We start from the raw sequence: 115,343 nt of genomic DNA, 5'->3' as shown, positions 1-115,343 counted from the left end.
TCTTTGTACAGCTTCATTGTACGAGCTTCTGTTCAATGTCTGTTCTGAAACCGGATACAAGAATCTACGGAAGATTTTGCCACCTGTCGCATTGCCCGGATATACATTCGGTGTTAAGGCAGGATAACCCGTACGACGGTAGTTATTATAAACCTCTTGTGCGTCAGGGAAAATACCCACCCAGAATTCATTGTAAATCTGCTCAGTTTGCTCTGCTACTGTACCAGTAGTTTTGAAAGCATGTGCAGCTACATAGCTATCAACACGGTCTTTCGAAATTACATTGGCAGTACCGCTGATCAAATCCCATTGTTGCATGGCAGCACGGATACCTGTTTCGTATAAACTGGCAGCAGTTTCTGTTTTATACCATCCTTTCAAGGCTGCTTCTGCTAATAAATAGTTAGACTCAGCTACTGTAAATAACAACAATGGTGCATCTGTTTTCAAAACAGTGGTTTGTTTTGGCTCAGAGTAAGTCACGAAATCAGATGGCTTCGTACCATTGATATTCGCTGGCATTCCTTTCTGAATACTCTCGTCAGAACTAGCAACACCATTTACATATACTACCGAAAGCACGCCTAATCTTGGGTCGTTATTGGCTTTCAGATAGTTAATAAATACTTGTTGATATTTTCCACCTTCAGTATTATTTACACCATCGGCACGTAGATAATTATCGTTCAGCAATTGCCAGGCAACAGGGTTTTTATTAATGTTCTGTCCACCATTGGTATAGCTTACTTTAGCAATGTCAGCATAATCTCTTATTACTCCACCGGCAATAGCTTTGTTTACCCAGGTTTGCGCAGCAGCTGCATCCACTTTCGATAAACGCATACCGAATCTTAGCATCAACGAGTAAGCAAACTTCTTCCATTTGGTTACATTCCCTTGGTAAATCAAATCAGAATTACCAAAGGTAGTTGTATTAGATGCATTCAATGCCGTAGCTGCCTCATCAAGCTCTTTCAACATATCGGCATAGATCGCACTTTGTGTATCATACTTCGGTTGAAAAATAGATTGGTTATAGCCTTGTCCTGCCTGTGTGTATGGAATATCCCCATATAAATCAGTCAGACGGCTAAAACAATACGCTCTCCAGATACGGGCAGTAGCATACAGGTTTACTTTAGAGGCATCATCTTTTACGCCTTTAATTACCTCGCCTATTTCATTAATCTGTGTTGGATATGAGTTCGTGAAAACCCCACCCGTTGCATTTACTTGCGATGCCGTGTACTTAGAACCAAACCCTTCTACATCGTTGTAGCTGGTGGTATATTGCATTAAACCAAACAATAAAGCACCCTTGTTTCCACTGTTAGCAGCACCATCGTAGATGGCTTTGCTGAAGATATAAGGCACTGTCGGTACCGAAACCGCATTCGGGTTCGTATTGATTTCTACAAAATCTTTATCACAAGACGAAAGACCTACAAGGCTTCCCGCTATCAATAAAGAATAGGTATATTTAGAAAATATATGTTTCATTTTTTGCTCTTTGTTAAAATTTCAGATTCAGATTCAAGCCATAAGAACGGGTACGAGGTAAGCCTATCGACTCAATACCTTGTGCCGAGCCATTGGTTAAACTTTGTTCCGGGTCAAAATTGTCTGTTTTCTTATATAATATCAGTAGGTTACGACCCACCAACGAAATGCTTGCCGATTGTACACCTATTGCTTTCAGTAAATTATTTGGCAAGTTATAAGAAAGAATCACCTGACGTAGTTTTACAAAACTTGCATCGTGTACAAACAATTCTGTGTAACGGTTCAGGTTGTTGTAATAAGCACTACGTAAATTGGCAACAGGTACGGTATAAGCATATTTATCTCCGGTAGCTGTTACACCTGATAATTGCAGACCATTTTCACGACCCGGCAAGGTAGATTTCAATAAACCCAGACGAGTAGCATAAACCTCCATTACAGAGAAGATACTACCACCGAATTTACCGTCAACCAAGGCATCTAAAGTGAAGTTTTTATATTTGAATGTATTCGTCAAACCCATGGTATATGGCGGAACACCATTGCCTAAGAACTGGTTGTTATCAGTTTGTAGCGGAAGGTTCGAGTTTGTATCATAGATGATATTTCCGGCGGCATCGGTCTTTTTACGATACCCATAGATACCACCGAAAGGCATACCTACCTGATTGTTGATGAATGCATTACCATTGGCAGAGTTTCCGATTGAGAAGGTGCTGATACCATCAGCTAATTTCAATACTTCACTTTTGTTGTAAGCAAAGTTGAAACTTGCATTCCATGAAAAACTACCCGATTTAACTGGTGTTCCTTCAATCAATACTTCGATACCTTTGTTGCTCAATTCACCTGAGTTCAGGATAGCACTTGTATAACCAGTCGCACCAGAAATAGGGACACTCACAATATCGTTAGTAGATTTTTTGTTATACAAAGCCACATCTAATCCGATTCTGCCACGATACATTTTTGCATTAAAACCTAGCTCGGTAGTGGTTGAGGTAAATGGTTTCAAATTGGCATTGGTGATAGAAACCGAACTTACGTTTTGTAAAGGTACTGTACTGGCACTTGGCACACTGCTATACGCTAAGTTGATCGCATAAGGATCAGGGCCACCGCCACCTACTTGTGCCCACGATGCACGAAGTTTCACAAAATCAACCGATTTCGGCATGCTTATTATATCAGAAAGCATTAAGCTTGTACCCACACTTGGGTAGAATATATTGTTGTTTTTAGGGCTCAACGTTGAGAACCAGTCCTGACGGCCAGTAAGCGTTAAGAACCAGATGCTTTTAAGGTCAAAATCTAATGAACCAAATACAGAGTTGGTTTTTACATTGCTGCTCACAGGTGTAACCATTGACGTGGCTAAGTTAGAGAAGCTATAGAAATAAGGGATTGTATACCCTTGACCATAAAAATCAAACTGATTGTTTTTGAACTGACGGGCATTAGCGCCCACCAATGCCGACATACTGATTGATTTACCAAATTTGGTATTATAGTTAGCCGTAAGCATACTATTGGTTTCAGCTACATCAGATTTGATTCCATCGTATTGCCCTTGAGGAATGTACTGTCCACCCGTAGGCATGATACTGGTGAAATTGTAATTATAAAAATCGTGCGTAGTCGTTGCCTTTAATGTCAGATTGTCCAACACATCATACGAAACAGAAGTTTGTCCGATAAAGCGGTTCTTTGTATCTGTTTGTTTAAACTTATTTACAAAGAAATAACCATTGGTTACAATACCCGCATCATTCCAGAATATCTCATTTCCGTTAGCATCGTGTCCTGGAGCAAGCCAGCGTACATCTACTGTATTGGCAACTTCATACGCCATCCAGTTCGGGTTTCCTAAAGCATCACCGGCAATCGGGCGGTTATTACCTTGCTCAACATTGTATTGGGCAACGGCTTCTGCTCTTAATCTCTTACTTAATTTGGCCGAAATGTTTAAGTTAGCTGTTTTACGTTTATAGGTATTAGTTGGTAAAACACTCTTCGCATTGACATCTGCCAACGAAAGACGATAAACAATTGCATCGTTTCCACCAGAAAGGGCAATCGAATTAGTAAAGTTTGTACCTGTCTGATAGAAGTTTCTTAAATTATCTTTTTGGGCTACGTAAGGGTGTGTTTTTCCGTCGGCTGCTACGTAATCAGTCGAGCCATCTATTTTAGAACCAAACGAACGGCGTCCGGTTGCTTGTGCCTGTGCCAACGTAGTTGGTTTTACACCGCCATCTCCCTGACCGTACTCATACTGAAAATCAGGGAAAACAGCTACATTCTCCATCGTGAACGTTCCGTTATATTCTACACCGATTCCTTTTTGCGCTTTACCTTTTTTGGTAGTAATTAAGATAACGCCGTTAGCACCACGCGAACCATACAAAGCTGCCGCAGCACCACCTTTCAATACAGTCATTGACTCGATATCATCTGGGTTAATGGCGGCAATACCATCCCCACGGTCAGTACCTGCTTTTGTTCCCAAACCATTCGGCAACGAACTTCCACCCGGCACACTATTATCGATAGGCATACCGTTAATTACGTATAATGGTTGGCTATTGCCTGTCAATGAACCATTTCCACGAATCACCACACGGCTTGAACCACCCGGACCAGTTGACAAACCTGTAGCATTTACACCTGCAATTTTACCAGTAAGTGAGTTAGCCACGTTGTTTTCACGCGCTTGTGTAAATTCTGCACCATTAATTTCTGATACAGAGTAAGCCAACGCTCTTTTGTCTTTCTTCACACCCAAGGCCGTTACCACAACCTCGCTCAATTGCTGAACGCTTTCTGTCAAGGTAATAGTTACCGATGTCTGGTTTGCTGTAACAGGTACTTCAGATAATTCATAACCAATACTCGATACAATCAATGTCAGACTTGTTGATGCCAGATTATCAGGTAAATTCAATTTGAAATTTCCTTCTGCATCTGTAGTTACACCAATTTTAGAATTTTCTTTTACCGAAACAGTGGCACCAATCACAGGCGTTGCATCTTTTGCAGCAATTACTTTACCCGTAATTTCTCTGGCTACAACCGCATTCTTAGAAATCTCAGAAAAGTTTGCCTCGTTTTCACAGACTTTCGCATAAGAATTGTTGCTCAACGCCAGACTTCCCACCAGAGAAAGCCACAACAGGCATCGGGTATTGCTTAAATGTCTAATTTTTTTCATCTAGTTTTATTTAGGATTAATTGAAGAATTTGCAAGAAATGCAGATTAAATTTGCATTTCTTGAACAAACATAAAATAATATTCGCTTAATGTTGCAATATTTGCAACATTATTTTTTCAAAAAATGCAAAATTGAGTATTTTCAACTACTATGATTGCTTTTTTTGCAGATAATGAAATTTATGAGACTTAATAAAATGGTAATTTTTCTTAACTTTGTACTACTTTAGTAGTTGCAAAAACCCATAAACCGAAAATGTCTATTACTCTTTTAAAAAAAGAAAGAAAGGATTTAATCCTGCAAGAAATTAACATACACACACGAGTCTCCTTAAATGAATTGGTGGAAAAGCTAAATGTCTCTGAAGACACCATCAGAAGAGATGTAAATGAACTGTCGGAAGACGGCGAAATCATTAAAATTCGTGGAGGAGCCATGTCAAAAGCTTATCATCATGGCTCTAATCTCCAGGAAACCTACGCTCACTCTCAGAAAGAGATTATTGGTAGAAAAACCCTGAGTTTATTAAAAGAAGGAATGCTTGTCTTGATAGGTGGAGGAACCACCATCCGCGAATTTGTCAAACTGATTCCGGAAGATTTTTCGGCAACCTTTATGACTGTTAACCCGCTTACAGCAGTAGAATTGCTCGATAAACCTAATATTGAGATTATTTTGATTGGCGGACAAGTATCTCGTTACAGCCAGATGACCGTCGGTGGAGAAGTGCATCAACGCCTTTCAGAAATGAAAGCCGACTTATGTATCATCGGCACCAATGCCTTAGATGCACACGGCGGCCTTACAGATTCTGATTGGGAAACCATACAAGTGAAAAAATCTATGATGAAAGCCTCTGCAAAAGTTGCGGTAGTAGCTATCTCCGAAAAACTCAATTCGGTAATGAAAATGAAAGTAGCCGATTTGCAGGAAATAGATTATTTAATTACAGAGCTACCCGCCGACGCCCCAATGCTATCTTCTTTCAGAAATACCAATCTGGAGATATTGTAAAGTTAAGTAACATTTTTTATATCGACCTGAACATTAACTCATAGGATAAGTTTGTAGAATATTTCCACGAACTTATCTTATTAGCTATTCTTTAATATTTGTTTACTCCTATCTATAATTTCTCAACCCACAGAAATAAAACGGGCGCGCCAGACAATTAACGCAAAGGATGTCTCTAAAAAAGGGATTAAAACAGTTACTCCAACTCAAGTTGTTTCAAAAAAATATACTATTAAATTCCCTGCTTACTACAGTAACTAAGAGAACTATTAAGGTAGAGCTTAATGGGTGTGGTAGTTGATTTTAGCCATAAAAACTTTAAATTTGGGAAATATCCAGAGGTTTACGGCTATTAATGAATATCCGCATGAAAACTTTTATTATGGAAAACGCCCATTTAGACATTGAATTTATTAAAGCCCGGTATGCTAAGGCAAGAAATCGGTATAAACCCAGACAGATAAGAATGGTATTTATCGGTGAAGGCCCACCGGATAATCTTGACAGATACTTCTATTTTGAAGATGTCAAGAAACATGATTCACTTTTCTTAGAAGTAATGGGAGTTTTATATCCCGAACAAAAAAAGCAATATCTGGCTTCTCGTCGGGATACTTTTCTTAAAGAAGAGCTTCTGGAAACCTTTCAGGAAGATGGATATTGGTTTATAAGTTTATCTGAAGTTCCTTGCAGTCTTACAGGTGAGCCTCTTGAAAAATACGTTCCGTCTCTTTTAGAGCGTCTGAAAAATCAGATTGAAAAAAGTACCCCCATCATTTTAATCAAGGCTAATGTATATGACATTTGCTACGCTCCCCTGGTGGCAAACGGATACAATGTATATAACGAAAGAATACCGTATCCGGGTAGCGGACAGCAAGGGGTATTCAGAGCGAAGTTTGGCAGAGCTGTGAAATTAATGGCCGATTTGGATGAATAATGATTTTGTTTTAAAAATAATAGACTTCGGGAGATTTGACCAGAGGAGGGAATCATTATATAAATGCAAGGAGGCTTTATTTAACTAATGGCCCTTCCCAAAGTACCTGGTCAATCATCCAGCTATCGCCTTCTCTTGATAATAATAAATAATCAGTTCCCCACCAGGCAGTGATTTTGGCAGCAGCCGTATGATACGAAATATCCAATATCTTCACTATTTTCGGTGCATCCGGTTTGGCAAATCTTTTTTTAGCATTGATACCCGCTGCATAGTCAAGGGCTTGTTTATAGGTCATATAACCATCTCCTTCAAATTTGCTGGTTTGCTTGTTTTTATAATAGCCAAACTTTGTCAGGGTTGGTCTTAACGAGGCTTGAATTTTCGTGGTATCCCCCTGATAGAACCCCTCGATATAGTTCATGCAGGCTTTTGTAATCAGTTCTGCATCCTGATTGGTTTGTGCCTGAGCACCAATCAAATTTGTCAGAAATAGTGCTAAGAAAGTAATTTTTGTTTTCATAATTTTAGTATTACGATTTATGTAAACTATATCAATTTCTCTTTCATGGCCTTTTCAATGGCCTCGGCTTTCGAATGAACTTCCAGTTTCCAGTAAATATTCTTGATATGGGTTCTAACCGTTTCTTTATCAATAAATAATCCTTCGGCGATATTACTATAGCTTTTTCCTCTAGATAGCAATTCCAAAACTTCTGTTTCTCTGGATGATAGTGGCGAGTTATGATTTTTCTGAAATGAGGCCACTACCAATCGGGCAATATTAGTACTCATCGGTGCACCTCCACCCATAATCTCTCTGATGGCTTCAACCAGGCGTTGCGAGGGCATATTTTTAGTCAGATACCCACCTGCTCCGGCACAAAGCGCCTTGAACACCAAATCATCATTTTCATATACCGTCACTACAATTATCTGTGCATGCGGATAAATCTTTTTTGTCCGTTCGATACCTTCAATGCCATTCATACCCGGCAATTCAATATCCATTAATACTACATTGGGTTTGTCGTTCTGTACGTTTTTCAGAAAATCCTCACAGTTATTATAGGCACTCACTACTTTGAATCCCTGATTTTCGTTCAAAAGCATGACGAATCCTTCCCGAATAATATTATCATCCTCTACCAGACTGATTTTGATAGGGTTTGTATTTTGATAGCTCATTTTTTTAAATTGTTGATGACCAACTTCACAGTCGTTCCCTCGTTGTTTTTTGAAATAATCTCTACTTCTGCACCGATTTTCTCGGCACGACTACGGATATTCCCCAGGCCATTGCCGTTATTAGGTTTATTTGCCTGAATCCCGATGCCGTTATCCTGCCAGCAAATTGTCAGTTTTTTGTTTTCCAGTTTAAAATTCAGCTTTACTTCGGTGGCATTGGCGTGTTTAAGTGTATTCATGATGGCTTCCTTAAACAACATCACCAGGTGTCGACTGGCACCCATTGGTAATTTGATTGCCTCAAAATCTTCTGAAATACCTTCGCACACAAAGCGAATATCCCGTTTGTCTAATATCTCATCACAAAAATCCTTGATTCTAATGGCAATTTCAAATAGATTATCGTGGTCAGGATTAATTGCCCAGATAAAATCTTTGGTACCCTGATACAATCGTCCGGCATTGTCTCCTATTTTGCCCAGCAAAACCATAGCCTCTTCACTCTCCGATTTTTTGAGTTTGTTCTTTATCAATTCTGTTAATAATGAAATGCGGGTCAGCGAATTCCCGAATTCATCATGCATATCCTGCGCTGCAATCTTTCTCACTCTTTCATTTTCTTCTGATTTTACCCGCTCAATCTCTAAGATACGGTTCACTCTTACCCGGTAAAAAGTCATTACTATGCTACCCAGTGCTATGAATGAAAGCAGGAAAAACCACCATCGCTGCCAGAAAGGAGGTGCTATTGAAATCGGGATTGTCAGAATATCTTTTTCATTCCAGAAACCCTGATTATTGGCACTCTTGATTTTTAGCTGATATTCTCCTGCTCTTAGGTTTGTGAAATTGATATAGCGACGAGTACCATAATAAATCCAGTCTTTATCAAAATTCTCTAGTTTATAAGCTATCTGGTTCTTTTCAGGATTTGTGAAGTCGAGTGAGGCAAAGCGGAAAGCAAAGAAATTTTCGTCATAATTAAGTTTTATCTTCCCGTCTTTCATGAGTAGGCTATCCAGATTCTGCTCCTTTTCAAATTTCATAAACGAGGTAATGACCGTTTTAGGCAGATGTCGGTTGCTGGTCATGTGCAAGGGGTGAAAACTCACAAAAACTCCTAAGCCACCAAAGAAAATCTCACCTGACTTAGTCTGAAAATACGCCCCCGAATTAAACTCTCTGTTTGATAAACCATCATCTGATGAATAATTCAGAAAAGACTTGTCTTTTGGATTAAAACATGAAATCCCGTTATTAGTACTCATCCAGATTCTGCCTTTGGCATCAGCCAGAGTTGAGTAGACAAAACTATTGGGCAAGCCATCTTTTTCGGTATAATGAATAAAGCTCTCTTTGCCATTCTCAACCACCAGTTTGCTTAAGCCTTTTGGGCTGCCTACCCATATCTGATTATTTTTATCGACCAGAATAGATAGTATCAAATCATTAATGAGGCTTTTAGGGTCATTCGGATTATTGGCGTAGGTTTTAAAGGTTTCAGTTACCGGATTAAACTTTATCAGACCATTATAAGTGCCTATCCATAAATTACCTTTACTATCTTCCTGTAAAGCTGCTACTGTCAGCATAGCACCATCCGGTGTTTTGTCGTATCTCTTTACATTACTGCCATTTACGTGCAATAAATACCCTCCTGTGCCTATCCAAAGCGAATGATTCTTATCTTCCAGAAAATGCAGGATCGATGGCTCCCTACCTTTTATTTTCGGAATCGGGAAATTATAGAACTTATCCGCCGCCCGGTTATACCTGAATACACCCTCATTGCTGCCCACCCAAAGGTTTTTACCCGAATCCTCAAAAATGACCTGATGCGAATTAAGTCGGTTATTAGTGGCGCTGAAAAGATACTTTTTATAATTGCTCGTATGCGAATTAATTCTGAAAAGCCCCTCGTAAGTACCTACCCAGATATCGCCATAACTATCTTTACATATCCCAAAAACCGATGTGGCGGCTATGGAATTTTCTCTGGCCAGAATCTTGTCCCATTGTTTAAAACTGTTTTTCGAATGGCTGAATAAATGCACCCCGGCCTCACGCGTGCCTATCCAGATAATATCTTCGTTGGCTTCTTTTCCTTCATAAATTGAGAAAATTGCGCTACTTTTCAAGCCTTTTTTGCTGAGAGCATCTTCTTCAATATGTTCTATCAAATCAAAGGTATTTCCTCTTACCTGATAGCGGAATACTCCCCGAGCCATTGTTCCTACCCACAAAGTATTAAATCTATCAACCATGATAGCCGATATGAAAATATCCGGCTGAATGAGTTGCTCCGAAAAATCCTGTAATTCGTTGCTATTCAGGTTAAGCCGGAAGAGCTTTTCCTGTGCGGCTACCCATAGGTTATTCTGTTCATCACAGAAAATTCTTTGTATCGGGAAATTCAGTTTTTTGTAAAAATCCTGTGGAGCATTGTTGGCATGTAAGAACTCAACCTGTTGTTGTTCTGGCTGTTTATCAGGGTTTTTAATAAATACTTTGCTCAAGCCTATCTTGGTTGTGAGCCAGATTCCACCTTTTTTATCTTTTACTACATAACCCACGCCATAACTCCCTAAACTTTTACGATTAGTGGAATCGTGTTCATAATGAATAGCCATGTAAGATTTACCTTTAGGAATCAGGCGCCATAGGCCATTATACGTGCTAACCCAGATAGTTTTTTGTTGATCTTCTACAATACCGGTAATGATATATGAATAATCGGGTTTATTCTTACCAAATAAATCGGTGTGCCTTTCGAAATCTTTTGAGATATTATTGAAGCTATTTAAACCATTCTTGGTACCAACCCATAGTTTTTCGCTTGAATCTTCATATAAAAATGTCACATCATCGTTTGAAAGTGTGTTTTTTTCAAACGGATTATTATAGAAATGCTTCATCTGAGCGCCGTCATAGCGGTTGAGCCCGTTCTGAGTTCCAAACCAAATATAGCCCTCTTTATCTTGCAGAATCGTACGGACTTCACTCTGGCTAAGCCCCTCTTTCAGACCAATCTGGTCTAAAGTGGGTACAGCCATCAACCGGAAACTCAATATAAATACCAGGAAAAACAGTCTTGCTAACATACACACCAATTGAACTGCTAATGTACGAATATAATCCTTATCAGAATCTCACCCAATTTGGGGGTATTTGACATGTAGTCTTGAACTGTGATTTAGCTGATTTATCAGATGTAGCTGATAACAAATTTCGCACAATTGATCAAGTAGATTAAAATTCTGAATGTTAATCAGTGTAATCATAATAATCGGTTAAATCGAAGTTCAGACAATCAATTCTGGAAGTATTAAAAGCGGACATCAGCTTGTCCATTTTCGGACGAAAATTAAAATTATTGCTTTGTAATCAATTGATTATCATATCATTAATTATTTGGCATAAATTTTCGGCTATATAAACCACCTTCATTTAAACCCGATGCTTATGTTTAGCAATTACGTAAAAATCGCCTGGAGAAATCTCTTCAAAAATAAGTTGTATAGCTTGCTAAATATTGCAGGACTCACCTTTGGACTCATCTGTTTCTTCCTGATTGGCTTGTTTGTTTTTGATGAATTGACTTTTGATGAACAGCATAGTCAGGCCGATCGTATCTATCGGTTGATTGAGCATAAGAGCGAAAAAGGTGAGCAAACCGTGATTGCGGGTGGTTCTTTTAAAGTTGCTGAAGAAGCAAAAAAAGTAATCGGCGAAGTAGAAAACACAACCCGGATGAGCCGAGTCGGAAGAGGTAATCTGATTAACCCACAAAGACCTGAAATCAATTTTCAGGAGGATGTTACAATGGTTGATGGCAATTTTTTAAAGATATTCGACTTCCCACTTGTTGAAGGAAACAGAGAAACGGCTTTAGTTGAACCTAATACCATTGTTGTTACAGAAGAGCTGGCGTTGAACCGGTTTAATACGACAAAAGTATTAGGCAAAACACTAAAATTCAATTTTATAGATGCGCCATTACGAATTACAGGCGTATTAAAGAATCATCCTAAAAACTCGAGTTTTACTTTTAATAATTTACTTTCAGAAGCTACCAATTATAATGCAATTTATTTCCAAAATCTTATGCATAGTGATTGGTTGTCAGATAATTTCTCGGTCTATTTTTTATTAAAACCTCAATCTAATGTGGGTAATGTAGCTTTGAAACTGAAGAATCTGGTTCTTAAAAATTATAAACCTGAAACAGGAACTACTTTTTCGTTTGAGTTACAGAATCTTAAAGATATTCACTTAAAATCAGAGGAAATTTATGATGGCGCCAGAAATTCTAATGTGACAGCCATAGCGCAGGGTAATCCATTATATATAAAGATATTTATTTATATAGCCCTTTTTGTGTTGCTAATAGCCGGTATCAATTATATTAATTTATCAACGGCCAAAGCTTCGAACAGAAGTAAGGAAATTGGGGTACGGAAATCTCTGGGCGCAGAAAAAGGAAGTCTGGTGATTCAGTTCTTGCTGGAAGCCTTTATTATCACAGGCGTTTCGTTTGTATTGTCAATATTGTTTTTGCAATTTATTCTGCCATTTTTCAATCAGTTTACCAATAAAGAACTTACGCTTAATCTGAATACCGATTACCGAATCTGGCTTTTGGCTATTGGTGCTTGTATTTTTACCAGTTTGTTTTCAGGATTTTATCCGGCCTTTCTATTATCAAGTTTGAATCCTTTAAATCTTCTAAAGGGATTGAAAACGAGTAATAATATGGCGACAAATCTGCGCAAGGGATTGGTATTTACGCAATTTGCCATTTCTACAATCCTGATTATCTGTACGCTGGTAGTTTATGAACAAGTCCGGTTTCTGAATAATACCAATCTTGGATTCAGAAAAGACCAGATGGTGGTAATTGATGTAAATACCGAAGCGGCTCGTAGAAATATGGCGAGCCTCAAAAATGAAATGGCCAAAATAAGTGGAGTGAAAAGCGTATCGGCTACTTCAAGAGTGCCTGGTGAATGGAAAACCTATCGGAGAGTGAAGACTTATCAGGATTCGAATATAGAAGCTGAAAAAGAGTCTTTTTACTTTGCAGCTGATGAGAATTTCATGGAAACCTTCAATGTGAAACTTATAAGCGGCAGAAATTTTGAGCAAATGACTGATTCAGGCGCGGTGATTCTCAATGAAACTGCTGCAAAAGCCTTGAATATTAAAGAAGCGAGCAATCAGTTGATTACGATTCCTGCTATTGCCCAGGCAGAAACATTTAATACACTGGATAGCCCGATAAAGATGCGTGTGGTTGGGATTGTAAAAGACTTCCATTTTCAATCATTGAAAACGAAGATTGAACCATTGGTTTTGGGATATATCAAAAATCCGATTCAGGAGGTTGATTATTATACTGCCAGAATCGAAAGTACAAATATTGCGGCTACACTCGAAAAATTAAAGGCCGTGATGGTCAATAATGATAAAGATGATCCTTTTGAATATCATTTTCTGGACGAGCAGTTGCGCTTGTTTTATATGGAAGATGCCCGCCGACAAAAGATGTTAATATGGGCGGCTTTATCTACCATTTTTATTGCCTGCCTTGGTTTATTCGGTCTGGCGACTTATGCAGCCGAACAAAGGGTGAAAGAAATAGGTGTGAGAAAAGTATTGGGAGCTTCTATATTCAGCCTGACAACTTTACTTACCAAAGATTTTTTGAAGTTAGTTTTTATTGCTATTGTTTTGGGTGCGCCAACAGCCTGGTGGGCAGCTGATACCTGGCTAAAAGAGTATGCTTATCATATAAATATAGCCTGGTGGATGCCCATAACAGGAGGTTTATTGGCAGTATTGATAGCCATCATCACAGTCAGTTATAATACGATCAAGGCTGCCTTGCTAAACCCTGTGAAATCACTAAAGAATGAATAGTTAATAAGTTTTAATTCATATTTTCCTTTATATACATTGAGCCAGGGTATTCCCCTGGCTTAATTGTTATATTGTATTCATTTACAGAGTTCTAGCAATCAAAAGACACATATTTTTTACTTTTTTTGTAATAAAAACCTCTTTAGTCGGAAAAATAATCCAGATATACGTACAAAATCAATTATTTTTGCAATTATTATTTTTATATTTACCTTTATGCAAGAGTCTTGCATTGTTAATAAACCTAACTATTAAAAGTCAACCTGAATAAATATAAATCAAGCATAGGTTTTTATGCATTTGCAATATGGCATTTAGTAATATTTTATTGATTGATGATGATGACGACGATCAGGAGATTTTCCAGACGGCTCTTCAACAGATATCTTCTACTGTACAATACAATTATTTTAATAGTGCTCGTGAAGCATTGTCGAAATTAGCTACAAGTGAGCGTTTACCCGAAGTTATTTTCCTTGATCTCAATATGCCCTTAATGACCGGTCAGGAGTTTTTGCTTCATATCAAGCAAAATCAGCAATTGGCACATATTCCAATCATCATTTTCTCAACTGCTTCTGATACGGCAACCAAAGAACTCACCAGAGACTTAGGTGCTCATGATTTCATAACCAAGCCAGGGGATTTTAATGAATTAATCAGTTTATTAAAGCCCTTAATCAAATAGCCCTTATGAGCACCTCGAACCACCTATTCCATGATGTTCCTTTTTTAAAAGGAGGAGGTGAAATGGGTGCTTTAATGCGCACAAAAGACTGGGAGAATACAGTCTTAGGCATGCCTGACCAATGGCCTGTGCAGTTGAAACAAATGACTGCCACATTATTGAGCACCTCAGCACCTATGCTCATTAGCTGGGGAGCCGAATATATTCAACTTTATAACGATGCCTTCCGGCCTATTATGGGTAGTACCAAACACCCGAAGGCTTTAGGAGCTAGGGTTAAGGAAACTTCTGCCGAAATATGGGATACAATCTCTTCACTTTTCGAGAAGGTAAAGCAGGGCGAAGCCGTTGATTTCAAGGATTTTAAGCTACAAATAGATCAAAATGGTCATTTAGAAAATACTTATTTTGACTTTTCTTATAGTGCAATCAAGGACGAAAACGGAGACATTCAGGGGATTCTGGTAATCTGTAATGAAACTACTGAGAAAGTAAACTCACTTAAACAGCTTTCTGAAAGTGAACAGCTTTTCAGAACGATGGCAGAGCAAAGCAATGTGCTTATTGCGTTGGGCGATGCCGATGGGAATACGGTTTACTTTAATAAAGCCTGGAGCGAACTTACAGGAAAAACCACTGCTGAACTGGCTAATAATGGATGGGTTAATACTATTCATGCAGAGGATTTATTTAAATTCAGAGAAAATTCTCTGAAATCTTTCCAGTTGAGAGAATCTTTCAAAGATGAGTTCAGGATTTTGGGGAAAGATGGCAACTATCATTTGTTTTTAGCGCAGAATAATCCACTCTTTAATCAAGATGGTGTTTTTGAAGGTTACTTGGGGTTATGCACCGAAATCACTGAGCGTGCCGAGCATCAACATGAAATCGAGCGGGCTTTTGAGCAACTTCGTTTATCGAAAGAGGCAGCACAATTAGGTACTTTTGATCTAGACCTTGAAAAGGGTATATTAGATTGGGACGAACGCTGTCGTATTCTTTTTGGTATCAGCCATAAAGAGAAAGTGACCTATGAAAAAGACTTCGTAAACGGACTACACCCGGATGATCGTGAACGAGTGCTAAATGTAATTGATCAGTCTTTCACAAAAGCTATTAATAATGGCGACTATGATGTAGAATACCGAACGGTTGGCTTTGAAGATGGGGTTGTGCGATGGGTAAAAGCCAAAGGAAAGGTATTTTTTGATGAGAATGATAGACCTATCCGCTTCATAGGCTCTGTGTTGGATATTACTGAGCAAATGAGTGCCCGACAGCAACTAGAGCAAAGTGAGGCACGATTCCGAGCACTGGTTGAAGAAGCTCCTGTGGCTACCTGCCTGTTTTTAGGTAAAGAACAAGTAATTGAAGTGGCGAATGAAAAGATGCTTGGTTTGTGGGGGAAAGGTCGTTCGGTATTTGGTAAGCCTCTGGTAGAAGCCATACCTGAGTTAGTCGGGCAATCGTTTCTTGAGATTCTGGATACCATTTTTACCACAGGAGTAGCTTATACAGCCAATGGTATGCGCGCAGATCTCGAAGTAGATGGTGTATTAAGTACGTATTATTTTGATTTTACTTATAAACCACTCCTGGATACCAACGGTGAAGTATATGGCATCATGGATATGGCGGTGGATGTAACGGAACAGGTATTGGCTCAGCAACGCATTGAAGAAAGCCAGAGGGAATTACTTTCTTCATTCGAAGAATCACCTGTATCTATTGCCATTATCAGTGAAGATAATCTTACTTTCAGAAATGTTAATACCTCTTATGCGGCGTTAGTTGACCGAAAACCGGAGGATTTAATTAATAAACCTCTCTTGGAAGCTCTGCCTGAATTAATAGGTCAGGGGTTTGACAAACTATTAAGAGGAGTGATTGAAACCGGCACACCTTTTATTGCCAATGGTGTGAAGGTAGATTTAATGAAACATGGCAAACCCGATTCTGTGTATGTCAATTTCACCTATCAACCTCGCTATGAAGGCACTGATAAAGCAGTAGGAGTATTAGTTGTGGCGACCGATGTGACTGAGCAGGTGCTTTCACGCAAGAAGATAGAAGAAAGTGAAACCAAATTACGAAGTATTATTTCTTCGGCGCCCGCCGGAATTGGTTTATATGTAGGCCCAGAACTGATTATTGAAAACCCTAATCAGACTTTTATTGACCTGATGGGAAAAGGCCCTGATATTGTCGGGAAGCCTTTAAGGGAAGTAATGCCTGAACTGATTACTGAAAATCAGCCTTTTCTGGCGATATTAGAGAAGGTATTTAAAACGGGTAAGGAGTATCATTCATCAGACTCATTGGCTAAAATAGTAAAGAATGGGGTGATGACAGAAGGATATTATAATATCACTTATACTCCCGTTTTTGATGTTGAGGGAAAAGTATATGCCATATTAGAGATAGCAGTTGAGGTGACAGAACAGATACAAGCACAACAAGCTTTGGAGGAAGCTGAAGCAGATTTACGTTTGGCAATTGAATTGGGAGGTCTGGTCACATGGAAATTAGATATTAATAATCTGACTTATAAATATTCACCACGCTTTATGGAGTGGCTTGGATTTGACGCAGATACTCAAGACCTGATGGCAGCCTATAAACCTTTACCGGGCGAATATAGGGAATCAGTACCAGCATTAGTTGCTCAAGTAATTGCGCCAGGGCACTCGGGTTTTTATGATAATATTCATCCGGTTGTTAATCATAAAACCGGACAAGTGCGGATGATTCATGCACAAGGCCAGGTATTTTATGATGCGGCGGGTAATCCGGCTTTTCTGAGTGGAACAGCCCAAGATATTACCTTGCAGCGAGAAATGCAACTGGCATTAGAAGCAGAAGTAAAACAACGCACGAAAGATCTGGATATAGCCATAGAAAAACTTCAGGCTACTGTAGAAGAGTTGGCTGAATCTAATACGAAACTGGTGCAATCTAATGCCGAATTAGCTCAGTTTGCCTATATCGCTTCACATGATTTGCAAGAGCCGTTGCGCAAAATCAGTACTTTTTCTCAATTATTAGAGCGTAGTTTGGGAGCAAATCCATCGGATGAGGCAAAGAACTTTCTAAGTAAAATCAGAAGTTCATCTACCCGCATGACAGCGCTTATCAGGGATGTATTGATGTATTCACAGTTGGTGAAAGAGAACGATACTTACGAAAAAGTGGATTTGAATCAGGTTTTTGAAAATGTAATGGCTGATTACGAATTATTGATTGAGCAAAAAGAAGCAGTTATTAATCATACCGATTTGCCTATCATAGATGCTATCCCACTACAAATGAGCCAGTTATTTGCTAATTTATTAAGCAATGCATTGAAATTTGTAAGGAAAGATGTGAAACCTGTTATCAATATCAATGTTTCAATCCTGACAGATAAAGAAGCAGATGCCTTTGACTTATCACCTAATTATCAATACTATAATATTCAGTTTGCCGATAATGGCATTGGCATCCCATCTGAATATATCGAAAAAGTATTCCATATCTTCCAACGCCTTCACCGTAAATCAGAATATGAAGGCACAGGCATTGGTCTGGCTATCTGCAAAAAAATAGCCCAGAATCATCACGGTGACATCAGCATTGAAAATAATAGTACCGGTGGAGCAACATTTTATGTAATTCTACCTACTAATCAACAGCTATAGTTGAGGGGGAATCAAGAAAAAAGCCGTATTTCTACGGCTCTATCAATCTAAAATCTAGGTATTTCTCTTATCTGAAATATTTTTTCAGATGCTTATTTTTCTTTTTCAGAATCAGTTCAGGTAAAACACCAGACCATGAAGTTGGAATTTCTTTGATCCCAAAAATATTGGCAACTACCAATGAAGTATTCTTATTACTATTCGGATAATCAACCAGACCTAATGTATTGATTTGTGGGCCAGTGGCGGCCCAAGGCACTTGCATTTCTGACATCGTTACACCACCGTGACCTGTTGGAATACCACCGTGGTCTGCAATCAAAATAAAGTGGGTATCGTTATACAGATTTTCAGATTTTAATTGATTCATCAGTTTGCCAATGGCCACGTCTGCTTCTTCAATAGCCGTTATGTATTCTGGCGATAGCCATTTATGGTCATGGCCTGCATGGTCAATATGCACTGTATACAAGAAAACCATGGTAGGTTCTTTCTGATTTTTCACTATAAAATCATTCGCCTTCTGATAGTTACTGGCATAAGCAAAATTATCTTCAAAAGAGGCTTCATCCAGATATTTCTGGTTGAAAGACTTAATCAGGTTTGCCCAGTTATAATAATATGCGGTTTTGACATTAGGCACCTGATCTTTCAATAATTTAAAAATGTTTGGATAAAATCCTTCTTTATCTGCTTCAACAGGTTGCAAATCATGCTTGTCGATAGTCCAGTTATTATTCACTACGCCATGTTCTTCCGGGCCTGCACCTGAGAAGTGGCTTGTCCAGTTTGGCATCGTTACCGAAGGCATTACGGGTCTGGTTGTCAGTGATAATACACCATCTGCAACCAGCGCATCAATATTCGGATGCTTTGCCATTTTGTATCCTTCGGCACCAAAACCATCAAGCCCGATAACCAATACTCTTTGGGCGAAAAGGGTGGTTCCGAATACAGAAATGAGACAAGTGGTCAGAAAAATTACTCTGATAGATTTCATTAGCAAGAGGAAATAGAGGTTGATATTGAATGTAAATCTTACAAACGTAATATTACTTAAATACCCTTTGGCTTTATGCCTATTGATATTATCATTTGGTTATTTCAACCAATAGGTTTTATCCATTTACCAATTTATTGTTTATTCTCCCGGATGATAACTCTTCTCTGCGTTTTTCAAGACATCTTCTTTATAGAATAAAACCTCTTTAAACTGGCCTTTGGTATACATTTCGGCCTGGTCTTTAAAGTGTGGTGACTTAGGGTCGCCGCTTTCTCCACCTGCCAATAAAGATTTTGCTTTGATTTTTGAGCCAAATTCTATGGCACATATAAAGCTATTGCCACTGATGCCATATCTTTTCTTTGTATTCGGGTATACGCGGCTATTATAAGAAGGCAACATTCCCCAAAGTGCAGAAGCATAGCCCATCGGAATACTTGCCTGTGCATCATCATATTTCCCTTGTATATCGCCCGATAAACGTTGAAAACGATTGATGTCTCCCCAAGGTTTTTGCCATACACCGTATTTAGTTTTTAAATCTTTGATAGCTTGCGCGAATGGTTTTAATAGCTGGTCGGCTGTAGCAACTGCCGCGAATTTCTTTGTTCTTGTTACCTGGTCGTCTTCGCCTTCATCTATATAAATCTTTTGTATTTCGCCTCCCAGCTTCTGTGCCCATTCGATGGCAATGGTTGTTTCGACTGAGTTTTCTCCGGTTCGGTAATCCCATTTTTTTAATAGAGCAATCGGATCAGCCAATTGGTTATATAGAGAATCTTGCTCTTGTACATTAGTTTCAAAAGATTTTACCAAGGCTGGTACCAGAACCTCAAACGCTGATAAATAAGTATCATAGCCGGCGGCAATTACTTTATCAATCGTAAACTGGTTTCCATTGCTTAGCACTCTTGCGGCATTTACTCCTCTGAAATTCTCGCCATCAGGTGCCATATACGGTGGGTAATCTGTCTTTTTGGGACTGCTTTCGCCGGAAACTGTAAAAGGCGTAGAATTACAATTCTGTATCCAGCCACTCGCCGGATTATAGATATGTACCGATTCATCTACGCTATGCAAGCCTTTCCATTCGGTAGTGCTGATGCTCCCATCTACAGGTTTCGACCAATTCAAAGCTTTGTCTCTTACAGGTACATAATTTCCATGCCAGTAGGCGATATTTCCTTTATTATCGGCAAATACTGTATTATTTGATGTATTGGCTTTCAAATCCATTACTTTCTTGTAATCTTCCAAACCTTTGGCTTTGGTACGTTTCCAGCTTTGGATTAAACTTACTACCGAGCGATTATAAGACCTTAAGCTCATCCACAAATCATTGCGTTTGGCTATTACAGGGCCATGATGGGTAGCATAGGTTGTAAACTCACGGGTTTGCATTTGTCCGTCTTTCAGGTATTTAATCGTAATTTTCTTTTCAGTGACAGGTTTTAACTGTCCATCGTATTCATAGAAAAACTTGTTCTCTTTTTTGGTAATTTTCTCCGCATATAAGTCTGATACATCTACGGCACTTGAGGTATGCATCCATCCGCAATAAGGATTAAAGCCCTGATAAACAAAGAATTGACCCCAGGTTACGGCACCATAGGCATTCAAGCCTTCTTCACTTACTACCTGTACTTCCGGGCGGAAATAAAATGTTACGTGTGGATTGATATACAGAATGGCATGACCTGAGGCTGTTTTTGATGGGGCGAGAGCAAAACCATTGGAACCAGTTTGATTTTCGGGATCTTTGGGTTCGTCTACATAAGACATTTTATCACCAGAATAAAAGTTCTTTAACTCACTGATTGTAGCGTCTGCTGTGCTGATAGCCCCGATGCTACCATCTGTCCACAAGAGTGGATACCAAGGCTTGAAGCGGGTAAGCATGGCCGGTTTAACATCCGGGTGTTTATAGAGATAGTAGTTGATGCCATCTGCATAGGCATTCATGAGTTTCTTTAACCAAGGCTCGGCTTTGGTATAATCGGCAATGGCTTCGGTAGTATCAATCAATAAGCGTATCTGTAAATCATTATAGAGTTCTGATTCTCCTTTTAGTTCTGCCATTCTGCCTAATTTCTCGATGTAGTTCATTTCTACCCGCTTGAAATCGTCCTCGCATTGGGCATATAATAAGCCAAATACCGCATCAGCATCTGTTTTGCCGTATACATGGGGTATCCCCCAATTATCACGGATGATAGTAATCTGTTGGGCTTGTTGCTCGAAACGTTTGATTTCGGCTGATGAAAATGACTGTGTAGTTTTTTGAGCAGATAACGAAATGGGCAACAAGAGCAAGAATAAAAGTCGCTTCATATCAATTAGTAGTTTGTTTAGATGTTTTGCTTCACAAAATACATAATTAATTCTGAAATGCCAATTCGGGGTTTATGATATAGACCAAATGGCCTTTTATCACTTCCACTAAGGCACGATTTTTCAAATAGCACCAAATCTGTTGATTCGATAATTTACAATCTAAAAAATCGTGCTGTAATGGAAATAATACATCTATGCTACCACTTTCCCCATGGCAGGGTCTGTAAAGCTTGATTTTCCGGTTTCTACGTGGCCGGCATAACGTTTTTCGAAGGTTGTATTGCCTTTTACTTTTACGCTGAAATCGTACCAGTTGAAGCTTTTCGCAAGGTCTATTGCAATGGTTGCAGTGCCTCCGGCAGCTATAGTCTTGCTATGGTTCCCGTTTTTATACGATTGGTCTATGATTTCAATACTTACCGGACTTTGCGTATTCAGGTTTTTGATTTTTATTTCCACATTACCCGTCAGTTTCTTAGGGCTGCCTTTTACGCGTTGGTACTCACAGCTGATTTCCAGCATTGGGTCGGCGGCACTACCTTTGAATTCTCTCATATAGCCATTAGGGCCATAAGTAATCAGATGGTATTGTTCGTTTTCAAAATTATCCAATGCCCATTCGTCTGAAAGTTGGTCGCCATTGGCTACGGCGTAATTCCAGGTTCTTACATCTTCCCAACCTGTTTTCTGATTGTTTTTGTCACGGACGGCATATTTGCCCGGTGCATATACAATGAAAGGTGTACCTCCGGCTTGCTTACCAAATATTTCGTCTGCCGAGTGCATATTGATACTGAATAATTTTTTATCAGCACTCAATTTACCATCTACATACGATTGATATGGAATAGCTAATGATTTTCTTACACCCGGCTCTTGCTTAGGCAAAATACCTAAATCTTTGCCTGTATTCAATTGCTCTATTTCGCTATTGTTTAATGCCTTAAAGTTTGAAGGCAAGCCTTTAAACTTGGCATTGTATACAGTCTTGATAAAGGCTTCTTTTTGTACAAATGCCGGAAGTTTGATTTTCTCTCCATTATATGGTTCAAAACTAGACGTTAGGTCGCCACAAATGGTTCTACGCCATTCGCTGATATTGGTTTCCTTGATGTTCTTGCCTGTTTTATGGCTCAGGAATTTCTCTAAGAATTGCAAGATTGAAGTATGGTCAAATACTTCTGAACATACATTTCCGCCACGGCTCCAAGGAGAGGCAATTACCAAAGGAACACGGAAGCCCAGACCAATCGGGCTTGCGCGGGAGTCCTTCTCAGGGTTAGCACGTTTGCGTTTTAATTCCTGTGCCAAACTTACCTGCTCTACTCCGGCGTCGATGCCTTTGGATACTTTTCCTGCGTGTGGTTGATGTGGATTCGGTGGGACAAAAGGCGGTACGTGGTCGAAATAACCATCATTTTCATCATAACAAAGAATAAATACAGTCTTTTTCCAGACTTCCGGGTTTTTAGTCAGAATTTCCATTACTTCTGACAAATACCATGCACCATACCAGGGAGCGCCCGGGTGGTCAGAGAAATTTTCAGGAGCAACAATCCATGATACTTGCGGAAGTTTGTCAGTAGCCACATCCTCCCGAAACTGGTACAACACATCACCTTTTGGCACTTGTACCTGACGTTTCACGCCATTGTCTTCGTATTCCAGGGTTGTCAGTTCGTGATAATGAGGGTCTTTTCTATTGTTTGAAAAGGCTTTTTTATGAATATTCTTATGAAAATCTGATAATTGTTCGAACTTTTCAGGCTTCCAGTCTTCCAGTTCTTTTTTGGCGCGTACAAGGTACTGCTCTTTCTGTTCTAAATCTTTTTTTGCTTTGTCATATTCAGCTGTGCCAGCTGTCAATGTACCTAATTTAGTTTTGGCAGCAGTGATTTGCTCAGGCAACGCTTTTTCCATTTTCAGTAAATACTGATAAAACTCAGGATGGAATTTTACATGATATTGCTCAAACCACTCAATAGGATTATCGGTAAAGTTAGCCAACCAGGCATCTTCTTCGCCTTCTAAACCTGTATCAAGACTGATTTCATTCTGATAGATTTTCCATGAAACATTATTTTCCTCCAATCGCTCCGGGAATGTCTTCCAATGTGCCCATCTATCATAATCTACGTCTTCGTTTTTTACGTTGGCTTTTGAAGTTTCATTTTGTTCTTCCTTGATGGTTCCTGTCCAGAGATATAAACGGTTGGGTGTAGTACCTGTCAGAGATGAACAGAAATTCTGGTCACAAACAGTGAAAGCATCAGCCAAAGCATAATAAAACGGTATATCTTCACGGTTGTAGTAGCCCATCGTCAAAGGCATTTTCTTGAAATCCTTATTGCCTGACTGTTTTACGTCTAACCATTTATTGTATTTCCCTTCGTTACGGGCATCTACCTGATTTTCCCATGAGTGCGGTAACGAACTCATCCAGGTAGCTTTTGTATCCTTTAAATCCAGTCTGAATGGAGCGTAGGTTTCTCCGGCAGCATTCGGCTGAAGCCATACTTTATTTTTGTTAGGAAGCGAGATAGCCCGAGGATCATTAAAACCACGCACTCCTTGCAATGTGCCAAATGAGTGGTCGAACGAACGGTTTTCCTGCATGAGAATCACTACGTGTTCGGCATCCAGGTAGGTACTGCCCGCTTTGGGGTCAATCGCTAAGGCTTTCTGAATTACTGGTGGTAGCATTCCGGCTAATCCTGTACCACTAGCTAAAATTGAGGCTTTCTGAATAAATTCTCTTCTGGTCTCCATAAAAAGGCTGTCGAAGTAATAGAGTGTGTTTGTATAAAATCTTGCTGTAAATATAAAACTAATAAGCGCTCTTCAATCTGAATGAGGGTAATTATTAACAATATCTTTACTCTGATACCTATACTTCTGAACCTTGCAGATGGACTATTCTTTTAGAAAATCTAACAATGGCTTAATAAACTGGTCGAAAGCCTCGATATGTGGTAAATGGCCCACACTTTCAATCGGCACTAGCTTGCTTTTGGCTATTCTGGCCTGAGTTTGCCTACCAAGTTCGGGATAATTGCCCATGGTGGCCTGTAATTCTTTTGGAGCCATATCTTTGCCGATAGCTGTTCTATCTCTTTGCCCGATAATAAGTAAAGTAGGCGTTTCTATTTTTTCAAATTCATAGACCACGGTTTGGGTCATGATCATATCGGAGGTCAAAGCTGAGTTCCATGCGATTGTTGGATAATCTTTATTCAAAGTCCAACCAGCTAAAGGTGCCAGCCATTCTTCGTAGGCAGGTTTCCATTGTCCGTCATAATAGTTGGTTTGTTGGTATTTCTTTAATGACTCATAATTCTGTTTCAATTCTTTCTGATAGGCTGCATCTAAAGTCTGATAAGGCACTTTGAGTTTATAATCTTCCAGACCGATAGGATTTACTAGAATAAATTTCTCAGTCATTTCCGGATACATCAATACAAAACGAGTGGCCAGCATCCCTCCCATCGAATGACCTAATACACATACTTTATTAATGCCTAATCCGTCTAATATCTGCTTCGTATTTTTAGCTAAATCCTGAAATGAGTATTGATAATGTAAAGGCTTGGATGATTTACCAAAGCCTATCTGGTCGGGAATAATTACCCTATACCCTGCTTTTGTTAAAGATTCGGCCGTTTGTCGCCAATAGGCTCCGTTGAAGTTTTTGCCGTGCAAGAGCATCACTACTTTTCCATTGGCTTTGTCGGGCTTTACATCCATATAAGCCATCTGCAATTCCTGTTTCTGGGAACTGATAGTAATTGAACGCACCGGAAAAGGATATTTATAATTTTTCAGATTCAAGTCCATCGGTTGTACCTGTGCATAAATATTGCGTACTGACAGAAGAAATAGAAAAAGAAGACAGGATTTAGCTTTCATGATTGCTTTGTGTTAATTGAAAGGACATTATGAAAGCTTAAAATAATGTGCCAGAGAGTTTGGAGAAGGAAAAAAGGAACAGGAAAAAAGAAGCGTGGGACTGGGTGGCACGCATATACTCGTCTGAAAAAGTGCGTGTCACCCTTAGCTGCGCCAAATAGCCATTCTGTTTAGATAATGTTTCACCATTATATAACAGCGAACCTCCGGTTCGCGCCACATTGTTTTTATGCTTCACGTAACACTAAATCAAAAATATAAAAATCTCCAACAGAATTTTTGCGTAGGGCAGTTGTGACGACTTTTATCATCATTTCAATGGATGGCGTAGAATAGAGAACTTTTGCTAGTTGTAGCAAATGAGTATTGAAACGGGTTTTATCTTTTTGCTCGAACATCGTTTCGTAGATGCAATGATAAGTGATGAGATGAAACTTTTCATCCCGCAAATCATAGACTATAATCGGATTAGCCGTATTGATGCCAAAGCAGAACAAAAAGACCGGAAAATCGAATAGACGTAGGCCATTCAGACTATTGATTAAATCGGCGTCGAAGAACTCGTACCATTGGAATATGCTGTTGACCCCCTCCTTTTTTAACGCTCCTTGAAGTTCAAACAATTTAGTAATCATTAAATCGAGCGGGATGGCATCATAGCTGAATTGCTCCATTGGCAGCCAGACATCAGTGGCTAAATCGAGGTATTCTAACGATTTTTTAGCTAAATCTAATTTATAATCGAACAATGGATAGCCTGGTGCGAAATAGCCTAAGTAGAAGAAATCGAGCCCTCTTTGCTTTGAAAAATCCATTTTCAGATACATCAGATATTTACCAAGGCTGTGTTTTTTATATTCAGGGTCGTAGAAACAGGAAATTCCGGCAGAGGTCGTTTCACCCAAATCAAAAAAACCACAGGCTATTAGTTTTGACTCATCATAAATACAAATCTCTAGCGTGTCGTAAATATCATTTGCTCCATGCCCGAATAATAATTGTTGTAAATTAGGTGCGGTATCAAATGCTACGTGGTTCTGGTATTGCTGAAAAAGACTTTCTTTCGCTTCATCAACAAAGGCTTCCCGGATATTTACTGTAAATTTTGCGTTTAGTTTCTGTAATTTCTGGTAAGTTTTAGAAGACTCAAGTGCATTCAAATCAATTCTGAGCCAGATAGCACTGTAAAGAATATCTTTAAATTTCAGGAAATTGGTAGTAAAAATCGCCTGCCCCATTCTGAACCAACCGTCTTCAAGGTGCGCATCTAAATCTTTGGGTTCGAGTGACGAGGGATAATATAATTCTGCTAACATGGGTAGTATCAATTCTGCCCTTAAACTAAGCATAAAGCCCTGAAATTCAAAAAAGAGAAGGAATTTAGTTTTGAAACCATATCAATTAAAAATGAAAATCTCAGCAACGGTTATGGAGGATTTCTGAGAATCATTATTGAAATGACATTCTATACTCATAAAATTCTCCAATTTAAAAGTAAGATAATACAAATTTAAAATACAGGAAACATGGATTTGCTACGTTTTAAATTATTTTTGATTATTAAATTCAGGTCTTCATGCAGGATATTCGTAGCTAAAGGCCTATATACGACAGTTTTATTTTTCACGCTTTTAAACAACAACAAAATGACTACCGTAAATGTTTATCTCACTTTTGAAGGCAATTGCGAAGCAGCCTTTAACTTTTATAAATCAGTATTTGGTGGTGAATTTGCGAGTGTTAACAGATTTAAAGAAATGCCTCCGCAAGAGGGTATGGAAATGCCGGAAGAAGATGGCGATAAATTAATGCATATTAGTTTACCAATCAGCCAACAAGCTACTTTAATGGGATCTGATACGGGTGGGCAATGGGCAAGAAAAACAGTTTTTGGTAATAATTTTTCTTTATCTATCAATACTGATAGCAAGGAAGAAGCAGACCATTTATTTAATGAACTTTCGGCAGATGGCACGCAAACAATGCCTATGAACCAAACATTCTGGGGTTCGTATTATGGTATGCTAACAGATAAATTTGGCATTAACTGGATGATTAGTTTTGATGCTAAGGCGGCTCACTAAAAAGTCTCCATTCTTAATATAAACAATGCCGAAGCTTAATCTTCGGCATTGTTGTTTTATTAAATCCCAAACAATTGCTAAATTTAGAACAGGATTATCTGTTGCGAAATAGACCATTATCTATAAAAACTTAATTATTGATGAAAACAAAACTATCAGATACAGAACTTGTAATTGAACATATCAAAAAACTTGAGCCAGCAATAGCCGAAATTGTTGAAGCTTTACGGCAAATCATTTTGAGTACCGATGCCGAAATCGGCGAGCGAATTAAATGGAATAATCCGAGTTTCTATTATTCTGGCCCTATGCAGGAGTTTGACCCGAAGGAATATAAAAGAGAATTGATTGTGATGAATCTTTTTAAGGGCCGAATCATGCTTGTGTTTCCGAGTGGTGATAAAGTTGATGATAAATCAGGGTTTCTTCAAGGTGATTTTAAAGATGGCAGACGGACCATTATTTTCAGAGATTTAGCTCACGTGCAGGAGAAACAAGGTGAATTGCAGCAGGTAATTAAGAATTGGTTGGATTTGGTGGAGAGATGAGATAAATGTACAATATTTTCTATTGTAGTTTAAATAAACCTTGTTTATTTTGCTATCAAATGATATTGGGTTTTGCAGTTTAATTATATACGCTGGATTAAAAAAGACTTCCCAACCTGCTATCTATCTTAGCCATCCCAATAAGCATCTTTCAAAATTATTCTCTTTCTATTGATTTAGAAGCAAACCTATGAAAAAAACACTATTTACTTTTATCTTATTGCTGACTCTTTTGCATCAGGAAGCAATATCTCAGTCAATTAGCATTAATTCTGCTAACAATTATCTATGCACAGGAAATACATTTAAAATTACTTTTAGCTCTTCCGGTGTCGATGCAGACAAACTTAGTTTAGAAATTGGGGTAAAAGGTGCACAAAGCTTTATGAAATTAAATACCCAGCGCAATGGAGATACACTTAGCGCGGTAGTTCCTCAAAACATTCAAGAATTTAACCATATCGGCCTTAATAGTCGCTATCTGATAAGAATAAGTTCAAGTTCGCCATTAGTTAAAAGCGATACACGCGAAGTTGATATGCTGGATAAAATAAATTTCAAACTCTCCGGTCAGATTGCAATTGGTCCTTATGAAAACACAATACTGACACCAATAGTATCAGGTAAACTTCCATATATAGTAAAGTTTTCGAATGGCATGGAAGCAAGAGTTGACAATAATACACCAATAACAGTATCACCTGTTAAAGAAACAGTCTATACTCCTGTCTCGGTCATTAATACTTGCGGTTCAGGTGAAGTATCAGGAAGCCAGACTGTGATTGTGCAACCCATAGGTTTAAGGATATCTTCTACCAATCTGCCATTGGGTTATTGTGCAGGCGGTTTTTTCTATGTCAATATTATCAAATCAGCTCCATTTAATAAAGACAATCATTTTACAGTTCAGCAGAAAGATAATAATAATAATTATAATGATTGGGAGACCACTATGGTAAATGATACTTTATTGAAGGTACGTGTGCCAGATAATATGCCAAATCAGGGAGTCAATTATTTAAGAGTTGTTGGTACCAGCCCTTCTATTATAAGCCGGGATTTCCCCGTTCAAACCGTAATCATAAAACGTTCTGTAAAGCTAATCCCCACCAGGATTACTGAAAAAAACAGGCCCTATTTCAGTATGCAAGGTTCTACAGTTGGCGGGAGTTCTGTTACCTTATCTAACGGAATCACTTATAGCTCATTAGATTGGGTTTATGAGTATGATTATCTCATGCCAAGCAACGAAACTCAGACTTATACGATTACCAAAGCAGAAGATGCCTGTGGAGCCATTCCGCTTGACGAAAACACAGGTTCGTTTACGGTAAAGAAGATTCCTGACGTGTCTATTTTTATTACAACAGGCAGTGTCTCTATTTGTGAGGGAGTCAGAACGCCTATAAACATACCTGTTTTCTTCGGTCAGAATGTAGAAGAGAATGGTGATTTTAAGCTGGAATTTTCTTCAGGAGATTCGTGGAATGATGACCCTGAAGAAGTGGTAACTGCCCGACTTTCATCAGATAAAAAGACTCTCATTGCTGATTTCCCTAATGAATTCTATAAGCGCTATGAAAATCCTTCTGCTCCACGTTTTTTTTATGGAAAAATCTACAATGAAAAGCTTAATATTATTAGCGGAGCATTCTCTTTTAATATTAATAGACTTCCAAAAGCCAGCTTTTGTTGTAATTCAAGCGTAACAATCCCCAGCAGAAAACTGGTCGAATTAACTCCTGAACTTTCAGGTGGAGGCCCATATACCATCGAGCTAAACGATGGTAACGTTAATACTATCAACCAGTATAACACCATTTACAATACGCTTAATGTATATCCTACTAAAACTACAGAATATACAATTAAAAGTGTGACGAATGTTTGTGGTACCCAAACCTCTAGTAGTGGTACATTTACAGTTCAGGTCTCTAACCCTACTGATTTTAATATAGAAATGAGCAAGCCAGTGGCAGATAAAATCTGTGTGGGTAATAGTATGCCTTTTAGCTTCGAAATTATCGGATCGGCACCTGCTGAAACCAAATATCGTGTAGAACTGGTAGATCATTATAGTTCGTATTCCACACCTGTGGTCTTGGGAACAGGAACTTCAAGCCCAATAACTGTAAACTTCCCGGCTGACATGGGTTTCTATGGGCGTGAAGGAGATGTCAATTTCGATGGTAAATCTATCCGGATTACCACAGAAGATGGCAAAGTTGTGAGTAATGCCCACCGTTTTTTTATCAGAAGCACGCCAACAGCATCCATTTATGTACCTCAATCTGCACCTGTTGCCACTTTCGGAGGTAGCATAAGTGTACAGTTATCAGGTGGCGAACCTTTTTATTATTCAATCAATAACGGGCCTGAAAAATTTTTTGTATCAAATACGTATTTATTAGCGAATTACTTTCGGTATAAAGAATCTGATTCTTATTCAAATAATCTTCAGGAGCCGGGTGAGTACAGAATAACATCTGTCAGAAATGAATGTGGAACAGGTAAAATAACAGGCGATAAACTCGATGTGATGCCTTTTGCCATTTCGTTGGATAAGAACTCTCCAATATTTAATAGTTGCCTTGGAGGGACGTATCCTATTTCCTATTCGGTAAAGGGAATAAACAAGGCTGGAACTTTAAAAGCCGTATTGTTTAATGGGGATGCCGTATTGAAAGAACTGGAGGTTGTACAACAGGGTAATCCTTTATGGGTAAAATACCCGTCAGACCTTCGTGAAGGCAGATATTCTTTAGGTTTGATTGAGCAAAATTATGGTGTAGGAAGTAACAGGCTGGAAATTGCTTTATTTCCTACTCCTACCGGCAAAATAACTACCAGAGATGGTGGCAATTTAGGCTTGATTGATCCGACTTATGACTCTTATAGTTGTATCAGGCTTACTGCTAATACAAACTGTGACGCTTGGGTAGAAAACGCTCCTACTGTCTGGTCGTATCTTTACTCGGATAATTGTGTTACGGTAAAACCTACACAATCATCTACGATTTACACGCTGAAAAAATTAATTAATATGTGTGGGTACATTGATACGGAAAGTAGTGTAAGAGTAGATTTCAAACCATATATCAAAATCTTAAGTAAAAATAAGAATTATTGTTCAGGTTCAGATGTTTCGTTTCAGTTTGATGCGAAGGGCGTATACTCTGATGCAAATGAATTTGTGATAAGCCTGAAAAGCGTTAACAAATCATGGGAATTGCGTCGACAAAAAGAGTTGAATTTTAATGGAGCGCTTAAACTGCCAGTTGATCTTCAGATAGGTCAATATGATTATTATGCTATCGAAGTACGTTCAACCGATTTTTCTGATATTACACAAACATTTGATATTAAACTAGCCTCAAAACCAAGTGCTGAAATTATTGATGGAAGCACGATTATTAATCCCGGAGACAGAACTATTATCCCTACTAAATTATCAGGAATTAATGGCAATGCTACTTTGGCTTTTACAAACGGAGATACTTACGTTGTGTCTGATAATTATGGACCAATATTGGTAAATTATACTAATACCACAGTTCTAGAGCTGATGAGCATAACGAATGCTTGTGGAGCCGAGCCTGGAAAAGGTAAATTTACAGTATATGTTAACCCCGCAAGTACTAAAACAATTAATACTACCCTTCTTACTCAAAACGTTTGTAAAGGAGGGAAAGTCTGGATAATACCTGTAATTCAGGGCATTAATGCGCCAATAAAACTTCAGGTTCAACTCTCTGATGAAAAAGGTGGGAATTTTAAAGATATTCCAACGGAAAAGATTCCAGGTACAGAACAGCTATATGGTACAATTCCTGAAAACGTAGTTGAGGGCGTTAATTATCGTCTCAGGGTTGTTGCACCTGATGATAACGAGGTACAAAGTTCTGCAACATTGAGCTCCATTCTTATAAAAGATAATTTTGTATTAACTATAACGCCTTCTAAGCCCTATTATTCGGATAACGCTCCTGCTCAAATCAAATTTGAATTAACCGGAAACAGTCCCTGGAATATCGTTTACGGAGATACTTTGGGAAATTATAGAACAACGATCAGAGCAGATGTTAGCCCCTATAACCTGTATTTAAGGTCATCAAATGGCAATGCTTATTTTAAAGTTTTTTCGGTTCGTAATCCAGATTGTGATGCGGGAATCATCAGAGGAACCAATCCATTCAGAATTGAATTATTAACTCCAGTAGAAAACGAAATTACGCCAGTACTCCTGTATCCTAATCCAACGGAAGCAGGCTTACAAATTAAATCTGAAAGAGCCATTGAAAAGGTTTTAATAAGAGATACCTCAGGTAAATTGGTGAAAAGTATTTTAAAGAATCCGGAAGATGGCGTAATTGATGTATCTGATATACAATCGTCAGTATTGATTGTAGAGGTATTTGTTAAAGGACGAGTTTATACTTATAAAGTGGTTAAATTATAGTACAACAAACATGAACAACCCTAAAAAAAGAATATTCCTATGAATACAAAAGTAATAGCTTTGTTTACGGCATTGGCGCTTATGTCAATACTGTGCAGTTTTGTAGCACTATATCCATCTGGAGACAAAACACAAGAGAAAAAAATAGCAAGCAAGATTGTTTACGACAAGAAAAAACACAGCATAACCTTATCATGGCCGGCTTTCGGTTCTTCAGGAGATTATGTAATCACAAGAGGAGGCAGTCGTTTGGCATCAGATTTTGTGTCGGTGGGGTCTACTTCTAAACTGACATTCACAGATAAGAAGCCCAATGCAAACAAGTACGAAAATTATTATAAAATTACCCGTGATACTATAAGCCTATTACTTTCACTAGAAAACCAGATTTTTGGCGACAACGTGTATTTCTACGATAGAAAATATGAAAAAGCTGAAACGGCACGAAACGAAATTAATTCACAGTTTCTCACCTGTGGTCTGGCTGGTGTAAATGGAGAGTGGACAACTAAACGTCAGGCTTATTATTTGAAAGCAAATATCAATGGCCAGACTTACGATTCGGGTGGTTCGGGTTCGGCATCATCGGCAGAGGCTAATTCAATAGAACTAGGATTCTACTCGCATATCGGCGGTTTGGGCAAAACACCTACTGAAGTTAAATTGGGTTCTGTGTTTACAAGACCTCACCTTTCGGGTGGCGCTAATGCGACGTGTACATTCTGGCGTTCGATGGAAAATGTGACTGTGATGCGTGATTTTGCCTGGACAGTTTCACAATCAACCAGTGCCAGAAGAATGCAGATTGAAAGCACATCAAAGTATATTTCTGATGTGGGAAGCAACAACTTCTGGGGGAGCGGTGGTTTTATTGCCGACAGCCGTTATACCGCATCCAGACCCAACTGGGGTGGACAACAACAATGGTATACCAGAAATACTAATTTCCCAGCAGGTTCAGGAACTATGGGTGGTTCGTATAATATGGTCTGGCAGGGATGTGTCAATGCTCCAGAAGCCAATGATGCCAACTCTCCTATCTCTACAACACCTATTATCAGAGAAAAACCTTTTCTTTTTATAGATAAAGATGGTGAGTACAAGGTATTTGTGCCTGCATGGCAGAAAGACAGAGTGGGTGTTTCATGGTCAGAAACAGATATGGGTAAAGGCAAAATTCAGGATTTGCTTACCGACTGGTATGTTGCAAAAGAAGGAGATACTGAGGTGGAAATCAATAATGCCCTGAAAGTTGGAAAAAATATTTTCTTCACTCCGGGACATTATGCCCTGAATGCACCTATTCAGGTGAATAGAAAAGATGCCATATTGCTTGGTGCAGGTATCGCTTCGGTAACGTTAGAACCTACTGAGAAAAATACATGGGGATGTATTTATGTTGACGACAAAGATGGAATTATCGTTGCCGGGCTTTTGATGGATTCATTCAATAGCACTACTTATCAGATAAGAGTTGGGAATGAAGGAGCAAAAGCAGACCATTCTTCCAATCCTATCCTACTCACAGATATTACTTGCCGGGTTGGTGGTGTGCAATCAAAAAATATTCAGATACATACTTCTATGCAAATTAACAGTAACCATGTGGTGGGCGACCACTTCTGGTTATGGCGTGCTGATCATGGGTCACAACGGGGTGGGAATTTACGCTGGACAAGAGACAGATGTAAAAACGGGCTTATGGTGAATGGTGACGATGTGACACTTTATGGGTTATTTACCGAACACTATCAGGAATATGAAGTGCTATGGTTGGGTGAGCGTGGCAGAACCTATTTCTTACAAAACGAACCGCCCTATGATGCACCAAATCAGGTAAGCTGGAGCAGTCAGGGTGGCAAAGTTGATGGTTATGCCGCATATAAGGTGGCTAATACTGTAAAAGAACATCAGGGTATCGGTATGGGTTCTTACGCGGTTTTTACAGGTACTGATGGCAAAGTGAATAAGAGCAATGGCTTTGAAATACCGAATAGCCCGAATGTGAAACTCGAAAAAATGTGTATCACTCGTTTTGCAGGTCCGGGTCAAATCCAGAATGTTATCAATGGCATTGGTGGTAGTACCGCAACCGGTGTAAAACGTGTGGCCTTATACAACAATAGTGGAGGTACACAACCTTATGATGAAACATTTGATTTGCCTAATAAAGAGTCATATCCTGCTTATATTGTTATGGAGAAGTAAGTATCTTTGAGACAAAGAAAAACTCTGAAGATTGATTGGTCTTCAGAGTTTTTTTATTTAAAAACAAATTGCATAAACCAAACCATAAAAGCTGGTTAAAATCAATTATCCTGAAAATCTTCTAATTACTAAATGGCTAAAACGAAAAGTAAGTATAATAACACTGGTTGGATGAAATAGGTTTAAAGGCCTTAATATATCGTCCCTACAGGACTTCGCTTTTAAGAATGCTGATTTTTTCTACCGATATATCGTCCCTCTGGGACTTAAAAATATCCCATAAGGATGCTATATCGGTAGAAAAAATCAGCATTTCATAGAACAGTATCCCGTAGGGATAATATATTTTTAATTTCATCCAACAGGTTAATAACCTCTTAAAAGACATCTAATCAAGGGGAATTTAGGGCAAACCAATTGAAGTTCGTTGGGTGCAATTTATGTGGATAACTTTTTTTCAGAAATGTGTGCAAAAAAGGCGAAAATCCAGATTAATATGCTTTTAACATTTTAAATCATAGCTTATGATACAAGAACAGGTTATTAGTCAAATTCTCCACGAAATTATTACTATATCAACCTCCTATAAAAGAGTTGATAAAGCTAACGGAGGTAGTTTTAATATATTTTCAGTTCTAAACATAGAAAGAGATGAGGTTACTACACATTCCCGTTTTATTGCTGAACTATTAAATCCAAAAGGCTTTCATGCTCAAGGAAGTATATTTTTACAAAAATTTATTGCGCAAGTTTATGGGCATGAATCAGGCATTAATTTAGTAAACTTAAAATCTTCAAATATTAAAGTAGAAGTTGAGTACTTCATTGGTAATGTAACTGACGAAGAAGGAGGGCGACTTGATATTGTAGTATTTGAAGGCGGTGAGGCAAGAATTATGATAGAAAACAAAATTGATGCGCCTGAGCAACCAAACCAGTTACAACGCTATAAAAATAAATTTCCGGATATTCCAATCCTGTTTTTAACACTTGATGGTAAAGTGAGTAGATATGAAAATTTTAAAGAATATAAATGTATCTCTTACAAAGAAACAATTATAAATTGGTTAACAGAGTGCCGTAAAGAAATGGTCGAAGTACCAATACTCAGAGAAACGATTTCTCAATATATAAATCTCTTAAAAAAATTAACAGGACAAAACTCCAATACTGACATGAGTCTAGAAATCGCAAATAGAATATTAAAAGATGAAGCAAGTTTTGAAGCTTTTATAAAGCTTTATCAATCAAAACAGGAGATTCTAAAAAAAGTAATTAAAGATAGATTGACTCCTTTAGTCAAATCATTAGAAACAGATTTAAAGAATACTGAAATAAAATTGAATTATAGTGAGGAAAATATGCTCAAAGGTGGATGGAGTCATGCTTTTTTTTGGTTTTCAAGCCCCGAAATGACTAATATGAATATAAATTTGTGTTTTTCATTTGATGTTCAAAATGGTCATCAAAGGTTTATTTTTGGTTTTAGATATAATGACGATATCAAGAAACATAATATCCCTCAAGAAACATTAACAGCTCTGCTTCAAGAAAGGTTAAAAAAAGGGAAAGTTTGGTTTCTTTATAAATTCGTAGAGGAATATAATAACTGGGAAGACCTAGAAACATTACACAAAATATATTTTGATGCAGATAGTTTTAAGCAAACAATAAAAAGAATAGTTAATAGGATGCTAAACATTGTTAAAAGCCTTTAAGAAATAGACTACATTATGAGTTAATCTTGGTGATGTCTAAAATCACTTAGCAAAAATCACTCAAAATTGAGTGATTTTTGCAGGTTGAGCAAAGTCAAAATCCAGCCATAAATGCCTGTTTTAACTTTTCACTGTTTAAAATCTCCATTCCATTCTTAAGTTTTATATTGAGCTGATTACTAACCTTAAAGCACATCATCATTATTCACTCCTTTTTTCTTGGAAACATTTTCTTTTAGCTTGCCAAAATTCCAGATGATTCCCAATCTGAAATTCCGGATTTGAAATGTATTTATGTTTTCCGAGCGGAAATTGACATCCTTTTGTATGGTTCTTACAGTTGCGTATTTTGTAAAGAATCTGGCTGCAGCAACGGTAACGGTAATTTTATCTTTAAAAAGTTTATACGTGGGTGTAATATTATAAAACCATTGGCTCGACGTATATCCTTGTAAGCCGATAGGTGGTTTAAAATTCCCAACGAACGTAGAAATATTAAACTTTGGATTTACCTTAAAATTGTTCGAAATCCCAACAAAGCCCGATAGCCCACTATTCTGTTGCGCTAAATCAGAGCTATTTTTTATGTAAGTATAGCTCAGATTCGAATTGAAAGACATATTCCAGACTTTACTAAAATTCACATTAATATTTCCGTTCAAACTTAGCTGTGATTCTTTGCCAAGATTTTCGCTCACGGTGGTTGTTACCCCGGTTTCTTTGTTAAAACGGCTTATCTGAATGATCTTATTGTTGCTATAAGTACCCACTAAGGTTAACCCAGCAAATACTTTCCCCTTACTAAAGGTATTCTGGAGTGTAAGGTTATGAATCAGTTGCGGCTTCAATGTAGGATTGCCATAACTGATATTCAGTGTATCGTTATTATTAATAAATGGGTTCAGGTTATTGATAAACGGGCGTTGTATCCGCTGTCCATAGCTTAACACAAGCTTATAATCTTTTGTAAGTTGGGTAGAGGTCTGGATATTCGGAATCAGATTGGAATAGCTTTGCTTAACAGCCGTCTCAGTACCGTTAAAGTTTCCGTTTACTTCTGTATGTTCCATCCTGAGACCTACACGAATCGGGAATTTTCTTACTACAAAATTATAACTACCATATGCACTATATACCTGTTGCTGATAATTGAAACTATTTGTATTACCTGGCAATACGGTATACTCTTCCGTCGGGCGTGTTTTTATCAAACTTTCGTAGTCAGATGTGGCACTTCTCAGAATTAGCTTTAGACCCGTTTCTAATTTTTGCTTCCTTTTCATTGGAAGTATATAGTCGGTCTGTAAGGTTGTTTGTGTATTGTGCGCATAATTATTATTAATCATATATCGGTCAATCTCAGGGTTATCCTGATAACTATCCAGAAAACGATTGTTTTTCGTGTACTCGGTAAACAATTTTATTGAAAATTCTTTTTCGGGCATATCCTTGAATTTTTTGATAAAATCTGAACCGATATTATAATTCGGGTTATCATTTTTATTCTGCAAAGTGAGAAAACTTATGCTTGTAGAAGTCGGAAAAATAGTCTGAATATCTGTCGAGGTTGTCAGATTATTGAACCCACCTGCAACAGACCCATACACACTAATGGTCTTGCACTTATCTAAATCGTAGCTAATTTCTGCATTTCCAAAATTCTGAAACAATGTCTGCATAGTGATGCCATTTAAAATTCTACTGTTATAAGTCTGAGAATTAAATGCGTCTGTTTTTGAAGTGGCCAGTTGTGGTGGAAAAGGATTGCCCAGCAAGCCCAGTGCATTAAAGAAATAATTAACTGATACGCCAACCTTACCTTTTTTTAGATTAAAATTAAGATTACCAAATGTATTATGAAACGAACTCAGGGTGAGCGACGCATTTCCGTTATAGCCAATGATTTGTTTCTGAGTTACAATGTTAATGACACCTCCTACTCCTTCAGCATCATATTTTGCCGAAGGATTAGTAATTACTTCAATTTTTACAATGGTGGAACCGGGAAAGCTCTTTAATGCCTGCGAAACATTCTGAGAAAACATACCTGTTTCTCTGCCATTGAGTAAAATTTTGAAGTTCGACTGTCCATTGACAGTGATATTATCATTCCCATCCACTGAAACGAACGGGGTTTTGCGTAAAATGTCTAAAGCTGTTTCAGTTTTTGTAGAAGGATCAGCGTCGGTATTGAAGATTATTTTATCATCCGTTTGTTCAATCAACGGTTTTCTTGCTGTTACTGTTACAGCGCCCAAAGATTTTGTTGTTGAAACCAAGAGAATTGTTTGTAGATCTTTTGATTCATTATTTCTGATAGTTACCGAAATTCTCTTATCAGCATAGCCAATAAATGTGCAAAGAATAGTAAAAGAACCTGTATCAGTCGGAATGGAGAATTTTCCGACTTCATCGCTGAAAGTAGCTTTTACAGGCTGGGGAGCGTTGTTTTTAAAAAGGCTGATAGTTGCAAAAGGCAGGGGATTATTGGTGGTACTGTCTTTGAGCATACCCGTAATTGTGGTTGTTTGAGAAACAGCAAATAAGGGTATAGCAAAAAACAGACCCAGTAAAAGGTAATTTAAACTTTTCATAATTTACTTGTGAGTTAAAAGTTATAGCTTCTTTTTCATTCGCAAATATTGATGAAACAGATTAAATCAGGGTATTCAAAGGCTTGTCAAGTTTTTTCAAACTTGTGCAAGTTGGTGAATGGGGGCTTAAGCATTTAAAAACAAGATATTTTGTCGCAAATAGCCCTAAATTAGTCTTTTTTATACGCTATCAAATCCTGAAATGAACTCTATCTTTGTCGTATCAATAAATTTCAAACTAATCAAAACAGTTATGAAAAATTTATTTAAAACGCACAATCTTTCTCAATCACTACTACTAATTGCAATCGTTATGGCTACAGCATCTCTATCAAACGCACAACAACTCAAACCTACTAGCAGTGGCTACGCACCAGCTAATGGTACTAAAGTTTATTATGAAGTATATGGCGAGGGTAAGCCTATCGTCTTGCTACATGGCGCCTACTATACCATTCAGATGAATTGGGGGGAATTGATACCCGAACTGGCAAAAACAAGGAAAGTAATTGCTCTGGAATTGCAGGGACATGGGCATACCCCCTATTCGGACAGAAAATTATCACGAGCTACTTTAGCCAGTGATGTAGAGAAAGTAATGGACTATCTGAAAATTGACACCTCAGATATAGTCGGATATAGTTTTGGAGGGCAGGTAGCCTATCAGTTTGCGATTCAAAGCCCTAAACGATTGAGAAAATTGGTCATTATTTCTTCTGTATATAAAAGCGAAGGCTGGTTACCCGAAATAAACGATGTGTTTAAAATAATGAAGCCTGATTTTTTTGCAAATACGCCATTGCAAACCGCCTACGATGCTGTAGCACCGGATAAAACAAAATGGATTCCATTTCTGGAACAGATGATTGCTTCGGCTGGAGAGCCATTTAACATGGGTGACGAAAATATTGCCAAAATCACGGCTCCTGTATTAATCATTTCAGGAGACAACGATGGCATGGATAAAATTGAATTGGCAAAAACCTATCAATTGTTGGGAGGTGGTATTGCTGCCGGTTTTAAACCAATGCCAAAATCTCAACTGGCCATTGTTCCTAATCAAGACCATGTTGGCTTAATGACTCAGACAAAAACAATCTTCGGTTATTTAGATAGTTTTCTACAGTAAGCTATGTGATTAGATTTTGATTATTATGCGTTAACGCAGCCTCGACAGGAACTCTAGTCGGGGCTCGAAGTGAGACGTCGCACCGTCTGCGACCATCTGCGTGACAGGCAGCTATTCTAACCAACATCACTATCCGGAAATGCTATAACCCCAAAAAGCACTCATCTCTGAGTAGTTTTTGGGGGGCTGAATGGGGGTATAATAAATTGACTGTCAGTACATAACAAATTTTGCTTTTATCCCTGTAAAGGTTCAATATTTGTGTTTCTGTCGGGAAATTGTTTTTAATATGCCAGTACACTGGAAAAACAAATGATGAAAAATAATATTTAACCCTCCATCCACCGTAGAAAATCACTCGCTTTAGCTTTACTGACTACTATATTCTCCGGTGTCTTTGTATTAAGGAGTACTACCAGTTTTCTGGCAAAGTAATACTCTATTTCTCTGATAAATGTACGATTGATAATAAATTGACGATTTGCCCGATAAAACTGATTTGAATCAAGCATTGCTTCCAATTCATCAAGGGAATAGCTAATGCTTTGCTCTTTCCCTTCAAATAAGATAATGGTTTGATGATTAACTGAATAGAAAAAAGGAATAGAATGGATATTGACAGGAATAATTTTCTCGCGGAAATTAATTAAAATCGTTTGCTTTGCTGGTTTTTGTAATTGCTCAAAAAGTAATTGAAGTGATTGATTAGGTTGTAAATTCTGCTTCAGGTTCTGACATTTCTCTAACGCTTTTCTAACATCAGTTTCACTGAAAGGTTTCAGAAGATAATCAATACCATTCGCTCGAAAGGCCTGTAGGGCGTATTGGTCATAGGCAGTGCAGAAAATAATCGGGCAGGTCGGTGGTAATGAATTATAGATTTCGAAACTTAAGCCATCAGCAATCTGAATGTCTGAAAAAATCAGATCCGGAAAACCCACTTCTTCAAAATATTGTAATCCCGACTCTACTGAGTCAATTTTTTCCAGAATCCGATAATCAGGACTCATGTTTTTTATTATTTTTTCGAGATTAGCAGCCGTTTTAGGTTCATCTTCTATAATGACAATTTTCATAGAATAGGTATTTTAACTAAAAAATCGGTCTCGGATTGTCGTATATATAAGGATTTACCTACCAGAATATGGCATCGGTTATCCAGATTCTTTAATCCTATTTTTGTTGATTCTTCCAGATTTCTTTTTGGCTGAAAATTATTCTGCACTATCAAATAGTTTTGTTCTGCCGAGATTTTAATTGTCAATGGCTTGGCTCGTGAGATAACATTATGTTTTACAGCATTTTCAATAAGTAACTGTAAGGACATGGAGGGGATTTTCCGCTCAAATTCTTCCTGCCCTAAATTGATTTCAAGGTTAATATTTTCTTCAAAGCGACTTTTAAGCATGAAAAAATAAGCATTAGCCATTTTTAACTCTTCCCGAATAGTTACCAGATGAGATTCAGCGTTTTCAATTAAATACCTGTAAACTTCCGAAAGTTTTATGATATACTCCACACTGTTTTCGTCTTTCTCTTCTACCATTGCTTTGAGTGTACTGAACGAGTTAAACAGAAAGTGCGGATTAAGTTGTGCTTTTAGTTGTAATAACTGATTTTCAAGTTGATTTCGCTTTAATCGTTCGTTTTCTGCTTCTACTTCCTTGTATTTTCTAAAAATATTGGTTGAGTACAAAAAGGTAATTATTAACAAATTGGCAACAACTCCCCGAAAACCAATACCACTCTGCTTTATCCCTTTCAGTTCATAAAGTATACTCAGATATTTTGCCAGAAAAACCATTATATAATAAGCTAGAATGCTGGTGATTAGAATAATAAGTAAATAGGCAATTTGTTGAGTAGTTCTTTTAGATAAATAATTGAATAACTGTAAATTAATTAGCCAGAAGCAGACAGAAAAACCGAATATTCTTACAAAATCAATCATTATATTATAATAATGCAGATTGTCATTACGGATTACGCTTAGCACCAGATAGATAGAAGCAATACTCAGAGAGCTAAAAAAAATGATACGTATGTATATATTCTGATTGCTCATTATTGACTGATTATTTTACCATCTGACATTTCAATAGTCCGGTCTGATTTTGCTGCAAAATCGTTATCATGAGTAACTGCGATGATAGTCTGGTTTTTAGCGTGAGCTAATTCCTGAAAAATTTCAAATACAATCTCAGTATTTCTGCTATCCAGGTTACCGGTGGGTTCGTCGCCCATGATAATCAACGGGTCATTGATTAAGGCTCTGGCAATGGCTACTCGTTGCTGTTGCCCGCCCGAAAGTTTATTGGCAGGTTTTAAGGCCTGTTCTTTCATACCAAGCATGGCTAATTTTTCATAAGCCAGATATTCAATTTCTTCCTGGCTGCGTTTGCCCAATTTCAAGGCCGGAATCATCACATTTTTCAGACAACTAAATTCTTGCAAAAGATAATGGAACTGAAAGACGAAACCTATTTTTTCGTTGCGGATTTTTGCTAACTGGTCAGGCTTTTGATTAGTAACCAATTGATTATCTATATACAACTTTCCAGAATATTCAGTATCCATCGTAGACAGTATATACAATAGCGTTGATTTTCCACATCCTGATTTCCCTACCATAGTCAGAAATTCACCTTTTTTTACTTCAAAACCTACTTGATGCAAAACCTGAAACGCTATAGGGTCATAGAAGAATTTTTCGATATGTTCGGTTTTTAATGCCTGTTCCATCTTATTTCCTGAATATACTAACGGGGTCAACCTGAGCAGCTTTTCTGGCTGGTATAAACCCGGCTAAAAATGTAATTAAAAACCCAAAAACTACTCCCTGAAGAAATTTGAATGGTTCAAAGTGAATTGGGAAATACCCAATATCACCCCCTATATATACCTTCTGCAAAAGGTTTACCATAAGCAGGGCTACTAATACGCCTACAAACACCCCAATCATACCGATTATTATGGCCTGAATCACAAAAATCCGAACGACATCACGCCCCTCAAACCCCATAGCCTTCAAGATGGCTATATCATTTATTTTCTGGCTTACTGTCATGTTGAGAATAGTATAGATACCAAATCCGGCAATAATCAGAATCATTGTAGAAACAAACGTGATGATGATTTTACGCATCTTCGATGCCGCCATAAGTGTTTCGTTGGCACTTTCCCAATCCTCGGCTTTATAACCTACCAGAGCCGAAAGTCTGGGAGCCAGATGTTTAGCAAGCCGGGCATCCGTAGTACTTATATTAATGTCGGTGATATAGGCATTATTTTCTTTTAAAAGTTGCTGTGCGGCCATCAGATTTATATATGCTTTACTATCGTCTTCTTTTTTATTGTTTAACTGAAAGATACCGACTACTTTAAAAACCCGGCTTACCGATGCAGAAGATAATACACTGATATTATCTCCTATTTTTAAACTGAGTTTCTCTGAAATACCGCTACCTATTACTATGCCATTCAGATGCTGCTTTAAATCTTCGATTTTCCCTTCGACCATCGATGCTGAAATAGCAAACATCTGTTCGGCTTCAACAGGCATTATACCAATGGCTTTTACGGAAAGTTGACTTCTGCCAATGCTTAAAAATACATTCTGACTAACCTGTGGGGTAACAATGCTGATATTTTTCTGTTTTTTCAATAATGAGATGAGCTGGTTCGGGTTCAGAATCTGATTTTGCGTATTCCTGATTTTAGGATTGATGATGATTGGTAAACTATTGGTATCAGTACTTATAGGGGTACTTTTAGTGGGCTCGTTGTAAATGCGTATATGCGGAGAAACTCTGAAGATTGACTCATCAGACATTTTGCCGAATCCCGCCATCATCGAATTCATAAAAATATAGATTGCCATACCTAACAGAACCCCTAAAGCTGCCACGGCCGTGAGCTTCCGGTCGTTGTTGATATAAGTAAAGGCTATCTCTGAGCTAATTCCGGCCATTGATATTAAGGTTTTAAAGGAATAAGTACATCATTTTCGTTAAGCCCTGATACCACTTCTACATACTCATTTGATACAATACCTGTATTGATAACCTGAAGCTCTTTATGGTCTTTTATCTGTACTTTATTACCAAAACCCATCAATTCCCTTGGAATCACCAGTACATTTTTTCGTTGACTTATCTCAATATTGGCTTCTAATTGAGTACCCGAGACTCTGAAATCAGGCATTGCCATAAATACCGCCTTACAGATAAAAGATTGGGTTGATTCGTCGAAAGTGGGTTGTATTTCTGCAACTTTTGCTTCGAATACTTCATTGATATGTGTATTGAGGCGAACCAGCATTTTTTGACCTATTCTGATTTTTGCAATATTAGATTCATCAATATTTATTTGTGCGATTGTAGAGCTTACATTGCCAATAGTGGCAATTATGTCTCCTTTTCGTACAAAATCACCCGTTTGCTTATAGCGTTTAAGTACTGTACCACTGGCAGGAGCTTTCACCTGGTTATAAGCCAGATTAGTCTCATTTATCTCATAATTATTTTTCTGCAATAGCATCTGCTGTTGCGCCTGCTGTTTCAGGTTTTTATATTGTTCTTTGAGCGCATTAAGATTACTCAATGAGTTCTGTGCGGCTATTATCGTATTTTCGTATTCTATGCGGGCAATGCTATTACTCTTCAGAAGAAGTTCATATCGCTCCTGCTGCTTAATATCTTGTTGGTACTTCTTCTCTGCAAAATCTATGTTAGCACTTAACTGTTTCATAGCCGGCGAATCATCCGTCAGGTTATAGTTGGCAATAGCTAATTGTTCGGCTGCTACGCGGGTATTGATCATATTGGTTTGATTATCAATTACTGCCAGAGTCTGATTGCTATTTACTCTGTCATTTTCTTTAAAACTTACCTTACTCAAATATCCGTCTACTTGTGCCACCAGATTGTAACGTTCATCAGCCTGTAAGGTACCTGTGGCAAAAACATACTCCGTAATGTTCCTTCGGATTGGTCGGACTTCTTCCGTCTTAGTACAAGCTCCCAGGATGAGGAGCTGTATTAGCAGCAGAAGAATTGCTTTTTTTGTTATACGTTCCATTATTTTTCGCCAACAACTTCATATTGTAGTCCTTGATTCGTTTCTATAAGTTTATATATAGTATCGTTAAATTCGTAGAATACTTTTCCTTCTATGGTTACTTTCTCAGCCTCTTCGGGTAGTTTCGGAACAATTGCGCCAACAGGTGCTTCTGCAACCTCATAATCTCTCCCCTTTTTTGCGTAATAGATACCCTCAAAATAATAGTAATTAATGCCACTCAACTGGAAATAAAAGTAATCTGGAGGGAGGATACTTATACGTAAGCCTCTCGGTGGTGCCACAACCACATAACGACCACCGATAAAATGGTAATACAAGCCTGCATGAACATAATAAGGTACGCTCTGATAATGAATAATCCGGGTTTCGGGGGGCATTACCCTTACCACACGTACTTTCGGAGCAGGCTCGACATAGACAACATTCTGATGCGGTTTACGCTTTACAACCACAACATCCCGATGTTGGGCAGACAGTTTAAAACCTGCAAGGCAAGTTATCAGCAGGCCAAATACTACTATTGACTTTTTCATATTAAAACATATTATTGATTTCTATTTTGTTTCTTGTAAAGTGAATGGCATTTCTGGCATTCAGCAGGTTTATCTCCTGAACAATCAGGTCGTTATGAGCCATTAAAAGTTTATCCAGGCTGAGAATATTTTCCTGATATTGATTTCGGCCCTTCTCAAAATTTTCAGATTTCAATGTAAGTACTCTTTGCTGATTCCGGTATTGGCTTACTGCTTTTTGATGCTCTAGTTCGAGTTGTGTGTTGACTGAATTAGATTGTAAAATGCTATGTTTCCGGTTAATCTCGGCTAACTGGCTATTGATCCGGGCAGTTTTATAAGCCGATAGTTTATTTACATTCGTCGGTAAGTCCCAGTTGATTCTTAATCCCCAATAATTGCTATTGATTAATTTTGAACTAGAATCAAAAAAATGGTTATTGCTGTTATTCTGCCAGGTAAAACCTGAGACAAACGAAAGGGTCGGTAACTGTTGCCATCTGGCGGCTTTTAACTCTGCTTCAAGAAACAGTTGCTGATAATTGAGTTGTTGTTCTGTTAACTTACCATCAGCAGCAAGGAATGTAAAATCGGTTTCCTCCTGATTTTCAGTAAATAGCAGGTGGATATTTTCATCGGTATCACATAAGGTTTTCAGAAGGTCATACTGTTGTTGAATCATATAATCAATTTGCTCAATTTTATCTTCTATATTGATTTTATTGATTTTTGCTTCGTTAACTTCTTGTTGTCTTAGTAGCCCCTGATTATACTTATTTTGTACGATTTGCAAAATAGTATCTGCAATCTGCTGGTTTTCTACAAACATCTGTTTTTGAGCATGGTAACCCATCAGATTATGATAGCAGGCATTCAGCTGGTCAAAAAGATTTTTTTCGGCAAGCCTGCCATTTACTTCAACTACTTTTTCATTGATACGTGCCGACTGAATACGGGCGTAATTTCCGGGATTAAGTATATCAAACTGGGGTGCAAGACTAAGGCTTGAAATATATCGCTGCCCCATTGTTACTTCCTTAAATGTCCCCTCTGGGCCTCCAAAAATTTCAGCAGGAATAAAACTTACCGGCTGTTTTGAATTATCTATGATTGATGCGGTAGTTGGTATTCGTGGGTTTATGACATTCCCAAAAGCTGTTTTGGTAGTTAGTCTGGCAAGCTCGGTCTGGATTCGATTATTGTCTTTGACATAACTTTTCTGCTTTGCATAATTGAGTAGCTCCTGCAGGTTTTTAATGGTTGCCTGCTGCGCCATGCCTTGCAAAAACGGAACAATACAAAATATACAGAATAAGACCTTTCTCATTTTACTCTTTTCCAGATTTTAGTATCGCTCATGACACCCACTTTACCAGTGACAGAAAGCGTGTTACCAGAAGTTAGTTTTAAGGAGCAAAGAATATATTGGTTTCTTTTGGGTAAATACCCTCTTCCCTCATAGGTTTTTCCGATGAATTTCAATTCGGTAAAAACTACCTTACCTACCAGATTGGCGTTGTTGTCTTCGATGATTTTACCTTCCAGATATGAGCCTGAATGATAGAATTCTACGGTTCGGTTTCCGGCTTCATTTTGCCAGGTACCTATAAGATTAAGCTCCTGATTTGGGAGGAATAAAGAAGATATGCCAAAGAAAATAATGACTACAAGCTGCTTCATGATTTTGTTTAATTTTCTACAAAATTATGAGGCAGCAATAACCTGAAGTACTTAGAATTTCTGAGACGGGCAAAATGGATACTGTGACGGGCAAGAGGTAAAATAACAAAATCTGATTGAGAGTTGCTTATTTACATTCAGCAATAAGAACGGCCTTTCAGCTTTGCTTCCAATCTATCAGCACCTTTGCCCGTTTCAGTTTCATTCTTGCCTGTTTCATAGGCTGATTGACTAAATGTCTCATATATCCCACATACTTTTGTCTGAAAAAAATACAAAATATGCTGAGAGCAATTCTTATTATAATTTTTATCTCCTCAACTTTAAGGGGCTTCACTCAAACCAAATTTACCATAAGCGGTACAGTAAAAGATGCTAAAACTGGTGAGTTGATGATTGGTGCTTCTATACGTGTCAAGCAACTACCCAATACTGGGGTTTCATGTAACGAATACGGGTTTTATTCACTCACTATTCCGCAGGGCAACTACACACTTTCGGCCGGAATGATAGGCTACCATACTAAAAGCATAGAAGAAGTAAGCTTAACAGCTAATCAAAAAATTGATTTCCAGCTGACAGAGGAAGCTTCCTTACTTAACGAGGTAGTTGTTAAAGCCACTGCTGCAAATGAAAATGTCAGCAATCCTACAATGGGTTTCGAGAAACTCAACATTAAAGAAATAAACCAGGTGCCGGTCCTGTTGGGAGAAAGAGACCCACTGAAGGTAATGCAATTATTACCTGGTATCAAATCGGCCGGAGAAGGCAATAGTGGGTTCAACGTGAGAGGAGGTAATATTGACCAGAATCTCATTTTATTAGATGAAGCCCCGGTTTATAATGCGTCTCATTTACTCGGCTTTTTTAGCACCTTCAATGCCGATGCTATTAAAGACCTGAGTATTTATAAAGGCAATAGCCCGGCCCAATATGGTGGAAGGCTATCATCGGTATTAGATATAAAAATGAACGATGGTAATAATCAGGATTTCAAAATTGGCGGAGGAATCGGTTTAATTGCGAGTCATTTGTCAGTTGAAGGGCCAATCCAGAAAGATAAAAGTTCGTTTTTGATTACCGGCCGCAGAACGTATGCCGATGCATTTCTGAAGTTATCGAACAACGAAAATCTCAACAAGAATACCCTGTATTTCTACGACCTCAACGCCAAGCTCAATTATACTTTTTCGGATAAAGACCGCCTTTATTTATCAGGCTATTTTGGCCGGGATAAATTTGGAATCAATGATTTATTTGGGATAGATTGGGGAAATGTCACCGGAACTCTTCGCTGGAATCACTTATTTACAGATAGACTTTTCAGCAATACTTCATTTATCTATAGTAAATATAATTATCAGGTGAGTGTAGCCAATGGGTCTAATCAATTTCAGTTAAGTTCTGATATCAGGGATATTAATTTAAAACAAGAGTTCAGTTTTTTTCCAAATCCTCAGAACTCCATGCGTTTTGGTGTTAATGTCATCCATCACACCCTTACCCCACGTTCGCGTGAGTCAACTGGAGAAAACTCAAGTATAAACACCACTTCTGAACCCGATAAAACTGCTTTTGAATCAGCCATTTATGCCACCAACAAGTGGAATCCAACTCAAAATTTTAATATCGAGTATGGATTAAGATTAAGCGCTTTTACAGTAATGGGGGGTAGTGATTTTTATGAGTTTGATAATCAGGGGCAACTCCTCAATACGATAAGCTATGACAAAAATAAAGTAGTGAAGAATTACTTTAATCTTGAGCCCAGAATATCGGCAAGTTATTTACTTAGCCCTTCTCTGTCTCTGAAGGCAGCTTATAGCAGAAATACACAGCATTTACATTTACTGAGCAGTTCAAATGCGGCGTCGCCTACAGACCGTTGGCTCATAAATACCAATAATATCAAACCCGAAATTGCCGACCAGATTTCAGTAGGAGTTTTTAAAAACTTACAGGATAACGCCTACGAGTTCAGTACGGAAATATACTATAAAACCATGCAGAATCAGGTAGATTATAAAGATGGCGCCGATTTTATACAAAGCCAGAATATTGAATCACAACTGCTTTTCGGTAAAGGGCGTGCCTATGGAGCTGAGTTTTTATTAAGAAAGAAAACCGGAAATCTGACAGGTTGGATTGGATACACGCTTAGCAGAAGTGAACGAAAAATTGATGGTATTAATAATAATGAATGGTATGTAGCCAAGCAGGACAGGACACATGATATTTCGATAGTTGGTACTTACCAGTTTTCAAAAAAATGGTCAGTTTCAGGAACCTGGGTATATAATACCGGAAACGCCGTTACGTTCCCTACTGCCAAATACAGAATTGACGGTGGCGTAGCCTTCTTGTATTCAGAAAGAAACGGTTATCGCATGCCCGACTACCACCGTCTTGATTTAGGTGCAACCCTGAATTTTATTAAAAAACCAAGCCGCGAATCAAATCTGTCTTTTGGGATTTATAATGCCTATGGTCGCTCGAATCCATACGCATACAATTTTGGTGAGAGCATTGATAATCCGGGAATCACAGAGGTGAGCAGAGTGACACTTTTCAAGTATGTACCGTATGTTACCTACAACTTCAAATTCTAAAAACTATAAATAATGAATAAAACAGCCATATATCTTTTCGTTTTATTGGGTCTAAGTTCCTGTATCGACACTGTACAACTTGACCTCAGAAGCATTGAGCCGCAGGTGGTAATTGAAGGCAAAATGACCGATGACAGCACACAAAACGAAGTAAAAATTACGCTCTCGCAAGATTTTCAGCAAAAGAATGAGTTTCCACCCATCACTACAGCCAAGGTAACCATTACAGATATAACTACCGGTGAAAGTGAAGATTTGCTACAGGATTTCCCGGGTGTTTATAGTATTCATCACCTCAAAGGAGCCTCCGGTCATAGGTATACAATGAGAGTAGAATACAATGACAAAATCTATGAAGCTCAGTCTACCATGCCTCAGAAAGTGGCGTTTCAGGAGTTGAAATATCAAACAGTTTCGCGCTTTGATGCGAAAACTAAAATGGTTGCAGTTTATCATGACCCGAAAGAAGAAGTGAACTATTATCGATGGGCTACCATTGGCAACGACGGTATTCGCAGCCGTGCTTATTTTGTCAGAAGTGATATTTTCAATAATGGCAACCATATCGAGCAGGTGATTGATAGCGGAATTGACATTAATACAGGCGATAAAATCACCATTGAGATGCAGTGTATAGATAGGGCTACCTTCGACTATTTTCTGACTTTGGTAAAACAACAAGGCCAGGGATTGAATAACGGAGCGGCAGGTACAAATCCGCCAATTAATATTTCGGGGGGAGCATTAGGGTATTTTGGTGCTTATACTATCGAGAAAAAGACTTTGGAAATCCAATAATGAAGAAGCTATTATTTGCCCTAACCACCCTATATTTTTTATCGGGGCAATCATATATTGCCCAACGAAAACCATTTGTTTTCACACCTATAGATGTACTGTCAACCTTTATTTGATATTCAATACTTTCTTCACTTTTTTTAACTCTAATGTTGGAGGCATTTGTCCTTTCGCTACCTTAGTCATAGCCAGTTTTGCTATTTTTTTGGCGTCTTTTTCAGTTTTAAAAGCCTGATTCCCCGGTAAAGCCGGAATAATAGTTTGGTTAACCAAAAGCTTGTAGCGTAAATAGAGCTTATATCCCCAGCCATTGGCTTGCGGATAGGTTTCATATTGCAGACTATCGTTATAGGCATAAAGAATACCGTAGTCCTGATTCTTTATGGGTGCTTGATTAGTTTTTTGTGCTAACCCTGCAAAACTTACACTTATACATAACAAAAGTATAACCAGTGTTTTCATATTTATTTGCCGTTTTGAGCTTGTAAAACTATATTTTTAAGTGCTTCAACATCTTTACGAATGGCATCGTTTTCCTTTTTCAATTCCTTAATGGCTTCAACTAATACAGGTGTCAGTCTGGCGTAATCTACTGATTTATACCCTTGTGCATCGGTAATAACTAACTCAGGAAACAAAGCCTCTACCTCCTGCGCTATAAACCCTATCTGGCGACTCTCAGGAAAGTTTTTTTCTTTAAATTGCTCTGTTTTCCAATAATAATGAAAGCCGTTCAATTGCATCACTTTATTTAGTGGGTTGGCTATATAAGAAAGATTTCTTTTATAACGGATATCTGAAGTACAGGAAGCCCCTGTGCTGACTATATTACCATTCAGGCAGGCACTTCCATTTCCGTTTATCCGGAATAATTCTTTTGAAGAAGTAGTACTTTCAGCTGCATAAAATATATGAGCAGCTTCTAAATGTTCAACCTGATAACGAAGAGATCCTCCATTTACACCAAACCCATAAAACTGATGGTCATTATCAGCCTCTCCCCATAGTATTATCTTTTTATTTTTAAGCGTAGTAGCAAGATGTATTAATGCTTTAGGAGAATCCATACCTATGCCCAAATAACCAGAAGTACTTAATTTGGTTAACTGATTAGCTTGATTGAAATCGTTTCCCTGTCTGGTAACATCAGCTGACAAAGTAGCATCTGGTAAAACGGAAGCTGGTATTTTACCTGAGCTATCTGTTTTAACTAGTTGCGAAAACCCATTGAAATTATTGCCTTGCTGGGTTAAATTTGATTCTTGCATACTATACTCCCAAAGACCCGCACTTAATGAGCGATTACCACCTACTAAACCAGTACTCACATATCCTTTACCGTTCATTGAAAAACTAACTGCGTTACCTATGGTTCCTATTCCAATATCTTTTTTCTTTATCCAATTACCTTTAGGGTTACCATCTACATCAGTACCATTGAAAATACTACTAGGGTCATATTCCCAAATATCTTTCTGTAAACTTATATCACTCCCATAGCCGCCGCCAATATATCCTTTATTATCTATAGAAAAACTAAAAGCCCTAAAACGTGTTGAACCAGCAAAATCAGCCTTTTGTGTCCATTTATCCTGATCAGGATTATACTCCCAAAAATCTTTGATGGCATTAATATCAGAATCAAGTCCTGTACCAATATAACCTCTGTTACCTATGGAAAAACCTGTAGTTGATAAGCGTATTACACCAGCAAAATCAGCTTTTTGTAGCCATTTATTTGTTTGGGGATCATATTCCCAGAAATCTTTTAGCAAGTCGTTAGCACGCCCGGTACCTATATAACCTTTATTGCCTATTGAAAAACCAACGGCATTTATACGCCCTTCGCCACCTAAATCAGCCTTTTGTGTCCAGATATTTGTGTGAGGATCATATTCCCAGAAATCTTTCTGATAATTATTATTACCATGACCTGTCCCAATATATCCTTTTGTATTGATTGAGAACCCAACTGCTCCGCCACGGGCAACTCCTCCAAAATCGGCCTTTTGTGCCCAGCTATCAGTTAATAAATCATATTCCCAGAAATCTTTCAGATTACTCCATCCATCAGTTCCAGTTCCTACATATCCTTTATTACCAATAGAAAAACCAACTGCAGCGAAACGTGCCGCTCCGCCAAAATCTGCTTTTTTGTTCCAAGTATCAGTGATTTGTAAATCAAAACCACAGAGTTTTTGCCAACTATTGTTTTGATAGACATTAAAACAATTGTCATCGGTATTATAAGTCATCTGCCCATTAGTAGGCTTAGTAATGGCATTGCGTTGGGTGGTTGTTAGCCTTGGTACATAAATCCCATCTGCCGAAAGCGTTGTTGATTGAGCAAAAACGGTATTGCCTGACTGGCCTATTAATCCAAGCCAGAGAAGAGAAAAGGTAATAGTGAAAAGAATGAGTTTTTTCATGGATAGTACTTTTAAGACAGACCTTCTTTAATCGGAATCTGCGAGCTGAATAAATAATCGATACTAAATAACTAAATGCGATAAAGGCAAATAAAGAAAGAGGGGAGTTTGACGGAATCCTGTAGGCATTTGACAGAATTTTGTGCGTAAGCATTCACTATAAATGCAGAGATGAGTTCTGTTAATTGGCGAATTCCAAACGCTGGTGGCTCAACTATAGCCGTAATATCAGCGCAAGGCCACAGATGCATCGCTTTGAAACACGCTCTTTACTGTATTCAATTTCCGTCGTGAAATAGGCAGTACAGAGCCATTATACATAGTAGCTTCGCCAACTTTACCATTATCTTTAATTGTAGAGATGCGCCTGATATTAACCAATGATCCGCGGTTAATACGAATAAAGTCCTTATCAAAAATGCGTTTTTCTAAAATTTTAAGCGTAAATGATGAGAGTATTTTACGGTTGTCGATGGTGTGCACATGGGTATAGTTCCAATCTGATTGAAGATAGACAATATCGTTGGTGTTGATCTGGTTTTTACTATTCAGCCGGAGGCTTTCTTGCAAATCACACAAAAACCTCAGATTTTCTTTTTGTACAAGAGTCATAGTTTTATCATTTAATGCCGAACAAAATTTAATAATCAATCGAAATAAGGAAATGATAGAATGCCTAATGAAGAAATGGGGGAGTTTGACCGAATTTTGTAGGAATTTGACCGAATTTTGTGAGTCGGCCCATATACGTATTTATATTTTTCGCTTAATTCATTATCTTGCTTGTTAATGCTATAGGATGTCTCTAAAATGAATAAAATAAGCGTATTGATTTTTCTCTTTTCAGGATTTCAAACCCTTCTGGCTCAAACTAAATCAATTACTTATTTGAGAGGGGCACTGCGTACATCTCAACCTGATACCAGCCGTGTTAAGATTCTGTATGCTTTAAGTGATGCTTACAACAGGCAGAACAAAAGTGATTCTTCTGTTTTCTTTGCCAATGAGGGAATAAAACTGGGCGAAAAACTAAAGTTCTACAAGCAAACCGGACATATATATAGAATGAAAGGGATTGCCCTGGGTCGGAAAGGTGAATATGAAAATGCACTATTGGCTTATCAGACAGCGCTTCAGATGCTGGAAAAAACTAACGACCTACCGGGTGCTGCACAATGTTACGGAAATTTATGTTTGTTATATAAACGCCTGGGTGATTCGAAGAAATCAACTGAATTTACCAAAAAAGGTATAGAATTGGGGCTAAAAGGCCTGGCTATCAGCGAAGCTATTCAGGAGAATAGCATTATAAACATGATCAGCAATAATCTGGGTATTGCTTACAGAGATTTAAAGGATTATGCCAATGCCCGGAAATATTATTTCAAAGCAATAGCCTCAGAAAAAGATAGTTTAAAACTCGGCAATCCTTTGTCAAATTTAGCGCAGCTATATATCGATGCTGACAAAGACTACGACAAAGCCATACAGATATATCAGCGGGCAGAAAAGGTTAATTTAGCCAATAAAAATTATCCGTTACTGGAGCATACCTATAGAAATATGGGAATGGCCTATTCATTGAAAGAGGATCATGAAAAAGCAATTGCTTATGGTGAGAAATCCGTTAGATTAGCTGAAACAGTGAAAGACCCTCACCGCTTGTTCAATGCGCATGGTGAGTTATACAGGTCATACAGAAGAAAAGGAGATTGGGAAAATGCCTTGAAAAATGTTAATCGGTATCGTAGCATCAAAGACTCTTTGGACGAAATGACAAAGTCGAGAGAAATCGTGACATTACAGGCCGATTTTGAAAAGCAAAAAGCTGAAGCAATTGCCACCATAGAAGCAGAAAAACAAAGAAGAATATCGGAAATACAAATAGAGGCTGAAATAGAAAAATTAAGACAAATCAAGCAGATTGAGTCGAATGCAGCCGTAGAAAAGTCCCGTTTGATTACCGAAATCAATACCAGATATGAGACAGAGAAAAAAGAGCAAAAAATTAGCGAATTAAACTTACTAAATACTGCTCAGAACAAGCAGCTACAACAACTTATCATTGGCATAGTTCTTTTAGCAATATTTGTTGGTATTTTATCCTGGCTTTATAGCATCATCCGGAATAGAAATAGAGATTTAGCTCTTAAAAATGAAAAAATCAATCAGCAATCTCGTCAACTAGAGGTGTTAATGCGGGAATTGCATCATCGGGTAAAGAATAATCTTGGGATAGTATCTGGTTTGCTTTTCTTACAGATTAAGTTTCTGCAAGACGAAAAGGCTATTAAAGCAGTAAAAGAAGGCCAACAAAGAATAGATGCCATGGGTTTGATTCATCAGAAATTATATCAGACCGAAAACATAGAAAAAGTAAATATTCAGGAATTTGTGGCAGATCTGGTTGATAATCTCATTCGTATTTATGGATTTGATAAAAATAGTCTGGCATTGGATTTTGATATTGATGATACAGACTTGAACGTTGATATAGCTATTCCACTCGGACTGATTATCAATGAGTTACTCACCAATTCTTTTAAATATGCATATCTGGATGTTGATAATCCTGAGTTAAGAGTGTATCTGAAAACAGATACAAATATTGTATTAGAAGTAGCCGATAATGGCAAAGGTCTGGACATAAAGCAATGGAAAGAAAAGAAAGGATCGTATGGAAGACAATTAATTAATACCCTGAGCAATCAGATAGGAGCAGACCTGACTGTAGAAAACCATCATGGTACGCTTTTTAAATTAACGATTCCCAAAGAGAATATTTAGAAAATAATTCCTCAAAATAATTACTCATGTGAACGATGATCGTATAAAAATCCTCATTATAGAAGACGATGGAATACTGGCTATGACGCTGAGCGATATGCTCGAAGAAGAAAATTTTAATGTAACAGGTATGGCAAGCAATGGTAAAAAAGCCATAGAATTAGCCAGAAATAATCCTGTTGACCTGATTTTATCAGATATTAATATTAAAGGAGACATAGATGGCATTGAAACAGTAAATGAGATTCTGAAATTTAAAAGCTTACCCATTATCTATGTGACAGCCATTTCAGAAAAAGAAACTCTCAACAGGGCAAAGCAAACACATCCGGCGGCTTATTTGATTAAGCCCGTTATTTTAACGAACCTGCTCAATTCGATAGAATTGGCTATCCACAATTTCAGAAATTTCTACAAGAGTAATCCTAAAGAAGAAACTAATCCGCAATCATTAAAAACTGAGACTGAGACGATTCTCCAAATGGATGATTATGTGTTTATCAAGCAGAATTATAATTTTATAAAAGTGTACTTAAATGATATTCTATTCATCAAAACTGATGATTCTTATATTACTATTCAGACAATAGCCAAGAAATATACACTTCGTTTATCTCTGACAAGTGCCTTAGAGCGACTCAATTTCTCCAGATTAGTAAAGGTTCACCGTTCTTTTGCCGTGAATGTGGCTAAAGTAGATAGTTTCAACGATCATGAAATCATGATTGGCCAGCATACTATTCCTATTGCAAGAAATCTGAAAGATACTTTTATGACTTCGTTTAAGCAGAAGTAAATTCCCAGATGAGCCATAAAACCGCATAAATCGGTAGAAAAGCTTGTATTATATAAAATCCTATATATTGAGAGGTTCAAGTGGTGTATAAAAAAATGTAAATTGAACTGTATTTAAAGTGAAATTAACATTTTTGCTAACTTTACTTTAACACAGTTCAATCTACATTTTTATTAATATTTACTTTCGTCTACAGCGTATTAATTTACTTATCCCACCAAACCTTAGAATCCAGATCGTCGTTTCCTTGTCTGCTTATGGCCTCCTTTACATTTACAGAATTAACCGAAATCTCAGAGTTTGGATAAGTCAATCTTCTGATAAATTCCCCTTTGATACTTTTTCCTGGAAAAGGATTAGGTGTTAATTTCGGAAAACCACTTCTTCTGAAATTAGCAAATGCTTCCGGCCCATTTAAAAAAGAGGCAACCCAATACTGCGTATTGATTTGTTCCAGAGCATTAGCAGTATCAAAAGTATTGTTTTTCAGATAAGTATCTATGGCATCTGAGGCAACTGTAGAATTAGCATCATAAGAAGCCAGTTGGTCCATGTGCGCTCTTACGCCATTTTTATAATAATCTTCCACCGAGCCGGTAGTCCATCCTCTTTGTGCAGCTTCGGCCAGTAACAATTGGGTTTGTCCATAAGTAACAAAATACATTGGGCTTGCCACTTTAGTCATACGTGTTCTGTCAACCTGGCTATATTCATAAAAACTCGCCAGCCCTGCAGCAGCAGCAGGCGCTTTAACGGTATTGTTATCATAACCCAAAGGCATCCCTATCTGTATAGCCGGGTCGGTTGAGGCTCTCGCAGCTACCTGGTCAGAACCTGAACCTGCCCCAACATATCTTACAGCAATGGCTTTCAATCTTGGGTCATTGGTTTTCTTCAGATAATCTACAAATGGAGCAGCTAAAAAGAAGTTGGCAGCTTCGGTAGAATTAAGCATCTGGCCCACACCATTCACATAATTGGGATCATGTTTAATAAAAGCGTTATCCGCATTTGAACTGAATACCCCTCCCTGAATAGCCTTTTGTACCGTTTCTTTTGCCAGTGCTTCATTCACTTTGCTTAGTCTCATGCCCACGCGCAGCAACAAAGAATAGCCGAATTTCTTCCATTTGGCAACATCTCCACCATACAACACATCTGCCGTTTCACGGGTTTTGGTCGCATCAAGCGCTGCCGATGCTTCGGTTAGTTCTTTGATAATATCTGTATAAATTGCTTGTTGCGTATCATATTTGGGCAGCACTATCTGATCTGTAAAACCCTTGCCAGCCTGAGTGTAAGGCACATCACCGTAGGTATCAGTCAGGATAATAAAAGCATACGCCTTCCAGATACGAGCCATGTGAAGCAGGTTAGTTCTTGCAGGCGCATCTTTCACTGTTTTTATCACATCGGTTGTATACAATACAACTGTTCTGTAATACCGTTGCCATATCTGTTGTGTAGCATCTCTGTTATCCTGATTAAAGTTAGCTCCGGCCACAACGCCCGAATTAGGCGTTACCATTTGTTGCACAATCCCCATTTCGTATTGCACAATCCCTGCCGGAAAAGAAGCATTAATCAAAGCATTATTGAAGGTAAACACCGGATTAATGGCCGTAGCCGCTGTTTTATTGATATTCAGCTCATCAAAACCTTTGTCGCACGACGAAACCAATACAATAAAAAAGCTTATCAATACGTAACTATATATTTTTTTCATGTTTGGTAGCATTAAAATTTAACATTTAAATTGAATCCTAAACTGCGGGTTGTTGGCAGACCCGTAGACTCCAGTCCGACAAGGTTGTCAGAAGAATAGCCAAAAGACTCTGGATCTATATTAGGCACCCATTTCTTTAGCATCAATACATTGTTTGCCACAAAACTTAGTTTTACTGCTTTTATCGGAGAATTCTGCGGTAAAAATTTAGTCAAATCATACCCGGCGGTAATCTGGCGGAGTTTCCAGTAACCTCCGTTATAAATAACAGGTTCAATTAAGGCAGACGTTCTTACTACTTCCCAATACGGTTGAATATTGGCTTTTACAGTATTTGGTTCTCCCTTTTCATTCACACCATCACCCACAATACCATCTCTGCCTTCCAGCGTAATTTTATGCAAACCCTCTCTGATCAGGTTAAAATTAGTGCCTGATAGCATCTTATTACCCAATTTGAAATCAATCAGAAATGAAAGACTGGCGCCTTTATAATTAAATGAGTTCGTGATACCGCCTACCCATTTTGGCAAGGCACTGCCAAACGAAATCAGGTCTGGTGTACGAATAGGAAGCCCGCCTGTTCCGAATATTTTTCTGCCTTGTGCATCTCTCTTATAGCCAAAGCCATATATTTGCGCCATTTCCTGCCCAACTATCTGTCTTAGTTCTCCATTGAACACGTGTGTACCTACTGTGATTCTTTCGCCCGGCGTATCGGTCAACAAGCTTAAAACTTTGGTGATATTATAAGAACCATTAAAGGTTAAATCCCACTGGAAATTTCTGGTTCTTAAAGGCACTAAATTCAATAAGAACTCAACGCCTTTGTTTTCACTTTTACCACTATTAATCAATGTATTGGTAAAACCTGAGGCATCAGAAATCTGCGCAGAAACAATCTGATCGTTGGTTATTTTTCTGTAAGCCGCAAAATCAAGACCTACACGATTCTTAAATAATTTCAACTCCAGACCAATTTCAGACTCGGCCGTTTGCATCGGTCTTAAGCCTGCATTAGGTACAGTTGTGCCCTGCGAACCACCCACAGGTTGAGAGGCACCCGAAGGATTTGGAAACAAGTTGGCATTGATTCCGTAAAACAGGTTGTTCGAATAAGGCGCCACATCGGTATCGCTACCCACTTCGGCATAAGCCACACGTAGTTTTCCGAAGTTCAACCAGCTTGGTACCGATTTAAATGCCTGCGAGAACACAAAACTACCTGACACCGAAGGATAGAGAATACTTCTGTTTTCGGGAGAAAGTGTCGAAAACCAGTCATTTCTGGCAGTTATATTTAAAAAGAGGAAGTCTTTATAAGACAATTCTCCCGAACCATATATTGAGTTAACAGATCTTTCAGTTAAACCATAAATAGGGTCTTTTACCCGACCATTCATAACCGTATACAAGCCTCTTACAACAAAATCCTGCACCAGTACGCTGTTCAGATCCGAACGGCGATACATCTGATTTCCCCCGGCATTGATATCCACACCAAAATTACCAAACTTTCTGCTTGCAGAAATCAATACATCCGCATTTGTCTCTCTGAATCTTCTCGATTCCTGCGTAAATGTACCATTCACAAATCCGGCAGGTGCAGGGCTTAACGAAGCATGTCCTGTCGGGAAATTATTAAACTCCTGGTCACGAGACCAGAAATCCTGACCAATGCGTCCCTGAATAAATAACCAGGGCAAAATATTGTATTTGGCTGAAATATTGCCAAAAATTCTATCGCGACGAATGTTCTGAAACTGTTCTGCCAATACCCAGTAAGGATTGGTACGATTCTTAAATCTCGAATAAACAAACTCGTTTCCATCGGCATCATATTTCTTTTTGTCCAGCAAATCCAAAGGCATAGAATTGGCCAAATTAGAAAGCGCTGTCGGAATAGAGTTATCCTGATTGGCTATATTAGGCGGATTTTTGTTGAACTCGTTCGAATAATTCACGTTCCCCGAAAAACTCAGCTTTTTAGACAAATCATAAGAAAAACCAAGGTTAACAGTTTTACGGCTAAAGCTATTGTTTGGCACAATACCTTTACTATCCATATTGGCAAATGAAAGATTAAACCCACCTTTGCTATCGGCTGCCGATAAGCTGATTGTATTGGTAAAATTCGAGCCATTTCTGTAGAATTTCCTGATTCTGTTATAAACGGGCTCATATGGCACAGTAACTCCATCAAACAATACCTGTGTCATGCCCGGCTGAAATTTCTCACCAAAAGACCACTGCCCCGAAGTAGGGTTAGGTGTAGTAGGCCGCACACCATTTTCTCCCTGACCATATTCGTACTGATAATCCGTAAAGTCAAGGGGAGTTTCGTTGGTGTAGTTTGAATTGAAACTTACGCCAATCCCGCGGCCACTGCCTTTGGTTTTAGTCGTAATCATAATAACACCATCTTTCGCACGCGACCCATACAAAGCGGCTGCCGTAGCGCCTTTAAGCACAGTCATGCTCTCGATATCATCAGGATTCACACTAGATAATCCATCCCCGCCATCAGAAGTATTTCCACCGCCTCTCACAGCAATAGAATTATCAGAAGCTGCGTTTCCCGGATTGGTACCAAAGTTGGTATTATCAATAGGTACACCATTGATAACAATCAGTGGGGTATTCTGGCCTGAAAAAGAAGATTGTCCGCGTATCCTGATTTTTGAAGTGCCATTAGGACCGGTGCCTAAACCCGAGATATTTACACCGGCTATTTTCCCTTGCAAAGTATTCATAAAATTAGGCGAACGATTTTCTGTAATTGCATCTGCGGTAATAGTCGAAGTGGCATATCCCAGTTTTTTAGCGTCTTTTTTAATACCTAAAGCCGTTACTACCACCTCTTCAAGGTTAGTTGCATCTTCTTCCATCGAAACATTCACGATGCTCTGGTTACCGGCATTTATTTCCTGATTTTTAAAGCCTATGAAGCTGAAAACCAAAGTCACACCTGAAGAAGCATTCACACTATAGTTGCCGTTTGCATCGGTAGTACTACCCGTGCTGGTACCTTTTACCTGAACCGATACACCCGGAAGAGAAGAGCCATCTTTGGAAGAAGTTACCTTTCCTGAAATTCTCTGAGCATAGCCAGCCGTTGAGAACAGCAAAGAGAAGATTAATAATAATAATAGGAGTTGTTTTTTCATACGATGAGTATTGGGTTATTATTCATGCAAATTTTTAGAAATATTTCAAGGAAATCTTTCATTAAACTACAGCGGTGATTTTTATAATAATTTCCTGAAAAGTTTGTGATATTTTTACAAGCGATAATTCTAAGGAAAACATCTATTAATGAATCATTTTTCCTTTTATAAAGGCAAATCACCTGAGCTACAGGCTTTTCCGCATATTTTGGAGTTTCTTTGTAAGAAAATCCAGCATGTGCAGCCTGATTCGTTTGCCTTGAGGGAAAGTGTATGTTTAAGATTTTATTTTGTGCTGGAGGGAAAGTTTGAATGGCAGATTGATAATCATATAGCTACGCTCTATCCGAACGATGCGATAATGGTACTTCCCAAACAGGTCTTTGGTAGTCCGAAAGGAGTCTGGGATGTAGGCATGGTGGTATCTATTATGCTCAATATTCATCTGTTTTCAGAGGAAGGAGAATTAGTTTTAGGCGAATGGAGCAATATTCCTGTTTTAGAGCAACGGCTGATCGGTAAAATGTTTGCTTTAAATAAGAAACCCATTATGCAGAACTTCAAAGGAATTGGTGAAGTACTGCAAAAAATAGAAAACGAACTCACCACCGGAGAATTAGGCAGTAAAACACGTATTAATCATTTACTGGATGAATTGCTGATTATTACGGCCAGACAAATGAGCAGACAGGATAACCAGCGCCGCGATTTTCCTCAGACTTTTCAGAAATTAGACCATATTTTACGCGAGAACCTTTCTCATCCGTGGACAGTCGAAGAAATGGCTGCCATTATGGGTTTAGGCACCACAGCCTTTACCGAGAAAGTAAAATCCTATTCAGGTTTTTCACCACTCAATTACCTCATCAATTTAAGAATTTCAGAAGCAATCCGTTTATTAAAAAGTTCTGATAGCAACCTCACGGATATTGCTTTAGATACGGGCTTTTACTCGTCACAACATTTTTCAACCACCTTTAAAAAATTAACAGGCTATACACCCGGGCATTTTAGAAAAAACTTATAAGATGGAAGCTATTATAACCATTGATATTGGCACTACCGCAGTAAAAATTATTGCCTTTGATTTAAAAGGAATAGAGATTACCCGCCGCAAGGGTACTTATCCTATTTTTCATACCCAACCAGACTATAGCGAGCAAGACCCCGAACAGGTCTTTATTACGGTACTTTTTGTATTAAAAGGCTTGTTGAATGACCCTGCTTTCTTTAAAAAACATAAGGTAATTGCTATCGTTTTCAGTTCTTCTATGCATAGTGTATTGCCTATAGATAAAAACGGTGTACCGCTGGGAAATGCCATTATCTGGGCCGATAACCGGGCCAGAAAAGAAGCAGAAGAGCTAAAAAAATCATCTTTCGGGGCTGATATTTATAAAGCCACAGGTACGCCTATACACCCTATGTCTCCACTGGCAAAGATTACCTGGATTAAAAACCATGAGCCGGAACGTTTTGCCAGAACAAGTAAATTTATTTCACTTAAGGAGTATATTTTATGCCAGTTCACAAGTGAATATGTGATAGATTATAGTCTGGCTTCTGCCACAGGGCTTTTTAATATACATACCCTGACCTGGGAGGCAAAATCTTTAGATTATGCGGGTATCAATAGCAATTACCTTTCAACACCCATGTCTGTTCTGACGTCGGAACTAAAAATTCGTCCGGAATTAGCAAAATCCTTAAGAATAGCCGACAAAACAAAACTAATTATAGGGAGTAGTGATGGCTGTTCAGCCACACTGAGTTCAGGTGTTGTCGGAGACGGACAAGCCATCATTTCAATCACTTCCAGTGGTGCGGTTAGGGTAGCAGGCGAAAAAGTATTACAGGATGAGAAACAACGTTTCTTTAATTATATTTTAGATAAGGGGCTTTACATCTCGGGTGGCCCCACGAATAATGGTGGTGTAGCAATCGAGTGGTTTACGCGTCAGTTTGGAAACTTTAATAATGGCCTTGATTTTGAAGATGCTGTCAAGGATTTGTTCAAAGATGCTGCTCAGGTTCAAGCTGGTGCAAATGGCCTGCTTTTTTTACCATATATACTCGGTGAAAGAGCGCCAATCTGGAACGCCAATGCCAGAGGCATGTATTTTGGCATAAACATTACACACGAACCGCAGCATTTTGTAAGAGCAACCATTGAGGGAATCTTGTTCGAGATATATAGCATCGGCAAATTACTGCAACAATACAGAAACATTGACAACCTTTATGTAAACGGAACTTTTGCCACAGATCCTCTCTGGTCGCAGATAATCTCAGATATTTTTGGGAAAGCAGTGAATGTAAATGACAATAAAAATAGTGCAAATGCCGGGGCAGCACTATTGGCGTTGACAGAAATAGGTGTTTTCAAAAACCTGAAGGAAGCAGCAAAAAGCATTAATTCTTCCAAAATATACCAGCCCGACCTTAGAAACCATCAGAGGTATCAGAAATTCTATCAGATTTTCGAACAGCTAACCTATAAACTCGAACCAGAGTTCGATTTAATCGCCCAATTGCAGCAAAATCAGACTGATTGATAATTTCAAATAATAATAGTGACAAAGCTTTTAACACCCTTACAAACCCCTATACTTTTAAGCACTTAACATTATAAGACCTGAAAATTCATAAAATACTCTAAATGTAATATCTCATCCTTTAACCACTTTTCTATTACCAGCCATGAAATTGAAAGACTATTGGTACCCTCTGAGCATCCTTCTGCTCGTCGTACTTGGCTATAATTTTCCTGAGACCTTTAGTAGTCCTTTCGGAGTTAAACTCAATGCCTTTATCAAGCCTGTTTTACAGGTGATTATGCTGGGAATGGGTGCCACTATGACAGTCGATGATTTTACAGAGGTTTTTAAATCGCCTCTCAAAGTATTTATCGGCTTGGTTTGTCATTTTACCATTATGCCTTTTTCGGGGCTGGTACTATCAAAGATTTTCAGCTTTCCGCCAGAAATTGCGGCTGGAATTATTCTGATAGGCAGTAGTCCAAGTGGTCTTGCCTCGAATGTAATGGCACTCATGGCCAGAGCAAACGTTGCCTTATCAGTTACTATTACTACTTTATCTACCCTGATGGCACCGTTTATGACGCCTTTTCTGATGAAAGTATTAGGAGGAGGCTTAATTGAAGTAGATTTCTGGGCAATGTTCTGGGATATGACACAAATGGTAATTTTACCTATCGTCTTAGGACTAGCACTTTATAAGATGATGCCTAAGATAATGGTCAGATTCAATAAAATCCTGCCCGTTTTTTCCATGTTGGGTATTGCCTACGTAATCCTCGTGGTAACTGCCAGCGGTGCCAATTCTCTCAGAACAGTCGGATTATTGCTGGTAGTTGTAGTAATCATTCATAATATTTTTGGATATACCCTCGGTTATTTTTTCTCCCGTTTATTAAAATTCACAGAGTCAGATGCCCGTGCCATTTCTTTCGAAGTAGGTATGCAGAATGCAGGGCTGGCATCAGCTTTAGCCAATGAGATGGGTCGAATCGCTACAGTGGGTCTGGCAGCTGCTATTTTTGGCCCGGTAATGAATATTACAGGTTCAATGCTGGCCAGTTTCTGGAGTAAACGCCCATCTGATAACCAATCCTAAAACAGATAAATCATTTAAATCAATTAAAACCATATCCTATCTGATAACTATGAGAAAAATTTATTTAGGTATCCTCCTATGTTTGGGAATATCAAGCCTTCATGCGCAACAAATTTCAAAAGAGTACCTTGTACATCTTACCCGTGAATGGAAAGGTGAAAGATTTCCTGACGGGCGGCCTAAAGTAGAAGATGCCCTCCTGAAGCGCATGAAAAAAGTAACTCTGGAAGAAGCCTGGGCGGTATTAAGGAATCATAATTACAGATACCAGTTTGAGGGCAACTGGCAGACCATCAATCCTGATTCTGTATTGGTAGGTAGAGCCGTAACGGCCATTTTTACGCCCGGACGGCCAGATATACAATCGGCTATTGACGATAAAGGTCATGATAAAGACGGACGCATCAAGTCTCAGAACGCCTGGCCTATTGATTTGCTGGTGAAAGGAGATGTGTATGTAGTTGATCAATTTAACGCCTATGAAGATGGCCCAACGATTGGTGATAATCTCGGCAACTCTATCTATGCAAAAACAGGTAATGGAATTGTATATGACGGTGCTGTAAGGGATTTAAGTGGCCTAAAAGAAATAGGAGGATTTACCTCCTTCTATAGAAGTTATCATCCATCGCATCACCTGAATGACGCCAAAAAAGCCTTAAATACCACACTTGTTGGTATTAATCAACCTACACGTATCGGTAATGCCACAGTAATGCCAGGCGATGTTGTACTGGGTAGAGAAGGTGGGGTCTTATTTATCCCTCCGCACCTGGCCGAAGAAGTAGTTAAGGTGTCTGAAGTAGTCCGCCTTCGTGATATGTTTGGGCACCAACGGCTCCGTGAACAAAAATATACTCCGGGGCAGATTGATACCCGATGGTCGGATGATATTGAGAAAGACTTTTCTCAATGGCTTCGCGATCATATCAATAAATTACCAGTTGACCCGGCTCAGATTCAGGAAATCCTGAAGCAAAGAACCTGGTAACTGGCCTTTACATTTTAAAGCATCTATATTCAACCTGAGGACAACCCCTCTCTAAAACCTTTATAAATCAGTGAACAGAAGAAATTTTTTCCAGAAAGCAGCCGTAAGCTCTGCCTTAGCTGCCACTTCATTTTCAACTTTTGGCAATGAATACATCAAAGCCATTGATAGAGCGCCTAAAAGCTCGGCACCCTCTGATTTAAAAATAACCGATATTAAAGCCGGATATATTCGTGGTGGGCATAGCTTGTTTGTAAAAATTTATACCAATCAGGGCATAGTTGGGCATGGAGAAGGGGTTGATGCTACCCCCGGCACCTATTATCTTGTCAAATCGATGGGCAGACGGATCCAAGGACAAAACCCCTTGAATGTAAACAGGCTATTTGAAACCATACGGAAATCAGGCTTTTTTGAAGGTGCACAATCAGGTATGTTTGTAGCCGTGCTGACGGCTATCGAAACCGCTCTCTGGGATGTAGCAGGTAAAGCATTGGGCGTGCCTGTTTACCAGCTTTTAGGTGGTAAATTCAGAGATACCGTAAGAGTATATATGGATACGGCGCTCTATCAGAATCAGCTACCTAAACCGGAGGATTTTGCCAAAGCAGCCCGCGAGGCTGTGGATATGGGTTTCACGGCTGTTAAGTTCGATTTAGATCAGGGCAATGATCCTAATAAATATGACCGTTTTAACTGGACAGCCAGTCCGGCCGAACTGCAACGCATGTACGACCAGATGGCCGCAGCCAGAAAGGAGGTGGGTCCTAAAATTGATATATGCGCCGATATGCATGGTCGTTATGATGCTTCCACAGGTGAAAGAGCCGCAAAATTACTTGAACCATTAGGCTTAATGTGGCTCGAAGAACCTATTCCTGCCGAAAATACTGATGCCTACAAAAAGATAACGGCCTCTACCTCAACACCTATTTGTGCAGGAGAAAACCACTATCTGGCTTATGGATTCCGTCCATTACTTGAAAGCGGAGCAGTAGATATTATCATGCCTGATTTACAAAAATGTGGTGGTTTGGGCGAAGGTCAACGGATTGCCAATTTAGCCAATCTGTATTATGTACCATTTGCGCCACACATGGTAGCCTCTTATCTTGGCGCAATGGCTTGTGCCCATGTATGCGCTTCTGTTCCGAACTTTATGATTATGGAGTGGCAGATATACTTCCATAAAGACCCAATGTTTAAAGAAATTGTAACCTTCAAAGGCGATATGGTTGAAAAAAACGGTTTCATCAGGGTAAGAGATGAACCGGGTATTGGCGTAGAAATCAATGAAGAAGGCATGAAAAAGTATGCTACGCCGGGAGTACCTTTCTTTGAATAATTATTTCTTTTATATAAAACCAATTTTTTATTACCAGATGAAAATTTACAATACAACACTTGGCCCTTATGTTCAGCACAACGAAAACTTTTATGCTTACACTGAGTACACTTTTGATTCACTAATCAATCAACCGGATCTTTATCAATTTTTAAATGAAACAATAGTTAACAAAACGCTTGAACAGCACTTCAACTTGGAGGAGGTATTACTTCCTCCCATAGTTTCTCAGGAAGTCTGGGCATCTGGTGTCACCTATCTGCGTAGTAAAAATGCCAGAATGGAAGAATCGAAAGATGCAGGTGGAGGAGATTTTTATGACAGAGTGTATGTGGCCGAACGCCCTGAAATATTCTTTAAGGCAACTGCCGCCCGTACGGTCGGCCATGGGCAGGGAGTAAAAATACGCAGAGATTCCAAATGGAATGTGCCAGAACCTGAACTCACGCTATTTGTTAATTCAACAGGAGAAATTGCCGGATATACCATTGGCAATGATATGAGTTCAAGAGATATTGAGGGCGAAAACCCATTGTATCTGCCACAGGCCAAATCGTATGACAAAAGCGCAGCCATTGGTCCTTGCATTTTGGTATTAAAGCATCCAATTTCTAAAGAAACGGAGATTAAACTTGATATTGAAAGAGACGGAGATACTATTTTCTCACAAACTACTCATTTAAATCAAATGAAAAGAGGGTTTGATGAGCTGGTCAGATACCTGACTTTTGATTGCACTTTTGCTAATGGCTGTTTTCTGATGACAGGCACAGGCATTGTTCCACCTGATAGTTTTACACTATTCAAGGACGATACTATCCATATTTCGATAGAGGGAATCGGTACTTTAACCAATACTGTAGAATAGTTTTTTTTATCAGATAAGCATTACAGGTTAATTAAAACAATAGTTTTGTTTCGCTAAGGTTGGTCTAACGTCTGTGTCTTACAGGCGTTAGATTTTGTACCAGATAGCATCATTTTTCAATAATTTATAATTATTATTCAACACTATTACATGAAACTAAAGATATTTCTTCTGGTTGTCTGGGGAATAGTATTATTCTCAAACTTCACCTATCAGGAAACCACCATTCCGCCAAAGTCTTTAAAAGAAGCCTTCAAGAAAGATTTTATGATTGGTACTGCCCTTAATTCATCGCAGATTGAAGAACGCAATCCTACAGTTAATGAATTAATTATCCAGCAGTTTAATGCTGCTACCCCCGAAAATGTCATGAAATCGGCCTTGGTACATCCTAAATGGGATACCTATGACTTTAGTATGGGCGACAAACTAATAGAATACGGCAAAAAGCACAATATTAAAATCAATGGGCATACACTCATCTGGCATAGCCAGTTGCCGGGCTTTATGCGTCGTATGCAAAGCGACGATTCGGTTAAAACTTTTTTTACAGACCATATCAGAACAGTCGCTTCCCATTATAAAGGAAAAGTATTTTCGTGGGATGTCGTAAACGAAGCCCTGAACGAAGATGGAACCTTACGTAACTCTATATTTCTTCAGAAATTGGGAGAAAACTACGTTACAGAGGCATTTCGCCTGGCACAAGAGGCCTCACCAGATACCGAGTTGTATTACAACGATTATAATAATGAACAACCTGCCAAACGAGCGGGATGTATCAGGCTGATTAAAAAGATTCAGGAGGCGGGTGTCCGGATTGATGGTGTGGGTATTCAGGGGCACTGGCATCTTGGGAAAATACCACTCAAAGACATCGAAGAGAGTATTATTCAATATGCGGCATTAGGTCTGAAAGTTATGATTACTGAATTGGATATTGAAATATTACCACGCAATTTTCAGGGGGCAGATGTAGGCCAACGAATGGCCAATAATGCAGAATCCAATCCCTATCCGAATGGACTACCCGATGAAGTACAAAAACAACTGGCTGATGATTACGAAACCCTTTTCAAATTATTTCTGAAACATAAAGACAAAATTATAAGGGTAACTTTCTGGGGAGTAAATGATGGCGATAGCTGGCTGAATAACTGGCCTATTCGCGGCCGAACCAACTATCCCCTACTCTTTGATAGAAATAATCAACCCAAGCCCGCTTATTTCAAAGTGATAGGGCTTAAAGAATAAGGATGAGCACAAGATTTATTCTTCGTTAAGTTATTGTAAATAAAGAACTTAAAATTTAAATTGTAATAGTATTTACTTAATTATTCAACCAAAATTTATTCAGTATGAAACATTTTTTTGTATTACTTCTGTTACTGGGCACTTTTACTGCCTTTGCACAAAATCCGATTGATGGCAACTGGAAAGGAACGCGCGAAACCGATAATGGTACTTTTGAAGTCAACTACACATTCAAAGTAGAAGGAAATGAATTAAAAGGTACCTGGAAAACGCAATTTGGAGAAGCCAAAATTGAAAATGGTAAAGTAGATGGCAAAAAAATCTCTTATAGCATTTCTTTTAATGACATGAAGATCAATAGCACAGGCGAACTCATTAATGAGAATGAAATTGTGGTTAAAAACGAAAGAGGTGAAATGAAACTAAAGAGAGTGAAAGAATAAAATAAGAGACCATCTTCTCAGTATTTCAATTGGGGAGATGGTCTCTTTGCAATAGGCCAGATAGCAACTTAAGAAGAAATTTTCACTGTTCCTCCGCTCTTAGCTGCCTGATAGATAGCTTCCACTACCCTGATGTCTCTCAATCCTTCCTCACCGGGTGCTATCAATTGTTTATTATTCATTAATGCCAGACAATCTTCATCCAACTGTTTAGCTTGCTGGTTTTTGATTGGGAAATCAATCACCCCACCCGAATGACTTCCTTTATTACCGCCATACGCCGAAAAAGGCTCCATTTTTAACCAGCCTTTCTCATAATTGACTTGCAGGTAATTCATATTAATACCAAAACTGGTATAGCAGGAAGCCACAGCGCCACTCGGAAACGTTAATTGAAACAACATCGTTTCCTCCACTTCTTTATATATTTCAGGGCGAATCACATGCGCCTGAGCCGTAACACTGATTGGTTCTTCACCAGTAGCTAATCTCGCTCCTTGCAAAGCATATACACCCATATCAGGCATACAGCCTCCGCCTAGTGCTTTTTTCTGTTTCCAGTGCGTTGTGCGGCCATCTACATACCCTGCACCACAGGCAATCATCATGGGCTTCCCGTAGACCTTCTCTCTGCCTATACGCATATATTCCTGTGTATTGGGATCGTGTTGACATCGGTAGCCGATAGCTAGTTTTACCTTATTTTCTTCACAAGCCTTAATCATGGCTTTGCAATCGTCCACACTGGTAGCCATTGGTTTTTCACAGAATACGTGCTTGCCAGCTTTCGCTGCTCTTACCACATATTCACGGTGCATGCTTGGTGGAAGTACGACGTATACGACATCAATATCAGGATTATTAGCTATCGAATCAAAATTCTGATAATTGTAGATGTTTTTATCAGGGATATTATATTTCTTTTTCCATTGTTCGGCTTTGGCTGGTGTCCCTGTAACGATACCTGCCAGATAGCATTTATCTGTCATTTGCAAAGCAGGTGCCAGTAGGTCGGTGCTGTAGTAACCCAAGCCAACCAGTGCAATGCCTAGTTTGTCTTTCTTTTTGGCTAATCCGGCTAATAACGTATGAGGAGAAAATAAGGTAGCAGCACTTCCGACTGCTAGAGATTTAATGGCATCACGTCGGGTAAACATAGTTTTTAAGCGTTAAGTGAATACTAAATTCTTAAAATAAGTTAGAGAAGCATAAAAAAGCTCAAGGCTCATCATTTTACTTTGGATAGTTTTACCAGAAAACTGTATAAACAACAGTAAATATAGCTATTACCAGTAGTGCACCGATTGCAAAAGGTGTTTCCACCTTAAACCATTCTTTTTTTACTTCAAAAGCATTTGTCTGATTTTTGCCTTTTCCTTCAATTAAACTGATGGTAATATGTACCAGTGAGCAAATCCAGAATACAACGCCCATACGGTTCATGAATGGGAATTCAGGATATAAGCTCTCTATAATGGCTGATAAAACAATACTTAATACAGCCGCCGATAATGCGCCATTGGCTGTGGCTTTCTTCCAGAAAAAACCAAGCAGGAAAATACTCAGAATACCCGGCGAAACATAGCCTGTGTATACCTGAATATATTCAAAGGCCTGCCCGAAATTAGCTAAAAGCGGACTCACAATCAGGGCAATAATAAAGGCAATGACAATCACTACCCGTCCTGTCCAGACAGTTTGTTTTTCAGTAAGGTTTTTATTGAAAAATTTCTTGTGAATATCCAACATATAAATGGTGGATATACTATTGGCTTTTCCGGCCAGTGAGGCTACAATGGCGGCAGTTAATGCTGCAAAAGCCAGACCTTTTAAGCCAACCGGTAATAGATTTAACAATACCGGATAGGCATTATCAGGTTTTACAATTCCATTCTGGGTAATTCCATTCACTATGGAAGTATCGGCATTTTCCTGAAAGATAACATAAGCCGCCAGACCCGGTAGCACCACAATAATTGGCATCAGCATTTTCATGAATGCCGCAAATAAAACCCCCTTTCGGGCAGTAGAAATATCCGCTCCTAAAGCACGTTGGGTAATATATTGGTTACAACCAAAGTAGTTCAGGTTATTTACCCATTGCCCACCTATAATAAACATCATAATACCCGGCACCTGACGATACGCATCGATAAATCCGCCCTTTCCATCATGCACCTGATACTGATTGGGTTTGAAAATCATGTGCAGATGACCCTCAGCTTTTTGTGAAATCAGATTCATCCCTTCCCAAACGCCTGCCCCTGTACCCACTTTATCCGATAGTAAACCAAGCGCCAGATAAGTAGTAGCCAGTCCTCCGAAAATCAGACAGACCACCTGAATAACATCCGTATACCCAATCACTTTCATTCCACCTAAGGTAATAATTACGGCAAAAATTGTCAGGAAGATAGCACAGCTCATAAAACTAAAGCCTGTCATTTTCTCTAAACTAAGCCCGCCCAGGTAGATAATTGAGGTAAGGTTCACGAAAATGTAAAGAAAAAGCCAGAAGACTGCCATGATTGTTGACAAACGCCCATCATAACGCTTAGCAAGAAATTGTGGCATCGTAAAAATCTTGTTATTGAGATACATAGGCAGGAAATAGACTGCTACTATCAATAAGGAAACGCCACCCAGCAATTCATAAACCGAAATAGCAATACCTAATTGAAATGCCTGTCCGCTCATCCCGATAAATTGTTCCGCCGAGATATTGGAAGCGATAATGGAGGCTCCAATGGCCCACCAGGTCAGTGAACCTTCGGCCAGAAAAAAATCTTTGCTGTCGGCCGATTGCTTGCCTTTGTTTTTGTATATCCAATATCCGTAAGAAGACACAATAATAAAATATACCAAAAATATGAGATAGTCGAGGTTTTCGAGTCCGAGAGTCATTTAAGTAAAACTATTAGGTTGAATATGATTGATGTAGTAAAATAGCATTTTAACTATTTACTTTTTTATAATCGGCCAAAAATTTCTCCAAACCTATATCAGTTAACGGATGTTTCAATAAAGCTGTGATAGCACTCAATGGCCCGGTCATAACGTCAGAGCCAAGTTCAGCACACTTAATGATATGCATAGGATGACGGACAGAGGCAGCTAAAATCTCGGTTTTATAGCCATAGTTATCAAAAATCAGACGAATCTGGCGGATCAACTCAAGTCCATCTACAGAAATATCATCTAATCTCCCAATAAAAGGCGAAACGTAAGAAGCTCCGGCCTTTGCTGCCAATAAGGCCTGCCCTGCCGAAAATATTAATGTACAATTGGTTCGAATGCCCTTTTCAAAGAAGTACTTAATCGCCTTTATCCCATCTTTTACCATCGGCACTTTTACAACGATATTCGGATGGATTTCTGCCAGTTCTTCTCCTTCTCTGATAATACCTGCAAAATCAGTAGCTATCACTTCGGCTGAGATAGGACCGTCTACAATTTCGCAGATGGCTCTATAGTGGTTCAGAATATTCTCATGTCCTGATATGCCTTCTTTGGCCATAAGAGACGGATTCGTAGTTACCCCATCCAGTACACCTAAATCATTCGCTTCCTGAATTTCAGCCAGATTGGCTGTATCAATAAAAAATTGCATTTGCTTAAAGTTTAAAAGTAAAATAAATTCTGATTAACATCCTTGCCCATAGTAGGCATTTTTACCGTGTTTACGCTCATAGTGTTTCATACGCAAAGTATCTTTTATCCGGGGCGTATTTGGATTGATTTGTAAAGTAAGTATGGCCATGCGCGCCACTTCTTCCAGCACAGCCGCATTATAAACCGACTTCTCTGCGTTTTTTCCCCAGGTAAAGGGGCCATGATTCTGTAGCAAAACCATCTCTACCTCATTATGTGATAAACCTTTTGCCTTAAACACATCGAATATCTGATTACCGGTTTCAAATTCATAATCTCCCTGAATCATTTCATCGGTCAGTACTGGCGCACAGGGAATGTCCTGATGGGTATGGTCGGCATGGGTAGTACCGAAAACAGGAATATCTAAACCTGCCTGAGCCCATGCTACCGCATAGGTACTATGTGTATGTGTAATACCGCCAATGTCCAACCAGTTTTTGTAAAGCTGGGCATGAGTTTTAGTATCTGACGAAGGCCGAAGTTTCCCATCTACAAGTCTGGCATCATAGTCTACAATCACTATATCTTCTGCTTTGAGTATTTCATAAGGCACGCCACTGGGTTTGATAGCAAACACAGCTTTGGCACGGTCTACCACACTTACATTACCAAAGGTGAACAACACCAGTCCCAGTTTTGGAAGCATCATATTAGCTTCGTAGCATTCTTCTTTTAATGATTGATAGTTGCTCATCGGTAGAATACTTCGTTAACTTTCAATTCGTTTTTTATACCTCTGATGGTGGTGTCTTTATCTATCACCACCAATTCTGTGTTGAGCATATCTGCCAGGTCTTCCATATATTCAGCGGTAAGGTTCTGGCTATATACTGTGTGATGCGCGCCGCCTGCCATAATCCATGCTTCGAGGCCTACTTTCATACTTGGCTGAGGCTTCCATAAAGCGCGGGCTGTGGGTAGTTTCGGAAACGACTCTGTCACTTCTACGGCTTCCACCTCATTGACAATCAGTCGGAAACGATTCCCTAAGTCAACCAATGATACATTTAAAGCAGGGCCGGAAGAAGCATTGAACACCAGCCGAACTGGGTCCTCTTTCCCCCCGATTCCCAATGGATGTACTTCACACTTTGCTTTACCGGCTGCAATAGACGGGCATATTTCAAGCATATGAGAACCTAATACCATCGTATTAGCTGGATTGAAGTGGTAGGTATAATCTTCCATAAAAGTATTGCCCCCCTTCATACCGCTGGCCATGAGTTTCATGATATGTACCATCGCAGCTGTTTTCCAATCACCCTCGCCACCATAACCGTATCCGGCAGCCATCATGCGTTGTGAGCCAATGCCCGGCAACTGGCGCATACCATGTAAATCTTCAAAAGTATTGGTGTACGCTGAATAGCTGCCCTCTTTTAAAAATGCCTTCAAACCTGATTCTATGCGTGCAGCTTCAATTAAGGCGCTACGTCTTTCTCCATTCTTGGCCAAAGATGGCATCAGCTCGTAAGTATCTTCGTATTCTTGCACAAGTTGGGCAATTTCAGCATCTGAAATCTGGTTGATTATTTCTACTAAATCGCCTACTGCATGTGTATTGACTGAAAAACCAAATTTCATTTCAGCAGCTACTTTATCACCATCTGTTACAGCTACCTGGCGCATATTGTCGCCAAAGCGCACGAGTTTCATGTGCTGCATCTGGTATTTGCCAACTGCCACGCGAGCCCAGATATTGATTTTTTCATGTACCGAATTATCCTGCCAATGCCCGACCACTACTTTTCGGTTCAGTCGCATTTTTGACATAATATGGCCAAATTCGCGGTCACCATGAGCTGATTGGTTAAGGTTCATGAAATCCATATCTATGGTATCAAAAGGAATATCCCGATTGAATTGCGTATGCAGGTGCAGAATTGGAATCTGCAAGGCATTCAGCCCACGAATCCACATTTTAGCAGGCGAAAAGGTATGCATCCAGGTGATGATGCCTACACAGTTGGGTTTGTTATTGGCTTCTTTGCAAATCGACAATATCTCATCCGGTGTTTTTACTACGGGTTTGAATATGACTTTTACAGGAATAGCTGATGCACTATCCAAAGACTGGGCTATTATTTGAGAATGTTCATCAACCTGACGGAGGGTTTCCTCTCCGTATAAATGCTGACTACCTGTTACAAACCAAACTTCAAAGGATTTTAGATTAAGCATTGTTTTCTGTGAATTTTCCTAGACGCTGATATTTTTTATATAATTTCTGATATACTTCTACACACTCAGGCCGAGGCTCAAAACGGGCATCAAACCCTGACCCCATCGCTTTTTGTGCCTCAAATAAACTGGCATGCCCTCCTGCCGCTACCGCAGCATTCATGGCAGCACCCAAGGCACAGGCCTGGTCTGAACTCGCTACTTTTATGGGCATATTCAGTACATCAGCAAGGGTTTGCATCACAAATGGTGATTTTTTTGCTACCCCACCGATTGCAATTACCTGCTTAATGGGGACACCCTCTTCTATGAATCTATCGACAATGGCCTTTGAACCATAAGCTGTTGCCTCAACTACCATTTTGAAAATTTTTACGGCATCGGTTCCTAAATTCATACCCATAAATGCCGCTTTCAGTAAATGATTAGCATCTGGTGTGCGCCGGCCATTAATCCAGTCAGTCGCGATCGGGTCATTGTCAGTAATGGGTAAAAGAGAAGCTTTCTCTGATAAGTGTGGAATGAGTTTCTGTGCCAGTTCATCTGCCGCTTTTTCACCTAATAATTCACGGACTGGTTCAGTAATAATTCTTTGAAACCAGGCATAATAATCGCCATAAGCTGATTGCCCGGCTTCCATGCCAAGCATACCCGGAATAATGGAGCCGTCTACCTGCCCACAAATACCTTTAATCAGCAGATGTCCGATTTCTTCATTAGGTGCAATGAGCATATCGCATGTTGAGGTACCCATTACACGCACAAAGTCATAGGGTTCAATCTCTGCTCCCACGGCTCCCATATGGCAATCAAAAGCCCCGACACCTATCACTACATTTGCAGGAAGGCCTAGTTTATCAGCCCATTCAGCAGAAATCTGGCCCATGGGTTCATCAGATGTATAAGTATTTCTAAAAAGTCTTTCGCGTAAACCAGCTAACAATGGGTCAAGCTTATAGAGGAACTCTTCCCATGGAAGCCCTTCGAATTCTTCGTGCCACATAGCTTTATGGCCTGCCGCACAACGAGAACGCTTCAAGGTCAGCGGATTGGTATTACCCGTCAGCACAGCCGAAATCCAGTCGCAATGTTCTACCCACGAAAATGCTTTTTCCCGAATACTTGCATCTATCCTCAACGTATGAAGTATCTTAGCCCAGAACCATTCAGATGAATAGATTCCACCAACATATTTGGTATAATCGGTATCCCATCGATGTGCCAGATGGTTAATTTCTTCTGCTTCTGCATTGGCTGTATGGTCTTTCCAGAGAATGAACATGCCATTGGGGTTATCGGAGAATTCCGGTAACATGGCCAGAGGCGTGCCGTTTTCATCAACTGCTACGGGTGTAGAGCCTGTTGTATCTATAGAAATACCTACAATATTTTGTTTGGTTTCCTCTGGAACACGGGCCAATGCACCTCTAACAGCGTTTTCAATTCCTTCGAGGTAGTCTAATGGATGTTGTCTGAACTGAGCAATTGAGGGGTTACAATACTGACCAGTTGCCCATCGCTTATAATATTCTACGGCATTACTCACACATTGCCCATTGGAAGTATTGACTAATAAGACTCTAACGGAATCAGTTCCGAAATCAATTCCTAATGTAAATTTCTGACTCATCGCTTATGTGTTATATTGACACATTTTAATTGATAGTATAACAAATCTTCCTTCTTTTATTAATCTAACTTTATATACTCATACTTAAAATCAAAAAAGTGTTAAAATGACACATTTTAGTTTATAGTACATTTAGGGATCCTTATCTAATTGTTTGTCCTCTAAATTCTTAAATCATCGCATCTGACATGAAATTGTGAAATGCATTAAACTGGCTCTGGTATTTCTCTTTGTCTAATTTGTAAAGAATAGCCTTTTTAGTAGTGGAATTCTGATTCTTTTCTCCGGTATCAATCAAAAGTTTTGTCGACAGAATCTTCCGGCTAAAATTACGTCTGTCAAGTGGTGTGTCATAAATAGCCTCGTATAATTTCTGAAGCTGCGGAATGGTAAATTTTTCTGGTAATAATTCAAAACCTATCGGGTGCAAAGCCGCTTTATAACGCAATTGTTCTAAAGCCATATTTACCATCTCGTTATGATCAAAAATCAGACCTGGTCTATTTTTCAAATCTATCCAATAGGCATTTTGCGCTTTTGCCTGATCCTGATTATGGTCATGGATGTTTATCAGGGCAAAAAAACAAATCGAGATTGTCCGTTCTACCGGGTCTCTTCCGACTTTCCCAAAGGTTTTAATCTCTTCAAAATAAATATCCTTTAAACCCGTTAAATCATACAAAATACGATTAGCCGCCACTTCAAGGTCTTCTTCCGCTTCCAGGAAACCACCCATCAAAGACCACTTGCCTTTCTCCGGTTCGAAATTCCTTTTAATTAAAAGCAACTTTAAATCTTCGCCATCGAAACCAAAGACTAAACAATCAAGGGCAACCAGTATTCTGGTTGAATGCGGGTATTTATTCATTATTTAATGTGCTGCCTAAAGTTTGCACAAATTTTAATATTACAATGCTCAAAATCAATAAAATTCGTGAAAATCAACGATTTTCACGAATCAAATCAAATGTTAACCTAACATATTTCAGTATTCAATCCTTAATCGAATTGTGTAAATATAACACAATTTATTCTTATTCAAAAAATTGTACTAAAGTATTTAAAAATTTACTTTTTCACATTCAGAACAATGACCGAGTAAGCAGGTATTGTCAGCTTTAATACGCCTTTTTCGAGCTTTGCTCCGCTAAAATCTTTTACTGCTACCTTATTGGGTTGCTCGAATGTATTATGGTCATTGATTTTGGGCGAACTGAGAATTTGCCCTGAAATTTTTGAAAAATCTTCACCTCTCAGATTAATCGTAACCTCATGTGCCTTACTATAGTCTATATTTGTCAATGAGATGTTCAATGCGCCTGAAGCATCTTTTGAAGCTGATGCCGAAACGGCAGTCAATTTTTTGTCCTGATAATCATACGATGGCGACTCAATGCTAATTGGCACAAGCATAGCATCCTGATGCACATTATACATTTTCATGACATGATACGTAGGCGTTAATAACATCTTCTCTTCATTGGTCAGGATTACTGATTGCAATACATTCACAATCTGCGCCAGGTTTGCTCCACGCACACGGTCTGCATGATTATTAAAGATATTCAATGTTAACCCGGCAATCATGGCATCACGCATGGTATTTTGCTGATACAGGAAACCTGGGTTTGTACCCGGCTCTACACTATACCATCCACCCCATTCGTCTACAATCAAAGCTACTTTTTTCTGAGGATCATATTTATCCATAATGGTGCTATGCCCTTTAATGAACTCATCCATCTGCCATGCCTCCTGCATAATCTTGAAATAGTGACCTTCATTAAAATCAACAGAGGGTCCTTTATCTGTCCAGCTGATTACTGAATAATGGTGCAATGCCACACCTGCGAGCATTTTATGCGGAATATTTTTCATCAATGTTTCTGTCCAGGCATAATCTCCGTCACTTGCACCGGAAGCTATACGGAAAATTTGCGAAGTATTATCCCAGTCAGTCATGAATGTAGCATATTGGCGATAGATATTAGCATAGTATTCGGCTGTCATATTACCGCCACAACCCCATGCCTCATTGCCTACGCCCCATAGTTTGACATTCCAGGGTTTTTCACGGCCATTCTGCTTGCGGAGTTCAGACATTGGGCTTCCACCCGGATGACTTACGTAAGTAACCCAATCACTCAGGTCTTTGACAGAACCGCTACCTACATTTCCGGCCAGGTAAGGTTCTGCTCCAATCCGCTCACAAAGGTCTAGGAAATCGTGTGTGCCAAAGCTATTGTCTTCAGTTACACCGCCCCACCAGACATTCACCATTTTAGGGCGATTGGCTTTAGGGCCAATTCCATCTTTCCATTGATAAGTATCGGCAAAGCATCCACCCGGCCAACGAAGGTTAGGGATTTTCAGGTCTTTCAATGCCTTGATTACATCATTGCGAACACCTGCCGTGTTTGGAATTTTGGTATTTCCTTCTCCTACATAGATGCCACCGTAGATACATCTTCCGAGGTGTTCGGCAAAGTGTCCGTAGATATGCTTATTGATTTGCGTCTTGGCTAAATCGGTATTCAGAGTAATTCTGGTCTGGGCAGAAGTCGTAAAAACTACATACCCTATAATGAACGAAAAAAAGGCTTTTTTCACTTTACTGATAGTTATGGTTGTAAATTCTTCAGGTCAATATTACTATTTGAAAAGTAATTGTGCAAACATCATCAAATCGTGCCGCCACACCGGCCAGGTATGTCCTCCGGCATATTCGCTGTATTTATACTTAATACCCATCTCATCAAATTTCTTCATCATAATCTGATTATTTGTATGGGCGATGTCTTCTTTACCTCCCTGCGAAATCCAGAATTCTTTAAGATTGGTATTAATTTTATCGTTGTTAGTCTTCATGAATTCATACTGAGGGTCTGATAATTTGGTATTATTAGCCCACCAACCCGAACTGAATACTCCCAGGTAATTAAACAGGTCAGAGTTTCTGACACCCGCATGAAGTGTTTGCAAACCACCCATAGAAAGTCCGGCTAAAGCCCGGTTTTTGCCGTCGGTTAAAACCCGGTAGTTAGATTCCACAAAAGGAATGGCTGCGTTTTTCAATTCATTCTCAAAGGCTTTCAGAGAGTTTTCACCGAAACCTGCTACGCCACCACCCATGCCAATATTGCCATCCATCATCACTATCAACATAGGTTTGGCTTTATTTTCAGCAATGAGATTATCCAGAATTAAATCGGTTTTCCCTTGTGTTGCCCATCCTCGTTGGTCTTCGCCACCTCCATGCAAAAGGTATAATACCGGATACTTGCTGGTAGAGGCATCGTATCCAGGTGGCGTATAAATATACATTTCACGCCACGCGTTTGAGGCTTTTGAAAAGTATTTTTTGATACGGATATCACCATGCGGTACATCTTTTAAAGCATAGAATCCACCTTCATTATACGGAATTTCAATACCACTGGCCATGCGGCCCATCCCATAAAAACTTTCGCTGGCAGGGTCAGCCACCGGTACGCCATCAATCAGAAGCGAATAATAATGAAAACCACGGCTGATAGAATCGGTGGTAACCATCCAGAAACCGCTCGTGTCTTTTACCATTTCATATTTTTTGCCTAAATCAATCTGAACCTTTTGCGCTTCAGGTGCTTTTACTCTGAATACCACGCGGTTGTCAGGCAAGATCTGTGGATACTTTGCATTTCTGATATTGCTTGCTGCTGGTGTGCCTAAGACCGAATATTTGGTAAAGTCTTTAGTGCTGATAGGCTTAAACAAAAATTGCGAAAACATATAGAGCCCGTTTTTCCAGACCTTAAAATCATGAACACCCGGCTCAATATAGTAAATATGCGGCACATCTTTTTCGTACAGATAATCATGGGTACGTTTGCTGAACGTAATGAGGCCATCATTATCACCGCATGAAATCCAGAGCAATTTAAGTTTTTTTCTGGCTTCATCAGGGTTAGGAACCAGTTCTTCCGGGCGTTTGGTATTAGGTGCCGAAGAGAACCCACCTACCCAGGCAAACTTATCCAGGTTACCCAGGCCAAAATTGAGCGACTGCCCCCCTCCCATCGAAAGCCCTGCAATAGCTCTGTTCTCACGGTCGGTAAGTACAGGGTATTTCTTTTCTATAAACGGAATGAGGTCGTTGAGTAAATCTTTCTCAAAAGTGGCAAAAGCTTCTACTTTTTCTTTGTCAAATACATTACCTATGGCGCGGTCGTCTTTCATGGCTCTTCCGTTAGGCATCACCACTATCATGGGTTGTAGCTTGCCGTCGGCATAAAGGTTATCCAGAATCACAGGTGGGTTACCTCCTTTAATCCATTCTTTTTCATCACCGCCAATGCCATGTAAAAGATATAGAACCGGGTATTTTTTCTTTTTATCAAAACCCGGAGGGGTATAAATCAATGCCTTGCGACTATTGCCAACGGTTTTTGATTCATAGACAATAGAATCCAGTTTACCTTTAGTTATGCCCGTGCGTTCTTTATCAAATCCCTTGGGTGCTTCTTTTTCGATGTTTTGAGCAAAGGAAGAAATCACTATGCTCAAAATGCCGAAAAGTGATATGAGTTTTTTCATGCTTAACACTAATTTATCATCAATTTATAAATATGTAATTTCAAAGGACAGTATTCTGCCAAGTTGCTTTAGATGAAACTATTTTGTAAAAAGCAACGGCGCTAATTGATATAAGCTTCGGCGCCAGGTCTGGAACTCATGCGCTGTACCTTCTGAAACATAAGATACCGCATTAAAACCGGCATTTTTTAATTCTTCGGCCGCTTTTCTTACCCCATCCGGGCGCTCTTTGCTACCACAGCTTAAGAAAATGAGTTTCACCTTAGATTTATCCTTAATGTCGGCAGAAGCATAAATACCTCCACTTAGTAAGCCATAATATGAAAATACATCCGGGTTATTAAGCGTAATGGTTTTCGTTTCCATACCCCCCATCGATAGCCCGGCCATAGCACGGCTGTCTTTATTGGCAATAGTACGAAAATTTGCATCCACATAAGGAATCAGTTCGTTGATAAGAACCGTCTGGAATGGCTCAATTTTGAAATTTCGGATACCACCCGGTTTTACGTCGTTGGTCATGCCGTAAGTCATTACGATAATGAAGGGTTTAATTTTTCCGTCAGCAATCATATTATCCATAATCAGGTTTGCATGACCCTGATTGCTCCAGGCCGTTTCATCTTCTCCCCAACCGTGTTGCAGATACAGGACAGGGTATTTAGACTTTTTATCTTTCTCATACCCCGGAGGCGTGTAAACAAATGCTCTTCTGGAAGTATTGGTACTCGGTGATGGGAAAAGCACTTGTTGCACATGACCATGAGGAACATTTTTTAGCGCATAGAAATCCTGGTCATGGGCGGGTATTTCAATGCCACTCTCCCAACGAACAGAACCATAATAATTGAGCGTGCCGGGGTCGTTGAATTTACCCCCATCTATTCGTACATTGTAGTAGTGGAAGCCCTCATCCAGCGGACCTTCGGTAGTGCCCATCCATGTGCCGTCTTCTGCTTTACTCAGTTTTGTGCCGCCTCTACCGCCAAGACCCAGGCTTACCCTTACGCTATCGGCGGCAGGTGCCACTATTTTAAAACGGGCATATCGCTGAGAATTAACCATCGGATATTCTTGTCCGGGCTGGTTTAACGACGAAGGTTTGAAATCTTCAATGACAGCCGGTTGCTGCGCTTGCACTAGACAGGCACTACCGGACAAGGTAGTAAAAAGTACTATTTTTAAAAATCTGTTTTTCATTGTTTTGATGGGTTGATTAATCTGTGAAGATTTGATTATTACTTAAAAATTTCCTGTAATGAATTAGCTAAGAATAACTTACAGTTCATCCAGGTATGTCCGCCTGATACAATCAGAGGTTCTACTTTGATTTTCTTTTCCTGAAACATCGCAATATTCTGTTTTACGCTTTCATACAGAAAATCTTCGGTACCTACACTGATAGTAAATTTCTTTACCTGCTTATTTATCATATTAGCATTAGGATTCCAGTCTGTAAAATTCTTTTTGAATTCGTCGGTAGCGGTATAAGGCGCATAAGAGCATATGTAGCCGAATTTATCTGTATTCGTAAAACCTATATTGAGTGTCTGGCCGCCGCCTACTGAAAAGCCTGCTACTGCCCGGTTTTTACTATCAGTAGCTACCGGATAATTTGCTTCAATAAATGGGATAATGTCATTGACAATTTCTTTGGTAAAATCAGGCATCGGACTTGGGCGAACGTTGCCATAAGGCATCACAATAATCATCGGTTTTGCCTTTCCTTGTGCTATCAGATTATCAGCAATCAGATTGGCTCTTCCTACTTTTGTCCAGGTTTCCTGCGTATCAGACCCTCCGTGAATCAGGTAAAGCACAGGATATTTGGTTTTGCCACTGGCATCAAAATTCGGTGGAGTATATACAAGCAGGTCACGGGTACGGCCTAACGTCTTAGCGTTATAATACTGGTAGTGGATTTTGCCATGCGGCACATTTTGTAAGGAATGCACCAGTGGTGTACTACCCGGAACATCAACGATGCTGCGTTTGAAGCGCTCATTGGCAAAAACGTAAGTATTGTTCGGGTCTGCAATCTGTACACTGTCTACATAAAAACTATACGGGTAAATATCGGGCCTGATATTCGGAACCGTTACTGACCATATCCCGGATGTATCCTTGGTGAGTGAGACTGGTGATTTCAGAAACTCGCCTGATAGTGTCACTCTCTGGGCTTTTTTAGAAAAATACCTGAAAGTAACACTGTTATCAGCATGAACATCGGGCGAACTAATAGCAGGTGGTCTTTGCTGAGCGAATAACGACAGGCTTGACAGCCACACTAAAAAACCAAAAGGAATATATTTTTTCATGGGTATCATAGCCATAGTTTATTGGAATAATAGAGGTAAGGTCTCGTTCATATACTTCTTCACATTCATCCACGTATGTCCGCCATCGGTTACATAGCTTTTAAAATTTACTTTTTTAGCTTTCAGGTAATCCTCAAATTCAAGGGTACCTTTGTAAAGAAAGTCTTCGGTTCCGATACCCGACCACAGGAGTTTCAACTCCTGATTGGTCTTTGTAGCATCGCCGCCAATATGGCTGAATCCTTTATCCATTTCCGCAGGAGAGATATACGAAGCATAGCTGCAAACCCAGGCAAATTTGTCCATATTATTAAAAGCAGCTCTCAGCGTTTGCCCGCCCCCACGAGAAAAACCTGCAATGGCCCTGTTCTCACGCGTATTGAGTGTACGGTAATTTTTTTCGACATAAGGAATAATATTGGTCATCAAGTCTGTCTCAAAAAACTTAGCTCTCTTTACTGCATCTTCACTATCACGATTGATAATGTCCGCTGGTTTTGATAAGCCTTTTTGCTCGGCAATGCGTGCTGCCGGGTTTCCGTAGGGCATTACAACAATCATAGGTTTGGCTTTTCCATCTGCAATCAGGTTGTCGAGAATGAAATTGGTTTTGCCTACTTTATAAAAAGTTTCTTCGGTATCGGTTGTCCCACTAATCAGATAAAAAACAGGGTATTTTTTTGCTTTTTCTTTGGAATAACCCGGAGGGGTATAGACAACCAAATTTCCGGTTGAACCTTCTACCGAAGGATAATATTCATAGCTGATAGTCCCATGAGGTACATCTCTTAAAGAATACATCGAAGGTGCATCTGCCGGAATTTCAACCAGGCTTGCCTTGAAACGTTCGTTCGGAAAGAAAGCCACATTGGCAGGGTCCATCACCCCAACGCCATCTACCTGAAAGTTATACGGATAAATATCGGGCTTGATAGGCTCAGTTGTTACGCTCCAGATACCCTGAGCATCTTTTGTCATAATCAGGGGGGCTTTTAAAAATTGCCCACTGAGTTTTACCTCATTGGCCAAGGGTGCCATATAACGAAAGGTAACTGATTTGTCGGCATTAACCTGTGGCGAAATCACTAATGGCCCTCTCGGTGGCTGGCTTCTGACAATACAGGGGGTTGCCAGTACGCTGCAAAACGCTAAAAACTGAATAATTACTTTAAGTTTCATAGTTATGGTTTTTCGGTAAAATCAATTTGTTATTTGAATAATTTCTGGGCTATGGTACTGAGGTAGCGCTTGCAGTTCATCCCGGTATGCCCACCATCAGAAATCAGGCTTTCGTACTTAATTTTTTTCTGGTCAAGCACCTGCATAAACTCCTGATTTACGCCATTTAAGCGGTCTTCTTTGCCTACGCCTATCCAGAATAATTTCAGATTTTTGTTAACCAGTGGTTGAGCCTTACCTGCAAAAACGACAAATAACAGAAATATCAAAAAATGCTTTGCTATAATTAACAGTATTGAAATATTAACAGATTCTATTGCGTAATAATATCAATTTCTGCATAGCCGGGGGCTGAACCCTCCTGCGTATTTTTGAGTGCGCGCAATTTGATATATCTGGCTTGTATGAGCTCAAAACTTTTGGTTTGCCAGAATGGGTTATTCTTTATATTTGAAAACTCGCCCTCACTTACCATTTTCCAGGTTTTGTTATCTGCTGAAACCTCAAACTGATAGTGGGTAATAATGCTGGCATCAGCCCACCAGTTCTGATCGGGCAGGTATCTGAAACCTACCAGTTTTTCCTGCTTGCCCAGATCAATTATCAAATCAGCCGGCATTCCCTGTTGTTTGTTTTGATGCCATGAGGTAGAGGGATTACCGTCTAAAACTTGGTACGCCGATTGTTTATCGGTGCTTATAATTTTCCAGTCTTTATGCGATACATCAAATTTTTCCTCGCTCACGATACTACTTTGTTTAGTATATGGATTATAAGCCATGGCCTTTACTCTTACTTTCCCATCGCTGGTTTTAACGGGAGCAGTGTATTTACCAGAGTGGGGCCCCGGCAGAGCTTCATGGAGCGTATAATATACTTCTGACTCAGAATCTCCTGCATTTATATGAATCTCTCCGGCTTTGTCGCGCGTAATCACAGGTGGCGTTAGTATGATAGGGGCTTTATAAATTTCAAGGTTCGATATCAGAGGGTTACTTTTAGCATCAAGAATCGTTAATCTTACCTGTGTGGCCTTCACCATCGGAAACCGGAGAATGCGTTTATAGCCAATAGTGGTTTCTTTGGCAATTTCTTTCCAGTTACTACCAACAAGAGCCTCCACAATAAATGATTTGACACGCTGACCCAACCATATAGGCTCTTGTACCAAAAAACGGTTAAATGAGGTAGGCGCATTAAAATGCAGGGTAAGCGATGCTTTTCTTGTGGTATCGTCTGTAGCCCAGTAACTTTCTTTGTCTGCGTCAGTGGCTTTCATACTGCCAAACTCAGGTTTACCTCCACGAACCTGTGAAGCACTTGCGCGGGCGCTTCGGGCTAAATTAACAGCAAATGCTTCTTTTACTGCTTTGGCAAAACTCAACGCAGCTTGCTCATCTTTCTGATGGATTAGTCCGTTAGGCATTACAGGAAAATTGAGCAGTAATGTTCCGTTACGTCCTATCGAATTGTAATAGGTATCCATCAACTGAGGAAGCGTTTTTACTTTTCTATCCTCACGTTCATGATAAAACCATTCGGGGCGGATAGAGGTATTTACCTCTCCGGGTACCCAGGTATCTCCGTTTTCCAGGCCATGCCTCAACATTTCCTCCGGTACATCACCCGTCTTATTCAATAAACTCCAGTTGGTTTCTCCTACATAGCCTGCTTCAGTACCAACCCAACGTAAATCGGCTCTGTCGCCACCGTCATTCCAGATAACAATTTTGGGTTGCAGTTCTCTTACTAATTTATAGGTATTAGGCCAGTCATAATAGGTTTTGGCATCTATTTTACGGGTCTCATTCGCTCCACCATAATAGCCCGAACCTCCATTGGCTCCATCAAACCATATTTCAAATATTTCACCATAATTGGTCAATAGTTCTTTCAATTGATTTCTGAAATAGGTAATATATTCAGGTTTGCCATAGTCGGGGTGGTTTCTATCCCAGGGAGACAAATAAACACCGAATTTTAACCCGTACTCTTTACAGGCATCGGCCATTTCTCTCACTACGTCTCCTTTGCCATTTTTCCACGGCGCATTTTTTACCGAGTAATTTGTGTAGGCCGACGGCCATAAGCAAAATCCGCTATGGTGTTTGGCAGTAAATATGATGCCTTTCATTCCGGCTTCTTTACAGATTCTTGCCCATTGTCTGCAATCCAGTTTTGTAGGGTCAAATAATGCCGGGTCTTCATTACCAAATCCCCAGGCCATGTCTATATAAGTATTGATAGAAAAATGAATAAAGGCATAATACTCCATTTTCTGCCAGCGTAACTGATTCGCACTAGGGATGGGGTAAAGAGGTTCAGGTGTAGTAGCCTGTCCGAAAGCCGCTACCAATAAAAGGTTAAACAATACAATATGAATTACTATGCGCTTCATTATAAGTAAGAATTTCAATTAAACAATCTCATTTTGCCCAGTCTTTACCCTCAGGCGTTCGTCTCCATTCAAAATATTTATCCAGCGATTTCAAAGCCGTTTCACTGGGTACAGGCCCCATCATCGCTTTTTGTTGAAAATACATCACCCGGGGTTTATCATTGGTGAAAGTTTCCCACTTTGGTACTCCTTTTCCGTTCGGGTCACCATATTTTGCAAAGTTTGTCCAGTAGGTCATAATTGTCTCAGATATACCTGCATCTGTAGCGGTCTTGTCTGGGCTTGAAGGATTTATATGCCCGAAAACAAAACCCACATCCTGCCCGTGAGGTGAGCCATAGCCATATTTGGGAGAATCGGTGGGGAAATCAGGATGCTGGTCGAAATAGTAGTAATACACTTTTGCCTTACTGGTTTGTGCCTGTAGTCTTGCCCAACTCCAGGTATGCCAGCCAAAGGCGGCATCACGCGCTAAATCGCGGGCGGTTTTAGGAACAGTAGCCTCTCCTGTCGGATAAGCCTTTATCAGTTCATCTGCAAATTTCCCATAGCGTTTGTTAACACCATTGATATAATCCTGAGGTGTTTTAGGTGGAGAAAAACTGGCCCCTTCGTCAGAATTATATCCGATTAAAACGGGTGTCTGATTATATTGGCCTTTCTGGTAAAGTATATGCTGGTCGTCAGGAATCACGTACCCATCAATAATTGGCCAGGCGCCCGGCATCCCAAAACCCATTGGCAGTTTATCGGCAGGAATTTTTCGTAATTCAGCCAGCGTAGTTGCACCCGCTTTTTGCATATATTCAAGCCCCTGTTGCTCGGCAAAGGGTAATAATTTCAGGTTTTCACCGGGATAGGTAGTGTTTCGGGATGGCCCGAAAGAACCACCACTTTGCGAAATCGCACCATGAAAAAGGTCTTTAGCCAGAGGTGAAGTGCATAACATACTTACGGCAATGCCCCCTGCCGACTCACCGAAAATAGTAACCTTGCCGGGGTTACCGCCGAATGCTTTGATATTTTTCTGAATCCATTGCAAGCCTGCTATCATATCTAACAAACCATAGTTGCCTGATACATGATGCGGGTTTTCGGCGCTTAATTCAGGATGCGCTAAAAAGCCCAACTGGCCAACCCGATAGGCAATACTTACAAGAATAACGCCTTTCTTTGCCAGATTTTCGCCTGTGTAAACAGGTTCGGAAGTTGAACCAAAACTAAAGCCCCCGCCATATATCCAGACCAGAACAGGCAGGTTATCCTGCGGTGTTCTGGCTGGCGACCAGATATTCAGATACAAACAGTCTTCACTCTTTCCTGACGGTGGATTACCGCCCTGAAAGGGTGCGGGTGCAAATTGAGTAGTGGTTTTAACACCTTCCCAGCTTGCAGGCGGCTGAGGTGCTTTCCATCTGAGTTCGCCTGTTGGCGGAGCGGCAAAAGGTATGCCTTTAAATACAGATAAGCCATTTTCTACACTGCCCTGCACTAATCCCTCATTTATTTTTACAGGCGCAGAAAGCTGGCAAATACCTGTAAAAGGCAGCGCTGCTAACAGGCAATTAAGTATCAGAATGTATTTCTTCATGGTTTTGTTTCTTATTTTGTCCATCCATTACGTTTCATCCAGTCAAATAGCGGGTTCATCCAGCCCGGGTGTTTGAATATAAATCCGTGGTCACCCTTCGGGAAAATGTGCATTTCAACGTCTACTTTGTTTTTTCGCAGGCGCTCAAAGTAAGCAATACTATTATCTACATCAACCACTTTGTCGTCAGCAGCATGTGTCAGCCAGGCCGGGGGTGTATTGGCTTTTATTTGTAAATCATTTGAGAACCAGGTAATCTCTTCCTGCGATGGATACTTACCCAATAGATTCTCTCTTGAACCCTTGTGGGCAAGGCTATCCTGCATACTGATTACCGGATAAACCAGCACCTGAAAGTCCGGTCTCAGACTTGTATTATTCGGATTATCAATCCAAGATTTCTCAAAATGAGTGGCGGCTGTACTAGCCAGATGCCCTCCGGCCGAGAACCCCATGATACCTATTTTATTTTTGTCGATACCCCATTTTTCGGCATTCTCTCTTACCATTTTCAGGGCTTGCTGTGCATCCTGCAAGGGGCCAATTTTCTTATCTGGCATAATTTCGTCGCTCGGAAGGCGGTATTTGAGGATAAAGGCTGCAATTCCCTTTTCAGCCAAAGCTTTGGCTATGTTAATGCCTTCACCATTATACACTACCACACCATAGCCACCTCCGGGAATGACAATAACCGCAGTACCAGTCGAAAGATTAGGGTCAGCTTTATAATATTCTAAGGTAGGCGTGGTAATTCCTTTATAAACTCCATTGTCTGCTCCGGTTTCTTTCATTGCTGAGGGTTTTGAATTAGGCACCCCGTCAGGATAGAGCAATATTTTTTCTGAAGGCGCAATACTGCTTTCGTCAATCGTTATTTTTTTACCTTCTGATGCCAGTAATGCTGCGGCATAGCGTTTACCAAAAATCCGAACTCCGGCACTACTGAAATGCAGTTTATCAGGCACAGCAGGTAAACCTTTGGAAGATACTACTATGGCTTTAGGCAAGGTTTGAGGCAGCGTAGCAATGATTTCGTTCATACTGGCACATTTACCTCCCTGGTCTGCTCCTACTACTTCTCCTGCCAGTAAAGGAACAGAATTAGGTGCCAGATTTAAATCGGCCAGAATATCGTTATACAATTTTTTAACCTGCGCAGGCCACGTTTTATCGCCCGTATTTGATTCTCCCTGATGTAGCAAAATACCTTTGATTACGCCTGATTTCTGCGCAATTCTGGCCATTTCAATCAGTCTTTCGTAAGGATTGCCACCATATTGATTAGCCATGTTAATCATCCAGGGTTTTTCTTTAGCCGAGGAATCGAGGTAAGGTTGGTACTTCGCTTTATCAAAAATCTCTAGTTTACTCCCTGCTACTGCCACGTGTACCAAACCTAATGATTGTTGCTGAGGCATGTTTTCAAGCATCGTCCGGCCAAAATAATCAGCGGGTGATAGGCCAGTTTTGCAACGGCATAAGGGTGGCTTAGCCGTATACCATTGGCCTTTTACCCGATTCAGTTCAGGGCAATCCAGTGCTTCCAGTATCCTGAAACGACTGTCGATATTAATGGTATCCTGTGCTTCGATTCGTCCTGCACCTTCCATATTCGACTGCCCGATGCAGAGATAGATATGGAAGTTGGGATTCTGGGCAAAAACCCCTGTTCCCTGCAATAATAATAGGATTGATAGAATACAAAAAAAGTTCTTTCTCATAATGTTAAAATAGTTCTAAACCCTATTTACCAGTTGATGAAATAGTATCTGAAATTCTGAAATAATCAAAGTCAGCATAGCCGCCAATCTGTTGGGTAGCATAATTAAAAAGACCAAACCGATAGCCCATAAAATGGGGAATAGTATAAGGCATTTTCAAGGGCTCTCCGATACTACGCCATAATTTACCATCAAGGCTATAAAAGAAATGAGCGATATCGGCTCTATTCCTGAAATTGCATTCGGCTTTCAGATAGACTGTATTTTGTGCTAATGGTATCTGGTCAATTTCTATGGGCTTACCCGTATTAGCGCTAACCATCACAATTGATTTACTACCCTTGCCTATCTTCACTCCTACCAGACCATAGTTCTTCTGTAATAACCCCAGCCCGGCGAAATCGCCCTCTTTCATGTTTGAAATATCCAGCGAAGTAACACCTGATGATTCAGGGCCAATAGTTCTTTGCGTGAGTGTATTTCGGGCTAAAACAAAAGAACTATCTAATCTGCCTGTTTTTAATCGTAAAAAGCCCTTGCGTGCTGTAACCGACCATAAGCTATTATCAGAATTATGATTCCATTGCCAGACTAATGGCAAAGCGGCTTCTCCTTTTTTACGCATAAACTCATCAGAATGAACAATGCCCGGAATCAAGCCTTTACTTGCAGGCAAGTCTAATGTTTCAGGCACTTTGCCGTTTTCACCTAGCACAGGCCAACCCTCCTCCCACCTGACGGGCACGAGATACGGAATCCGCCCCACACCGCCAAAATCACGGAACAAATAAGCGAACCAGCGTCCATCTGGCGTATCAATCAATCCTCCCTGTGCTACACCTAAATCCTGTAAAGCAACCCTTCCTTCCCATGGCCCGGTGATTTTATCTGCTCGATGGATAATGACCGTGCGCATTCCTCCACGTGGCCAGGCGATATTAAACAGATAATATTTGCCATTGACCTTAAACAGTTGAGAACCCTCAGCCCCCAACATGATATTTGTACCTGCCGGAGCGCTGGCATTCTCAATAATGGTCTGGTCAAGCCCACTTTTTCTGATGCCTGATACATCGGCGTTCAATTCAATGATTTTTATTTTTCCGTTGCCATAAATCATATAAATTTTGCCATCATCGTCAAAAAACAAACTATGGTCGTGCAGGCTAGGCGCAAAAGAAACGGCTTTCCAGGGTTCTTTCTCAATGTTTTTTGTGGTATAAATATGGGTTTTGCCAGTAGTTTGTGCAAAGGTAGTTACGTAATATAGTCCGTTATGATACTTGATGCAACTGGCCCATGAGCCACGTCCATAAGTACCTTTTCCATCTGTCAGATTTAGCGAGGGAATATTAGCCAACGTATCATATACATAGCCTAGCATTTGCCAGTTGACTAAATCGTTGGATTTCATAATAGGTATCCCCGGACTCATGTGCATGGTTGTGCTGCTCATATAGTAATTCTTACCTACCCGTATCATCGACATATCAGGCACATCGGCAAAAATAATAGGATTTTTTGCCTTGCTTTCCTGCGCCCAGACAGTTTGCCCAAAACAGCCGGAAAAAATGATTGCTATGATTATCGCTACTTTTTTCATTTCAACATTGGGTCGTTGCCACTATATTTCAGGAATTTAAAGGAGGCACTATTGGTCGAAGTTTCGCCTGAGGATGTGGCATACAGGCCATACACACAGCCTATAAAACTTCCGGCTTCTTTGGTACTCAAAAATTTGCCGTCCATTTTATCTTTCAGCAGTTGCCAGTTTTTAGCATCGGTCGAGTAATAAAAACTATAGTCTGCTCCCTCTGATTTAATACGGAAAGCAAGTTTTTTTACATTCGCAGCTAGTGGTATCTCGGTCAGCAATTCCATGGTTTTTTCTTTGGGCTGACTTTTGAAAAGCTGTACTACCTCTTTGTATTCATTTTTAGATTTGGCAATGAAGTAGAAATGTCGCTCGTCCTGAAAAATCACTAATCCTGCTTTTTCGCTGGCAGAATTCGGAGAGAAACTCAATTCGGTTTCTGCTGTACTATTCAAGTGTTGCTGGCGCTTGCCAACAAAGGATGGATTTTTAAACTCCAATATGGTTTCGGGTTTTAGTTTCAAAGTCAGCCCATCAGCTCTTGATGTTTTGAACGAACTGCTGTCGACTGTACGCATGAATAGAAAGGATGGGTCAATTCCCTTGTCAAAAGTAAGCGTATACTGAAAATTCCCTGATTGGGGCAGCCCCCCTTTTGGTTTAATTTCTTTGATATTGGTCTGATAGCTATACTCAATGGCCTTTTCGCCATGTTCAATCATCGGCCATTCATCTTTCCAGGTTACCGGAGCAATGAATGTCTCGCGACCAGTATTGTAATAATCGCCTTCGTAAGGGCGTACTGCCAGAAAAATACAATACATTTTGCCATCAGGGCCTTCTACAAACTGCGCATGCCCTGCTGAAGTAATTGGGTATTTCCTATCAGCGGGCAATTCTCTTTGGGTTAAGATTGGATTTCCTTCATAAGGCACATAAGGCCCCCATACAGATTTACTGCGTAAGATTACCTCTGAATGATTGACTGAGGTTCCTCCTTCGGCAGCATATAAATAATACCAACCATTACGTTTCAGTATATGCGGCCCTTCTATCCACACAGGTTTTTTAGAAAGGTCTACCCCTCCATTCACCAGTTGTTTTTCTTCTCCAACCACTGTCAGATTCTGGTAATCAAATTCGTACATTCTGATAGTTCTGTGCCCCGAATACAAGGGTTTTCTGTCTGGTGCATCACTATTATAGATGATGTAGGCTTTATCTGTCTCTTCATCAAAATAAATAGAGGGGTCAATGCCTCTTACTTGTGGGATTTTCACCGGATTGCTCCAGGGGCCTGCCGGATTTTTGGCAGTTACTACAAAGTTGCCGTCGTGGTCAATATCGGTACAGGTTACATAGTAAGTGCCTTTATAGTAGCTGATGGCTGGTGCAAAAAGCCCGCGTGTCATGCGCTCTCCCATAAAATCTAGTTGAGATGGGCGGTCGATTACGTTTCCGATTTGCTTCCAGTTTTTGAGGTCTTTGCTGTGCATAACCGGGAGGCCCGGAAAATAAGAGAACGTTGAGTTGACGATATAATAATCTGTCCCGACTTTTACAATGCTTGGGTCAGGATAAAAACCTGTAAGAATCGGATTCACCAAAGTTGTTTGTGAATGCGCTATGCTAACCGTTAAACATACAAGCGAGATGGATAAGTATTTAGTTATTCTGTTGATCATTACTGATTTATAGGTTTAGGTTTATATACCAACAAGGTTTTTGGTTTGCCCTTTCTGTGTGTATATCAAATAATTGGGTTTCTTTTAAAAAAGTGGCTTAATGGTTGATTTTTATGAGATGATTGTTAATATCAAATTTTTAATGAGGACTGTTCTTCAGACAATCCATTTATTAAGATAAATAGTAGTGTTTTTTTCATAAGGGATTGATGCGCGCTCAAAAGAATTAATTGCACTTATGGTCATTAAATTCTATTAAAACAAAATATGTGTCAGCCATACACAAATTTAGATATTATTACCTGCTAGCCAAATTATTGTAAGAAAAAAAGAAATAATTTTAAAATTTCAATTTTTTAAGCATCCACTACCATTTTATGAAAAGTTGCTCATCTATAAACTTTCATATACAGGCTTATAATGATTACGCTGTTGAAACCAATTTATATTCTTTAAAAAAAACTTATACCTAATAACATACTAATGTTTTGAAAAGAATAGACCGCTATACAACGGTCTATTCTTGTATTAATCTTAATAACCAGGATTCTGGTCTTTCGCGTCAATCTTTGGATTATTATCAATTTCGGTTTGAGGGAGTGGTAATAATTCATGCTTGCTTGCCACAAAATAAGAAATCGGTTCTGCAGTTGCCTTTTTATTTTTTCTCCATCTGATAATGTCGAAATTACGAATCTGTTCAGCTGCCAGCTCAACATAGCGTTCATGTTGAAGTGCGGTAAATACACTGGCTTTTGAATCACACGGATAATTTTTAGTTGGATAAGGAGGCATACTAACCGATGCCCTTGCTCTAACCTGATTCATTAATTGAATAGCTTTGGCAGAGTTACCCAATTCATTTTCACATTCTGCCAGCATCAACAATACATCTGCATAACGCATAATTCTCATGTTAATGCCACTGGTAATAAATCCAGAGTTTGATTTATAAAGCACAGAATATTTTCTCCAACTGATTTTAAAAGTTTTGCCATCCATTTTTGATGAATTACCCTGAACATTTACATCGTTGATTACATCATTTCCATTATTAAATTTATCTCCGGCTTTCCAGAAAGACATATCAAAACGCGGGTCATTTTTGGGGTCTCCTTTAGCAGTTCTTTCATAGTTGTCTATCATTTTATCAGATGGAATCAGGTTTCTCCATCCGATTGGCGAATATTCCTGCGTTCTGATAGTCTCTTCCTGAGCGCTGGTACCGTCTCCATCAGGACCGCTCCAGTTAAAAGCGCCATTAGAAGGTGAAAATACTACCTCAAAGATTGATTCAGTATTAAACTCGCCTTCTTCGTTAGTCAGGTCAAGATAGTTATCAACCAGTTTGTAAAGACCAGAACTTACTACTTTTTCTAACTCAGTTTTTGCACTGTTGTAATCGCCCATCTGAAGGTAAGTACGAGCCATGAGCACCTGTGTAGCGGCTTTGGTAGCTCTTCCGTATTCACTGGCGGCATACGTGGCTGGCAATAATCCTTCAGCCGCCTTCAAATCGTCTAGCACTTGTTTATAAACTTCCTGCTGTGTCGACCGTGCCTTTGCTCCTTCAACAGATTTAACATATTCGGTATATAGAGGCACACCACCCCATAAAGTCCCTAGTTCATAGTAGGCCCATGCACGAAGGAACTTTGCTTCACCAGTAACCCGATTTTTTATATTTGTTGAAAAAGAAGCAGTGGTCTTATTGGCACTCTCAAGCACTACATTGGCTCTATGAATGGTTCTGAACCAACCTGTGTAGACTGAATTTGCCACCGAATTTGCGGGGTCATTTACTCCAATCAGCAATTGATTCCGAGGGGCTTCCAACTGGCCACCACCGGTAGCCATTTCATCTCCTCTTAAATCATGCACAAAGAACCATTCTCTGGCTGCAAGGCCAAAGCCCTGTATAGTAGCATAGGCCGCATTTACTCCGGCTACGAGTTCGTTATCATTCGTAAAATACGTTTCAAAAGTCACACCGTTTGGATTTACCTTATCCAATACTGAGTCATCACAACTCATCACGGTGGCCAGACCTAAGAAGCCTGTAAGAAATATTATTTTTTTCATTTCGAAGTATTTAATCTTTTTTGGCAATTTTTAATTAAAACCAAGATTCAAACCAATCGTAAGCGTGCGCGCTTGCGGATACATTCCATAGTCTACGCCGTTGGTAAGCAGGTTGTTATTTCTGGATGCAATCTCCGGGTCATAGCCACTGTATTTGGTAAAGGTTAACAGGTTTTGGCTCGTGACATAAACTCTCGCTTTCGTTAATACATTATTGGTCAGTTTCGCAATCTTGTCAGCTGGTAAAGTATAGCCTATAGTAAGGTTTTTTAATCTCAGGTATGAACCATCTTCAATAAACCTATCAGATGTTCTTGCATTCTGATTAGGATCTCCACTTACTGCTCTTGGCACATCTGTATTGGTATTACTTGGTGTCCAGGCATTTAGTACGTCAGTCGTAGCGTTGAACAATCTCAACATCCCTTGACCAATTACTTTTGTTCCATTGTAAATTTTGTTGCCATACACACCCTGGAAGAACAGGCTGAAATCAAAGTTTTTATAAGTTCCTGAATAGTTCAGGCCATAAGAGAATTTAGGCAGATAGCTACCCAGGTAGGTTCTGTCGTTAGCATCAATTTTACCATCATTGTTCAGATCTCTGAACTTAATATCTCCCGGTTTTGTCACTTCGTTCTGATAAGGAGTGCTTGCATTACCATCAGCCCCGTTAGCTGCTGCGATTTCGCCTTCGTTCTGGAAAATCTTCTCTACCTGCCAGCCATAGAATGATTGAAATGGATGTCCAGCCTCTGTACGGGTAATGTCAAATCCACCGAAGTCTGCGTTGTTACCCGCGTTAATTGTGGCATTAGGCGTGTCCAGACTTAGTACTTTGTTTCTGACCAAATCAAATGTACCTGTAATAGTAGATTTAAAGTCTTTTGAATCAATATGGTAACCCAATGCTAATTCAAAGCCCTTGTTTTCCATGCTACCTACGTTCGCAAGCGGGCTATTTGAATAACCCTCTGAATCCGGCAGAGGCACTCTCAATAATAGACCATCTGTTTTACGTGAATAAAACTCAGTTGATAAACTAACTTTATTGCTGAATAAAGAAAGGTCAAGCCCAATGTTTTTCATGGTTGTTTGCTCCCAGCTTAACTGGGTGTTACCAAGGCTGTTAAAATACGACCCCAATTGTGAAGCATTACCAAATGAATAATTAGTGCTGTTTGCTGAAATGAGTGGCTGCCAGTCATAATCACCTATTGCATTATAGCCTGTTACGCCAATACTACCTCTGAGTTTCAGTTCATTGATGGCTACTACTTCTTTCATGAAAGCTTCTTCACTGATCCTCCAGCCTACAGACACCGATGGGAAAGTGCCCCATTTATTTCCCGGCGCAAATTTTGATGAGCCGTCACGACGTACCGAACCACTCAGGAGATACTTATTGTCGTATTCATAATTCAGACGGCCTACATAAGACAGTAAAGTATTTTCCGAATTTGAGGTATTACCATTGATGTTTGCTGCGCCCTGAATCTCCATAATATTATTATCAGGTCGTTGCCCGGTAAGGTTAATTGATTTAAAGGAGGCATCCTGTCTTTCAAGCACAGCAAGCGCGTTGATATAATGCTTGCCGAAAGTCTTATCAAAGGTCAGCTGATTAGTTAATATAGTAGAGAAATATTGTCCTCTGTTCTGAGCAAGCTCAGCCGTTTGGCGACTACGGTTACCATCGTTATAGATTGGAACAAAGCCCGTAAAAATCGAACTTGAATAGTCGCCACCCATCGTAAATTTGTATTTTAGCCAGTTAAAGAATTTAACTTCGGCATATACAGTACCCAACATCTTGAATGAACGGTCAATCTGGTTCTGCTGCTCCTGTACGGCAATACGCATCGGGTTTTCTGGGTCAGTGGCGTCAAGCCCCTGAGCCGTGGTACTGTACCCACCTAATTTGGTTGGGTCGCTTACCGGCCAGTAAGGAGTCATACGCATAATGTTCATCACCATGCTTCTGCCTCCCGCATCTCTTTCGGCAATACGTTTATCTCTTGACACCATCATGGTTTGGCCAATTGAAATAAATCTGGAGATACTATGGTCAGAATTTAAGCGTATGCTTTGGCGGCCATATTCGGTAAATGGCAGAATACCTTCTTGCTTGAAGTTGCCCAGAGACAAATAGAACTTCGATTTATCGGTTCCACCGGCTAATGAAAGCTGGTTATTATGAATCGGGCCATTTTTAAACATCACATCCTGCCAATCATTGTCAGTCTGAGCAAATGTGGTAGCAGCTCCCTCATAGATAGGCGTATTCATAGCTGCAAAACGACCAGGAACTGGTTGACCCGATGCAGTCAATAATGCAGTACCATATTTGATGTACTCTGCACTATTTAATAAATCAAGCTTTCTCCAGGCCGATTGGATACCCACATAAGAATCAAGGCTGATACTCAATTTTCCTGCTTTACCTTTTTTGGTAGTAATCAAGACAACCCCATTGGCTGCCCTTGAACCATAAATAGCAGAGGCACTTGCATCTTTCAGTACTTCAATAGATTCAATATCATTAGGAGAAATAGTATTCAACCCTCCTGCCGGAACACCATCAATTACGTATAAAGGATTAGGATTTAAACTGATAGACCCTACCCCTCTGATACGAACTGTTGGCTCAGCACCAGGGCTACTATTATTTACAATAGATACGCCCGGTACGCGTCCTTGCATAGCTTGGGTAGCACTAATAACAGGCTGTGCAGAAAGTTCTTTATTAGTAATAGATGATACAGCACCCGTAAGAGACGATTTCTTTTGTGTACCATATCCTACTACAATAATCTCCTCCATCATATCCGCATTTACTTCTAGTGAAACGTTAATCTCTCTTTGGCTACCTACTGGCATTTCAAGAGACTTGTACCCTAAAAAACTAAATACTAAGGTCGACCCAGTAGTCGCCGCTATTTCGTAGCGCCCATTGGCATCAGTAATTGTGCCTTTGGTATCGCCTTTAATCACAACATTCACTCCTTGAAACGTCTCGCCATTTTCATTTTTAACTACACCTCTGACCTGCGCCATTAATGTGCCAAAAGAAAATAAAGACAATGAAAAAAACAGCAGCAGCCTTATCGACTTCCGTGATAAACCTCGCTGGATGGTCGGTTTGTAATTGTTTACCTTCATTTTTAAAAAGTTAAAATAAATTGTAAGAATAGAAACTTTATTATTTTTTTTTGTGTAATTTTGATATGTGTCAATTTAACACAAATAAATATGTGTCAAATGTACACATAATAATATAAAAACAAACTGAATATGATTTTTTTTTTATTAACTAGTATTATTTTAACAATTGCTTGAGTTACTCTTGAAATATTTCATTAAAATCACCATCAATTACTATTATTTACCTATGAAACCAACCTTAATAATCCTGATCTGCTTGTTATTCTTAGCCGGATGCAAAACAGAACCTGACAAACTCTTTGAAAAACTATCAGGTTCTAAAACGGGAGTTGATTTTATGAATAAGCTAGAAGCTAACGACCATTTGAATGCGTTTACCTTTACTAATTTTTACAATGGAGGAGGTGTCGGGATTGGCGATTTTAACAATGATGGTCTTGATGATATATTTCTTACAGGTAATCAGGTTAGTTGTGAGTTATATATGAATAAGGGGGAATTGAAATTTGAAAAAATCACAAAATCAGCAGGACTAACAACAGATAGATGGTGTAATGGGGTTTCGGTAATTGATATTAACAATGATGGTTGGGATGATATCTATATTTCGGTTGCTTATCATCCGTCTATGGCTAATACTCATAATCTCTTGTATATTAATCAGAAAACATCAGAACCAACCTTCAAGGAAGCAGCAGCGGTATATGGACTTGACTACGCCGGATATTCAACTCAGGCTGTATTTTTTGATTATGATATTGATGGTGATCTTGATGTATTTTTATTAAATACCTCACCAGATACGCAGAATCCTAGTTATTTGAGACCTGCTATAAATGATGGGTCACATCCCTCAACCAGTAGATTATTTCAAAACTATAGTATAACAGATGATCATCCTATTTATAAAGATGTTTCAGCAGAAGCTGGTATTATTTATGAAGGTTTAGGGCTTGGTGTGGTTATTTCAGACTACAATAATGACGGTTGGCCGGATATTTATTGTTCTAATGATTTTCTTAGTTCAGATATACTCTATTTAAATAAGGGCAATGGTACGTTTGAAAATGTAATCAAAAAAGCTATGCCCCATACTGCCCTATCTGGCATGGGTATAGATGCTGCGGATATCAATCAGGACGGCAAGATAGATATTTTCCAATTGGATATGCTGCCGGAAGATAATTCTAGACAGAAGCAAATGTTGGGCAAACCTGATTATGATAAAAAACAAATGAGTATAAACCCTCCCAACAATTATGAATTGCAGTACATGAGAAATATGCTGCAAGTTAATATTGGCAATGAAAATGGTATCCCACAATTTAGTGAAAACGGTCTTTTAGCAGGAATTGCCAAAACAGACTGGAGTTGGTCTACCCTACTTTGTGATTTTGATAATGATAGGCTGAAAGACGTTTTCGTTTCAAATGGTTATAGGAAGAACGTAACAGACCTTGATTTTATCAGCTATTACCGAAACAAAGATATGTTTGGCTCGGATAAAGCAAGAGCAGAGAATCGTAAAAATTTAATGGAGAAGGTACCAGAAATATCACTCAAAAATTATGCTTACCAAAATAAAGGTAATCTTGCGTTTGAAAATGTATCTGAAAAATGGGGATTAAACGAACTCTCTTACGCTAACGGTGCAGCATATACTGATCTTGATAATGACGGTGATTTGGATTTAATAGTAAACAATGTAGATAGCGAGGCTTCCATCTTTAGAAATTCATCAGAATTGCAAAGTTCAAATCGGAGCCTAACAATCGATTTTGAAGGAAATACCAACAACAAGTCAGGAATAGGTGCTAAAGTAGAAGCTTGGGTTGGTAATGAACAGCTTCTATTTGAAAATTATCCGATTAGAGGCTATCTTTCTTCTATGCCTCACAATATTTTAATAGGATTGGGGAAAAAGAAGCAAATTGATTCATTATTTATTACCTGGCCCGATGGTAAAGTTCAGAAAAAATATGCGATTGACAGTACAATTGGGAAATTAACTGTAAAATACGCTGAGGCTACTCAAAGTAAAACCCCTGTTGAACCCATCAATAAACTTTTCCAGGCTAGCAATGGCCTATTGGATTTTGAACACAGGGAATTCAATTATGTAGATTTTAATCAAACGGCTACACTACATAAAATGCTTTCTAAGCTAGGTCCGGCTATAGCTAAAGCAGACATTAATGGTGATGGTATAGAAGACCTGGCTATCGGAGGAGCATTATCAGGTAGCGAAACACAAATTTTTACTCAGGATAAAGCAGGAAAATTTAAAAAGGTTTCAGAAATCCCTACCAGCAAAAATATGGAAGTAGGTGCTATTCATTTTTTTGATGCTGATAAAGATGGAGACCAGGATTTAATCTTTGCTGGAGGAAGTTGTGAGAGACCATTAAATGTATCAGAAGCTTTTCAGCCACAATTATGGCTCAACGACGGGAAAGGAAATTTTACTAGTACAAAAGATTTCCCTTCCATTAATGTAAGCAGTCATACAATCATAACACTTGATTTAGATAACGATAATGACCTGGATATTTTTATAGGTGGGCGAATTATCCCAAATGAATATCCCAAAGAACCCCAAAGCTATATCCTTAGAAATGACAGTGGGAAATTTATAAATGCGACAACTCAACTCGCTCCATTTCTGAGTAAATTCGGGATGGTTTGTGATGCAAAAATAATTGATATAGATAAAGACGGATATAAGGATTTGATAGTAGTTGGTGAATGGATGCCATTGACTATTATAAAGAATAACAAAGGTCAGCTATCTTTTTATCAAAAAGAAAAAACAGAAGGTTGGTGGAACACTGTTGAAGTAGCAGACCTGAATAAGGATGGTTTCGATGATTTAATACTTGGCAATGAAGGACTAAATTCTTTTTATAAATCAAGTACTGAACACCCTGTAGTTCTATTAGCAAAAGATTTTGATAACAATAACAGAATTGATCCGATAATGGGTCAGTATAACAAGGGCCAATTAGTTCCCATTCATCCACGCGAAAACCTGAATCTGCAAATCAATACTTTCCGCAAAAGGTTTACGAATTTCAAAGATTATTCAAGCGTATTATTCGATGACTTATTTTCTACTGATGACAAAAAGGGCGCGATTAAAAAAGAAGTATATGAGCTAAACAGTTGCGTGGCTATGAATGATGGTAAAGGCAGTTTTCAGCTTACACCGCTTCCCTGGCAGGCGCAACAATCTCCTGTCTTCTCAATAATACCAGAAGACTACAATCATGATGGAAATATTGATTTATTGCTGGGAGGTAATTTCTTTGCTAATGAAGCCCATCAAGGCAGGCAGGATGCTTCAAGAGGAACTATTTTACTAGGTAATGGTAAGGGAGGATTTCATCCTATGGCTTTCGAACAAAGTGGTCTTAATTTCAGTGGTGATATCCGTACCTGTTTATTCTTCAAAAGCAATGGTATTTTACAGGCTTTTGCTAATTCGGGTAAAGTTCAGTCTTATAAATTGACAAATTCTTATTTTAAATAGTCAATTATATTCCTTGAATAATGATTATTATAGTGAACTGATTTAAAGTAAATAAAAAAAGACTCATAAAATTAAGATTTTTGTAACTCTCTTACCTTTTACAGACCTTTTAATGATACGAATCCTGAGCAAAGATAGCATAGAAAAATACATAGTTCCTTATTTAAGTGTGGGCAAACGAGGTGGTAGTTGGCATGACTATGCAGATATAGTGAGTGCGATTTGCACAGCTAAAATTAAGTGGGGTAGTTTATTTTATCATTTTCGAAAATGGGTTAAAGATGGCAGCTGGCAACCAGCTATGAATAGCTTGATAAGTCAGCATAAACGCTTATTGGGCTTTCATTTTGGTCAATTAGATGGTACTCATACAGCAGCTAAGAGAAGCAGTTGGGTATCAAGGGCGAAAAAAACAAAGTACCTCTAACAACTTGTGGCTGACCGAATGCAGATAAAGACTTTGATTCAGAAGAATTTAGAAAAGCTTGTCAGAAACATCAGAAAATGGCTAATGTGCCTGAAAATCGGAGAAACACAAGTACGTCATGGTTTCAATCGTACTTCTTTGGCAAGCAAATGTATCAGTACAGATATACCATTGAATGCACAAATGCTTGGTGTGATAGTTACAGAACGCTTTTAGCCAGACAGGGTACTTCTATCGACTCTTGGTCCGCCTGGCATTATACTAGGTCACTACTTTGCTTTTGTACATAAAATATTCAATGAAAAAACATAGCTGATTGATAGAAAAGCAAACCGACCACTACAATTATCAGCTTGTAGTGGTCGGTCTTTATACTTATATCAAGAAAAACAGTAATTAAATAATTGGGTTTAGAGTAGTCTGTTTTTTTGCTTCCTTTCTCTCAAATACACTAAACCACTTTATCATAAGTTTTGAATGATTTTCATTATAAAGATAGGCTTCAATGGCTACTTTGTCAGCTGTAAAATCAATAATATCACATTCAAAACCATAGAAACCTTTCTCCAGTATTTCCCTGAAAAAATAGTGACTCGAATACGTCAGAATCATTTTCTTTCCTGATTTAAACTGTCTGAGAGATTGAAAAACGTAGCCTTTCAGCAAGTTCAATAGCTGATTTATGGTTCCTTCATTTTCATTTGATACTTCGTTCTCAATAATGACTTTATAATAATAATTAAATTCTCGTTTATTAATACTTGAATTAAAAATCATAGATACTGGCTGGTTTAAAATTCTATAATAAATCCAATACTTGGCGTCGGCCTTCCGGATAGATTATCTAAAATTACCGGAATAGCATTTGACCCATCAGACCTGATGCCTTGTCCATCGCTTGTTTCAAAGTCAGAATTATCGGCTTTGCGTTTGAAGGTAAAATAAGGAATGGACGCATTTTTAAAGGCCAGTACATTTTGTACGTCTAAGAATACATCTAAGGTCCAGCGGGAATAATTCCATTTTTTATCCACGCGTATATCTACCTGATTAAAGGATTTCAACCGAACCGAATTTAATTGAGTATAATCAAAAATCCCTTGTCCGAGTGTCAGGTAATTTCGTTGAGAAGCAGCCAGGTCATAAGGCGTATAAGGACTACCGCCTGCAAAGCGATATTTTACGCCTAACTCCCACTGTTTATTTAATTTAAGACCATAAATAAGTGAAACCAGATGTCGGACATCCCAGGCAGAGGGTCTTAGAACGGTATTTTGCCCACCAAATTTGCTACGCACAAAGGTGTAAGAAAGTGTCAGGAAGTTGCGTTTCACAAGTTTCTGTTGAACAAAGAATTCAACACCATAAGTACGACCTTTCCCTGTAGATTGCACAGCTTCATTACCAATGGCGCCAAAATCACCACCCAGATTGGCTAAGGAGATATTATTCAGGGTAGTAACCGGGTAATTGCGGTAATCTTTGTAAAAGCCTTCTACAGTAAATCTCAAATCCGGTTTAGGAAGATACTCTAAACCTAGAGCATAGTGTATGGTATTGATATACTTGTTGTTTCGGTTGGTATAATTACCTTGCGTATCCTTGAAACCTAATACTGTATAAATAGGTATTTTATAATAGCTTCCCCAGGCGGCATTAAGTCTGAAATTATTGCTGAAAGGTACTGAAACAGAAAGGCGGGGCGAGAGCGTTTTTAAAGGGTTTTGACCTTCGTCAGTAAAACTGTTCATGTCGGTTCTTAGTCCGGCAGCCACACTTACCTGATTCCCAAAGGTTTTTCCAGCCTGTGCAAAAGCCCCGTATTTCCAGAAATTCAGGTCTGTCATAAAACGATAAGCTACTTCAGGCAGTATGATATTCCCGTTTTCGTCACGTACTTCATTTCTTATTTTCTGGAAGAAATCATTCCGGTAATTTACATACTGTATCACTCCGCCTACACTATAAGTAAAACCATTCTGAGATTTTTTCAGAGATGCCCTGAGTTTGGTTTCAATTTCTTTCGATTGGGAAAAGAGATTCTGCGACTGTGGATTGGGATTATTATTGTCTTCATACCGCTCCAGTGAATTATTCAGATGATTGCGGCTCAATGCAATAGTAATGAAACCTTTATTAATCAGATGTTTGACAGACGCACCAGCTGTATAATTCCATTGATTGATCAAAGAAGAATTGCGGAAGATATAAATGTTTTCAGGGCTGGGGTCTTTGGGTAAAGCAAATTTAAAATCATCGATTGCCCCTAAACCTATAAGGTTCAATGTTGTTTTTTCTCCTAGTTTATGAGTAATTTTAGTCTGAAAATCCCAATAATTAGGTCTGATGGGCAGGTCTATCAGTTTGAATAAAAGTTGCAGGTAAGAACGACGCCCCGAAAGCAGGAAATTGGTTTTATCACTTATTTTGCCATCAAAAGTGGCTGCCAGTTCAGTGGCACTTAAGCGGATATTGCTTTGCAGCCGCTCTGAATTACCCACTTTCTGGTTAATTTCAAAAACACCCGAAAGCGCATTATCATATTGTGCGTTGAAAGCAGAGGTACTCAATTTGATGTCTTCAACAAAAGCTGTATTGATAATACCCGCTGGTCCTCCGGCGCTTCCTTGTGTAGAAAAGTGGTTAAGGACAGGAATTTCGATGCCATCCAGATAATAGATATTTTCGTTTGGCCCGCCACCTCTCAGAACTATATCGTTTCTGAAACCACCGCTTCCGGTAGTTCCTGCTACTCCGGGAAGTGCCTGAATTACTTTTGAAACATCAAAATTACCACCCGGATTGCTCCTTATTTCTTCAACTGTAAGCGATTGTACAGAAAGCGGTGTGATAACATCTGATGCAATAGCCGATTTTTCTTTCTGATTTCTGACCGTTACTTCGCCTAAGGTAGCTGCTTCAGCTTGTAGCTCGAAATTCACAGACTGTGCATTACCGGAAGTAAGATTGATATTGTACTTAACAAGTGTCTGGTAGCCTACAAACGTAACTTTCAGGTTATAACTGCCAACGGGTAGAGACAAACGAAAGTTACCTTCAAGGTCGGTAGTAGTACCTTGCGTTGATTGTTCAACACTTACAGTAGCACCAATCAGAGGTTCCTGGGTATTTTTGTCAATAACCTTTCCGTAAATATTCCCTATATTTTGGGCAAAAACAGAAAAACTCAATAAGTATAAGAAAAAAGTAAAGTAGAATTTAATGGTTTTCATACAAAATGAATTAGATTAGTTTTATATAGAACATTTTTTTACCTTTAAATGTTTTATATAAAACAAAATAATTTTCAATAGTTTGATATAATACCATTAATCATGCTGATTAGTAAGCCATGGACTATACTATTTTAAAAGAAATTATTGCTTTGGCAGAAACTTACCAGAAGCAAACACATGCCCAACGTTGGCAGAAAGAACAATTTGTTTCATGGATTATCAATGAAGCCAATCAATCACAAAAAAGTGCAGATAATCTCATTCCGTCACAAGACGGCTTGATTTCAATGTTTTTAGGTATTGCTTATAAATATGCACAGTTTTATGCACGCAGGGTTTTCCGGGATACCGAAATCTACTCTCTTGATGACTTTGCCGTGTTAGTTTCTCTTTTTCCCAATAAAGAGTTTAAAAAAATAGATGTGCTTCGAATGTGTATTCAGGAGAAATCATCAGGTAATGAAGTCCTTAAAAGAATGCTTCGTGAAGGCATGCTACAGGAAAGAGATAATCCGGCAGATGCCCGCTCAAAGCTCTTGTCATTAACTGATAAAGGTCGTACACAGTTTGGTCTAATTCAGAATGGCATTCAGAAAATGTCAGGGCATATCGTTGGAAACCTGAGCATTGAGGAAAAAAATCATTTATTGCAGGTACTTATGAAACTCCATCAATATCACCATCCTTATTTTGAAGAAAATAATGAAGAAACTTTGAAACAATTATTAAACTGATTTTATCTGATGCCTGGTCATGGCGCCTGTTACCTTATTAATGGCCTTCATTAACTTAAGATCTTTATCATGGTAGGTCTTACTTTTCGCTACAAAGTTGGTTTGAAGGTTTTTAGAACTACAGAAACGGCGGTTATCATTGGTAGGGTAAATTCTGTCAGCAGTCAGATGAGTGCATACTCCGTAGATAGGGCTATTAAAGGAAAATAGTGTATTTTATGGCGTGAGATACTATGAAATACAACAAAAATCCCGAAATTCCAAGAAAGTGGAATTTTTTTGCGTTGTTTTTTTATGATTTTGTTTAAAGTAGCTTATTGTAATAACAATTTATCATATAACTTGTTATTACACATATTTTGGAGATAGTAGTGTCATTTTGACGAGCTTTTTTATTATCATAGATCGCTATAAAATTATGATGATATATATTTGTAGAAATAAAGTTTCTTTAGTTTATATATAACCAAGAAGCAATGCAGTTGACATCATAAAACCTTAAGGATTATATCTAACGGTTTTATTACTATATAACTTATCAGACTTATAAATAGTAAAAAAAGCCTCTATCTAGATAAGGTATTTACAGATATAACTCTATAATCTAAAAGCACGGATCATGATTAGCATCATTATTCCTACTTACAACGAAGCTGAAAATATCGTTCGACTTGTTCAGTTTTTAAAAGATAATGGCAATGGGTTGGTCAGAGAAATTATTGTAGCTGATGGAGGAAGCAGTGATGATACACTTAATTTAGCACTTAAGGCAGGTTCTAAGGCTATAATTTCTCCTCAAAAAGGAAGAGCCAACCAAATGAATTACGGTGCCTCAAAAAGTACAGGAAGCCTGTTGTATTTTGTTCATGCCGATACTTTCCCGCCTGCTTCCTTTGCCAATGATTTATTGTATTATCTGAATCGTAATTTTAATTGCGGCAGGTATAGAACAAAATTTGACAGTGCTAATCTTTTTTTACAAATCAATTCCTTTTTTACCCGGTTTGACTGGTTTGTTTGTTATGGTGGAGATCAAACTTTCTTTATTACAAAAACGCTCTTTGAAGAAATTGGCGGTTTTAAGTCTGATATGAGAATCATGGAAGATTACGAAATTGTAGTGCGGGCAAGAAAAAGCGGACGATATAAAATTATTCCTAAAGCCGCACTGATATCAGCTCGGAAATATCACAACAATAGCTGGCTAAGTGTCCAGTTCGCCAATTATAAAATCATACAGATGTTTCATAAAGGGGCTTCTCAGGTAGAAATGGTTACTACTTATAAGAGACTCCTTAATCCTTGATAAGTCGTATCATTACTTTATTGCCTCTTTTTAAAGCATATCTTTATAAGGAAGCCAATCTTCAACCGTATCAATGTCTGCCAGTTGTGCTAATGCTTTATAAGACAAATTCAACTCTGATATATTCTGGATGGTATCATGGTAGACAGAGTCTGTACTCCAAAGCTTATTTTCAAAAAAACAGCTATTAGGCTTCTTTAACCCAAGCAAGTAATATCCTCCATCAAATGTGGGTCCAATGACTACTTCATACTCGCTTAAACTTAAAAAGGCTTCTTCAATAATGGCTGTTTCCAAATCCGGGCAATCACTGCCAATAATGAGTACTTTACCATATCCTTTACTAAAAAGGTAAGTAAAAGCATTATACATCCTTTCTCCCAAGTCGTTACCTGTTTGCTGGGCCTTGATAAATAGGTCGTTCTCCCATAAGTCATTCTGATTGATACCATCTGCATAAAAAACAAACTTATGAGCATCTATGTGTTTGATTGCCTCATGTGTTTTTTTCAATAGACGGATATAGACCTGTAATGCTTCCTCATCACCAATCCCTTTTGCCAGGCGTGTCTTTACTTTGCCTAATTCAGGATTGCGAACAAATATAATAATTGCTTGTTGCATATCATTAAGCGACTGCGCCTCCACAACTGGAACCAGCGCCAGCGGTGCAACCATAACAGTGTTGATTGATGATAATAGGTCGGTTAAGTAGCTCAGTAGCATTGAATTGTGAAATATGTTCCTGACCGACGGCTACTTTCAAGTCAAGCATCTGGTTAAAATCACAATCATACATAAAGCCATCCCAGCTAATGGAAAGTGTATTGCGACACATCACATTCAAAGCGGCTGATGGATTAAAAGCAGTAATAAGTTTATCCATATACTTTTCGTAGTTACCCGTACGTAGCAAATAGTCTAGATAACGGCTGATAGGCATATTTGTGATGGTATAAAGATTATTAAATACAATATCAAAATCCTTTTTTAAGGCATATTTGTATTCTTTTTCAAGAGTAGCTTGTGAGGCAGGTAAAAAGGCACCAGCAGGGTTATAAACCAGATTTAAGAGTAAATTACTGCCTTCTACACCATATCCGACATTATTCAGTAACTGAAGAGCTTTGATGCTGTCTACAAATACACCTGTCCCTCGTTGACGATCTGTGCGATCCTTCGAATAAAAAGGCAGAGAAGAAACGACCTCAATAGAGTGCTGCTTAAAAAAGTCAGGCAAATCATGGTATTTTTTATTCGCCAGAATAATAGTCAGGTTACAGCGAACAATCACATGTTTATCCAGCTTTTTAATCTCTTCAATAAACCAACGGAAATGTGGGTTCATTTCTGGGGCACCACCAGTCAAATCAACAGTTTTAAAGGATTCATTATTTTTGAGTACATCCAGACATTGCTGCATGGTTTCTACTGTCATTATTTCTTTTCTGTCAGGCCCAGCATCTACATGACAATGTTGGCACACCTGATTACACATCTTGCCAACATTTATTTGAAAGATTTCCAGTTTGGTTGGTTGTAATGGAAAGTGCCCCAATGCTTTCAGTTTTTCACTAAATAGCACTTGCTTGGGTAAATTACTCTCATTATACCCACCCTCCAGAATGTTTATTTGTTCCTGTGTGCTAGCCAGATTACTCCCTTGTGCCTTAAGTGATTTCATTGAGCCGTTAGCATTTACATCGATATTTCTTTTACTTTATTCATCATTTGTACACCATGTACCAGGGCAGCACCGCCTTTAATTGCTGCCGCTACATGGACAGCTTCCATCATCTGCGCTTCACTATACCCTTTTTCAAAAGCATCACTGCTATAGGCATCAATGCAGTAGGGACATTGTACGGCATGTGCTACGGCTAATGCAATCAATGATTTTTCTTTGGCAGTTAAATTTCCTTCACCAAATACTTCTCCATACCAGGCAAAGAATTTATCAGCTAAAGGTTTCTGATATTCGCCAATACCTCCAAATTTGCCTAAGTCTTCGGCGTTATAATAATGATTTTCCATAATAGTCAGTTAAAATTTATAGTTATCTAAATACAATTCCCAGTCATACTTTTTAAATTCAATAGATGGATTTGCTTTTTCCGGAATAATCCTTTTCTCTTTTAACAAGCTAAGCATCTCATTTTTGCCGCCAAAATCTCCCCGAAACCAACTCATAATGGCAGGCAAATGCACAATATTATTCTTAGAATCATATATTACTTCACTCTTCAAATAAGCATAGGTAGCTAAATCCAATTGCGTATCTAGATTTTCAGGATTATAAAAAGCAATGGGAGGGCAACTTTTAGCTCCACAATTTAAGGCGAAATGAATACGGTAATCTACCTTTTCGACACGTAAGTCTTCTTCTCTTTTATCTGTGAACCACTTGTTAAAATAACCTAAACTCCATTTTGATTTTGAATGCCGTAGAATATCGTGTTCTATCTGATCTAAACTAAATAATTGCCCTGCGATCAATATCTGTTTTGCTTCAAAAAATGCACTCCTGTCTTTGTACTTTTCAGGGTCTTTCTTTAAAATAATTTGTGTAAAACTATTATAAATATTTATCCAGAAGGCTTTTTTGTCACTATCTCTTGTCAGCTGCTTTATCAGGTCATTATAATTTAGTGTTTTTAGTTCCTGTAAAAACTTAGCTGTATTCTCCCCTGTTTTAGCTGAATAGACAAAATTTTGAGAAAGTTGAACCAGTTTATTAGCCGATTTCAGGTTATTTGGCAGCATAGTAACTGTGCTTGTTATTGAGCTAGTAACGGAGGTATTTATCTTTTTCCCAGTCAACCAGTCACTCATCATTTTATCATTTATATTAATTGCATCGGTAACAGCTATGATGGTTCCATTTTTATCAAGAACTACAGTGTAAGGAAATGAAGCAGGCTTAAACAGGTTATTAAAAGTGTTTTCTTTATCTACAACTACCGGAAACTTAAATGGTTTATGGATTTCTAAAAATTTGGCCAGTTTTGCTTCGTCCTCATTAGAAACAAGAATAATATTCAGATTATTTTTAAAGGTAGTTTGCAGTTCACCTAAATGAGGCAATGCTTTAATGCATGGAGCGCACCAGGTGCCGAAGAAATCTATAATAGTGATTTCTTTTTTGAAACTATTGAGTGAAGCACCTTTTATATCAGTATTAAGAACTTTAGAAACTGGAATATTCTTTACTACATCCCCCAGTTTATAAGCTTGTTGCGCATATAGCTGAAGAATGAGGAATTGAAAGAATATAAGCAAAGAAATCTTTTTCATCTGACAAATAGCCATAGAATATATTTATTAGATATACGATGTTTTGGAAATAAAAGTTTTGTTAATGAGCTTAAAGTCAGGTTTTCTAATATTATTATTATAACGTGAGTTTGGGATTAGTTAAAAAGTCAAAAGAGCAAAAAATGAGATATTTGTGGTATTCGACTCCATAAACCTCAAATTTAAGCCCCATGACAGAGCTAAACTCCAAAAAAAAGTTAATCGAAATATTTTTTTCATGCGATTATTTTGATAAAGTGAATGGTAGAGCTCATTAGACTTCAAGCTATCAATCTGCATACGTTTGTCAAAGTTCTGATTTTACTAAGTAAACAAACAGGTAGTTACTTTATTGACAGTAAAAAATTGCCCGTTTGTGATAATCGCAGGATTCATTCTAATAAAGTATTTACTGAATTTGCCAGAAGAATAAAATCCTCTACACGATGGTTTTATGGGTTAAAAGTACATCTATTTATCAATGAATTAGGCTAAATTATGAACTTTATGCTAACTCCAACCAATTTGATGGATAATAGTGAACAAATCTTTAAAAAGATCCTTCAGAGGTTTAAAAGGCAAATGATATGGCGATAAAGGCTATCTTTCTAAATTCTTTTCCTATTTCTATCAACAAGGGTTACATCTTGTTACTAAAATTAGAGAAAATATGAAAAATCAACTTATGCATCTCAAGAAAAAGATTAATCTTAAAAAGAGAGCACTAATTGAATTCGTTAATGATATTCTTATGACCGTATTTGACATTGAACATACCAGACATTGTAGCCCAATCAATGCTATTACTCATATTCTTGGAGCATTAGCTGCTTGTTGCTTTTAGAAAATAAACAGACTACTTTTATTAAACGATAATCCCGAACTCACGTTAAATTAAAGACAAGGGTTCATTTGCGTTATGTACCACTTAAAGCATTTATACAGAGTTAAAATTAAGCGGGAAAGTTTATTCTATCATTTCCGAATTATTTCATTGCTCCACAACTTTTAGGATTGATCCCAACATCACTATTCAGAAATGCTATAAACCAAAAAAGCACTCATCTCTGAGTGCTTTTTGCGGGCTAAACGGGCTTACAATCGAATCCTTAGTCCTATTTTTAACGTTTTAGATAACATTTTTGAAGGTTAAGGGAGTGTAAAGTAGTCCATGTCAAGGATTTTATAAAACTCAGTTGGAGTTGGCTCCAACTGAGTTTTTTGTCAAAATAATAAAATTTCATGCTACCTTTAAAATAATTTATAACTATGATAAGGCAAAAACCCGATTTGATACAGGCATAGTCCACTTTTGGTTCACACTCTTGTAATTAATTCAGGGTTTATCTTGATAATATTTAGCCATCTCTCATATAACATTCACTATTAATTCTGGCAACCTCGTATTTCAGCTTTAAAAATACTCCCAATTTCAGCAACAAATCCAGGGTTTAATACAATAGCTTTACCTGCGTTATAAGTCACATTGGCCGGAGAAATAATTCTACTATTGGCTATTATCTGAGTTGACGCTTTCTCTGTTATATTTCCGGAAGTAAAATCTGAAATTAAGTTCTTAGAAGCAGGGACAACAGATAGAAAGTTAATGGTAGGATTACTCACAATAACCTGATTAGAGGATGTAACACGAATCAAATATTTATTACTTGCCTGTAGAGTTTGTGGCAATTGGCACACAACAGTACCAGGTGCATTACTTATTCCAAGTATCAATGGATTGACAAATCTACCCAGTGTGTCAGAAAGTTCAATCTGATAAGTATTAATTGGAGAAAAATCACCGGTAGTGGCAAAACTAACTTCTATATTTCCTCCTGCACAGAGAGTATTAGTAGGGATAGTTGGAGCTGCAATAGTCGACATATTGCCAACTACAGTAAAAGTAGTTACTACAGGTCCATAAACTATTCCACCTACTCTATTATCTTCCAGATAACCTGTTACAGTCATCGTGTAAGTCCCTGGAGTAAAATTGCGTCCATTAAAATCATTGGCAAGATTATCAAAAATGGCAAATGGCTGAACATTCTGCAAGATTGTCCAGTTAATTTCTGGTCCAACAATAGTCATATCTACACTTCCGATTGGAATAGTTGGGCAAATGGGAACAGCCATAATAGACACTTGTTCTTGAATTTGTTGAATCACCATGCCATCCTTTAATGAAAATAATGGTTGATAGGGATTCCCCGATTTGACATACTGATAATCTACTATCTGCACACATGGATCAATGCCACTGATAATTATATTGGTAGTTGCAGTAGAAGTACAAATTCCTGAAATAACTGTAAGTGTATAGGTTCCGGAATTAGCTGATAAAGCATTCAGGATAGTCGTATTCTGACTTGAACTAACAAACCCGGCAGGGCCAGTCCAGGTGTAAGTGGTAGTTCCGCTACCATTGCTTGACCCATTAAGTTGTATAGTCTGGCCAATAATGTAGGGTCCATTATTAGTAGCACTTGCTGTAAGTGCTAAGTTTTGAGTCACACTTGTAGTAGCCGTAGCTGAACAAACACTTGATTCCGTTACTGTTACAGTATAAGTTCCTGAAGAAGAAATATTTGCTGTAGCATTTAAACCCAGATCATTTGACCATTGATAAATAAGCGATTCGCCAATAGCAATAGCAGTTCTAGTTACGGAAGTCTCATTACAAGACAAATTTTTACTACCTGTAATACTAATAGTCGGAGGAGCTATAATTTGCAAACCTGTGACAGCAGTATTGGCTACACTTGTACAACTTCCAACGGTACAGGTAGCTGAAATA

At 38.9% G+C, this 115,343-nt stretch carries 80 protein-coding genes and 1 pseudogene (1 of these 81 only partly in view); 30 read left to right on the top strand and 51 right to left on the bottom strand.

Going from position 1 to position 115,343, the window contains the following annotated elements:
• A protein-coding gene (locus tag ACYVFA_RS24550; RefSeq protein WP_460474503.1) for a RagB/SusD family nutrient uptake outer membrane protein crosses the window boundary here: on the bottom strand, positions 1-1,500 show its 5' portion. It extends 45 nt beyond the left edge of the window; only the first 1,500 of its 1,545 coding nucleotides appear in the window; it begins with the start codon at positions 1,498-1,500; the stop codon falls past the left edge of the window.
• Positions 1,501-1,513: 13 nt separating this feature from the next.
• Positions 1,514-4,714 (bottom strand): SusC/RagA family TonB-linked outer membrane protein, encoded by a 3,201-nt coding sequence (locus ACYVFA_RS24545; RefSeq protein WP_460474502.1) that lies wholly within the window; start codon positions 4,712-4,714, stop codon positions 1,514-1,516.
• Positions 4,715-4,970: 256 nt separating this feature from the next.
• Here ACYVFA_RS24545 and ACYVFA_RS24540 point away from each other — a divergent pair, with 256 nt between their 5' ends.
• Complete coding sequence (locus tag ACYVFA_RS24540) at positions 4,971-5,729, top strand: DeoR/GlpR family DNA-binding transcription regulator (protein ID WP_460474501.1); 759 nt, start codon at positions 4,971-4,973, stop codon at positions 5,727-5,729.
• A 367-nt stretch (positions 5,730-6,096) separates the two neighbouring features.
• Positions 6,097-6,669, top strand: coding sequence for a hypothetical protein (locus ACYVFA_RS24535; RefSeq protein ID WP_460474500.1), 573 nt, complete (start codon positions 6,097-6,099; stop codon positions 6,667-6,669).
• Between the two features lie 76 nt (positions 6,670-6,745).
• Here ACYVFA_RS24535 and ACYVFA_RS24530 read toward each other — a convergent pair whose 3' ends face one another.
• Genes ACYVFA_RS24530 through ACYVFA_RS24520 form a run of 3 tightly spaced genes read right to left on the bottom strand, consistent with a single transcriptional unit; the run spans position 6,746 to position 10,958 of the window.
• Complete coding sequence (locus ACYVFA_RS24530) at positions 6,746-7,192, bottom strand: nuclear transport factor 2 family protein (protein WP_460474499.1); 447 nt, start codon at positions 7,190-7,192, stop codon at positions 6,746-6,748.
• A 26-nt stretch (positions 7,193-7,218) separates the two neighbouring features.
• A complete protein-coding gene (locus ACYVFA_RS24525) occupies positions 7,219-7,857 on the bottom strand; it encodes a response regulator transcription factor (protein WP_460474498.1) in 639 nt (212 codons plus the stop codon).
• On the bottom strand, positions 7,854-10,958 hold the full coding sequence (locus ACYVFA_RS24520; RefSeq protein ID WP_460474497.1) for a ligand-binding sensor domain-containing protein: 3,105 nt from the start codon (positions 10,956-10,958) through the stop codon (positions 7,854-7,856). Before ACYVFA_RS24520 ends, ACYVFA_RS24525 begins: the two co-directional genes overlap by 4 nt.
• 361 nt (positions 10,959-11,319) lie before the next feature.
• Between ACYVFA_RS24520 and ACYVFA_RS24515 the strand changes: the two genes are divergently transcribed.
• The 3 genes from ACYVFA_RS24515 to ACYVFA_RS24505 all read left to right on the top strand — a co-directional run bounded on the left by ACYVFA_RS24515 (position 11,320) and on the right by ACYVFA_RS24505 (position 18,141).
• A complete protein-coding gene (locus tag ACYVFA_RS24515) occupies positions 11,320-13,776 on the top strand; it encodes an ADOP family protein (protein WP_460474496.1) in 2,457 nt (818 codons plus the stop codon).
• A gap of 307 nt (positions 13,777-14,083) precedes the next feature.
• A complete protein-coding gene (locus ACYVFA_RS24510) occupies positions 14,084-14,464 on the top strand; it encodes a response regulator (protein WP_460474495.1) in 381 nt (126 codons plus the stop codon).
• Positions 14,465-14,469: 5 nt separating this feature from the next.
• Positions 14,470-18,141 carry a PAS domain S-box protein gene (locus ACYVFA_RS24505; RefSeq protein WP_460474494.1) on the top strand — a complete coding sequence of 1,224 codons (3,672 nt, stop codon included), beginning with the start codon at positions 14,470-14,472 and terminating at the stop codon, positions 18,139-18,141.
• A 67-nt stretch (positions 18,142-18,208) separates the two neighbouring features.
• Here ACYVFA_RS24505 and ACYVFA_RS24500 read toward each other — a convergent pair whose 3' ends face one another.
• The 5 genes from ACYVFA_RS24500 to ACYVFA_RS24480 form a co-directional block, all read right to left on the bottom strand.
• Positions 18,209-19,141 (bottom strand): alkaline phosphatase family protein, encoded by a 933-nt coding sequence (locus ACYVFA_RS24500; RefSeq protein ID WP_460474493.1) that lies wholly within the window; start codon positions 19,139-19,141, stop codon positions 18,209-18,211.
• 141 nt (positions 19,142-19,282) lie between these two features.
• Positions 19,283-21,475: a penicillin acylase family protein gene (locus tag ACYVFA_RS24495; protein WP_460474492.1), complete on the bottom strand. Its 2,193-nt coding sequence runs from the start codon at positions 21,473-21,475 to the stop codon at positions 19,283-19,285.
• 195 nt (positions 21,476-21,670) lie between these two features.
• The gene (locus tag ACYVFA_RS24490) at positions 21,671-24,247 is read right to left on the bottom strand and encodes a phosphocholine-specific phospholipase C (protein ID WP_460474491.1); all 2,577 of its coding nucleotides are present in this window, start codon (positions 24,245-24,247) and stop codon (positions 21,671-21,673) included.
• Positions 24,248-24,391: 144 nt separating this feature from the next.
• Complete coding sequence (locus tag ACYVFA_RS24485) at positions 24,392-25,384, bottom strand: alpha/beta fold hydrolase (protein ID WP_460474490.1); 993 nt, start codon at positions 25,382-25,384, stop codon at positions 24,392-24,394.
• A 227-nt stretch (positions 25,385-25,611) separates the two neighbouring features.
• Entirely contained in the window at positions 25,612-26,700 is a 1,089-nt protein-coding gene (locus tag ACYVFA_RS24480; protein ID WP_460474489.1) for an arginyl-tRNA--protein arginylyltransferase, read from the bottom strand.
• Between the two features lie 330 nt (positions 26,701-27,030).
• Between ACYVFA_RS24480 and ACYVFA_RS24475 the strand changes: the two genes are divergently transcribed.
• The 5 genes from ACYVFA_RS24475 (at position 27,031) to ACYVFA_RS24455 (ending at position 36,401) form a co-directional block, all read left to right on the top strand.
• Positions 27,031-27,468: a VOC family protein gene (locus ACYVFA_RS24475; protein WP_460474488.1), complete on the top strand. Its 438-nt coding sequence runs from the start codon at positions 27,031-27,033 to the stop codon at positions 27,466-27,468.
• Positions 27,469-27,608: 140 nt separating this feature from the next.
• A complete protein-coding gene (locus ACYVFA_RS24470; RefSeq protein WP_460474487.1) occupies positions 27,609-28,016 on the top strand; it encodes a DUF1801 domain-containing protein in 408 nt (135 codons plus the stop codon).
• Positions 28,017-28,206: 190 nt separating this feature from the next.
• Complete coding sequence (locus ACYVFA_RS24465; RefSeq protein WP_460474486.1) at positions 28,207-32,475, top strand: T9SS type A sorting domain-containing protein; 4,269 nt, start codon at positions 28,207-28,209, stop codon at positions 32,473-32,475.
• Positions 32,476-32,514: 39 nt separating this feature from the next.
• Entirely contained in the window at positions 32,515-34,683 is a 2,169-nt protein-coding gene (locus tag ACYVFA_RS24460; RefSeq protein WP_460474485.1) for a hypothetical protein, read from the top strand.
• A gap of 524 nt (positions 34,684-35,207) precedes the next feature.
• Positions 35,208-36,401, top strand: coding sequence for a PDDEXK-like family protein (locus tag ACYVFA_RS24455; RefSeq protein WP_460474484.1), 1,194 nt, complete (start codon positions 35,208-35,210; stop codon positions 36,399-36,401).
• 185 nt (positions 36,402-36,586) lie between these two features.
• Here ACYVFA_RS24455 and ACYVFA_RS24450 read toward each other — a convergent pair whose 3' ends face one another.
• On the bottom strand, positions 36,587-38,995 hold the full coding sequence (locus tag ACYVFA_RS24450) for a TonB-dependent receptor (protein ID WP_460474483.1): 2,409 nt from the start codon (positions 38,993-38,995) through the stop codon (positions 36,587-36,589).
• Positions 38,996-39,248: 253 nt separating this feature from the next.
• On the opposite strand from ACYVFA_RS24450, the gene ACYVFA_RS24445 reads away from it, so the two are divergent.
• Positions 39,249-40,124, top strand: coding sequence for an alpha/beta fold hydrolase (locus ACYVFA_RS24445; RefSeq protein WP_460474482.1), 876 nt, complete (start codon positions 39,249-39,251; stop codon positions 40,122-40,124).
• 329 nt (positions 40,125-40,453) lie between these two features.
• Here the strand turns inward: ACYVFA_RS24445 and ACYVFA_RS24440 are convergent, their stop codons facing one another.
• Genes ACYVFA_RS24440 through ACYVFA_RS24405 form a run of 8 tightly spaced genes read right to left on the bottom strand, consistent with a single transcriptional unit; the run spans position 40,454 to position 47,398 of the window.
• On the bottom strand, positions 40,454-41,200 hold the full coding sequence (locus ACYVFA_RS24440; RefSeq protein ID WP_460474481.1) for a LytR/AlgR family response regulator transcription factor: 747 nt from the start codon (positions 41,198-41,200) through the stop codon (positions 40,454-40,456).
• Entirely contained in the window at positions 41,197-42,189 is a 993-nt protein-coding gene (locus ACYVFA_RS24435; RefSeq protein WP_460474480.1) for a sensor histidine kinase, read from the bottom strand. The genes ACYVFA_RS24440 and ACYVFA_RS24435 overlap by 4 nt, the downstream gene beginning before the upstream one ends.
• The gene (locus ACYVFA_RS24430; protein WP_460474479.1) at positions 42,189-42,866 is read right to left on the bottom strand and encodes an ABC transporter ATP-binding protein; all 678 of its coding nucleotides are present in this window, start codon (positions 42,864-42,866) and stop codon (positions 42,189-42,191) included. Before ACYVFA_RS24430 ends, ACYVFA_RS24435 begins: the two co-directional genes overlap by 1 nt.
• Before the next feature lies 1 nt (position 42,867).
• The gene (locus ACYVFA_RS24425) at positions 42,868-44,094 is read right to left on the bottom strand and encodes an ABC transporter permease (RefSeq protein ID WP_460474478.1); all 1,227 of its coding nucleotides are present in this window, start codon (positions 44,092-44,094) and stop codon (positions 42,868-42,870) included.
• A 5-nt stretch (positions 44,095-44,099) separates the two neighbouring features.
• Positions 44,100-45,203 (bottom strand): efflux RND transporter periplasmic adaptor subunit, encoded by a 1,104-nt coding sequence (locus tag ACYVFA_RS24420; protein ID WP_460474477.1) that lies wholly within the window; start codon positions 45,201-45,203, stop codon positions 44,100-44,102.
• A complete protein-coding gene (locus ACYVFA_RS24415) occupies positions 45,203-45,739 on the bottom strand; it encodes a DUF6515 family protein (RefSeq protein WP_460474476.1) in 537 nt (178 codons plus the stop codon). Before ACYVFA_RS24415 ends, ACYVFA_RS24420 begins: the two co-directional genes overlap by 1 nt.
• Position 45,740: 1 nt before the next feature.
• Positions 45,741-47,045, bottom strand: a complete 1,305-nt coding sequence (locus tag ACYVFA_RS24410; RefSeq protein ID WP_460474475.1) for a TolC family protein — start codon at positions 47,043-47,045, stop codon at positions 45,741-45,743.
• Positions 47,042-47,398: a DUF2147 domain-containing protein gene (locus tag ACYVFA_RS24405; protein ID WP_460474474.1), complete on the bottom strand. Its 357-nt coding sequence runs from the start codon at positions 47,396-47,398 to the stop codon at positions 47,042-47,044. Before ACYVFA_RS24405 ends, ACYVFA_RS24410 begins: the two co-directional genes overlap by 4 nt.
• A 281-nt stretch (positions 47,399-47,679) precedes the next feature.
• Here ACYVFA_RS24405 and ACYVFA_RS24400 point away from each other — a divergent pair, with 281 nt between their 5' ends.
• Together ACYVFA_RS24400 and ACYVFA_RS24395 are read left to right on the top strand one after the other, a co-directional pair.
• Positions 47,680-50,007, top strand: a complete 2,328-nt coding sequence (locus tag ACYVFA_RS24400; RefSeq protein WP_460474473.1) for a TonB-dependent receptor — start codon at positions 47,680-47,682, stop codon at positions 50,005-50,007.
• Between the two features lie 12 nt (positions 50,008-50,019).
• Complete coding sequence (locus ACYVFA_RS24395) at positions 50,020-50,805, top strand: DUF4249 domain-containing protein (protein ID WP_460474472.1); 786 nt, start codon at positions 50,020-50,022, stop codon at positions 50,803-50,805.
• A 108-nt stretch (positions 50,806-50,913) separates the two neighbouring features.
• Here ACYVFA_RS24395 and ACYVFA_RS24390 read toward each other — a convergent pair whose 3' ends face one another.
• The 3 genes from ACYVFA_RS24390 to ACYVFA_RS24380 all read right to left on the bottom strand — a co-directional run bounded on the left by ACYVFA_RS24390 (position 50,914) and on the right by ACYVFA_RS24380 (position 53,846).
• Positions 50,914-51,267 carry a DUF4907 domain-containing protein gene (locus tag ACYVFA_RS24390; RefSeq protein WP_460474471.1) on the bottom strand — a complete coding sequence of 118 codons (354 nt, stop codon included), beginning with the start codon at positions 51,265-51,267 and terminating at the stop codon, positions 50,914-50,916.
• 2 nt (positions 51,268-51,269) lie between these two features.
• Positions 51,270-53,234: a tail fiber domain-containing protein gene (locus ACYVFA_RS24385; protein WP_460474470.1), complete on the bottom strand. Its 1,965-nt coding sequence runs from the start codon at positions 53,232-53,234 to the stop codon at positions 51,270-51,272.
• A 228-nt stretch (positions 53,235-53,462) separates the two neighbouring features.
• A complete protein-coding gene (locus tag ACYVFA_RS24380) occupies positions 53,463-53,846 on the bottom strand; it encodes a LytR/AlgR family response regulator transcription factor (RefSeq protein ID WP_460474469.1) in 384 nt (127 codons plus the stop codon).
• A gap of 198 nt (positions 53,847-54,044) precedes the next feature.
• On the opposite strand from ACYVFA_RS24380, the gene ACYVFA_RS24375 reads away from it, so the two are divergent.
• Entirely contained in the window at positions 54,045-56,021 is a 1,977-nt protein-coding gene (locus tag ACYVFA_RS24375) for a tetratricopeptide repeat-containing sensor histidine kinase (protein ID WP_460474468.1), read from the top strand.
• 28 nt (positions 56,022-56,049) lie between these two features.
• Positions 56,050-56,817 carry a response regulator gene (locus ACYVFA_RS24370; RefSeq protein WP_460474467.1) on the top strand — a complete coding sequence of 256 codons (768 nt, stop codon included), beginning with the start codon at positions 56,050-56,052 and terminating at the stop codon, positions 56,815-56,817.
• Positions 56,818-57,022: 205 nt separating this feature from the next.
• Here ACYVFA_RS24370 and ACYVFA_RS24365 read toward each other — a convergent pair whose 3' ends face one another.
• Positions 57,023-58,543: a SusD/RagB family nutrient-binding outer membrane lipoprotein gene (locus ACYVFA_RS24365; RefSeq protein WP_460474466.1), complete on the bottom strand. Its 1,521-nt coding sequence runs from the start codon at positions 58,541-58,543 to the stop codon at positions 57,023-57,025.
• A gap of 11 nt (positions 58,544-58,554) precedes the next feature.
• Positions 58,555-61,710: a SusC/RagA family TonB-linked outer membrane protein gene (locus ACYVFA_RS24360; RefSeq protein ID WP_460474465.1), complete on the bottom strand. Its 3,156-nt coding sequence runs from the start codon at positions 61,708-61,710 to the stop codon at positions 58,555-58,557.
• 148 nt (positions 61,711-61,858) lie between these two features.
• Here ACYVFA_RS24360 and ACYVFA_RS24355 point away from each other — a divergent pair, with 148 nt between their 5' ends.
• From ACYVFA_RS24355 to ACYVFA_RS24320, 8 genes are all read left to right on the top strand, one after another.
• Positions 61,859-62,737: a helix-turn-helix transcriptional regulator gene (locus ACYVFA_RS24355; protein ID WP_460474464.1), complete on the top strand. Its 879-nt coding sequence runs from the start codon at positions 61,859-61,861 to the stop codon at positions 62,735-62,737.
• A 1-nt stretch (position 62,738) separates the two neighbouring features.
• Positions 62,739-64,265 carry a gluconokinase gene (locus tag ACYVFA_RS24350; protein ID WP_460474463.1) on the top strand — a complete coding sequence of 509 codons (1,527 nt, stop codon included), beginning with the start codon at positions 62,739-62,741 and terminating at the stop codon, positions 64,263-64,265.
• Positions 64,266-64,410: 145 nt separating this feature from the next.
• Positions 64,411-65,346, top strand: a complete 936-nt coding sequence (locus ACYVFA_RS24345) for a bile acid:sodium symporter family protein (RefSeq protein WP_460474462.1) — start codon at positions 64,411-64,413, stop codon at positions 65,344-65,346.
• A gap of 49 nt (positions 65,347-65,395) precedes the next feature.
• Positions 65,396-66,337 (top strand): RraA family protein, encoded by a 942-nt coding sequence (locus tag ACYVFA_RS24340; protein WP_460474461.1) that lies wholly within the window; start codon positions 65,396-65,398, stop codon positions 66,335-66,337.
• Positions 66,338-66,407: 70 nt separating this feature from the next.
• Positions 66,408-67,682 carry a mandelate racemase/muconate lactonizing enzyme family protein gene (locus tag ACYVFA_RS24335; RefSeq protein ID WP_460474460.1) on the top strand — a complete coding sequence of 425 codons (1,275 nt, stop codon included), beginning with the start codon at positions 66,408-66,410 and terminating at the stop codon, positions 67,680-67,682.
• 37 nt (positions 67,683-67,719) lie between these two features.
• The gene (locus ACYVFA_RS24330) at positions 67,720-68,550 is read left to right on the top strand and encodes a fumarylacetoacetate hydrolase family protein (protein WP_460474459.1); all 831 of its coding nucleotides are present in this window, start codon (positions 67,720-67,722) and stop codon (positions 68,548-68,550) included.
• A gap of 150 nt (positions 68,551-68,700) precedes the next feature.
• On the top strand, positions 68,701-69,804 hold the full coding sequence (locus ACYVFA_RS24325) for an endo-1,4-beta-xylanase (RefSeq protein ID WP_460474458.1): 1,104 nt from the start codon (positions 68,701-68,703) through the stop codon (positions 69,802-69,804).
• Positions 69,805-69,908: 104 nt separating this feature from the next.
• Complete coding sequence (locus tag ACYVFA_RS24320; protein ID WP_460474457.1) at positions 69,909-70,247, top strand: hypothetical protein; 339 nt, start codon at positions 69,909-69,911, stop codon at positions 70,245-70,247.
• A gap of 68 nt (positions 70,248-70,315) precedes the next feature.
• Here ACYVFA_RS24320 and ACYVFA_RS24315 read toward each other — a convergent pair whose 3' ends face one another.
• The 20 genes from ACYVFA_RS24315 to ACYVFA_RS24220 all read right to left on the bottom strand — a co-directional run bounded on the left by ACYVFA_RS24315 (position 70,316) and on the right by ACYVFA_RS24220 (position 99,912).
• A complete protein-coding gene (locus ACYVFA_RS24315; protein WP_460474456.1) occupies positions 70,316-71,404 on the bottom strand; it encodes a Gfo/Idh/MocA family protein in 1,089 nt (362 codons plus the stop codon).
• A gap of 91 nt (positions 71,405-71,495) precedes the next feature.
• Positions 71,496-73,151: a sodium/sugar symporter gene (locus ACYVFA_RS24310; RefSeq protein ID WP_460474455.1), complete on the bottom strand. Its 1,656-nt coding sequence runs from the start codon at positions 73,149-73,151 to the stop codon at positions 71,496-71,498.
• A gap of 49 nt (positions 73,152-73,200) precedes the next feature.
• Positions 73,201-73,857, bottom strand: coding sequence for a transaldolase family protein (fsa, locus tag ACYVFA_RS24305; RefSeq protein WP_460474454.1), 657 nt, complete (start codon positions 73,855-73,857; stop codon positions 73,201-73,203).
• Positions 73,858-73,890: 33 nt separating this feature from the next.
• Positions 73,891-74,595: an L-ribulose-5-phosphate 4-epimerase gene (locus ACYVFA_RS24300; protein ID WP_460474453.1), complete on the bottom strand. Its 705-nt coding sequence runs from the start codon at positions 74,593-74,595 to the stop codon at positions 73,891-73,893.
• Entirely contained in the window at positions 74,592-76,082 is a 1,491-nt protein-coding gene (gene araA / locus ACYVFA_RS24295; protein ID WP_460474452.1) for an L-arabinose isomerase, read from the bottom strand. The genes ACYVFA_RS24300 and araA overlap by 4 nt, the downstream gene beginning before the upstream one ends.
• A complete protein-coding gene (locus ACYVFA_RS24290; RefSeq protein WP_460474451.1) occupies positions 76,075-77,712 on the bottom strand; it encodes a ribulokinase in 1,638 nt (545 codons plus the stop codon). Before ACYVFA_RS24290 ends, araA begins: the two co-directional genes overlap by 8 nt.
• Before the next feature lie 169 nt (positions 77,713-77,881).
• Positions 77,882-78,580: an NUDIX hydrolase gene (locus ACYVFA_RS24285; protein ID WP_460474450.1), complete on the bottom strand. Its 699-nt coding sequence runs from the start codon at positions 78,578-78,580 to the stop codon at positions 77,882-77,884.
• 200 nt (positions 78,581-78,780) lie between these two features.
• Positions 78,781-80,322 carry an alpha-N-arabinofuranosidase gene (locus ACYVFA_RS24280; protein ID WP_460474449.1) on the bottom strand — a complete coding sequence of 514 codons (1,542 nt, stop codon included), beginning with the start codon at positions 80,320-80,322 and terminating at the stop codon, positions 78,781-78,783.
• A 42-nt stretch (positions 80,323-80,364) separates the two neighbouring features.
• Complete coding sequence (locus tag ACYVFA_RS24275; RefSeq protein ID WP_460474448.1) at positions 80,365-82,287, bottom strand: alpha/beta hydrolase-fold protein; 1,923 nt, start codon at positions 82,285-82,287, stop codon at positions 80,365-80,367.
• Positions 82,288-82,365: 78 nt separating this feature from the next.
• A complete protein-coding gene (locus ACYVFA_RS24270; protein ID WP_460474447.1) occupies positions 82,366-83,487 on the bottom strand; it encodes an alpha/beta hydrolase-fold protein in 1,122 nt (373 codons plus the stop codon).
• A 38-nt stretch (positions 83,488-83,525) separates the two neighbouring features.
• On the bottom strand, positions 83,526-84,605 hold the full coding sequence (locus tag ACYVFA_RS24265; protein WP_460474446.1) for an esterase: 1,080 nt from the start codon (positions 84,603-84,605) through the stop codon (positions 83,526-83,528).
• An 18-nt stretch (positions 84,606-84,623) separates the two neighbouring features.
• The gene (locus ACYVFA_RS24260) at positions 84,624-85,784 is read right to left on the bottom strand and encodes an alpha/beta hydrolase (protein ID WP_460474445.1); all 1,161 of its coding nucleotides are present in this window, start codon (positions 85,782-85,784) and stop codon (positions 84,624-84,626) included.
• A 29-nt stretch (positions 85,785-85,813) separates the two neighbouring features.
• Complete coding sequence (locus ACYVFA_RS24255) at positions 85,814-86,053, bottom strand: alpha/beta hydrolase (RefSeq protein ID WP_460474444.1); 240 nt, start codon at positions 86,051-86,053, stop codon at positions 85,814-85,816.
• Positions 86,054-86,097: 44 nt separating this feature from the next.
• A complete protein-coding gene (locus tag ACYVFA_RS24250) occupies positions 86,098-88,182 on the bottom strand; it encodes an alpha-L-fucosidase (RefSeq protein WP_460474443.1) in 2,085 nt (694 codons plus the stop codon).
• A gap of 28 nt (positions 88,183-88,210) precedes the next feature.
• The gene (locus ACYVFA_RS24245) at positions 88,211-89,773 is read right to left on the bottom strand and encodes a carboxylesterase/lipase family protein (RefSeq protein WP_460474442.1); all 1,563 of its coding nucleotides are present in this window, start codon (positions 89,771-89,773) and stop codon (positions 88,211-88,213) included.
• 11 nt (positions 89,774-89,784) lie between these two features.
• Complete coding sequence (locus ACYVFA_RS24240; RefSeq protein WP_460474441.1) at positions 89,785-91,494, bottom strand: sialate O-acetylesterase; 1,710 nt, start codon at positions 91,492-91,494, stop codon at positions 89,785-89,787.
• Between the two features lie 22 nt (positions 91,495-91,516).
• Positions 91,517-93,097 (bottom strand): glycoside hydrolase family 43 protein, encoded by a 1,581-nt coding sequence (locus ACYVFA_RS24235; protein ID WP_460474440.1) that lies wholly within the window; start codon positions 93,095-93,097, stop codon positions 91,517-91,519.
• Complete coding sequence (locus tag ACYVFA_RS24230) at positions 93,094-94,773, bottom strand: glycoside hydrolase family 43 protein (protein WP_460474439.1); 1,680 nt, start codon at positions 94,771-94,773, stop codon at positions 93,094-93,096. Before ACYVFA_RS24230 ends, ACYVFA_RS24235 begins: the two co-directional genes overlap by 4 nt.
• A gap of 534 nt (positions 94,774-95,307) precedes the next feature.
• Positions 95,308-96,855 carry a RagB/SusD family nutrient uptake outer membrane protein gene (locus ACYVFA_RS24225; protein ID WP_460474438.1) on the bottom strand — a complete coding sequence of 516 codons (1,548 nt, stop codon included), beginning with the start codon at positions 96,853-96,855 and terminating at the stop codon, positions 95,308-95,310.
• A gap of 30 nt (positions 96,856-96,885) precedes the next feature.
• Entirely contained in the window at positions 96,886-99,912 is a 3,027-nt protein-coding gene (locus tag ACYVFA_RS24220; RefSeq protein WP_460474437.1) for a SusC/RagA family TonB-linked outer membrane protein, read from the bottom strand.
• Between the two features lie 334 nt (positions 99,913-100,246).
• Between ACYVFA_RS24220 and ACYVFA_RS24215 the strand changes: the two genes are divergently transcribed.
• The 3 genes from ACYVFA_RS24215 (at position 100,247) to ACYVFA_RS24205 (ending at position 104,192) form a co-directional block, all read left to right on the top strand.
• Positions 100,247-103,549 carry a VCBS repeat-containing protein gene (locus tag ACYVFA_RS24215; RefSeq protein WP_460474436.1) on the top strand — a complete coding sequence of 1,101 codons (3,303 nt, stop codon included), beginning with the start codon at positions 100,247-100,249 and terminating at the stop codon, positions 103,547-103,549.
• 112 nt (positions 103,550-103,661) lie between these two features.
• Positions 103,662-103,976, top strand: coding sequence for a hypothetical protein (locus tag ACYVFA_RS24210; RefSeq protein ID WP_460474435.1), 315 nt, complete (start codon positions 103,662-103,664; stop codon positions 103,974-103,976).
• Between the two features lie 18 nt (positions 103,977-103,994).
• Positions 103,995-104,192 carry a hypothetical protein gene (locus ACYVFA_RS24205; protein ID WP_460474434.1) on the top strand — a complete coding sequence of 66 codons (198 nt, stop codon included), beginning with the start codon at positions 103,995-103,997 and terminating at the stop codon, positions 104,190-104,192.
• Between the two features lie 180 nt (positions 104,193-104,372).
• Here ACYVFA_RS24205 and ACYVFA_RS24200 read toward each other — a convergent pair whose 3' ends face one another.
• Positions 104,373-104,753 carry a hypothetical protein gene (locus tag ACYVFA_RS24200; protein ID WP_460474433.1) on the bottom strand — a complete coding sequence of 127 codons (381 nt, stop codon included), beginning with the start codon at positions 104,751-104,753 and terminating at the stop codon, positions 104,373-104,375.
• 14 nt (positions 104,754-104,767) lie between these two features.
• Positions 104,768-107,209 carry a TonB-dependent receptor gene (locus tag ACYVFA_RS24195; protein WP_460474432.1) on the bottom strand — a complete coding sequence of 814 codons (2,442 nt, stop codon included), beginning with the start codon at positions 107,207-107,209 and terminating at the stop codon, positions 104,768-104,770.
• A 119-nt stretch (positions 107,210-107,328) separates the two neighbouring features.
• Here ACYVFA_RS24195 and ACYVFA_RS24190 point away from each other — a divergent pair, with 119 nt between their 5' ends.
• Both ACYVFA_RS24190 and ACYVFA_RS24185 read left to right on the top strand, forming a co-directional pair.
• Positions 107,329-107,946, top strand: a complete 618-nt coding sequence (locus ACYVFA_RS24190) for a MarR family winged helix-turn-helix transcriptional regulator (protein WP_460474431.1) — start codon at positions 107,329-107,331, stop codon at positions 107,944-107,946.
• A gap of 619 nt (positions 107,947-108,565) precedes the next feature.
• Positions 108,566-109,252: a TIGR04283 family arsenosugar biosynthesis glycosyltransferase gene (locus ACYVFA_RS24185; protein WP_460474430.1), complete on the top strand. Its 687-nt coding sequence runs from the start codon at positions 108,566-108,568 to the stop codon at positions 109,250-109,252.
• A gap of 30 nt (positions 109,253-109,282) precedes the next feature.
• On the opposite strand, the gene ACYVFA_RS24180 is transcribed toward ACYVFA_RS24185, so the two are convergent.
• From ACYVFA_RS24180 to ACYVFA_RS24165, 4 genes are read right to left on the bottom strand one after another with little or no spacing between them, the layout of a single operon-like run.
• The gene (locus tag ACYVFA_RS24180) at positions 109,283-109,930 is read right to left on the bottom strand and encodes a TIGR04282 family arsenosugar biosynthesis glycosyltransferase (RefSeq protein ID WP_460474429.1); all 648 of its coding nucleotides are present in this window, start codon (positions 109,928-109,930) and stop codon (positions 109,283-109,285) included.
• Complete coding sequence (arsS, locus tag ACYVFA_RS24175) at positions 109,881-110,936, bottom strand: radical SAM/Cys-rich domain protein (protein ID WP_460474428.1); 1,056 nt, start codon at positions 110,934-110,936, stop codon at positions 109,881-109,883. The genes ACYVFA_RS24180 and arsS overlap by 50 nt, the downstream gene beginning before the upstream one ends.
• A gap of 14 nt (positions 110,937-110,950) precedes the next feature.
• Complete coding sequence (locus tag ACYVFA_RS24170) at positions 110,951-111,286, bottom strand: carboxymuconolactone decarboxylase family protein (RefSeq protein WP_460474427.1); 336 nt, start codon at positions 111,284-111,286, stop codon at positions 110,951-110,953.
• Positions 111,287-111,295: 9 nt separating this feature from the next.
• The gene (locus ACYVFA_RS24165; protein WP_460474426.1) at positions 111,296-112,546 is read right to left on the bottom strand and encodes a DUF547 domain-containing protein; all 1,251 of its coding nucleotides are present in this window, start codon (positions 112,544-112,546) and stop codon (positions 111,296-111,298) included.
• Between the two features lie 261 nt (positions 112,547-112,807).
• Between ACYVFA_RS24165 and ACYVFA_RS24160 the strand changes: the two genes are divergently transcribed.
• Together ACYVFA_RS24160 and ACYVFA_RS24155 are read left to right on the top strand one after the other, a co-directional pair.
• Positions 112,808-113,041, top strand: coding sequence for a transposase (locus ACYVFA_RS24160; protein WP_460474425.1), 234 nt, complete (start codon positions 112,808-112,810; stop codon positions 113,039-113,041).
• A gap of 151 nt (positions 113,042-113,192) precedes the next feature.
• Positions 113,193-113,390: pseudogene (locus ACYVFA_RS24155) on the top strand (transposase); the annotation flags it as partial.
• 542 nt (positions 113,391-113,932) lie between these two features.
• Here ACYVFA_RS24155 and ACYVFA_RS24150 read toward each other — a convergent pair.
• Positions 113,933-115,343, bottom strand: a 1,411-nt coding sequence (locus ACYVFA_RS24150) for an immunoglobulin domain-containing protein (RefSeq protein ID WP_460474424.1), incomplete at its 5' end; no start/stop codon positions are given.

The sequence above is a fragment of the Emticicia fontis genome (assembly GCF_054779675.1).
Note: the sequence above shows the minus strand (reverse complement) of the source record. Positions and strands in the feature narration are given on the sequence as shown.

Excerpts from the sequence above, each read along its gene's own strand:
- ACYVFA_RS24545 (WP_460474502.1), bottom strand. The coding sequence starts at position 4,714 with ATGAAAAAAATTAGACATTTAAGCAATACCCGATGCCTGTTGTGGCTT.
- ACYVFA_RS24540 (WP_460474501.1), top strand. The coding sequence starts at position 4,971 with ATGTCTATTACTCTTTTAAAAAAAGAAAGAAAGGATTTAATCCTGCAA.
- ACYVFA_RS24535 (WP_460474500.1), top strand. The coding sequence starts at position 6,097 with ATGAAAACTTTTATTATGGAAAACGCCCATTTAGACATTGAATTTATT.
- ACYVFA_RS24530 (WP_460474499.1), bottom strand. The coding sequence starts at position 7,192 with ATGAAAACAAAAATTACTTTCTTAGCACTATTTCTGACAAATTTGATT.
- ACYVFA_RS24525 (WP_460474498.1), bottom strand. The coding sequence starts at position 7,857 with ATGAGCTATCAAAATACAAACCCTATCAAAATCAGTCTGGTAGAGGAT.
- ACYVFA_RS24520 (WP_460474497.1), bottom strand. The coding sequence starts at position 10,958 with ATGTTAGCAAGACTGTTTTTCCTGGTATTTATATTGAGTTTCCGGTTG.
- ACYVFA_RS24515 (WP_460474496.1), top strand. The coding sequence starts at position 11,320 with ATGTTTAGCAATTACGTAAAAATCGCCTGGAGAAATCTCTTCAAAAAT.
- ACYVFA_RS24510 (WP_460474495.1), top strand. The coding sequence starts at position 14,084 with ATGGCATTTAGTAATATTTTATTGATTGATGATGATGACGACGATCAG.
- ACYVFA_RS24505 (WP_460474494.1), top strand. The coding sequence starts at position 14,470 with ATGAGCACCTCGAACCACCTATTCCATGATGTTCCTTTTTTAAAAGGA.
- ACYVFA_RS24500 (WP_460474493.1), bottom strand. The coding sequence starts at position 19,141 with ATGAAATCTATCAGAGTAATTTTTCTGACCACTTGTCTCATTTCTGTA.
- ACYVFA_RS24495 (WP_460474492.1), bottom strand. The coding sequence starts at position 21,475 with ATGAAGCGACTTTTATTCTTGCTCTTGTTGCCCATTTCGTTATCTGCT.
- ACYVFA_RS24490 (WP_460474491.1), bottom strand. The coding sequence starts at position 24,247 with ATGGAGACCAGAAGAGAATTTATTCAGAAAGCCTCAATTTTAGCTAGT.
- ACYVFA_RS24485 (WP_460474490.1), bottom strand. The coding sequence starts at position 25,384 with ATGAAAGCTAAATCCTGTCTTCTTTTTCTATTTCTTCTGTCAGTACGC.
- ACYVFA_RS24480 (WP_460474489.1), bottom strand. The coding sequence starts at position 26,700 with ATGTTAGCAGAATTATATTATCCCTCGTCACTCGAACCCAAAGATTTA.
- ACYVFA_RS24475 (WP_460474488.1), top strand. The coding sequence starts at position 27,031 with ATGACTACCGTAAATGTTTATCTCACTTTTGAAGGCAATTGCGAAGCA.
- ACYVFA_RS24470 (WP_460474487.1), top strand. The coding sequence starts at position 27,609 with ATGAAAACAAAACTATCAGATACAGAACTTGTAATTGAACATATCAAA.
- ACYVFA_RS24465 (WP_460474486.1), top strand. The coding sequence starts at position 28,207 with ATGAAAAAAACACTATTTACTTTTATCTTATTGCTGACTCTTTTGCAT.
- ACYVFA_RS24460 (WP_460474485.1), top strand. The coding sequence starts at position 32,515 with ATGAATACAAAAGTAATAGCTTTGTTTACGGCATTGGCGCTTATGTCA.
- ACYVFA_RS24455 (WP_460474484.1), top strand. The coding sequence starts at position 35,208 with ATGATACAAGAACAGGTTATTAGTCAAATTCTCCACGAAATTATTACT.
- ACYVFA_RS24450 (WP_460474483.1), bottom strand. The coding sequence starts at position 38,995 with ATGAAAAGTTTAAATTACCTTTTACTGGGTCTGTTTTTTGCTATACCC.
- ACYVFA_RS24445 (WP_460474482.1), top strand. The coding sequence starts at position 39,249 with ATGAAAAATTTATTTAAAACGCACAATCTTTCTCAATCACTACTACTA.
- ACYVFA_RS24440 (WP_460474481.1), bottom strand. The coding sequence starts at position 41,200 with ATGAAAATTGTCATTATAGAAGATGAACCTAAAACGGCTGCTAATCTC.
- ACYVFA_RS24435 (WP_460474480.1), bottom strand. The coding sequence starts at position 42,189 with ATGAGCAATCAGAATATATACATACGTATCATTTTTTTTAGCTCTCTG.
- ACYVFA_RS24430 (WP_460474479.1), bottom strand. The coding sequence starts at position 42,866 with ATGGAACAGGCATTAAAAACCGAACATATCGAAAAATTCTTCTATGAC.
- ACYVFA_RS24425 (WP_460474478.1), bottom strand. The coding sequence starts at position 44,094 with ATGGCCGGAATTAGCTCAGAGATAGCCTTTACTTATATCAACAACGAC.
- ACYVFA_RS24420 (WP_460474477.1), bottom strand. The coding sequence starts at position 45,203 with ATGGAACGTATAACAAAAAAAGCAATTCTTCTGCTGCTAATACAGCTC.
- ACYVFA_RS24415 (WP_460474476.1), bottom strand. The coding sequence starts at position 45,739 with ATGAAAAAGTCAATAGTAGTATTTGGCCTGCTGATAACTTGCCTTGCA.
- ACYVFA_RS24410 (WP_460474475.1), bottom strand. The coding sequence starts at position 47,045 with ATGAGAAAGGTCTTATTCTGTATATTTTGTATTGTTCCGTTTTTGCAA.
- ACYVFA_RS24405 (WP_460474474.1), bottom strand. The coding sequence starts at position 47,398 with ATGAAGCAGCTTGTAGTCATTATTTTCTTTGGCATATCTTCTTTATTC.
- ACYVFA_RS24400 (WP_460474473.1), top strand. The coding sequence starts at position 47,680 with ATGCTGAGAGCAATTCTTATTATAATTTTTATCTCCTCAACTTTAAGG.
- ACYVFA_RS24395 (WP_460474472.1), top strand. The coding sequence starts at position 50,020 with ATGAATAAAACAGCCATATATCTTTTCGTTTTATTGGGTCTAAGTTCC.
- ACYVFA_RS24390 (WP_460474471.1), bottom strand. The coding sequence starts at position 51,267 with ATGAAAACACTGGTTATACTTTTGTTATGTATAAGTGTAAGTTTTGCA.
- ACYVFA_RS24385 (WP_460474470.1), bottom strand. The coding sequence starts at position 53,234 with ATGAAAAAACTCATTCTTTTCACTATTACCTTTTCTCTTCTCTGGCTT.
- ACYVFA_RS24380 (WP_460474469.1), bottom strand. The coding sequence starts at position 53,846 with ATGACTCTTGTACAAAAAGAAAATCTGAGGTTTTTGTGTGATTTGCAA.
- ACYVFA_RS24375 (WP_460474468.1), top strand. The coding sequence starts at position 54,045 with ATGAATAAAATAAGCGTATTGATTTTTCTCTTTTCAGGATTTCAAACC.
- ACYVFA_RS24365 (WP_460474466.1), bottom strand. The coding sequence starts at position 58,543 with ATGAAAAAAATATATAGTTACGTATTGATAAGCTTTTTTATTGTATTG.
- ACYVFA_RS24360 (WP_460474465.1), bottom strand. The coding sequence starts at position 61,710 with ATGAAAAAACAACTCCTATTATTATTATTAATCTTCTCTTTGCTGTTC.
- ACYVFA_RS24355 (WP_460474464.1), top strand. The coding sequence starts at position 61,859 with ATGAATCATTTTTCCTTTTATAAAGGCAAATCACCTGAGCTACAGGCT.
- ACYVFA_RS24350 (WP_460474463.1), top strand. The coding sequence starts at position 62,739 with ATGGAAGCTATTATAACCATTGATATTGGCACTACCGCAGTAAAAATT.
- ACYVFA_RS24345 (WP_460474462.1), top strand. The coding sequence starts at position 64,411 with ATGAAATTGAAAGACTATTGGTACCCTCTGAGCATCCTTCTGCTCGTC.
- ACYVFA_RS24340 (WP_460474461.1), top strand. The coding sequence starts at position 65,396 with ATGAGAAAAATTTATTTAGGTATCCTCCTATGTTTGGGAATATCAAGC.
- ACYVFA_RS24330 (WP_460474459.1), top strand. The coding sequence starts at position 67,720 with ATGAAAATTTACAATACAACACTTGGCCCTTATGTTCAGCACAACGAA.
- ACYVFA_RS24325 (WP_460474458.1), top strand. The coding sequence starts at position 68,701 with ATGAAACTAAAGATATTTCTTCTGGTTGTCTGGGGAATAGTATTATTC.
- ACYVFA_RS24320 (WP_460474457.1), top strand. The coding sequence starts at position 69,909 with ATGAAACATTTTTTTGTATTACTTCTGTTACTGGGCACTTTTACTGCC.
- ACYVFA_RS24315 (WP_460474456.1), bottom strand. The coding sequence starts at position 71,404 with ATGTTTACCCGACGTGATGCCATTAAATCTCTAGCAGTCGGAAGTGCT.
- ACYVFA_RS24310 (WP_460474455.1), bottom strand. The coding sequence starts at position 73,151 with ATGACTCTCGGACTCGAAAACCTCGACTATCTCATATTTTTGGTATAT.
- fsa (WP_460474454.1), bottom strand. The coding sequence starts at position 73,857 with ATGCAATTTTTTATTGATACAGCCAATCTGGCTGAAATTCAGGAAGCG.
- ACYVFA_RS24300 (WP_460474453.1), bottom strand. The coding sequence starts at position 74,595 with ATGAGCAACTATCAATCATTAAAAGAAGAATGCTACGAAGCTAATATG.
- araA (WP_460474452.1), bottom strand. The coding sequence starts at position 76,082 with ATGCTTAATCTAAAATCCTTTGAAGTTTGGTTTGTAACAGGTAGTCAG.
- ACYVFA_RS24290 (WP_460474451.1), bottom strand. The coding sequence starts at position 77,712 with ATGAGTCAGAAATTTACATTAGGAATTGATTTCGGAACTGATTCCGTT.
- ACYVFA_RS24285 (WP_460474450.1), bottom strand. The coding sequence starts at position 78,580 with ATGAATAAATACCCGCATTCAACCAGAATACTGGTTGCCCTTGATTGT.
- ACYVFA_RS24275 (WP_460474448.1), bottom strand. The coding sequence starts at position 82,287 with ATGAAAAAACTCATATCACTTTTCGGCATTTTGAGCATAGTGATTTCT.
- ACYVFA_RS24270 (WP_460474447.1), bottom strand. The coding sequence starts at position 83,487 with ATGAAAAACAGATTTTTAAAAATAGTACTTTTTACTACCTTGTCCGGT.
- ACYVFA_RS24265 (WP_460474446.1), bottom strand. The coding sequence starts at position 84,605 with ATGAAAAAATATATTCCTTTTGGTTTTTTAGTGTGGCTGTCAAGCCTG.
- ACYVFA_RS24260 (WP_460474445.1), bottom strand. The coding sequence starts at position 85,784 with ATGAAACTTAAAGTAATTATTCAGTTTTTAGCGTTTTGCAGCGTACTG.
- ACYVFA_RS24250 (WP_460474443.1), bottom strand. The coding sequence starts at position 88,182 with ATGAAGCGCATAGTAATTCATATTGTATTGTTTAACCTTTTATTGGTA.
- ACYVFA_RS24245 (WP_460474442.1), bottom strand. The coding sequence starts at position 89,773 with ATGAAGAAATACATTCTGATACTTAATTGCCTGTTAGCAGCGCTGCCT.
- ACYVFA_RS24240 (WP_460474441.1), bottom strand. The coding sequence starts at position 91,494 with ATGAGAAAGAACTTTTTTTGTATTCTATCAATCCTATTATTATTGCAG.
- ACYVFA_RS24235 (WP_460474440.1), bottom strand. The coding sequence starts at position 93,097 with ATGAAAAAAGTAGCGATAATCATAGCAATCATTTTTTCCGGCTGTTTT.
- ACYVFA_RS24230 (WP_460474439.1), bottom strand. The coding sequence starts at position 94,773 with ATGATCAACAGAATAACTAAATACTTATCCATCTCGCTTGTATGTTTA.
- ACYVFA_RS24225 (WP_460474438.1), bottom strand. The coding sequence starts at position 96,855 with ATGAAAAAAATAATATTTCTTACAGGCTTCTTAGGTCTGGCCACCGTG.
- ACYVFA_RS24220 (WP_460474437.1), bottom strand. The coding sequence starts at position 99,912 with ATGGCGCAGGTCAGAGGTGTAGTTAAAAATGAAAATGGCGAGACGTTT.
- ACYVFA_RS24215 (WP_460474436.1), top strand. The coding sequence starts at position 100,247 with ATGAAACCAACCTTAATAATCCTGATCTGCTTGTTATTCTTAGCCGGA.
- ACYVFA_RS24210 (WP_460474435.1), top strand. The coding sequence starts at position 103,662 with ATGATACGAATCCTGAGCAAAGATAGCATAGAAAAATACATAGTTCCT.
- ACYVFA_RS24205 (WP_460474434.1), top strand. The coding sequence starts at position 103,995 with ATGCAGATAAAGACTTTGATTCAGAAGAATTTAGAAAAGCTTGTCAGA.
- ACYVFA_RS24200 (WP_460474433.1), bottom strand. The coding sequence starts at position 104,753 with ATGATTTTTAATTCAAGTATTAATAAACGAGAATTTAATTATTATTAT.
- ACYVFA_RS24195 (WP_460474432.1), bottom strand. The coding sequence starts at position 107,209 with ATGAAAACCATTAAATTCTACTTTACTTTTTTCTTATACTTATTGAGT.
- ACYVFA_RS24190 (WP_460474431.1), top strand. The coding sequence starts at position 107,329 with ATGGACTATACTATTTTAAAAGAAATTATTGCTTTGGCAGAAACTTAC.
- ACYVFA_RS24185 (WP_460474430.1), top strand. The coding sequence starts at position 108,566 with ATGATTAGCATCATTATTCCTACTTACAACGAAGCTGAAAATATCGTT.
- ACYVFA_RS24180 (WP_460474429.1), bottom strand. The coding sequence starts at position 109,930 with ATGGTTGCACCGCTGGCGCTGGTTCCAGTTGTGGAGGCGCAGTCGCTT.
- arsS (WP_460474428.1), bottom strand. The coding sequence starts at position 110,936 with ATGAAATCACTTAAGGCACAAGGGAGTAATCTGGCTAGCACACAGGAA.
- ACYVFA_RS24170 (WP_460474427.1), bottom strand. The coding sequence starts at position 111,286 with ATGGAAAATCATTATTATAACGCCGAAGACTTAGGCAAATTTGGAGGT.
- ACYVFA_RS24165 (WP_460474426.1), bottom strand. The coding sequence starts at position 112,546 with ATGAAAAAGATTTCTTTGCTTATATTCTTTCAATTCCTCATTCTTCAG.
- ACYVFA_RS24160 (WP_460474425.1), top strand. The coding sequence starts at position 112,808 with ATGGTAGAGCTCATTAGACTTCAAGCTATCAATCTGCATACGTTTGTC.